The organism is Croceicoccus naphthovorans (assembly GCF_001028705.1).
GTDB classification, from domain to species: Bacteria; Pseudomonadota; Alphaproteobacteria; order Sphingomonadales; family Sphingomonadaceae; genus Croceicoccus; species Croceicoccus naphthovorans.
Genome location: NZ_CP011770.1, coordinates 912,809 through 1,028,151, shown reverse-complemented (window position 1 = coordinate 1,028,151; position 115,343 = coordinate 912,809). Strand labels below are relative to the sequence as shown.

The following is a 115,343-nucleotide window of genomic DNA, read 5'->3' as shown; positions in this document are numbered from 1 at the left end:
CGCGCCGCAGGCAGTGGCGCACCGCTGGCCTGCACCTGCCGCCGCCCCGGCGCATCGGGCCGAACCGCCGTGCCGATGCGCACCGGCGAGATTCCGCTGATCAGATCGGCCCCGATGGCAAAGCCACCATGCGCGCCTTCGCGGGCCATGTCGCCCAATTGCGCGCGGCGCAGGCCTCTGCCCGGGGCCAGCAGCGACAGCGCTTCCAGCACGTTGGTCTTGCCCGCTCCGTTCGGGCCGATCAGCAGGTTGAACCGCGCCGTCCCTTCCAGACGCGTCGCGACATGATTGCGGAAATCGGCCAGTCGGATGCGGTCTAGCGACATGGTCAAGGCGTTAGGATCGCACCCGCTCCGCGCCAAGGGAAAAGGTTGGCGAAATGCCGATCCCAACAATTGGGAAATTTCCCCACTTCATCGGATGCAGCAATCCGGGCATGTTAGCCCATTGAATATATCCCGCTGAAATAACGCGATTTTCAAAACTGGCACGGTATCTGCATTCGGTTTGGCATGGCGGAATGAACCGCCGCTGAAACACTGATTAGGGGAAATACAATGCAAAGCTTCAAGAACATCATGCCCAACCCGACCGCCGCCTTCGCCGCGCTCGCGCTGTCGATCTTCACCATCTCGGCCACCGTGTCGCCGGTCGATTTCGCGGCCCCGCCGGTTGTCGCGTCCGAGTACGTCGCGTGAACCGCGTGACCGATCCCAACCGCAGCCCCGCCAAGTTCCACCTGAACAAAAGGGACGGCAAGTTGATGGGCGTGTGCGCCGGTATCGCCGATTATTTCGGCATAGACGCCACGCTCGTCCGCATCCTGTGGGTCGTCGGGACACTGGCCGGTGCCGGGTCGCTGATCCTGGTCTACCTGCTGATCGGACTGATCGCCGACTGATCCACCCAGTCGGCCAAGCCGGTCAGTCGGCCAGCCCCGTCAGTCGGCCTTGGCGAATGGCGAGAAGTCGGTGTCGGTGTCATAGACATCGACGCCTTCGCGCCGCTTCAACCAGCCGACGACCAGATAGGTCACGGGCGTCAACACCGCCTCCCACGTAACCTTCAACACCCATTGCGTCAGGGCGACCCACAGCACCTGCTCGGTCGCCCAGCCCGCCACGCCCAGAAATGCTAGCGGGTAGAACAGCGCGCTATCCACGCCCTGCCCCACCACGGTCGATCCGATGGTGCGGCTCCACAGGGCCTTGCCCTTGGTCCAAATCTTCATCCGGGCGAGGACATAGGAATTGACGAACTCGCCCGCCCAGAACGCCGCGATCGAGGCGAAAACGATGCGCGGCACCTGCCCAAAAACCTGTTCATAGGCCGCCTGCCCGGTCCAACCCGCATCGGGCGGCAGGGCAACGACGACCCATGCCATGACCACCATGAACAGCATCGCGGCAAAGCCTGCCCAGATGCACCGGCGCGCGTGGGCATAGCCGTAAACCTCTGTCAGAACATCGCCGATGACGTAGGATACCGGGAAAAACAGCACGCCTGCGCCAAACGGCCATAACCCCAGCACCGGCAAGTCGATCACCGCTCGCTTGCCCGCGCCGATCACGTTGGACAGCAACAGGATCGTGACGAAGGCCGCCATCACGTAATCGAAATACCGGAACTGGCGATGGCCAGCGGCCTTGCCCTCTACGCGGCGGGGCCGGTCGGCGGCGGCTGGTTCTGCGTTCGTATCCACACGGCAGGGCCTATCGCGATTTGCGCCTTGGGAAAAGCACGCTATGCGCATGGCCACGCGCCCTTAGCTCAGCTGGATAGAGCACGGGACTTCTAATCCTGAGGCCGCAGGTTCGACTCCTGCAGGGCGCGCCATTTCAAACCGCTTTGTGCGTCGTCGTTAAGGTTAATCGCAGCGCTTTCTGCCCGCGAATCGCCCCCTATCGCAAAAATTTTTCACTGTTGGATTAACCAGTGTAGCGCCCTGTCAACCGGGCGTTTTTGCGATTCGTCAGCCCATAGGGCACGATTCGGCGTGGTTAATGCAGTCGACCTTCGGAAACTTTTCACGCAGTCACGAATTTAACGAACAAGTAACGATTGCATGAGGTACCCGATATGTTCACGCCCAGCTATCGCAGCAGTTCGCCCGACCGGTGGACCCTGCCCCGTCCGTTTTCCGATGCTTCGCAGCGCTATCACAAGTTCGGCGCGCTGCAGCCGATGGACCCGCCCAGCTTTTGGGAACGCCTGATCCGCGGGATCTGAGCGTATCGGCGAAGAGGTGCAGTGCCTCGCGCCAACCTATCAAGGGGAGAGGCCGCTCGGCATTTCGGTGCCAGCGGCCTTTTCCGTTTGATCAGCCTACACTTCTCTCCATCACGCCTGGGCCATCGCCCCAAGCGTAACGTAATCGATCTTGCCCGTGCCCAACACAGGCAGCGCTTCGACCACCCGGATGTCGCGCGGCAGCATCAGTTCGGTAACACCATTGGCGCGCCCCCATTCCTGCAATGCCTTGGGTTCGGCGTCCCTTGCCGTGGTGAACAGCACCAGTTGCTCGCCCTTCTTGGGATCAGGCTTGGTCACCACGGCGCTCTCTGCGTCGGGCCAGACTTTGGCGGCATAGCCCTCCACGGCGGGTAGCGACACCATCTCGCCGCCAATCTTGGCGAACCGCTTGGCGCGCCCCCGTATGGTGACGAACCCGGCATCGTCGATGGTGACGATATCGCCAGTGTCGTGCCAGCCTTCTACGGGTGGCTGCAACGTACCCGGCGCATCGGCCATGTAATAGCCCGCCATCACGTTCGGCCCGCGAATGTAGAGTCGTCCGCCTTCGTCGATGCCGGGCACGGCTTCCAACTTCGCTTCGATCCCCGGCAGGAGCCGCCCGACCGATCCGGCCTGAAAGTGCATCGGCGTGTTGACCGCGATGACCGGGGCAGCCTCCGTCGCGCCATAGCCTTCTAGGATGCGCAGTCCGAACTTCTCGGCATAAGTCCGCCGCGTCTCGTCCCGCACCTTTTCGGCGCCGGCGAAAATATAGCGGATCGAATAGAAATCGTATCCATGCGCCATACGTGCATAGCCCGACAGGAACGTGTCGGTGCCGAACAGGATCGTCGCATTCGCGTCATAGGCCAGCGCGGGCACGATCCGGTAATGCAGCGGGCTGGGATAGAGCACCGTCTTGATCCCGTTCAGCACCGGCAACAGCGTGCCCCCGGTCAGGCCGAAGCTATGGAACACGGGCAACGCGTTCAACACGACATCACTGGAATTGAAATCGATCCGAGCCGACAATTGTGCGCAGTTGGCCAGCAGGTTGCGATGCGTCAGCACGACGCCCTTGGGCGCGCCTTCCGATCCGCTGGTGAACAGGATGACCGCAGGGCTGTCCGCCGCGATGCGCAGCTTGGCGTGGCGGCGCTCGAGGCGCTCTATCGTCAGTGCAGCCCACAACTTTTCGACCGGGCCGATGGTGGCGGCAATATCCTCAAGGTAGCGAACCTCTATACCATCACCTTCCAGCGCCGCGACGGCGTCGCCCAGCTTCGCCTGCTCGACAAAAGCGCGGGCGGTGACGACAGTGCGGATTTTCGCCGTGGCGCAAGCGGACTTCAGGTTCGCCGCGCCGACCGTGAAGTTCAGCATCGCCGGAACCCGGCCAATCCCTTGCAAAGCGAAAAACGCCGCCGCCACACCGTTGATATTGGGCAGCAACAGCCCGACTGCTTCGCCCGGAGCGGTGCCCTTGGCCAACCGCTTGCCCAGCAATCCCGCGCCAGCCAGTAGCCTGTCGTAGCTCAGCACATTGCGCGTCACATCCTCGACCACCGGCGCCTTGCCGCCATGCAGTTCGCGCGCCTCGCATAGGGCGGCGAACAGCGTGCGATCAATCTCGGTCGTGTCGAAGATCATGCCGCTCATTTCGTCATACAGGCGGCGACCGGCGATGGCGCGCCGCTCGCGCGCGCTCGACTCTCCTTCGATGGCGAAGCGGCGCTGGGGCAGGACATCGATGGTGATCTTGGGGAACCAGCGGCGGCGGACCTTACCCTTCATCCGGCTGAACATCGAATATTGCGGCCCGTCCAGCCGCACCGGCACGATTGGCGCATCCGCCTTGTCCGCGACCATGCCGGGGCCGTCGAACACTTTCATCAAGGCGCCGGTGACGGTGATGCGGCCCTCAGGAAAAATCACCAGTGTCCGCCCTTCGCGTACGGCTTTCACCATCGCCTTGGCCGACATCGGGTTCGTGGGGTCGACCGGGAATATCTCGAACAGTGCGAAAAACGGTTTGAGCCACAGGTTGCGCGCGATGGCGGTGTGAACGGCGAATGTCGGCTTGCCCGGCAGGAACGCGCCCAGCAGAACGCCGTCGAGGAATGACAGGTGGTTGACCACCACGACCGCCCGCTCCCCCGGTTGCGGCATGTTCTCCAGCCCCGTGACCTCTACGCGGTAGAGCGTCTTCAACATCCAGCGAACGACCTGCTTGAACAGGTATTCGGGAAGCAGCCAGATTGACACGACCGCAACGCCCAGCGTCATCACGCCCAGAACGCCGATCAGTCCCGGCACCCGCACCCCCGCCGCCAGCATCCCGGTCATGATCGCGACCAGCAGCACGGTGACCGCCGCGTTGACGATATTGTTCGCCGCGATCACGCGCGACCGCTCTTCCGGATCCGATCGCACCTGCAGGATCGCATAGAGCGGCACGATAAACATGCCCCCTGCCAACGCGATGACGGCAAGGTCGATCAGGATGCGGGTCGAGGCCGGATGGTCGATAAACAGCCCGATGGTGGCGTCGGCCACACGCGGCACGAACCCGCCGGTCGAAAAGTGCAGATCGATGAGGCCCAGCGCCAGCAGCAGGGCCGAGAACGGTACGAACTTGGCCGAAACCTCTCCCTTCAGCAGCCGGTTCACAACCAGAGAGCCGATGGCCACGAACAGCGAAAACACGATCAGAAACAGCGTGACAACGCCCGACCGCGCCATAAGAGTTCCGCTGACCAGCGGCGCGAACAGCGACACCAACACCGCCCCACAGGCAAAGAACCAGCTGATGCCAAGGATCGCAAGCCAGACCCCGCGCCCGTGCCGCGCGATGGAGAGGATCTGCATCGTCCCACGCCAGATGTTACGTTCTATCCTGTGCCCTTCATGCACCGGCGGCGCCTTGGGCACGGCAAAGCTGGCGAGGAAGCCGACACCCGCCAGCGTGAGGGCAACCAGCCCGCCCTGCCACGGATCGATCAGCCCCGCGAGCAATTGACCGCCAAGGATCGCAACGAAAGTCCCTGCTTCGATCAGGCCGGTGCCGCCCATGATTTCTTGTCTGTGCAGGTGCTGCGGCAGGATCGAATATTTGACCGGCCCGAAGAATGTCGATTGCAGACCGGACAGGAACAGCGCCAGAAGCAGCACCGGGATCGACTGAAGCCAGAAGCCGAGCAGGCCCAGCCCCATTATCACCACTTCGAGCAGTTTGATCCGGCGCACCAGCCACGCTTTGTCCATCGCGTCCGCCAACTGCCCCGCCAGTGCGGAGAACAGGAAATAGGGCAGGATGAAGAGGCCGGTGGACACCGTCGCCAGCATCTCCGCCTTGCCCGGCTCTGCCGAAAACACCGTGAAGCTGGCGAGGAACAGCAGGGCGAATTTCAGCAGGTTGTCGTTGAAGGCGCCAAGGAACTGGACCGCAAAGATCGGCCCGAAACGGCGTTTGGAAAGCAACGACAGATCGGGCGCGGCCATGAATTTCCCCTGTGGATCAGGGCGCAAGCTAATCGCCGCGCCGCCCGCGCGCTAGCAGCAGCGGGGTTAATTTTTGTCGACAGCGCGGCTTATCCGCAGGCCCGGTGCACACCTTCTGGACGAGCGGCCCCGCCATGCGTCAGGCTGGGGCGAAGCATCTGGACAGGGAATCGCAAACGATGGACGTCGAGACAGAGATCGGCAAGCTGGCTTCAGAGGCAATGGCGACGCAGATCGTGCTGGCCGGATTGCTGAATGCCATCAACAAGAGCGGACCGGACGGACGGGCCATCGTCGCCGATGCCTTTCGCCACGCCGACCTGATGACCGAGGTTTCGATTGCTACCTTGGGAAAATACGGCGGGCTGGTCGAATACGAACGCCAGCTGGCCAAAGTGGTCGAAAAGCTGCGCAGCGCCGTCTTGTCCGACGCCCCGCAGCCCGATCCGTAGGTTACTTCGCGGCCATCCGGATCGCGCCGTCCAGCCGGATCGTTTCACCGTTCAGCATCGGGTTGGTGACGATGGCCCGGACCAGATCGGCATATTCCTCGGGCCGGCCAAGGCGGCTGGGGTGCGGCACTTGCGCGCCCAGCGAGTCCTGAACTTCCTGCGACATGCCGGCCAGCATCGGGGTCCAGAAAATGCCCGGTGCGATGGTCATCACCCGCACCTTCGACCGCGACAGTTCACGCGCGATGGGCAGCATCATCGCCGCCACGCCGCCCTTCGATGCGGAATAAGCCGCTTGCCCGATCTGGCCCTCGAACGCTGCGACCGATGCGGTGTTGACGATTACGCCTCGCTCTTCCCCAATCGGTTCCGCCGTAACCAGCCGCGCAGCAAAGCGCGAGACGACGTTGAACGTACCGATCAGGTTGACCTCTATCGCCTTGCGAAACAGATCGAGCGAGTGCGGCGCGCCTTCGCGGTCGACCACCTTCGCGCCCGGTGCAATGCCCGCGCAGTTCACCAGGATACGCGCCGTACCATGCGCCGCCTCCGCCTGATCCAGCGCCAAATCTACGCTTTCGGCGCTGCTGACGTCAGTCTTCACGAACAACCCACCAATGGCCTTGGAATGGGCTGCCCCAGCCTCTTCCTGCAAATCGAGGATCGTCACTTTCGCGCCCGCCCCTGCCAACATCTGCGCAGTCGCGCCGCCAAGCCCCGATGCGCCGCCGGTAACGACCGCGGCCAGTCCTTCGATATTCATTGTAATTTCCCCGTCAAATCAGTTCGAGCGCGATCGCAGTGGCCTCGCCCCCGCCGATGCAGATGCTGGCAACACCGCGCTTCAGCTTGCGGGTCTCCAGCGCGCCCAGCAGGGTCGCCATGATCCGCGCGCCCGATGCACCGATGGGATGGCCCAGCGCGCAGGCCCCACCGTTGACGTTCAGCTTGTCGCGGTCGATGCCGAGATCGCGTTCGGCAATCAGGGCGACGACCGCGAATGCCTCGTTCACTTCGAATAGGTCGACATCGTCCATCGACCAGCCGATCCGCTCCATCAGTTTTCGCGTGGCGAAGACCGGTGCGGTCGTGAACCGGGCCGGTTCGTGCGCGTGAAAGGCATGGCCGACAACCTTGGCCACCGGCGTCATGCCCAGCTTCTCCGCCGTCGAGGCACGACACATTACCAACGCTGCCGCGCCGTCAGAAATCGAAGAACTGTTCGCCGCCGTCACCGTGCCGTCCTTTGCGAAGGCGGGACGGAGCGAGGGGATTTTCTCGACATTGGCCTTGCCCGGCTGTTCGTCGATGGCAACCGTTGCTTCGCCCTTGCGAGTCTTCACCGTAACCGGCGTAATTTCGCGATCGAAGCCGCCCTCGTCCTGCGCCTTGCGCGCCAGAGAAAGCGAGCGGATTGCGTATTCGTCCTGCACCTCTCGGGTGAACTGGTATTCCTGAGCCGCTTCTTCTGCAAAGGCGCCCATCAGTTTGCCGGGGTTGTAAGCATCTTCCAGTCCGTCGAGGAACATCGAGTCCTTGACGACATCGTGCCCCAGTCGCGCCCCACCGCGATGCTTGGGCAGCAGATAGGGCGCGCCGGTCATGCTCTCCATCCCGCCCGCGACAATTACCTCGGCGCTTCCGGCCAGCAGTGCATCGTGCGCCATGATCGCGGCCTGCATGCCCGATCCGCACATCTTGTTGATCGTCGTCGCTTCGACATGCTGCCCCAGATCGGCAAAGATCGCCGCCTGCCGCGCAGGTGCCTGCCCCAATCCGCCGGGCAAGACGCAGCCCATCACGATCTGATCAACCGCTTCGCCCGAAATTCCGGCGCGCGAAACCGCGGCGCGAACCGCCTCGGCCCCCAAATGCGTCGCACCGACTTCGGAAAAAGCGCCCTGCAATCCGCCCATCGGCGTGCGGGCATAGCTGGCAATGACGACGGGGTCGGACATGGTCGAAAACCTTTCGAATGAGGCAGCCAAGCTCGACTCAGCCGCAAATTATCTACTCGTGGGTATATTGCATTCCGATGGATAAAGACGCAAGGTCCGACTGACCCGCCTCAAACAGCCCCGGAAAGACAGTGAACGACCGGCCATCCCCCTTTCCCACCGCCGACGACCGCGCGCGAAGCCGTGCGGCGAAACGCATGGCATTGCTGGAAGCCGCGGTGACGATGTTCAACGAGCGCGGCTTTCACGCGACCTCGCTCGACGATGTGGCGGCCTCACTGGGCGTGTCGAAACCGACGATCTATCACTATCTGGGCAACAAGGATCAGGTCCTGATCGAGTGCCTAAAGATCGGCGTCGACGACCTGATGCTGGCCGATGAAGAGGCGCGTACCGTAAAGGGCGACGGGGCAGACCGGCTAACCTACTTCCTTCAAGCCTTTGGCGAAACGATCCTGCGCCCGTTCAGCCGCTGTGTCGTGCGGACTGGCGAAGAGTGCCTGAGCAAAACCAGCGCGGAAGAACTACGCGCGATGAAGCTGCGCGTTCATCACGCGATGTGCGCCCTGATCCGCGAAGGCATGGCCGATGGGTCGATCGCTTGTGCCGATCCCAACGTGCTGGCCTTTACCTTGGCGGGCGCGCTCAACTGGCCCGCGCGGTGGTACGATCCCGCCCACGGTGCATCGCCGTCGGAAACCGTGGCGCAGATTGTCGCGCATTTGCGCGAAGGCTATCGCCCCCGCGCCTGACGCGCCTTCCAATAAGGCGTGGGTCGATCAGGCGTGCGTGATCAATTGGGCGATTTCGGATGAAGTCGGATTGACCGTCATCGGGCATGCCGCACCCGGCACGACTTCTACATCGTATAGCTCTGCAACCGACCCATCGATGCGGAACCATTCGGCGCAGCGGCCCGAATTGAGATCGATGACCTGCATGCCCGTCCACGGCTCGCTGTCGGTTTCTTTCAGGCGGCGGTCGAGGTCGAGCCCTTCGAACCGCTTGTAACGCGGGCGTGACAGGCCGACGAACGCAAAGTTGCCCGCAAACGCCAGACCGCGCGTAAAGCCCGGCAGGAATGTGTGCGGCACAAAGCGGCCCCGGCCCGTTTCCACCCCCTCTACCGTTCCCAGTTCGCCCGTGCCGGAATTCAGCACCCACAACTTGCCATTATGCAGGCGCGGGGAATGCGGCATGGACAGGCCTTCGCAGACTACCACGTTCTTCTTCACGTCGATCACGACACCGCCGTCGGAACGGCGGTCGCGCCAGCCGTCGATGGTGTTCGACCGGCTGACCGCCGTGACATAGGCAGGCTCGTTCCCGTTCATCGCAAGACCGTTCAGGTGGCAGCGGTCCTCTTGCACCAGGTCGGTGATGAACGACGGTCGCCAGATTTCGCGAAAACTGTGTTTCGGGTCGACGGTGGCGAGACAATTGTAACGGGTGTTGACGAAGATCGGGTTGCCCGCGCCATCCAGCCCGACGTCATGCGCGTCCAGCGATCCCGTAACATGCACGGTGCGCGGCACGTAACAACGGTCGAACAACTGATTCACCCGCTGATCGGGCTTCAGCACGTTCTCCATGCGAAGGATCTGATACCCGCAGGCCAGCGTCAGGCTGCCGTCCGCCTCGTGCTTTACGCCCATCGGCTTGGGCATGCCGCACTGGTGCAGGTGCAAACCGCCCTTGGGGTTGCGACCCAGCATATAGAGCAGGCCCGACTGGTACGACGTCAACGCGACAGAGATGTTCAACCGGGCCAGCAACGCGACGAGGCCGCCCGATTGCGAATAGGTAACTTCCGAAGGCTTGGATTCATCGGCGATGACGGGCGCGCCCTGCGCGGTATTGGCCTGCCCGGCATTTGCCTGTGCCGAATCGGCCTTCGGCGCGGCTTCGCGCTCGGTCACGTCACTTGTCATCTGACCCCAACTTTCCGGATTGTCTCTGCGATACAACACCATCTTAGGCGATGGGTTTCCGAAATGGCCAGAGCTAGTTCGCGGAAAAATCCGATCCGGTCGCGGTTTCGTCATCCGGCGCGACACCGCCGCCAAGCGCCTTGACCAGCGCTGCGTGCGCCTCAATCGCCTGCGCCTTGGCCTGTACCGCGGCCAGATCCGCCTCTGCAAAAGCCAGTCGCGCCTGATTGTACTGGATACGCGAGTCCTCGCCCGCTTCGTAACGCTGGCGTGCCATCTGCAAGGCCACCTCGGCCCGCTCGCGCGCCGCTACCAGATCCTGCCACCCCGCCAGCGCAGCGTTGTAGCGGTTCAGCGCCGTCTCGCTGTCGGCCAGCGCGCCCAGCACCGCCTTCTCGTACTCGGCCCCCGCCTCTTCGGCTCGGGCACCTGCGGCGCGGATTTGCGCGCGGATGCGCCCACCGGCAAAGATCGGCCACGACAGGCTGGGCCCCACGGTAAAGCGGGTCGAGCCGCTGTCCGCCAGATCGCCGATAGTCCGCGCCTGTTGCCCGATCGATCCGAGCAGGGAGATCTTCGGGAACAGCTCCGCCGTCTGCACGCCGACATCGGCGGTGGCGGCGGCCAGTTGCGCCTCTGCCGCAATGACATCCGGGCGGCGGCGCAGGACATCGGCGCGCAGTCCGGCCTGTACCGCGGCTGGGGGCTCGGGAAGATCGGCGGGGCTGGCCAGCAAGTCCGCCATCGCCTCCGGCGGCTGCGCGGTCATCAGCGCCAGTGCATTGGCCGCGGCCCTTGCTCGCGCATCGGATTCGGGCGAGCGCGCAGCCTCGGCCTTGGCGGCGGCCTCGGCATTGGCGGCTTCCGATCGGCCGATTTCGCCTACCTCGAAACTCTGGCGCGAAAGCTGGGCAATAGTCCCCGATGCCTCGACCCGGCGGACGCGGATCGCTTGCTCCGCTTGCGCCTGACGCAATTCGGAGTAGGCCCGCACGACTTCCGCCACAACGCGCAAACGCGCCTCTTGCCGCAGGGCTTGCGATGCCGCCAGCCTGTCCTGCGCCGCCTCTACCGCACGGCGATTGCCGCCCCACAGATCAAGTTCCCAAGAGGCATCGAAACCCGCGTCGTAAAGCGAGTATTCCGGCGCGAACCCCGGAATCGCCCCCACAGGCAACTGGCCATTTTCGGACAGCCGCTGGCGCGTTGCCGAACCCATCGCCTGAACCTGCGGCAAACGCCCGCCGCGCGCTGCATCCAGCCCGGCCCGCGCCTGACGCAGCCGCGCCTCTGCAATCGCGATGTCGAGGTTGGCGGCCAGCGCCTGCTCGATCAGCGCGGTCAGAACCGGATCGTCCATCTCGCGCCATGGCTCTGCCGCAAGGGTGCCGGTTTCAACATCGGGAAGCGACCACGCGCCGACTTCGCCCGAAACGGCGGGCCGTTCGTAATCGGGACCGACGGTGCAGGCCGACAGGGCGGATAGCGCAAGGACAAGAACAGCTTTTCGCAAGGCGATCACTCCAGCCGCGAACGGAACAAGGCCCACGCCGCCCACAGCGACAACGCGGCAAGAACGGCCAGCGGCCATGTGTTGTTCAGGACATCGCCGACCGGCATGCCCTTCAGGAACGTGCCCTCGGCAATCACCAGAAACCAGGTCGGCGGATTGGCCCAGGTGATCACCTGAAGCCATTCGGGCATGTTATCGACGGGGCTGGCATAGCCGGACAGGATGATCATCGGCACGGTTAGTGCAAACATGCCCAGAAACGCCTGCTGCTGCGTGGCGGAGACAACCGAGATCAACATACCAATCCCGACGAGCGATAGCAGGTAGAACACCAGCGCCACCAAAAAGAGCAGCAGCGAACCCTCTACCGGTACGCCGAACACCAGCGGGGTCAGCACGACGAAAATCGCGACGTTGATCAGGCCCACTCCCATCGGCGGCAGCATCTTGCCGATCAGCACCTCGTGCGTGCGCAATGGCGAGACAAGCAACTGGTCGAAAGTGCCCAGTTCCCGCTCTCTCGCCACCGACTGCGAAACCAGCGTCATCGACGAAATCGCCGCGATGATCGAAATCAGTGCGGGCATGACGAACCAGATGTATTCGAGGTTCGGATTGAACCAATGCCGCACCACCGTGCCCGACGATGCACCGCCGCCGCGCGAGGCAATGGCGATGCCGCGCGGGGTTTCCGCCGATACGTCGGCCACGATGCGCTGGACATAACCCGACACGATCTGCGCCGCGTTGGACCTGCGCCCGTCGAACACCCCGCCGATGGTCGCGGGGCGCCCGGCGGCGACATCGGCGGAGAATTGCTGGTCGAAGCGCAGCACGGCAATCACGTCCTGATGATCGACTGCGCTTTTCAGCGCCGCGTCGGATGACAGCACCCGAACTTCGCGCACGTTGGGGCTGGCATCCAACCGTTCGACGATTTCGCGGCTCCAGCGTCCGCCGTCGAGGTCGTAGATGCCGATGCGGATATTGTTCACCTCCATCGTCGAAGCAAAGCTGAACAGGAAAAACTGCATTAACGGTGGCGCGATAAGGATCAGCCGCGATTTCGGGTCGCGTAGAATTGCCAGCAATTCCTTGATGATCATCGCGCGAAGGCGGGGTCCGATCATGCGATCCTCCGCTTGGTCACGCGCACACAAAGCGCGAACAGAACGACGCCAAAAGCCAGGAGAATTGCCATGTTCGGTGCAAACAGCCCCCAGTCATCACCGGCCACGAAAACCGTTTGCACCTGCGGCATCAGATAGCGTGCGGGCACCAGATAGGTGAGCGCCTGTATCGGAACGGGCATGGACGATATTTCAAAGATAAAGCCCGACAAGAGCATGGTGGGCAAGAACGCCGTCAGCAGAGCGACCTGACTGGCCACGAACTGATTTTTCAATGCGGAAGAAATGAACAGACCCTGGCCCAGCGCCGGGATCAGGTAGACCGAGGAAATGACGAAAAGCGCGAAGACCGACCCGCGAAAAGGCACGCCGAACAGCGTCACGGCCAGCACGGTGCACAGCGCCATCGAAACGATGCCCAGCACGAAATAGGGAATGACCTTGGACAACAGGAATTCCCCCATGCCGACCGGTGTCGCCATCAGCCCTTCCAGCGTCCCCCGCTCCCACTCTCTCGCAACGACGAGGGCGGTGAGCAGCGCGCCGATCAGCGTCATGATCAACGCGATCGATCCGGGCACGAGGAAATTGCGGCTGGCCAGTTCGGGGTTGAACCAGAACCGCGAGAGGAGATCGATCGGCGGCTCCGCCTGCTGGCCCGCATCGCCCGCCCGCTGCGCCTGCCACGCGGCGTGAACACCCTCTGCATAGGCGCCGATGAAGGCCGCTGCGTTAGGCAGGGAACCGTCGGTGATAACCTCTATCTGCCCGCCGCCACGCGCCGCATCGCGCCCGAAATCCGCCGGGATGACGACGATGCCGCGAATGTCCTCGGACACTAGGTTCTTTTCCAGCACCTGCAACGGCGCGACATCGACAACCTCGAAATATTGCGATCGGGCGAAGGTCGTGGCCAGCGACATCGCCTCTGCCCCGTCATCCTGTATCGCGATCCCGATACGCGTTCGCGAGGAATCGAGATTCACCCCGAACCCCATCAGGAACAACAGGATGATCGGCAGCAGGAACGCGATCAGAAAGGTCGAGGGATCGCGCGAAATCTGGCGCGCCTCTTTCGCGATCATCGCGGTCATTCGGCGGGTGCGGGCAGATCGGGTCATGCCGCCTCCCTCTCTTCGCGCGCGGCATCGGACCGTTCGATGAGCGCGATGAAGGCATCCTCCATCGATGCCTCGCCGGTTCCGGCGTCTTCCTTCAGGGCATCGGGACTACCGATGGCAATCTGCTCTCCGCGATAGATCAGCGCGATCTCGTCGCAGTACTCCGCCTCGTCCATGAAGTGCGTGGTGACAAGGACCGATACGCCCCGTTCGACCAGCCCGTTGATGTGGTTCCAGAATTCGCGCCGGACGATGGGATCTACGCCCGATGTCGGCTCGTCAAGAAACAGCACCGGCGGGCGGTGCAATACCGCGCAGGCCAAAGCCAGCCTTTGCTTATAGCCCAGCGGCAACATCCCGGCATTGCTGCCCAAGAACTGCGCAAGGTGAAAGGTCTCTATCGCATCGTCGACCGCCGCTTTTGCTTCGGCGCGGCCCAGCCCATAGGCCCCGGCGAAAAACGACAGGTTCTGCTGCACCGAAAGGTCGCCATAGAGCGAGAACTTCTGCGCCATATAGCCCAGCGACTGCCGCGCATCCGCGCCGGATGTCAGCAGGTCGTACCCGTCGACCGCACCCGTCCCCTCGCTAGGACGCAGCAAGCCGCATAGCATCTTGAACGTCGTCGACTTTCCAGCGCCGTTGGGGCCGAGCAGACCGAAGACCTTGCCGCGCGGAACCGTGAACCGGATGTCGTGCGCCGCCGTGAAATCGCCGAACCGCTTGGTCAGCCCTTTGGCCTCTATGGCGGGGCGGTCGTGCTCCGGGGTATGAGGATACTTCTGCGCAAGTTCGGACGATCCCCCCGGCCCGCCGCCCAGCAGGTCGATGAACGCATCCTCGTAACGCGGTATTGCCTTGCGTGATGGGCCTGATGCATCGATGGCGTCGGGCTTCGGCGCTTCCGCCCCTTCCGCCAGCAAGAGCCGGATCGATCCGCCCTGTACCGCCCCGTCGATGATCGCCGGATTGTCCAGCGCCTGCCGCAGCACAGTCCGCCGGTCGCTCTCCACCGGATAGCGCAAGACGCGGTCCGCGATCTTGTCGGTCAGGTCCTGCGGCGGACCGGATGCGAGAATGCGGCCTTCGTTCAACAGGAACACGGTCTCGCACTTCTCCGCCTCGTCCAGATAGGCGGTGGACCACAGAATGCCGATCCCCTCGTCGGCCAGTTCCTGCACCATCGCCCACAGCTCGCGGCGGGACACCGGATCGACGCCCACCCCCGGCTCGTCCAGCAAGAGCAGCGCGGGCTTGCGGATCAGCGCGCAGGCAAGGCCCAGCTTCTGCTTCATCCCGCCCGAAAGCTTGCCCGCCAGGCGTCCCTGAAAGAGGGCAAGGTCGGTAAACTTCAACAGCATCGCCAGACGGTCGGGCCGCTCTTCCACCGGCAGCGCGCGCAAGTCGGCATAGAGGTCGAGGTTCTCGCGAACCGTCAGGTCTTCGTAGAGGCCGAAGCGTTGCGGCATGTATCCCAACACCTCGCGATCCTGCTCCGTGGCGGGCACTCCGCCCACGATCACCTCCCCCTCGTCGGGATCGGCCAGCCCGGCAAGGATACGGATCAGTGTCGTCTTGCCCGCACCATCCGGCCCGACCAGCCCGGTCATCACGCCGGGCCTGATCGTGAGGTCCACGGCATCAAGCGCGGGCCGGTCCAGCCCTTCGAAGCGCTTAGTCAGGTTGCTGGCAGAGGCGACCGGTTCGCCCATGTCAGTCCGCCGCCGGACGCGCCGCCGGAATGTTGACGGTAACCGGCTGCCCCTGCCGCAGCCCCTGATCCGGATCGTCGATCAGGATGCGCACCCGATAGACGAGGTCTGCCCTCAGGTCCTCGGTCTGCACCGTCTTGGGCGTAAACTCGGCCTTGGGCGCGATCTGCGCGATCTTGCCGGCATAGCGCCTGGCATTGCCGTCGGTCGTGACCTGTACCTTCATACCGGGCGAGATGCGCGACAGGTCATCTGCCCCGACATAGGCGCGGATGCGCATCGGTCGGTCGATAGTCAGCGTCAGCACGGTTTCGCCCGGCCCGACGATAGCGCCGGGTTCGCGGGCCCGCGTCAGTACGGTCCCGCCGCTGGGCGCGCGCAACACCGCATCGTCCAGCCCGGTCCGCGCGGAATCGCGACGTGCCCGCGCCGCTTCGGCCTGTGCGGCGGCGGCTTGCCGGTCCTCGGTCCGCGACCCCTCGCGCGCCAGCGATAGCGCGGCGGCGGCGGCGCGCGCTTCGGCCCGTGCCGATTGCAACTTCGCCTCGGTCGCGTCGAAGACCTGCCTGCTCACCGCCCCGGTTTCGACCAGCTTGGCGCGGCGGTCGTAATCTTCCTGCGCGGATTCCAGCGAAGCCTGCGCCTGCCGCGATCGCGCCTCTGCCTGCGTGATTTCCTGCGGGCGGCTTCCAGCCCGCGCTTTCGCCAATTCGGCATTGGCCACGCCCAGTTGCGCCCGCGCCGCTGCCAGTTCGTCGCGCATCGGCGCGACGTCCAGCCGCGCAATCGCCTGCCCCGCTTTGACCTGCTCGCCCTCTTCGGGACCGATGGCCTCTATCCGCCCCCCGCCACGAAAGGCCAGATCGACCTGCCGCACGTCGACATTGCCGTATAGCGTAAGACCGGTTTCCGAACCGCCCAGCAGGCCAAGGCCCTTGGTGAAATAGGCCGCGAGCAGAACCGCAACGATCGCGCCGATTATGGCGATATTTCTTCGGCTCACTGGTGTTCTCCACGACGAAGGCCGGACAGGAATATGGATAGGTGCGAATGCGCGGCAGCGGCGATTTCTTGGCGTTCCGCATCGCCAATCCCTGCCCAGCCGCAATGGCGCAAGGCAGCGGCGCGGCAGGTGCGGAAAAACACGATCTGCCCTATCAGCATGGCAGCCCGGATCCGCGCCTCCCCCTCTGGCATCGGCGGATCGGCAGCAGCAGCAAGAAGCGTCGTCATCTGCGTCAGGATCGGGCTCATCACCCCTTCGAAAATCGGCTGAAACGCATCGGTCGGCTCCGCCTGTTCGCGCAAGACGAAGTTCACGAAATCGTCGATGGCAGGGTCCGTCACCACGCCAATGCCGATGTCGATCATCCGGTGCAGGGCCTCTTCGATCACCGCGAAGTCCGCATTGTCCAGATCGACCCCCTCGCGAATGGCGCGAAGCGGCGCGATGCGCTCACTCATCTTGGCCGCGATATGCTCTGCTGCGGCAAGGTAAAGTCCACGCTTGCCACCGAAATGGTAGGTGATTGCAGACATCGGTTTGCCACAGGCCGCCGCGATCGCCCGCGTGCTGGCCCCGTCGTAGCCAACCCTTCCGAACAAGCGAATGGCGGCGTTCAACAGGTCAGCGTTTGCAGGTCGAGCCGATTCATTCATTCGAACGAATTAGCACGCACGGCCAATCCTGCAAGCCCATCATTGCGTACGGTGGGCACCTGTCGCATGGTGCGCGGCATGGCCGGGAATGCACGCATAAAGATAAAGGTCCAGATCTTCTGCGGCGAAGAGATCGCGATGGGTCCGGGCAAGGCCGATCTGATGGAAGCCATCGCCGCGACCGGCTCCATATCCGCCGCTGCCCGAGACATGGGGATGAGCTATCGCCGGGCGTGGCTGCTGGTCGATGCGATGAATCGCTGCTGGACCGAACCGCTCGTTCGCACAAAGCCCGGCGGCGCGGCGCGCAGCGGCGCGGAATTGAGCGAACTGGGGCGCACCGTGCTGAGCGACTATCGCGATTTGCAGGAGGCCGTGGCGCGCACTGGCAGCGATAGCCGCTGGCACGGGCTTGAGACAAAGATCCGGCCCGCACCGGTTCCCGCCAAGCCCTGATTTCAGCCTATCGCGACGACGCTCTCAGCCAGACGGTCAACCTCGGACCGGTCGTGGCTGACGTAGAGGATCGGCACCCGCATTTCATCACGAATGCGCTCGATCATGATCATGATCTCGTCCCGCCGCCTGCTGTCGATCGACGACAACGGCTCGTCCATCAACAGGAACTGCGGGCCCGACAACAGGGCGCGCCCAATGGCCACCCGCTGCGCCTCCCCGCCGGAAAGCGTTCGCGGCGCGCGATCCAGCAATTCGGCGATGCCGAGAAATCGCAATGTCTCGTCAAACCCCGGCAGCACGCGTCCCATCCCCGCCCGACGCTGACCGAACATCAGGTTTTCCCGCACGGTCATGTGAGGGAACAGGCGCCCCTCCTGAAACACGTAGCCACAGGCGCGGTCTTGCGGACGCAGATCGATCTTTGCCGAACCGTCGAACAGCACCGTGCCTTCAACGGCGATCCGGCCACGCTCTGGCCGCAACAGGCCCGCGACCGCATCAAGCACGCTGGTTTTGCCAGCGCCGGAAGGCCCGAACAACGCGACCAGCCCGCCCTCTGCTTTGAACCGCACTTCGATCCGGCGGCGGCCTCTGCGGACCGCAATGTCGACGTCAAAGGACATGGCGATCTTCTCCGCCGATCCGCCGCGCGCCGCGACGCACCAGCCACTCCGACCCGATCAGCGCGGCCAGCGAAAGCACGATGCTCACGACCGCCAGACGCGTGACCGCCCCTTCCCCGCCCGGCACTTGCAGCGAGGTATAGATCGCCAGCGGCAGCGTCCGCGTCTCACCCGGAACGTTGGACACGAACGTGATCGTCGCGCCGAACTCCCCGATGGAACGCGCAAAACCCAGTACCAGCGCCGCCAGCAGCCCAGGCATGGCCAGCGGCAAAGTCACCGCGCCAAACGTCCGCCATCGCCCGGCACCCAATGTGTGCGCCGCCTGCTCCAGCCTGCGGTCCACCCCTGCCAGCGACAGGCGGATGGCCCGAACCATCAGCGGCAATGCCATGATCGCAGCGGCGACGGCGGCCCCGGTCCAGCGGAAGATCAGCGTAACGCCAAAGGTATCGGCCAAGAACCGCCCCAATGGTGCATTCGCCCCAAACAGCAGCAGCAGCGCCCAGCCCGTCACCACCGGCGGCAGAACCAGCGGCAGGTGGACCAGACCGTCGAGCACGATCCGTCCCGGCATCCGCGTGCGTTCCAACACCCACGCCAGCGCAAAGGCGATAGGCAGCGTCAGAAGGATCGCGACGCTGCTGACCTTCAGCGACAGGGCGACGATGGCCCATTCCTGTGCGGTCAGGATCACGGTTCAGGCCGGGCCAAAGCCAAAGCGGGCGAAAATAGCTTGCCCCTCCGGCGAGAGTAGAAAGGCGCGGAATGCCTCTGCATCCGGGCCTTGCGAGCTACGCAATCGCGCGACGGGATATCGGATCGGCTCGTGGCTATCGGCGGGAAACGTCGCGTTCACGCGAACGCCCGGTTCGGCCAAGGCGTCGGTTGCGTAGACGACCCCAAACGGCGCTTCGCCGCGCGCGACCAGTGCTAGCGCCACACGCACGTTCTCTGCCGATGCAATGCGGTCCTTCACGCGGTCCCATAGGCCGAGCGATCCCAGCGCCTGCCGCGCATATCGCCCAGCCGGTACCGCATCGGGATCGGCCATAGCCAGCCGCCCATCGCCAAGTTCCCGCCTCAGATCGCCGAGGGCGAACGCGGAGTCGTCCTCGGCCGGAGCGATCAGGACGAGCCGGTTCGTGACTAGATCGGCGCGACTGTTGTCGGCAATCGCGCCCGATCGCGCAACGGTATCCATCCATGCCTCGTCCGCCGACACGAACAGGCCCGCCTCTGCCCCGGCCTCGATCTGCCGCGCCAGCGCCGAGCTGGCCGCGAAGGACAGCACGGGGCGCGGATTCCCTTGATCGGCCCAAGCGTCCGCCGCCGCCTCCATCGCATCCTGCATGCTGGACGCGGCGAGGACGAGTGGACCTTTTTCCGGTGTGGGCGCGCAAGCCGCCAGAGCGCAGCAGAACGAACCGATCAGGGCGAAGATCAAGCGGTGCATTCGCGCCGCTATCGGGGTTTTCTATATCCGTGTATATATCAAAGTTAAGTCGCGCGCCTCAATCCAGCGACATCAGGCTGGCATTCCCGCCCGCCGCCGTCGTGTTGACCGAGATACAGACCTCTTCGAGGAGCCATGCCCGGTTGTATCCGCCATCGGCATCGGGTGACTGGACCAGCGGGATCGGCCCATCCATCGCGGCGATGGACTTAAACGTTTCTGCCGAGGGCTTTTCGACCAGCGCAGCACCCCAGTTCCCGGTCTTCGGCAAATCGGCAATCCATTCCGCACCGAACGTAAGGTCGGCATAGTCGGCAGGATCGCCCAGAACGGTCGCCGTGCCGCCGCATTGCGCAACCGCGCCAAGTTGCATTTCGAGACCCGCCCTGGTTTCCGGGACAAGCAGGACATGCTCCCGCGGATGGATCGAATAGGTATTCGCCTCGCCCACGGGACCCGGCAGCGCGATATTGTCGCCGACCGACAGGTCCGTGCTCGCCCCGCTGCTCAGACGCCCTAAATAAAGCGGCCCGCCCGCCTTTGGTCCCGTGCCCGACAGTCCACGCCCGCCGAAGGGCTGAACGCCGACAACCGCGCCGATGGTGTTGCGATTTACGTAAAGATTGCCCGCCGCGACATGCGCGATCACCTGCCGTACCGTTTCGTCCAACCGCGTATGCAGGCCGAAGGTCAGTCCGTAACCGGTCGCGTTGATCGCCGCGACCAGCTTGCCAAGATCGCGCCGCTTGTAGCGCACGACGTGAAGCACAGGTCCGAACACCTCCCGCCCCAATTGGGCGATCGAGCCGATCTCGATAATCGTCGGCGTAACGAACGTACCCTTGGCTGCTTCTTCGGGAAGGTCGAGGCGCTCCACCCTACATCCTTCGCTGGCCATGCGCGCCACGTGCGCATCGATCGTTCTCTTCGCCTCGGCGGTGATAACCGGCCCGACATCGGTCGACAGGTTCACCGGATTGCCGATGCACAGTTCCTGCAACGCACCACGGATCATCGCCAGTTGTCGATCCGCAATGTCTTCCTGCAGGCACAGCACCCGCAGCGCCGAGCACCGCTGACCCGCACTGTCGAAGGCGCTGGCAATAACATCGGCGACAACCTGTTCGGCCAGCGCAGAGGAATCGACGATCATCGCGTTCTGGCCGCCGGTCTCGGCAATAAGCGGGATCGGCCCGCCGGTTGCCGAAAGGCGCGAGGCCAGTTCGCGCTGGATCAGCTTGGCAACCTCGGTCGATCCGGTGAACACCACGCCAGCGGTTTGCGGTGCCGCAACAAGCGCCGCACCGACATCGCCACCACCGGGCAGAAATTGCAGAACGTCTATCGGGACACCCGCATCGTGCATAAGCTGCACAGCTTGCGCGGCAATCAGCGGCGTTTCCTCTGCGGGTTTGGCCAGCACCGGATTGCCCGCCACGAGCGCGGCGGCGACTTGTCCGGTAAAGATCGCCAGCGGGAAGTTCCACGGGCTGATGCAGACAACCGGACCAAGCGTATCGGTATCGGTCAGCCCCTCCCGCGCCTGGACCGCGTAATAGCGCAGGAAATCGACTGCCTCGCGCACTTCGGCTACGGCGTTCGCAGCGGTTTTGCCCGCCTCGCGCATGATCAGTCCCATCAGGACGGGCATCGCAGCCTCCATCGCATCGGCGGCACGGTCGAGGCACGCGGCACGCTCCGCAAGCGGCGCTGCGGCCCAACGCGGTGCAGCCCGCGCGGCCACCTGCATGGCGTGCACGGCATCGCGTTCCAACGCATGATGCACCTTGCCAACGACATCGGATTGATCCGCCGGATTGGTCACGGGCTGCGCCTTCCGCTCTGCATCCAGCCCCGGAACTAATGGCTGCGCACGCCACGCCGCGTCGGCGCTTTGCTTCAAGCAATCGGCCAAAGCTTTCAGCTCGGACTCATTCGACAGATCGATCCCGGCAGAGTTGCGGCGATCCGCGAACATGTCACGCGGCAGGGCGATCTGCGGGTGCGGCGCGCCCAGCGGTTCGATCGCCTTCGCCTCTGCAACCGGATCGGCGGCAAGGTCTTCCAGCGCGACATGTTCATCCCAGATGCGGTGAACAAAACTGGAATTGGCGCCGTTCTCCAACAGGCGGCGGACGAGATAGGCCAGCAGCGTCTCATGCGTGCCCACCGGCGCATAGATGCGGCACGGACGGTTCAGGTTCGCCGCGCCGACGACCTGTTCGTACAACGGCTCGCCCATGCCGTGGAGGCACTGGAACTCCCAGTCGCCCGGCGCAAAGTCCGGCCCGGCCATGTGGTAGATCGCGCTCAGCGTCTGGGCATTATGTGTCGCGAATTGCGGGAACAGGACCGCGCGATTGTCGAGCAGCTTGCGCGCGCAGGCGAGGTACGAAACGTCGGTGTGGACCTTCCGCGTGAAGACCGGAAAGTCGGCCTGTCCGTCGACTTGCGCACGCTTGATCTCGCTGTCCCAATAGGCCCCTTTGACCAGCCGCACCATGATCCGCCGATCGCTGCGCCGGGCCAGATCGGCCAGCCAGTCGATCACGAACGGGCACCGCTTGCCATAGGCCTGAACCACGAAGCCCAGCCCGTTCCAGCCGATCAGCGCCGGATCGGTCGCAAGGCTTTCGAGGATGTCGAGCGACAGTTCCAGCCGGTCCGCCTCTTCGGCATCGATGTTGAAACCGATGTCATGCTGACGCGCCTGAAGCGCCAGTTCGCGCACCGTCGGCAGCAATTCGGCCATTACCCGATCCGCCTGTGCGCGAACATAGCGGGGGTGCAGCGCCGACAGCTTGATCGAAATCCCCGGCCCGGCATAGACGCCGCGTCCGTTCGACGCCTTGCCGATGGCGGCAATCGCGCGTTCGTAATCGGCGTAATAGCGCGCGGCGTCCTGTGCGGTCATCGCCGCCTCGCCCAGCATGTCAAAACTGTAGGAAAAGCCCTTGGCTTCCATCTTGGCAGAACGGCGCAGTGCCTCGGCGATGGTCTCGCCGGTCACGAACTGTTCGCCCATCAGTTCCATGGCAAGGTCGACACCGCGCCGGATGACCGGCTCGCCCGCTCGCGCCACCAAACGGGTCAGCGCTGCCGAAAGGCCTTTGTCGTTGACGCTGGCCGTCAGCTTGCCGGTGACGACCAGGCCCCAGGTCGCGGCGTTCACGAAGATCGAACGACCGCCGCCAAGGTGCGACTGCCAATCGCCCGGCGCGATCTTGTCGCGGATCAGCGCATCGCGCGTCGCATCGTCGGGAATGCGCAGCAGTGCCTCGGCCAGACACATCAGCGCCACGCCTTCCTGACTGGACAGCGAGTATTCCTTGACCAGCGCCTCTACCCCGCCGCGCTGCCCCTGTTTCCGCAATCTTGCCACCAGCTGCATGGTCAACTCGCGGACCGGGCCCTTGTTCTCATCAAGCGATTCCGCCGGTCCGATCAGGTCGGCGATACAGTCAGGCTCCGCCTTGCGAGTGGCGGCGGTGATCGCGCTGCGACGCGGGCTGGCTGGCCGGATCGAGGGAGCGAATTGGGCGAAAGGGTTCGGGCGGTTCGTCATATTCAAACAATAGCCAGAACGGCCTGAGCGTTCCGCCTTTACTCAAGCTGTAATGGCGATCTATAGACCTATTTTATAGCCACAATCAGGCAAATTTCCTGCCAAAAGGCCATATTATGGACGATCTGGATAATTTCGACCGCAAGATCATCTCGGCATTGCAGGGCGATGGGCGGATGACGATCACCGATCTCGCCGACAAAGTCGGCCTGTCAAAAACCCCGTGCCAGGCACGCCTGCGCAAGTTGATGGATCGCGGCGTCATCCGCGGGTTCGCCGCCATCGTCGATCTCGCTCGCCTCGGCCTCGACCACGTGGCCTTTACCGAAGTGAAGCTCAGCGACACTCGTGAAGCTGCGCTGCGGGAGTTCAGCGAAGCCGTCCGCCGCATTCCGGAGGTGGAGGAATGCCACATGATCGCCAGCAGTTTCGACTATCTGCTGAAAGTACGCACCGCAAACATCCGCCGTTATCGCGAGGTGCTGGGCGAAAAGATTTCCAGCCTGCCGCATGTCGCCAACACCTCGACCTTCGTTGCGATGGAGTCGGTGAAAGACCACGCCGCCCCGCAGCCGATCCGTGCAACACGCCCCGCCGCACCTTGATTGCAATTGAAACAATCGACATATCCGGCACCGCAGGAGGAGCGGACATGAGCGATTACCAGACTGGGTTCGGCAACCACTTCGCGACAGAGGCGGTGCCCGGCAGCCTGCCCGTGGGCCGCAACAGCCCGCAGCGCCCGGCCTATGGCCTCTATGCCGAGCAATTTTCGACCAGCGCCTTTACCGCGCCGCGCGACGAGAATCGCCGCAGCTGGTTCTATCGCATGCGCCCGATGACTGCGCATGGACCGTTCGAGCCACTGTCTCGCACGTCCAGCCCGACCGGAAATGCGCCGGTCACGCCGAACCGGCTACGCTGGGATCCGATGGCCTTCCCTTCCGAACCGACCGACTTCATCGACGGGCTGATCGCCTATGGCGAAAACGGCGATATTGGCACAGGCGCCGGGATCGGGGTGTATCTCTATGTCGCAAATATCTCGATGGAGCATCGCGCGTTTCAGGACAGCGACGGCGAACTATTGATCGTGCCGCAGCAAGGTGCCTTGCGGATCGATACCGAAATGGGCCGCATGGACGTGCCGCCCGGCCATATCGCGCTGATTCCGCGCGGATTGCGGTTTCGCGTCGCGGTGGATGGACCATCGCGGGGCTATGTCTGCGAGAATTACGGCAGCCCGTTCCGCCTGCCAGACCTTGGCCCCATCGGTGCCAACGGCCTTGCCAATCCGCGCGATTTTGAAACGCCCGTCGTGTGGTTCGAGGACGTGGAGGAGAGCCACGAGATCGTGCAGAAGTTTCAGGGTAATCTGTGGCGCACGACACTCGACCACTCACCCTTCGACGTTGTCGCGTGGCACGGCAATACCGCGCCTTGCCGCTATGACCTTGCCCGGTTCAACACGATCAACACGGTGAGTTTCGATCACCCGGACCCATCGATCTTCACGGTACTCACCAGCCCCAGTGAAATTCCCGGCACAGCCAACTGCGATTTCGTGATCTTCCCGCCGCGTTGGATGGTGGCAGAGGATACGTTCCGCCCGCCGTGGTTTCACAGGAACGTGATGAGCGAATTCATGGGACTGGTCCACGGCGCATACGATGCCAAGGAAGGTGGCGGTTTCCTGCCCGGCGGTGCCAGCCTGCACAACCAGATGAACGGCCACGGGCCCGATGCGGCAACGACCCGCCGCGCGATGGAAGCGACCCTCGCCCCGCACAAGATCGAGGACACCCTGGCCTTCATGTTCGAAAGCCGCTGGGTGATCCGCCCGACGCAGGCGGCGCTGTCCGCCCCGACGCTGCAAGACGATTACGATGAATGCTGGCGCGACTTTCCCAAGGCGCGCTTGCCGCAATGATGAGATTGATATGACCGACCATACCCACGACCCCGTAGCCAAAAGCTGGGTTGCCGAAGCCAACGACCATACGGACTTTCCGGTCCAGAACCTGCCGCTGGGGGTGTTTGCGCCCAAAGGCAGCGACGACCGGCGCGGCGGCGTGGCGATCGGCGATCGCATCCTGTGCCTGCGCGGAGCAATGAAATTGCTCGACGGTCAAGCCGCAGAGGCTGCGCTGCTGGCCGATGCGGATAGCCTGAACGCACTGTTCGCCGATGGCAACGCGATGGCAGACACACTTCGGCAGGGCTTGTTCGCCCTGCTGACCGACGAGAGCCGCGCCGGTGATGCAGAGAATATCCTGTTCGCCGCAGACGAATGCGCGATGTCGGTTCCGTTCCGCGTCGGCGACTACACCGATTTCTACACCGGGATCGAGCACGCGAAGAACGTCGGTGCGCTGTTCCGGCCCGACAATCCGCTGTTGCCGAATTATAAATACGTGCCCATCGGCTATCACGGCCGTGCGTCATCGATCCGCCCCAGCGGCGCAGAGGTGATCCGCCCGACCGGCCAGACGCGGTCGTCCGAAGGACAACCGCCGCATTTCAAGCCCAGCGCGCGGCTGGACTACGAAATGGAAATGGCGATCTGGACCAGCGGATCGAACGCGCTGGGCCAGCCGATCCCGATCGGACAGGCGGGTGATCACATCGCCGGCATGTCGATCCTGAACGACTGGTCGGCGCGGGATTTGCAGGCTTGGGAATACCAGCCGCTTGGGCCGTTCCTTGCCAAGAATTTCCTGTCGACCGTCTCGCCATGGCTGGTGACGAGCGCCGCCCTTGCCCCGTTCCGCACTGCACAGCCAGCGCGGCCCGAGGGCGATCCGCAGCCTCTGGAGTACCTTTGGGACGACGCCGACCAGCGTGACGGTGCCTACAACGTCAGCATGGAAGTGCTGATCCAGACCGCGAAGATGCGGGACACAGGCGTGGCACCGCACCGGCTGAGCAAGGGGCCGATGACGGCAATGTACTGGACGGCGGCGCAACTGGTTGCGCACCACACGGTCAACGGCTGCAACCTGCAACCGGGCGACCTGCTGGGCACAGGCACGCTGTCAGGGCCGGACGCTTCCAGCTTCGGTTCTCTGCTGGAACTATCGAACGGCGGCAAAGAGCCGCTCACGCTCCCTTCGGGCGAGACGCGCACGTTCCTTGAGGATGGCGACGAGATCGTCATGCGGGCCTATGGCGAGACAGACGGTGTCCGCAGCATCGGTTTCGGCGAATGTCGCGGCCGGGTGACCGGGTGATGAGCCTTGTTCTCCACGGTTACTGGCGGTCCGGGACAAGCTATCGCACGCGGATTGCGCTGAACCTGAAGGGGTTGGCCTACACGCAGTCCACACACGACTTGCGCAAAGGCGAACAGAAGGACGACAGCTTTACGGCGCTGCAACCACAGGGTTTAGTACCTGCGCTGGAAGTCCGCCCCGGGTTCGTCATCCCGCAAAGCGTCGCCATTCTGGAATGGCTGGAAGAGACCTGTCCCGCTCCCGCTCTATTACCCGGAAACGCGGACGAACGCGCATTGGTTCGCGCAATGTGCGCCATGATCGGCAGCGACGTTCACCCGCTCAACAACCTGCGCATTCTGAAATACCTGAAAGGTGAGTTCGGTCAGGACCAGGCCGCGATCGATCACTGGGCGCAGCACTGGATTGCCGAAGGCTTTGCCGCGCTAGATCGCATGATCGAACGTTATGGCGCGGACTATGCCTATGGCACCACGCCGACGCTGGTCGACTGTTATCTCGTGCCGCAGGTCTATTCGGCAGAGCGCTTCGGGTCTGACCTGTCGGAATATCCAGCCCTGATGGCAGCCTATGAGCGCGCATCGAGCCATCCCGCCATCGTCGCCGCGCACCCAGACAAGCAACCAGACGCCGACTAACCGGCCTAGCCTGCCCCGCTCAAACCACTCAACGTGAATCGAAAAGGGCGACCCGCAAGGGCCGCCCTTTTCTTTTGCGATGGCTCGCTGAGGGATCAGAACTTGAAGCTGATCCCGCCACGCACACCATAGGCCTTGTAGTCGCTGCCACCGAAGTCGGCGGTGCCGGACATGAAGCCCGATACGCCGCTCGTGCCGTCGATTTCGACACCCAGTTCGGCCCGGGCAAAGGTATCGCGTGCATCCACACCGGTTTCGAACGTCGTGCCATTCAGCGTGAGCAAGACGTCGTTACCGCCGTCGAATTCATGCACGGCATGCGCTCCACCAAAGATCGTCAGCAAGTTGCCGTTGCCGATGGTCGAGGTCGTGCCTGCACGCAGCCCGGCCATGCCGCGCAGACCGTCGAACTTGTCGAAGTCCACATCGACGCTGTTGACCGAGTAACCGTCAAGATCGGTCTGCTGGTATTCAAGGCTGGCAACCGGTTCGAAGAAGAACGAATCCGAACCACCCCGGAAGCCGACTTCGCCGCGAACACCCCAGGCATTGCCGTCGAGATCGGTTTCGTAACCGGCCAGCGGCGCGCTGACGTCACCATCGATGAAGTCGTACTTGGCCAACACGTTGGCGAACAGGCCGCCCATGTTGAAGGCCGCATAGGCACCGATGTTGTATGCGGTGAAGTCCACGTTCGTCGGCGAACCGTCGAAGTTGACCTTCGAGCTCAGGATACCGCCGGTAACACCGAAGCGCGTTCCGGCAGAGCCGAAGTCCACACCGGCCTGCGCGCCGAAGAAGTCCTGATCGTAGCTGAGGTCGTAAGCCACGTCGAAGTCGCCGCTGTACACCGCGCCATCGTCCACGCTGCTCTTGATGCCATAGCCGTTGAGCCAGAAGCCGCTGTCGAGGCTATTCCGGTCCGCTGCCAGATGAGCAGCGACGGCATCGGCCGAACGGTACCAAAGCTCGCTGGCACCCGCCGCGATGCGGGCGGTCTGGAACGCGCTGAGGCCCGGTCCGGTGGCAAGCAGGTAGTCGTTGTTGTCGGCATCGAACAGCACGTCGTACGAAAGGAAGCCGTTATCCAGCCCATCGGCAATGACGAAGGCATCCGCGCTCGACCCGTCACCGGCATCGACGATCAGGATGTTGTCGGCAAAGCCGAACTCCGTCCCGACCGGGCTGACATCGACGAACGTGTCGCCGGTGGCGCTGCCGCCAACGGTCAGCATGTCCGCAACCCCTGCATCGAAGTCGACATCGACCGCCAGCGTGCCGCCGGTACCGACATAGTCGCCCGGAACCGTCAGCATATCGTCGGCGGCGCCGTCGATCATGGTGATCAGCCCGCCGTTGGTCGCGGTTTCAAGACCCAGCAGGGTAATGTCGCCATCGACCATGATCGTGCCGTTGTTGGTCAGCAGATCGTCGCCAAGACCGAAGTCCTGATCGGCGGTCAGGTTGACCATGCCCGATGCGGTGTTGGTGAAGACATCGTCGCCGTCGCCGAACATGCTCGTCGCAGAAGCATCGAACGTGCCGGAGTTGGTGACGCTGTCGTCATAGACCGTCAGATCGACCGCACCCATGATCGTGCCGCTGTTCACCACATCGGTCGCCGCGCCTTCGGTGTCGATCGCGAGATCGATACCGCTGGACAGCGTTCCGGTGTTGGTGATCGTGATCAGGGGATCGTTACTATAGCTGCTCACCGCGACGGCCGGACCATCCGAGGCATAGACATCGCCAGTCGTAGTGACGTTGGTGTCATAGTAGCTTTCCGTCTGCACGACCACGCCAGCATCCACGGCATCGACGTTGTTGACGGTGATGTCCGTACCGGTGCTGTCGCTGCTGACAAGAGCAACAAGGCCGGTGTCGGCGGTGATTGTACCGCCCGACGTGATCGTTAGATCGCCATCGCCCAGGTGATAGGCAAAGATTCCGACTTCGCCGCCTTGCACATCGTTGACATCGATCGTCGTGTCGGTGCCCGAAACGTTGATCGCCCCGATGCCGAGTTCTTCGCCAGCGACGGTTCCGGTCGACGAAATCGACAATGCGCCGCTGCCGTCCTGCATGGCAAGGATGCCCGCGTTGGGCAGGCCATAGCCATATCCGGAATCTCCGCCATAGACATCGACAACGTCGATCGTCAGATCGGTGCCTTCGTTGGCGGCGTAGATACCAGAGTCACCGCCGCTGACCGTTCCGCTCGTCGTTATCGAAAGCGCACCGGTACCGTAGTTAGTGGCACTGATCCCAAACTCACCGCCGCTAACGTCATTGGCATCGATCGTCAGATCCGTACCGCCGTTCTCGGCAAAGATGCCAACCCCGGTTTCACCCGACACATCGCCCGAAGCGGCGATCGACAGTTCGCCGGTGCCATTGTTGTCGGCAAAGATGCCGTGAATTTCGCCGCTGACGTTGTTCACATCGATGATCAGGTCGGTGCCCGCGTTCGTGGCGTCGATACCGACGGTCGAAGCATCAACCGTGCCGGTCACCGCGACGGATAGGTACTCGCTGCCCGCATTGGTGGCCATGATACCCGCGCCGTCTGCCGCCGTGACATCGCCGTCGACCGAGATGTCGGTGAAACCATCACCCTGGTTGTTGACGATGATACCCGCTTCGGCGCCCGACACATCGACACTGGCCAGCGTTACGTTGGTCCCGTCGTTGGCGATCACGATGCCATCGCTTTCGGACGAAACGACCGCACCGGCCGTCGTAACCGAAACCGCGCCGCTGCCGTTGTTATCGGCGTAGATGCCGGTGTTGACCGAGCTGACACCCTGCACATCGATAGTCAGATCGGTGCCGCTGTTCACGGCGACGATGCCATAGTCGTTCGAAGAGACGATGTCCCCGCTGGCGGTGATCGAAAGCTCTCCGGTGCCATTATTATAGGCATCGATACCTTCGTCATAGCTGCTCACGCCTGCGACATCGACGATAAGGTCGGTGCCGTAATTGCGAACGTCTAGACCCCAGCCATTCTCCGACGTGATATCGCCCGTAGCCGTTACCGACAGGGTGCCGTTGGCTGAGGTCGCGAAGATGCCGTCTTCATACGAATTGATCGAGTTGACGCTGATCGTTGTGTCAGTTCCGTCGTTATAGGCGAGAATGCCATAGCTGGTCTCCGAAGTGACATCGCCCGCCGTGATGGTCAGTGCGCCTTCGCCATCGTTATCGGCTTCGATACCCTCGTTATAGCCACTGACGTTGCCGGCATCGATCGTCAGGCTGGTGCCTGCGCCGGAGTTGAAGGCCCCGATACCGTCGCCATAAGTGCCGGTCACGTCGCCAGCGGTGATCGAAAGCTCACCCGACCCGTAGTTTTCCGCACCGATGCCATTGTCGTTGCCAGACACGTTGGCGACATCGATGATAAGATCGGTGCCTGCGCCCGAGTTGAAGGCTTCGATACCGGTGCCTGAAACGCCGGTCACATCGCCGGAGGCGGAGATGGTCAAGGCACCGTCACCGTTGTTCGTAGCGAAGATGCCGCCATCTTCACCCGTCACGACATTCGCCGCGATGGTCAGGTTGCCACCGTTAAGCGAATTTTCCGCATCGATGCCACGCCCGTCGGTCGAAACGAGCGTACCCGTGCTGGTAATGTCGACATCGCCCGAACCGAGGTTGCGAGCGCGAATGGCGTCGTTATCCGAAGAAACATCGGCCACATCGATCGTCAGGCTGCCGCCTGTCGTATCGTTATAGACGTTGACGCCATAGCCGCTTTCGCTCTCGACCATCCCGGTGGCCGAGACCGATACGTCGCCCGTCCCGTAATTGGTGACCGCCACTGCGGTCTGGTCGGCATCGACATTGTTCACGTCGACCGTCACATCGGTGGCCATCGCGCCATTTTCGACCCAGACACCGCCCGAAGTGGCAGCGGTGATCGTCCCGCTGCTGCTCACCATGGTGGAGCCGGTGCCGTTGTTGGTCACCATCATGCCAAGGCCGTTTGCGTCCACATCGGCAAGATCGACGTCAATGTCGGTAGCCCCGACGCCGTTCATGACGTTTACGCCGGTGCCGCCAATACCGTCTTCGCCGGTCGCGGTCACAAGGCCAGTCGACGTGACAGAGGTGCTGCCCGATCCGTTGTTGATTACGCCGATGCCATAGATCGTGCCGGTAACATCGACAGCGTCAACGTTCACGTCGGTGCCGTTGACCGCCTGCACCGCGATGCCGCCGCCGTCGAAGCCCGTAACCGAGCCCGTCGAAACGACGGAAGTAGTGCCGGTTCCGAAATTGACAGCGGCAATCCCGATGCCGCCGGTAACATCGGCAGCCTCAATCGAAATATCCGTAGCAGTGACGGCATTCTGGACGAGAATGCCTACCTCGCCGTCCGCGGCAACCGTGCCGGTCGCTGTGACGTTGCTCGACCCGGTGCCGCTGTTGGCGACATAAACACCCCTTTGGCCGGCATCGACATCGGTCACAGCGACATCGATATCCGTTCCCATCGCCGAACCGACGGCATACACGCCGTCGAGCCCGGCCGTGATCGGACCGCTTGCATCGACGTCAATGGCGCCCACGCCCGTGTTGATCGCGGAGATGCCGGTTGCACCTGCATCCACACCGGCCACATCGACCGTCAGATTTCCATCGGAATTCTGCTGAGCCAGCACACCGGACTCCCCGGCCACGATATCGCCGCTGGCCGTAACGGTCAGGTCGCCCGAACCGTCGTGGATCACATCGACCCCGTTTGCGCCCGCGTCTATGGAAGCCACGTTCACCGTCATCGCGCCAGCATTGACGTTGTCGCGCGCATTCACGCCATCGGCGCCTGCGTCGATCGCGCCAGAGGCTGCGATGTTCGTCGCGCCGACGCCGTCGTTGTCGACCAAGATGCCTTCACCGCTTGCCGTAACGCTGGCAACATCGATGTTAATGTCGCCTGCGGTTGCGGTTCGATTGTTGGCTTCGACGCCGACGCCATCGGCTGCGCTGATCGCGCCGCTGGCCATGACGGTCATGTCGCCTGAGCCGTAGTTGTCGACAACGATCCCGTTGGATCCTGCCTCTACCGACGCGACATCAACCGTCAGATCGCCCGTCGAACCACTGTCCATATCGAAAACGATACCGTCGGTGCCGGCGACAATCGTGCCCGTGGACGTGATCGCTACGTCACCGGTTCCTTCCTGCGCACCAATGATACCGGTTCCCCCGGCATCGACATCGACAAGGTCGATCGTAATCGTGCCTGTATTCTCATTGCCACTCGCGCGAACGCCTGCTCCCCCGGCAGTGATTGTGCCACTCGAACTGATCGCGATGTCGCCCGCGCCATACCCGCCGACATCAATGCCGGTTTCGGTCGCGTTGACATCGGCAACGTCGACCGTCACGCCGCCGGTTGCAGAGTAATCGCCGTAGACGCTGATCCCGTCCCCGTCCGTGCCCGTTACCGTGCCGGTCGAGGTGATCGAAACAGCACCAGAGTCAAAGTTGTTTACGTCGATCCCGGTCTCGCCGGTGACGTTATTGACCTCGATGGTGGTCGCGCCGCTGTACGTGGCATCTACGTCAATGCCCGCGCCGTTGGTGCCGGTAACGTCGCCGGTGGTGGTAATTGCGATATTGCCCGACTGGTATGCGGACGCGTCGATGCCATTGATGCCACCGGAAACGTCGACCGCGTTCACAATCAGGTCGCCGCCGAAGTTCGTGCTCGCATCGATGCCATCGCCAGCTTCACCCATGACCATGCCGGTCGAAGTTACCGAAGTCGTTCCGTATGAGCTGGAGGCATTAATACCGTCATCGCCGCCGGATACGTCGCCCGAAACGACGGTCACGTCCCCGTTACCGCCAAATGCGGCGATACCGTCACCTGCAATACCCGTGACAGCGCCGGTGGTGGTAATATCGACCGCGCCGTCGAGGGCTGTCGCGTCGATACCGCTATCGGCGCCGATGATGGCAAGGCCATCGGCCGCCTGCGTAAACGAAATATCGCCACCCGAAGTGATGGTGAAAGCGTCACCGCCGCTTTCGGTCGTGTCGACCGATGTCGTTGCATCCAGATCGATGTCGACCGAACCGGCATCGTCAATCACCTGCGCGTCCATCGACGTGCCATTACAGATGAGTTCACCGGGAATGCCCGATGGGCTGCCGCAAACCGCCTGTGCGTGCGCGGACGATGCGCCGCCCATCACGCCCGGAATCGCAAAAGCCACCGCCGCGGCGATGGCCAAGGAAGAACCGCCCGCGAACAGGCGGCCGGTGATCGGGCAATAGGTCGCGTCGCGGCCGTTGAGCTTGGTTACGCGGCCGCCACGGACGACGCCGAACTCACGCGTGCGAACATTCTGCTTGGTGACTGACATGTTGCTTCCCTCTATTCAAAACTTGAACGCGCCGGGCGACGGCGCACGAAAACACTCCGCAAAAGCGGACTATCTGATTCAGATCTTTGCTAAATCCCCCGGACCTCACAAAGACGGTGGCATCCAATACCTTTGTGCGCGAATATTTTGGTCGCGCTTCTCCAAATTCCTAAAGCATAACTCCCGTCTTGTAGCGCTGCTCAACAAGATCGGTGTGATCGGTATCATCACGATCCTGCTCAACTTCGCATGGCACAGACAAAGGCTTCGTATTTCGTGAAGAAATGCGTTGCAGCCATTGATAAAGTTGATGTGTGGAATGTCTGGCAGACACACTACCGGGCACACTTTCGACAGACGACGCAGTTGCCGCCTTTCGATTTCTAGTAGCCTGCAAGTTATGCAGTATGCGCAACCCAATTCCCCAACTTGTGGCACAGATAAGGCCTGGAGCACGATATGCTCCCCCCACTGGCTTATCCGCCTACAAACCTTCTCTATTGATTTTGTTCCAAAATAAAGCCCGCCAAAGTCTCATACGGTGGCCTCTGAGGGTAGCTTCTGGACTTTTTAACCCGGTTTATTCATGAGGCCGCAGCAGCGAAGTGGATGGGCCTTGATCTGACGTTGGCGGCGTAGTCCGGGCGAGCGTCTTCGACGGCATTTTTCACCGCGTCAGGATCAATGGGCTTTTCGAGGTTGATGGAATGGAGCTCGGAGTTCGGCGGCACAGCCGCACCGCCTAAGTAGGTGCAGGCCTGAGATTGGTGGCGATGGCTTTCAAAACGGAGGCATCGGGACAGGCTGACGCGAAGGCGACACGGATGCGAGTGGCGCTCTCAATGACGCGGGCAGCGACCTTGAGCAGCCTGAGGCGCAACGTTGCGAACTCGGCGGTCGCGAGCGAGGCTGCCTTGGGGATTTCCTGCTGAATGCGCCACAGGAGCCAGTATGCGGCGGTGTGCAGGATGAGGCGCATCTGATTGGCGTTGGGAGAGCGGCACGAGGTGCGATCGCTGGCCAGCTGGGTCTTGTGCAGCTTGATCAGGTTTTCGGCCTGACCGCGCGCGCAGTAGAGCGTATCATAGATGTGCTCGGCCGAGCCTTCGGTCAGCGAAGTGACGACATAGCGGATGTCCATGCCCATCGTACTGGCCTCGATCCGGGCGACGACGCGGCGCTGGCACTTCCAGCTTTTGGCCCCGTAGCGGGTCTCGGCATAGGTGCGCAGGACCGGGTACTGGCGCTGAGCGCGTTTGACCGCACAGGCATCGGCGGCAACGACGATTTCGGGATCGGCGCGTAGCACGGCGTTGGTCGGCAGGCCGAACACGTAGTCGACGCCGCAACCCTCGCAGACGGCCATGACCTCGGGCCGCCCATAGTGCCCGTCGCCGCGGATGGTGATGTGCGTTTCGGGCCATTGCCGGCGGATGTGGCGCACGAGGCGCCGGATGTGACCGGCAGCTTCAACACCAGACGGTGTCTTGCCGGTGCGCAGCAGCATCGCCACCGGCCGGCCAGTGGCGGTGTCGTAGACATGGATCGGCAGGAAGCAACGCTCGCCATGATGACCATTCCAGAACGACAACTGCTGATAGCCATGGACGACATCGCAGGTATCATCGATATCCAGCGTCACCGCCGCCGGCGGGGCCGGATAGCTGGCGCAGTAGATGTCGATCATCGCGGCCAGCATCTTCGCCAACTCGCGCGTGATCGGTGCATTCTCCCACCGGCTCATCGTCGGTTGGCTGGCCAGCCCCGCGCCCGATCCCGGCAGCTTGCCCAGGGCCAGGCGGAAGCCCGGATCGTCGCGCAGGGCATCGAGATCGTCGGCATCCTCATAGCCGCAGGCGATCGCGAACACGCGGGCACGCAGGATGTCGTCGAGGCGATGGATCACCCGCGCAGGATCGCGCGGATCGGCAATGCAAGTCGCAAGCCGCTGGCAGATACCCATCGCGCGCTCGGCCTGCGACAGCAACAGAACGCCGCCGTCCGAAGTGAGCCGACCACCGTCGAACGCGGCTGTGACTTTCTTGCGGTCGACCGCTGGGAATCGGAAGGGGCTTGCGATATCGTCGTTCATGGCGGGTGTGGCCTGTGGCATTTTCTGCCCTGCAGCAGGGCCGGTGTAGACACCCAGTTCCTAATTCAGATCAGAGGCTTATGCCACTCCCGCCAACCCTTCGTAGCCAACCCCGTGAATAAGACGGGTTAACAGTCCAGTCCCGCAGAAATCCTTGCATCCTGATCGCTCCATTTCGGTAAAAAAAATTTTGTGCCTGGCCGGAACAAGGCACTGTGGTTGCCGATCGGCGAAGCCGTCATGGCCAGCACGTTGCAATCAAATGACGAAAGTCGCCCAACCGCCATCGAAGCGTCTTCATTCCGTCGTGAACGCGTAAGAATCGATCCCTACCCGCCGCCTTCGAAACACAATCGGAGGTTCAAATATGGGTTCGTCACGCTGGCTCCTCGGGGCTGCAATGGGGGTCATCGCGTTGGGTCAGGCAATGCCCGCGCTGGCAGGGGAAATCGAAGGCACCGTTATCGACGAAAGCGGCACCGCCGGGCTTCGCGCGGTGCAGGTGCGGATCGTCGAACTGGATCGCACCGCAAATACGGGCAGCGATGGCGATTATCGCTTCGTCGACGTTCCCGCTGGCACCTATACGCTTCGCGCCAGCTATATCGGCGCGGCCACTAGGCAAGCTTCTGTAACCGTCCCCGCCAGCGGTCCGGTCGATGCCGACTTCGTGCTTTCTGGTCTGAACGGCGACATCCTCGTGCTTGGCCAGCGCGCCAATCTGTCCAGCTCGCTGTCGCGCAAGCGCGCTTCCGACACGATCAGCGACGTGCTCAGCCGCGACTCCATCGGCCAGTTCCCTGACCAGAACGTCGCGGAATCGCTGCGCCGCCTGCCGGGCATCAACGTCCTGAACGATCAGGGCGAAGGCCGCTTCGTTTCGGTTCGCGGGCTCGACCCAGAACTGAACGCCACCTCGCTGAACGGCGTGCGCCTGCCTGCGCCGGAAAGTGACGTCCGCTCGGTCGCGCTTGACGTGATCAGCAGCGACATCATCGAATCCATCGAGGTGAAAAAGTCGCTCACCCCCGACATGGATGCCGACACCATCGGCGCCAGCGTCGAGATTGAAACGACCAGCGCCTTCGACCGTAAAAAGGACCTGCTGACCGCCAAGATCGAGGGCAGCTACAACAAAAAGGCCAACGAGCTGACCCCCAAGGGCAGCGTCGATTTCGCCTCGCGCCTGTCGGACAACATCGGCGTGTCGGGCGGCGTTTCGTATTATCAGCGCAAGTTCGAAACCGACAATATCGAGGCGGACGACTGGGAAGACATCGACGGCGTCAACTATGCCGAGGAACTGCAGTACCGCGACTATGACGTCGAACGCGAACGCATCAGCGCGACACTCGGCCTCGACCTGCGCGTCGGCGATACGACCAAGCTTTATGTAAAGGGTCTGTGGAGCCAGTTCGACGATCAGGAATATCGTCGCCGCACCACCTTCGATTTCAGCGACGCCGTCGACATTGCGGGAAGCGGCAGCACCGTCACTTTTGCCGACACCTACGATGGTGATGAAGACGAAGGAAAGCTGACCGTAGAGCGCGACATCAAGGACCGCTTCGAACGCCAGCGCATCCGGTCCGTCACCTTTGGTGGTGAGACCGAACTGGATAGCGGCTTCTTCGCCGAATATTCCGCCAGCTATGCCAAATCGACCGAAAAGGAAAACGGATCGCTGGACCCCACGCAGTTCGAGCATGAGTTCGAAGGCGAAGGCCTGATCGTCGATGTCGATTACGCCGATCCGCGCGTGCCGCTCTACGCAACCTCGGGCAACGACTTCAATTTCTATGAGCCGTCGGCTTATGAGCTGAAGGATATCGAATACGTCGCCCTATCGGATTCGCAGGACGAGGAGTGGGCTGCGAAGCTCGACTTCGGCAAGGAAATGTTCCTCGGCAATGCCAGCCTGACGCTTCAGGCCGGTGCCAAGGGTCGTTGGCGCAAGAAGACATACGACAAGACCGTCGAGTTCTACGAATGGGACGGTGATGGCGACTACACGCTGGACGACGTCTTGGGCTTTCAGACCTATGACATCATCCGCATCTCGCCAGTGGCGGATTTCAACGGTTCGCGCCTGTTCTTCACCGAGAACTTCGACTCGTTCGAATATCAGGAAATCGACAGCGTATTCGACTCCGCGATCGAGGATTATCGCGCCGATGAAGACGTGATGGCCGGATACGTCATGGCCACTTGGGAAAGCGGGCCGCTGCGCGCCATCGGCGGGGTGCGGTACGAAGATACCAAGACCGACCTTCTGGGCAATCAGGTCAACCTTTTTGAAGAAGGTCAGGACCTGCCCGGCGGCGGCACGGCAGAGGACGACATGGTCGTCATCGCGCCGGTCGCCTACCAGAAGGACTACGGCCACTGGCTGCCAAGCCTGAACCTGCGGTACGAGCTTCAGCCCGACATGCTGGTCCGCCTTGCCGGGTATCGCAGCATCGTGCGGCCCAAGCTGTCGAAGCTGGCTCCGCGTTTCGAGATCGACGAAGATAACGAAGCCGTGTTCGGCAACCCCGATCTCGATCCGTACGAGGCATGGAACCTCGACGCGTCGTTCGAATACTACATGTCGCGCACCGGCGCCATCAGTGCGGCCGTGTTCTACAAGGACATCAAGAACTACATCGTCGACACGGCGGTCGAGGACGGTTCTTTCCTCGGCGTCGATTTCACCGAAGCCGAAATCCCGATCAACGGACCAAGTGCCGAAATTTTCGGTGCGGAGCTGAGCGTTTCGCAGTCGCTGTCGATGCTGCCCGCGCCGCTCGACGGACTGCTGGTGCAGGCGAATTATACCTACACCGACGCTACCGGCATGGTGCCGAACGATGGCGACATCGACGACCTGCGCAAGATTACCCTGCCCTCAACATCGAAACACACCTTGAACGCGGTGCTGGGATACGAAAAGGGACCGCTCTCGCTGCGCCTGTCGGGTACGTACCGCGACAAATACCTGGATGAAATCAGCGGCGAGGCGGAGGAAGACCGCTATGTCGACGATCACTTCCAGCTGGATTTCAGCGCCAAGTTCCAGCTGACCGACATGGTCCAGCTTTATGGCGAGTGGGTCAACATCAACAACGCCAAGTACTTTGCATACAACAACTACAACGGGCAGCGGAATCTGCTGCAGTACGAGGAATACGACTACACCGTGAAGTTCGGCGCGCGGGTGGTGTTCTGATGCGCCTGTCCTTCCTGATGTTCGGTACGGCCGTCTTGTGTTTCGGCGCGGGCGGCTGTGCCACCGCGCCGGTCGTTTCGCCCCTGCCGACGGCGAAAGTCGTGGCGCGGGGAGAGACTGCGCCTGTCGGCACCGCCAATGCCGACGCCGCCGACGATCCGGCGATCTGGCGCAACCCGGTCGATCCGGCGAAAAGCCTGATCGTCGGGACGGACAAGAAGGCCGGGCTCTACGTCTATGGCATGGATGGCGCGGTGCTGGACTTCGCGCCGGACGGGCTGCTGAACAATGTCGACATGGTCGATCTGGGTGAGAACGGCGCGATTGTTGCGGCGAGCGACCGGGGCGATCCGATCAACGCCGCGATCCGGCTCTACCGCCTGTCCGCCGCAGGCAAGCTGACGGCGATTGGTACCGTGCCGGGCGGCTCGGGCGAAGGCTATGGGTTCTGTCTGCACCAGACCGACGAGGCGCTGCTCGCCTATTCGGTGTTGAAGGACGGCACGATTGCCGAGTTCGCGCTCGACCTCGGCACGCCCTCATCCACGCCCCTACGCAAGATGGCGGTGCCGAGCCAGCCCGAAGGCTGCGTCGTCGATCCGCGCGACGGTACGTTGTACATCGGCGAAGAGAACGCGGGCATATGGCGGTTCCCCGCCGGAACGGCGACGGGCGAGATCGTCGCACCCATCGATAACGCGGAGCTGATCGCCGACGTCGAGGGCCTTGCCCTTGTGCCGCAAGGTGAGACCGGTGGATGGCTGATCGCGTCGAGCCAGGGCGACAGCGCCTACGCGGTCTATCGCCTGCCCGGAATCGAATATGCCGGACGCTTTCGCATAGTCGCCGGTGACTATGGCGCGACCGACGAAACCGACGGGATCGAAGCTAAGTCAGGCAACTTCGGCCCCGATTTCCCCAATGGCATTTTCCTCGCGCAGGACGGCGTGAACGCCGGAGGCGCGCAGAATTTCAAGATGGTGCGCTGGGACGAGATCATCGCGGCGCTGGAACTGGACCGATAGACATGACAGCCACCTCGCGCCGCCGTTTCCTCGGCTCGACCGCCGGTGCCTTTGCCGCGCTTCTGGCCAGTGGATGCACCGCACGGTCGCTGGCCATGGCGGGCACGGCGCCCTCTCCGCTTGGCGCGTTGGTGCCGGATCCGGCAGGGATTCTCGATCTGCCACTGGGCATGTCCTATCGGATCGTCTCGCGGCTTGGCGACACGATGAACGACGGGCTGATCGTGCCCGACAAGGCCGACGGCATGGGCTGCTTCGCGCTGGCCGACCGGTCGCTGGCGCTGGTCCGCAATCACGAGCTGAAGGTTGGTGACCTGCCCGGCGGTCCGCTGCTCAGCGCCTATGACCATACGCCCGGCGGCGAAGCGGTCCCCGGCGGGACGACGACGCTTGTCCTCGATCCCGATACGCTGGAAGTCCGCCGTCAGCACCGCTCGCTGGCCGGCACGATTCGCAACTGCGCGGGAGGCACGACGCCCTGGGGCAGCTGGCTGACCTGCGAGGAAGACGTGACCCGGCCCGGAGAGGATGCTGGCAAGGATCACGGCTGGGTCTTCGAAGTCCCGGCAGAGGCGGCCGGCATGGTCGATCCCGTTCCGCTGAAGGCGATGGGACGTTTCCGGCACGAAGCCGCGGCGGTCGATCCGCGCACCGGCATCGTCTACATGACCGAAGATCGCGACGAGAGCGTGCTCTATCGCTTCGTCCCGACCGTACGTGGCAAGCTGGGACGTGGCGGCAGGTTGCAGGCCGCAGCGCTTGCCACCGGCCCCTGCGACACGCGCAACTGGCCCGAAAGCGACGGCATGCCCAATGGGGTGTGCAGCCTGAAATGGATCGACCTCGACAATCCCGAAAGCCCGGAAGACGACCTGCGCTTTCAGGCTGCACGCAAGGGCGCGGCAATCTTCGCGCGCGGCGAAGGCATCCACATGGGCGATGGCGAGGTCTATTTCTGCGCTACCTCGGGCGGCGCGGCGGGCCTTGGCCAGATCTTCCGCCTGACCCCCGGCCTGAACGGAGCGGCGGACCAGCTGGATCTGTTCTTCGAATCCGCCAGCGAGACGCAGTTCAACTATGGCGACAACCTGACCGTTGCACCGAACGGGCACCTTGTCGTTTGCGAGGACCAATACACCGACGTCGTCGATAACCACTTGCGCGGCATCGCACCCGACGGCACCGCCTATCCCATCGGTCGCCTGCGCCTGCAGACCGAACTGGCCGGGGCTTGCTTCTCGCCGGACGGTCGCACGTTCTTCGTAAACGCCTTTAGCCCGGCGATGACGTTTGCGATCCGTATGCCGGATAGCTGGACCGCGCTGAAAGCGGCTTGATCGGTCCCGCACGCGATCCGCTCTGGCGAACGGTCGGATCGATAAAGGCGATTGTGCATTGCAATGATCCGTGGGCTAGATAACCCGCTGCCCAAGCACGCCCGGCACCGAACGGGCGTATTGCCCTTTGCCGTGCACTTGCCACAGGACGCCAGAACCGATGCCATCATCTTCGCCCCAGACAAACCGCATGCGCATCGACCTGACGGTCAACGGAGCGGACGTGTCGCTGGATCTGGATACGCGCACGACCCTGCTGGACGCCCTGCGCGAACATCTGCGACTGACGGGTACGAAGAAGGGTTGTGATCACGGCCAGTGCGGGGCCTGCACGGTGATCGTGAATAGAGAGCGGATCAATTCCTGCCTCTCTCTGGCTGTCCAGCATTCGGGCGACGAAGTCACGACCATCGAAGGCATTGGCAGCCCGGACAACCTGCACCCGATGCAGGCCGCGTTCGTCAAGCATGACGGGTATCAGTGCGGCTATTGCACGCCGGGGCAGATCTGCTCTGCGGTGACAGTCCTGAAAGAGATCGAAGCCGGTGTGCCCAGTTATGTCACCGATGATCTCACCACCGATGTCCCCACCACCCGCGCCGAGATGGCCGAGCGTATGAGCGGCAACCTGTGCCGTTGTGGGGCCTATGCCAATATCCACGACGCGATGGCCGAAGCCGCCGAAGCGGGGGATGTGGCATGAAGGCCTTTACCTACGAACGCGCGACCTCCCCCGAACAGGCGGCAGCGGCGGTTGGCGGGAACGAAGGCGCGAAATTCATCGCGGGCGGGACCAATCTGCTCGACCTGATGAAATTGCAGATCGAAACGCCGACTCATCTTGTCGACGTGCAGGACCTCGCCCTCGACCGGATTGAGGATACCGACGATGGCGGCGTGCGGATCGGGGCGCTGGTTTCCAATACCGCGCTTGCCGCCGATTCGCGCATCCGGCGCGATTACGCGGTGCTGACGCGCGCGATTGTCGCCGGGGCATCGGGCCAATTGCGTAACAAGGCGACGACGGCGGGCAACCTGCTACAACGCACGCGCTGTCCCTATTTCTACGACCCGAACATGCCCTGCAACAAACGCGCGCCCGGAACCGGCTGCGGCGCGGCGGAGGGGTTTTCGCGGCAACTGGCGGTAATCGGCACGTCGGACCTGTGCATCGCGACCTATCCCGGCGACATGGCGGTTGCGCTGCGCGTGCTGGACGCGACGGTCGAGACGGTTCAGCCCGACGGCTCTAGGCGCAGCATCGCTATTGCCGACTTCCACCGCCTGCCCGGCGATGAACCGTGGCGAGACAATGTCCTGCAAGATGGCGAGTTGATCACGGCGGTCACATTGCCCAGGTCGATCGGTGGGCGGCATTTCTATCACAAGGTCCGCGACCGCAGTTCCTATGCGTTTGCGCTGGTCTCGGTCGCCGCGGTAATCGGCAATGAAGGCAAGGGCCGCGTCGCGTTCGGCGGGGTCGCGGCCAAACCCTGGCGCGTGGAAGAAGCAGAGGCGCTGCTGCCCGAGGGCGCAAAGGCCGTGGTCGAACGCGCCTTCGCGGGCGCCAAGCCGACCGCGGAAAACCAGTACAAGATCACCCTTGCCGAGCGGACGCTGGCCGGGGTGATCGCAGAGGCGAAGGGCTGATCGACATGGAGTTCAACGCACCTGCCGGAACCAACCTGTTCGACCAAGCCAAGGTCGTCGGCAAATCCACCCCGCGCATCGACGGGCCGCTGAAAGTAAGCGGACTGGCCCCCTATGCCTTCGAACGGCACGACGTCGCCGAAAATCAGGCCTATGGCTGGGTCGTAGGTTCTGGCATCGCCAAAGGTCGAATCGCGTCGATGGACGTGTCGGAGGCGAAGGCAGCGCCCGGCGTCATCGCCATCGTCACCTCGCCGGACGTAGAGCCGCTCGGCAAAGGCATGATGTGTTATGCCCCGCTGTTCGGCGGGCACGAAATCACGCACTACCACCAGGCCATCGCCTGTGTCGTGGCCGAAACGTTCGAACAGGCCCGAGCGGCCGCCGCGCTGATTCGTACCGAGTATGAAACCGGCGACGGGGCGTTCGACTTTCCCGCCGCGAAGACAGGCGCAGTACTGTCCGACGATCCGGAAACCTTTGGCGACTTCGACGCGGCTTTTCCCAAGGCGCCCGTCCAGATCGACTCCACATACACGACCCCGGCCGAAACCCATGCGATGATGGAACCGCACGCGACCATCGCGGCGTGGGAGGGTGATAAGCTTACGCTCTGGACAGCGAACCAGATGATCGCGTGGAGCAAGACCGCCATTGCGAAAATCCTCGGCATCGATGCGGCGAACGTGCGCCTGGATTCGCCCTACGTCGGTGGCGGCTTCGGCGGAAAGCTGTGGGTTCGCGCCGATGCAGTGCTAGCCGCGCTTGGCGCTAAGGCCGCCGGTCGCCCGGTCAAGATCGCGCTGCAACGCCCGATGATCGCCAACAACACGACCCATCGTCAGGGTACGATCCAGCGCCTGCGCATCGGGGCGGAGAGCAACGGCAAGATTACCGCGATCGCGCACGAGAACTGGTCGTACAACGTCAAAGGCGGCGACGGCGAAGCTGCCACCGCGCAGACAAAGAAACTCTACGCGGGCGACAACCGCCTGATCGCCGAATATTGCGCGCGGCTGGACCTGCCCGAAGGCAACGCCATGCGCGCGCCGGGCGAAGCGCCGGGCCACCTTGGGCTTGAAGTGGCGATGGACGAACTTGCCATCGCGCTGGACATGTGCCCGATCGAATTGCGCATCCTGAACGAACCGGATGCCGTGCCCGGCAATCCCGAAAAGCCGTTCTCCGACCGCAACCTCGTCCGCTGCCTGCGCAAGGGGGCAGAGCGGTTCGGCTGGTCAAAGCGCGCCGCACCGGCAACCCGGCGCGAAGGGCGCTGGCTGATCGGCATGGGCGTTGCCGCCGGCTATCGCGGGAGCCCGACAACAGAATCGGCTGCGCGGGTCAAATTGCTGGACGGTCGTATCGTGGTCGAGACCGACATGACCGACATCGGCACCGGCAGCTACACGATCATCGCCCAGACCGCGGCAGAGACGATGGGCGTGCCCCTCTCTGCGGTTACGGTCGAGCTGGGCGATTCCGACTTTTCCGCCTCCGCTGGTTCGGGCGGGCAATGGGGCGCATCCAGCTCGACCGCCGGGGTCTATGCCGCCTGCGTCAACTTGCGGCGGCAGGTGGGCGACAAGCTTGGCTTCAATGGCGACACCGCGACCTTTGCCGACGGAAAGATCATCGCGGACAACAAGCGGTTCGATCTTGCCGACGCGGGCCATCTCAGCGCGGAAGACAGCGCCAGCTTCGGTTCGTCACAAAAGGACCATGACGTTGGCACCTATGCCGCGCATTTCTGCGAAGTCGCGGTCGATGCCTATACCGGCGAAACACGCCTGCGCCGTATGCTCTCGGTCTGCGATGCCGGGCGCATCCTGAACCCGCTTTCGGCGCGCAGCCAAGTCATCGGGGCAATGGTGATGTCGGTGGGCATGGCGCTGATGGAAGAACTGGTCGTCGACAAACGCCACGGATTGTTCATCAACCACGACCTTGCCGGATATGAAGTGCCAGTCCACGCGGATACGCCGCAGCAGGACGTGATTTTCCTCGATACGCTGGACGAGGTGGTGGGCCCGCTGAAAGCAAAGGGGGTGGGCGAGCTTGGCATCTGTGGCCCCGGCGCGGCTATTGCGAACGCGATCTACAACGCCACCGGAATTCGGGTGCGCGACTATCCGCTCACGCTCGACAAGTACCTGTCGGACCTGCCTACGCTCGATTAACCTGTCGTCATTGGCCAAAGCGGCGGCGAGTCTGGCCTGATCGAAGGGGTTCGGGCCGGATTTGCCCGTTACGCTCCTGCGATTATCGCAACGGCAGGGGGCGAAGACATGGCAAAGGGTTCAGGCGGACCGCGCATTCGCAAATCGCTGGCCGACATTCACGTCGACATCCAGAGCAACGGCCTGAAACGGTCGCTTGGTCCGGTTCAACTCGTTCTGCTGGGCATCGGCTGCATCGTCGGCGCGGGCATCTATGTGATGACCGGCGCGGCGGCGGCGAACTATGCCGGGCCTGCGGTTTTGCTGTCGTTCGTTCTGGCGGGGCTGGCCTGCGGGTTTACCGGGCTTTGCTATGCCGAACTGGCCTCGACCCTGCCGGTCTCAGGCTCGTCCTACAGCTATACTTACGCCAGCCTTGGCGAAGTGGCGGCATGGACCATCGGCTGGCTGCTTATGCTGGAATACGGGCTGGCCGGATCCGCGCTGGCTGCGGGGCTTTCGGGCTATCTGTCCAGCCTGCTGTCCGACTTTGGGGTGATCATTCCAGAGGCGCTGCGCACGCCGTGGATCACCAGCACCGTGGGCACCGGCGGGCTGGAATTTTCCAGCGGCAACGGCATCAACCTCGTCGCGGCGGTTTGCGTGGCGCTGGTTGCCCTCGTGCTGGTCCGGGGCGTGTCGGAATCGGCGCGGGTCAACGCGATCATAGTGGTGATCAAGATTTCGGTCCTGATCCTGTTCGTCGGGGTTGGCGCGTTCTATGTCGTGCCCGACAACTGGTTCCCCTTCATCCCTGAAAGCCAGGGCGGCTTCACCTATGGCGAGGCCGGGATTTTTCGCGGCGCATCGATCCTGTTCTTCGCCTACCTCGGCTTCGAAACGATCTCGACTGCCGCGCTGGAGGCGCGCAATCCGCAGCGTGATATGCCCATCGGCATCATCGGCGCGTTGATCGTCTGCACGATCCTTTACATGGCGGTTGGCTTGGTCCTGACGGGGTTGGTGCCGTATCAACAGCTTGGCGTGCCCGATCCGATCGCGCTGGCCGTCGACCAGATCGGGATGCCGGCCTTCACGTTGGTGATCAAGCTGGGCGCGGTATTGGGGCTGATGTCGGTGCTCTTGGTCAATACGTATGGCCACACGCGCATCTGTTTCGCGATGTCGCAGGACGGGCTGCTGCCGCGCCTGTTTTCCTCGGTCCATACCGAATGGATGACGCCGCATCTGGGCACAGTCTTCGTCGCGATCATCACTGCCATCGCGGCGGCAACTTTGCCCATCACGATCCTGGGCGATCTGGTCAGCCTCGGCACAGCGTGCGCTTTCTCCATCGTTGCGATCACCGTGATGTGGCTGCGCACCAACGAACCGGATCTCGAACGCCCGTTCCGGGTGCCGCTGGGCGGTATCTGGATCAAGGGCGTGTGGATCGGCACGGTTCCGGTTCTGGCGCTGGTGTTCTGCCTGACGATGGTCGGACCGGTCGTGATCGACATCGGGCTGAAGGCCGCCGAGGGTCAGCCCCTGCCTGCCATCGTGCTGGGCATCTACTTCGCGCTCGGCTTCCTGCTCTATCGCCAATACGGCTGGCATAACTCGCGCCTGCGGAAGATTGCGCGAGAAGCTGAGCAGGCCCCCGCCGGATCGTAAGGGCTTAGTTCACAAGGTACTGGCTGGGCGGCACGCCGAAAGCGCGGCGGAACATCGCGCTGAACCCGCTGGGGCTGTCATAGCCGACCTCAAACGCGACTTGCGTGACGGACTGGCCGGATGCGAGCATCGAGAGCGCCTCCATCAATCGGACCTGTTGGCGCCATACGGCGAGACCCATGCCGGTTTCCTGCTTGAATGCACGGGTAAACGTGCGGCGCCCCATCGCGGCCAGTTTCGCCCAGTCGTCGATGTCGCGCGGGTCGGACGGATCGGCGATGATCTCGTTACACACGCGAAGCAACCGCGGATCGGACGGCATCGTCACGCAGTATGGGGCGTTGGGCATCCGGTCGACTTCGTTGAGCAAAAGCCGGATGATCTCCCCCTCCCGACCTGACGTGTCGTAGAGCGGATCGAAGCTGGAAATTTCGAGGATGATCGCCTTCAAAAAGTTCGACACCTCGAACACACGGCATGCATCGTCCTCAACCGTAGGATGATCGCGCAAGTATAGCGTGCGCAGCGATACCGGACCACGGCACGATACCTCGTGCATGACCCCGGCGGGCAGCCAGACGGCCCGCTGCGGAGGGATCACGAAGCTGGTTTCCCGCGTCGTCACAGACATCACGCCAGCAGAGGCGAAGAGTATCTGCACATGATCGTGGCAATGCATCGGATCGGTGAAACCGGCCGAGTATTCGTCCTGAAGCGCCACAACCGGGCGATCGATGCCGAGTACGTCGAAACTGTGTTTCATGGCCCCTTCCAATCGATTCATGCGACAATCGATAATAGGGGCCAAATCGGCCCGCTATGCAAGTGCCAGTGCAAGGTGCGGCCCTATTCGTACGATCATTGACCCGCTTCATAGAGATGTCAGGCGCTTGCCCGGCTAGGGATCGTCCAGATCATGCATCGCCGCAACGACGCGCGAGGCATTGTTGGAGGGCAGATGAGCGAGTTGCATACCGGGGACGTGCAGGACGACGTCGATCCGAAGATCCGTGAATTCGTGAACGGCATCAACGCCGGATACGATGCGCTTTTGCCCGAAACGCCGCTGTCCATGCCCGAACGGCGCGCCATTGCCGAACGCGTGCGCGAACCGTGGCGCAGCGGCGGGCCGCGCATGGCCGAAACGCAGGACTACGATGTCGTGGGCGTCCGCCTGCGCGTACATCGCCCGACCGACGCGGCAAGCCTGCCGGCGATGCTCTATATTCATGGCGGCGGCTGGGCGCTGTTCAGTATCGACACGCACGACCGGCTGATGCGCGAATACGCTTCGCGCGCGGGGATCGTTGTTGTCGGTATCGACTATAGCCTGTCGCCCGAAGCAAAATTCCCGGCGGCTTTGAACGAGGCCGTCTCGGCCATCGGCTGGATGCGTGAGAACGCCGACGATCTTGGCATCGACCCGGCGCGCATTGCGGTTGGGGGCGATTCCGCAGGGGGCAATCTTGCCGTTTCGACCTGCCTGAAATTGCGCGAACTTGGCCTTCCCCAGCTTCAGGGCATGGTGCTGAATTACGGTGCCTTCGCGCCGGATCATACCCCCAGCTATGCCCGCTATGACGGGCCGAACTATTGCCTGACCGTCGACGAGATGGATGCGTTCTGGGACGACTATCTGGCCGATCCCTCGCAAAAGTCCGACCCGTTGGCGGTGCCGACATTGGGAGACCTGCACGACCTTCCGCCCGCGTTCATGGCGATTGCGAAGCTTGATATCCTACGCGATTGCAATCACACGCTGGCCGAAAAACTGGCCGACGTGGGCGTTGCGGTAGAAGCTGTGGAGTATGAAACCGCCACGCATAGCTTCCTAGAGGCAATGTCGATCGCTCCGCTTGCCAGCCGGGCACTGGACGATCAGGCAAAGTGGCTGCGCTCCGCGCTGGGCGTGGTATAGCGACCGGATGTTCGCCCCGTTCACCGATTGCAGCCAAAGCGACATCGACCGCCTTGTCCGCGACTATCCGCTGGCCTGGTTGGTTACCCGGAACTTTAATTCCGCGCCCTTGCCGCTAATCGCGGAGCACGCCGAGGACGGCACGATCGCGTCGCTCTTCGGCCATTGCGGCAGGCGCAACCTGATCGTCGCGGACTTGCGCGACGATCCGCTGGCGCTGATCCTGTTCAACGGTCCGTCGGGCTATATCTCCAACCGCCATGTGTCCGAACCGAACTGGGGGCCGACGTGGAACTATGCGGCAGTGCGGTTCGTGGCAGAGGTCGAATTCGTCGAGGCTGAGACTGCCAGCTCAGTCGATCGCCTGCTCGATCATCTGGAAGGCAGCGATAAGCCGCACTGGACGCCGGACCAGCTAGGCGACAGGTATGAGAACATGCTGTCGCAGATCATCGCCTTTCGCGCCCACGTCCGCGAAGTTCGCCCAACCTTCAAGCTGGGACAGGACGAGCGGCCCGACGTTCTGGCCGAAATCGTCGCCAAGCATGAGAACCGCGATTTGACGAGCTGGATGAAGGAACGCGCCCGACCATGAGGCATTTTCGCTCGGTCTGCGCCGCGCTGGCCATCGTTGCCACCACAGCGTTCACGCCCGCACAGGCGGAACGCGTCCGCCCGCAGCCGATGCCCGATGCCATGCCCAGCGAATATCGCCCGCTGCCTCGGCAGGATACGGTGCTGGTCGGCGCGACCATCCTTGACGGCGCAGGCGGCAAGCATGTTGGCGACGTGCTGATGCGTGACGGCAGGATCGTTGCGGTGGGCAGCGATCTGCAGGTCGGCGATGCGAAACGGATCGACGCCACGGGCAAGTGGATCACGCCCGGCCTTATCGACGTTCACACCCACTACGGCACCTACCTGATGCCCCAAGGCGGGCCGAGCGACTGGTCCGACGTGACCGAGGCCAGCTCTACCAACGGAGCGGATGCCTGGGTCGAACACGCGGTCCGGTCGTCCGACCCGGCGTTCGGCTACGCCCTCGCCTCCGGCGTGACGACCGCGCAGATCCTGCCGGGGTCGAGCGTGCTGATCTCGGGCCGTTCGGTCGTCGTCCACACGATCCCGATGCCGACCGTAGCGCAGATGAAGTTTCCCAATGCGCCGCAGGGCCTGAAGATGGCTTGCGGAGGGAATTCGGTGAACGAGGATAGTTTTCCAACCAGCCGTCAGGGTCAGATCGCCGGGCTGGAGCAGTATCTGCGCGAGGGGCAGGCCTTCCTCGACAGTGATGGCGACGCGGGTCAGCACCCCAAGGAAGCGACCATTGCCGGTGCTATCGAAGGCCGCATCCCGGTCCACCTGCATTGCTATCGCGCGGACGACATCGCGACTTGGATCGCGGTCCTGAAAAAACATGGCATCAAGCTGGGCACCGTTCACCATGCGACGGAGGCCTACAAGATCGCACCGCTGCTGGCGCGCGAGGGTATTTGCTCGGCAGTCTGGCCCGACTGGTGGGGCTTCAAGCGCGAGGCCGAGGACGGTATCGCCGAGAATGCCGCGTTTCTGGAAGCGGCAGGGGCCTGCGTCGTGATGCATTCGGACATTCCTCTGCTCGGTGGACTGCTGAATGTGGAGACCGCCAAGGCCGCTGCCTCGGGGCGCCGAGCCGGAATTGACATTCCCCCCGAAAAGGCGATCCGCTGGATCACATCTAACGCGGCGCGGTCACTGGGCTTGGAGGACCGAATCGGCACCATCGCCAAGGGCATGAACGCGGATATCGTCGTCTGGTCCGGCGATCCGTTCAGCGTTTTTTCCAAGCCCGATCTCGTCTTCATCGACGGCGCGGTGGCGTTCGATCGTAACGACCCGGACCGCCAGCCGCTGTCCGATTTCGAACTTGGCCAGCCTCAGCGGGAGGGCATGTGATGCGGCTACTGCTGGCCATAGCGGCGCTCTTCGTCGCCCCCCTCGCCCATGCCGAGACGATCGCGATCACCCATGCACACGTGATGGATGGCGCGCATGAGGTGCAGGATGCGACGATCGTCGTGTCGAACGGCAGGATCGCTTCGGTCAGCGCGAAAGGCCCCGTCCCCGCCGATGCCCGCGTGATCGACGTGGCAGGGCGCCCTGTCACGCCCGCGCTTTCGGCAGCCGCTACGCAGATCGGCATCGTCGGGATCGGCGGTGAGGATAGCGCGGTCACAAGCGGCGCGCTGAACGTATCGCGCGCGGTCGATCCCAATGCCCTGACCATTCAGGACGCCCGCGCGCTTGGCGTGGCCCATGCGATGGTCTTCCCATCGACCGGATCGGGCGCGATCTCCGGCTCCGGAGCCATGCTCTATCTGAAGCCCGGTGCCGACCCGGTCGAAACGCCCGTGGCTGCGGTGTTTGCCGTGCCCGCTGCCGACCAAGGCAACGGATCGCGCAGCGCAGCTTGGGCGGCGATCCGCGACGCGCTGAACGACACCTCCGACGCCGACCTGAACGCAGTCGTTGCAGGACGCATTCCGCTGGCGATCAAAGCAAACCGCGAAAGTGACATCCTGCAGGCCATCGCCCTGTCGCGCGAATTTGGCATTCGCGTCGTCGTCATGGGCGGGGCAGAGGCATGGCGGGTCGCCGATGAACTGGCCAGCAGCAAGGTTGCGGTCATTGTCGATCCGCTGGACGACCTGCCCTTTACCTACGATTCCATCGCCTCGCGCCGCGACAACGCAGCGATCCTTTCCCGCGCCGGGGTGCGCATGGCGTTCATGGTCTCCGGCCTGACGGTCTATCTGTCGTACAACGTCGGCACCGCTTTGCGCGAAGGGGCCGGATTGGTCGCCGCGAATGGCCTGTCGCGGGCCGAGGCATTGCGGGCCATCACCACCGGACCCTCGCTGGTCTGGACCGGAAACGAGGCGCAAGGCCTCGTCGCCGGGGCACCCGCCGATCTGGTGATTTGGGACGGCGATCCGCTCGAACCGGCCAGTGCCGCCGATCAAGTGATTATCGCGGGCAAGGAGGTTTCTCCCGTCACACGGCGCACCATGCTACGCGATCGCTATCATCCTTCGCGCATGAACGACCCGCTACCGCCCGCCTATCGATGATCGCACGGTGCTTCATCTCGACGCTGGCACTGATCGCCGCGACGCCCGCCCTCGCCCATCCCGGCGACGTTCCGGCACCGGAAGGTACGGTCGCGGCAGGCAGTGTCGATGCAATGGGGCAGCGGGGCCAGACACTACCGATGCAGCCTGCCCGCAGCGCCAGGATCGACGTGCGCGAAGGCACGTGGCTCTCGCCCGACATATCGCCGGATGGCAGGACCATCGTCTTCGAAATGTTGGGCGATATCTACCTGCTGGACCGCAAGGGCGGCAAGGCTCGACCGATCCTGACCGGCATGGCTTTCGATTCACAGCCGGTGTTTTCGCCCGACGGCAAGCGCATCGTCTTCGTCAGCGACCGTTCGGGGGCTGAGAACATCTGGGTCGCCGGCGCCGACGGCCGTCACCCGAGACAGGTGACGCTTTACGACGGCAACACGGTGTTCACTTCACCGGTGTGGTCGGCCGACGGGAGGAGCATCTACGCCTCGCGCTATCACGCAGACCGCGTCGCGTTCGAACTCTGGAAATTCGACGCTCGGACTGGCGCGGGCGATATCGTCGTACCGATCAAATCCAGCCCCGACCAGCCACGCGACCAATGGCGCAGCACGCTGGGCGCGGTTCCCTCGCCAGACGGACGCTATCTCTATTTCGCGGGCAATCTGGGCGGCGATCGCGGCGACGTCCCGGAATGGACGATTATCCGCCGCGATCTTTTCAGCGGCACAGAGGAAACGCTGGTCTCGGCCCCGCGCAGCCCGCGACCCGATCTCGTGCTGGGCACCGCGTTCCGCCCTGCCGTATCGCCGGACGGTCGCCTGATCGCATATGGCGTGCGCGATCGGGGCGAAAGCGGGCTGAAGCTGCTCGATACGCAGACCGGGGAATCGCGCTGGCTGTCCTATCCGGTTCAGCACGACCAGTTGCAGGCGACGCCGTGGCGCGACCTGCTGCCCCGGCACAGCTTTACGCCCGACGGCAAGGCGCTGATCGTGAACACCGGCGGAAAGCTGGCCAGCATCGACGTTGACACCGGCAAGGCCCGCGACATCCCATTCCACGTAGAGTCAGAGATCGGGATCGGCCCCTCTACCCGCCACGTCACGCGAATGGAGGATGGGCCGTTGGAAGCGCGTCTTATCCAGGATCCGGCGCGATCGCCCGATGGGACGAAGCTGGCGTTTTCGGCGGTCGGGTCGCTCTATGTGATGGACCTGCGCGATGGTGCCGTGCCGGTCGCAATCGGAGAGGGTTTTCAGCCCAGTTGGTCGCCCGATGGCGCATCGCTGGCCTACGTGCGTTGGACCGCCCGCGAATCCGGGCATGTCTGGCTGCGCAACCTCGGTTCGGGACAGGATCGACGCGTATCGAATGTAGCCGGGTTCTACACCGCCCCCGTATTCACGCCCGACGGGACACAAGTGCTGGCCATGCGATCCAGCAACGACTCCCGCATGCACAGCTATATGGAATTCGGCGCGACGCGCGATGCCACGCTGGTCGCGATGCCCGTCGCGGGCGGGGCGGCGCGCGATGTGGATAATGGTTCCATCGGCGGCACCCCACATTTCGATGCGACGGACGGTACGGTGCTCGTCAACCGTTACGACGGTGTCTACCGCGTGCCGCTTGCAGGTGGCGAGGCTGAGAAGGTCGTCGGCGTGCAAGGCCCCGGCTGGTACTTTGCGGAAGGGCGCGCACAGGCGGACGACATTCGCATCAGCCCCGACGGCCGCGAGGCGCTGGTCCGTCATGCGCAGCAGCTCAGCCTGATCGTGCTACCCGAAACGGGGACCGACATCGACTTGTCCGACCCCACCCTGATGCACCGCCGCCTGACCGACGAGGGCGCAGACTTCATGCAATGGTCGGCGGACGGCCAGACCATCGGCTGGGCGCTGGGATCGACTTGGTACGAACGTCCGCGCCCCGGAATTGCCTTGGCCCATGGCAAGGCAGGCGATGTGCCTGATGTCGCAGGTGAGGCGTTCCGCGCCAAGGTCACGTTGCCACGCGGTATCCGGGCGGATGGTTCGATCGTCCTGCGCGGCGCGACAGTCCTGACGATGGCCGCAGCACCGGTCGAAAACGCCGACCTGCTCGTCACCGATGGCCGGATCGTCGCGGTCGGCCCACGCGGAAGCTTTGCCATCCCGGCGGGCGCGACAGTCCGCGATGTCAGCGGCAAGTGGATCGTCCCCGGCTTTATCGAAACCCACGTCCACGTTGCCGACGTGCGGCGGCAAGTGCTCGATTTCGAAAGCTGGGGCCCGCTTGCCAATCTTGCCTATGGCGTCACGACATCCTTCGACCCGTCGACGCTGACCATCGATATGCTGGCCTATGAAGACGCGATCGAGGCTGGCAAGATGATCGGTTCGCGCATCCCTTCGACGGGTCCCGCGATCTTCTCGTTCAACGATTTCACGTCCTACGACCAGGTCAAGGCGGTGCTGCGCCGCTATCGCGATCACTATCGCATCGGCAACATCAAGATGTACCGCACCGGCAACCGCCGCGTGCGCCAGTGGATCGCGCAGGCCGCGGCAGAGCTTGGCCTATACCCTACGACAGAGGGCGCGCTGGCGATGAAACTGGACCTGACTCAGATCATCGACGGCTATGCCGGGCACGAACACGCCCTGCCCGCCGAGCCGCTACGCGACGATGTGCTGTCCCTGATGACGCAGACCGGGGTCGGCTATACGACCACGCTGATGATCGGCAACGGCGGGCCGCAGGGGCAGGACTATTTCATCGTCCGCGACGCGCCGGCCGACGATCCGAAGCTCAACCGCTTTGCCCCGCGCTTTATCGTCGACATGAAGATGCGCAACCGCACTTATCGCCCGCTAGACGCCTATTTCTTCCCGATCGTCGGCGAGAGTGCTGCGCGGCTGATGCGGCGCGGGGGGCTGGTCGGCATCGGATCGCATGGCGAAGTGCCGGGGCTTGGCTTTCATTGGGAAATGGAAGGCCACGTCATCGGCGGCATGACCCCGGCAGAAGTGCTGCACGCCGCCACCATCGGATCGGCCCGCGCCATCGGGCGAGAAGGGGACCTTGGCTCTATTGAACCGGGCAAGATCGCCGATCTGGTCATTCTGGATCGCGATCCCACTAACGACATCCGCAACACCCTGGCCATCGATGCGGTGATGCAGGCAGGACGCCTGCGCGACGGCGAGACGATGGACGAGATCTGGCCGATGCAGAAACCGCTGCCCCGCCGCTGGTATTGCGACGACATTCCGCCCGCCACGGCGGACCCATGTGCACCCCCCACTGACCGGGAGTAGATACGATGACCTTGCGCCTGTTGACCGCCGCTGCCGCCATGGCACTCGCCCCGATCACCGCACAGGCGCACGAAGACCCGGATGCGGTGCCGAAAACGACCGATGTGTTGGTCGAAATCTATCGCATCGCACCGGGCAAGCATCGCGAATTCCTCGAAACCATTGCGAAGTACGACGAGGTCAATGCCCGCGCCGGGCTCCCGCCGCGCCAGCTCTACGTTCACCGTGACGGGGCGAGCTGGGACTTCATGTTGATCCAGCCTGCCAAGACACCGGAAGGCAAAGGCCCTGCACTGGACGCCGCGTGGGAGGAGATGGGCCTGCCGTCCGGACCGGACTTTTTCTTCTCGTTCAGGTCCATGATCGCCGAACACAGCGACACGTTCGCCACCGGCCCGATCAGCGCCGCCGACTATCTGGCGAAAGCGGCGAACTAGCTCCGCTAGACACGAAAAACGGCAGGATCTTCTGGGGGGAAAGATCCTGCCGTTTTCCTATTCGCACCTGTCCGGGCACGATGCGGCGCGCAGATGGATTGGCGCGCGCCGGTCCGTTTCGATCAAAACTTGCGGGTAATCGTCCCGATCACCTGACGGCTCGCGCCGAAGGTGCAGTTGGTAAACGATGCACAGCGGGCCACGTACTTCTTGTCGAAGACGTTCGAGCCGTTGATCGCAAAGCGCCAGCCCGGCGTGTCATAGTGCACGATGGCGTCGAACAGCACCGGATCTTCGCTATCGAGCACGATCGGGTTGAAGAAGCCCGGAAGGCTACCCGCGCTGGAGCTGGTGTAGCGCCCACCCACACCGAAACCGAGACCGGCCAGAGCGCCTACCTGGAACGTATAATCGACCAGCAGCGACACCTTGTGCTTCGGCGTGACCGGAAGCGGCTCGCCGATCTCATCCTCGACGTTGCTTTCCTTGATCTCGGAGTCCGTGTAGCTGTACGAGCCGTTTATCGAGAGCTGGTTGCGGATACGGGCCACGACCTCGATCTCGCCGCCCTGCACTTCCACTTCGCCGCTTTGCGTACCGAACATGGGCAGCGTGCCGCCACCCGTTGTCACGACGTTCTTCTGCGTAATGTCGAAGACCGCCGCCGTGGCGAAAATCTTGACGTCGTCGCCGAATGCGCGACCGTCGAACTTGATGCCCGCCTCGATCTGCTCGCCCTCGGACGGATTGAACGCCTCTTCGGTTACGAAATCGGTACCCAGCAGCGGTTCGAAAGAGGTCGCATAGCTGATGTAAGGCGCGATGCCGCTTTCGCTGACATAGTTGGCACCGATGCGATAAGTGAACTTGCCCTGCTTCTCATTCAGGAACGGCGTGTCCGCATCGATGCCGACAAAGGGCGCGCGATAGTCGGTATCGACCCAATCGTAACGGCCCGATGCCAGCAGATAGAAATTGCCCATGCGCAGCTGATCCTGCGCATAGATGCCGGTCTGCTTCAGCTTCTGATCGTTGTAGAGCGTCGTTATCGGCGTGGGCGTATAATCCAGTTCGTTATAGACGGGGTCATACAAGTCGATCGGGTCTGCCGAGGCGAAGCCGTATCCGGCGAAGTTGGTCACATCGCGATAGTCGACGCCGACCAGAAACGTATGTTCGATCCCGCCAGTGAACAGCTTGGCGTTCAGGCGCGTATCGACGGCAAGGCTTTCCACGTCTTCGACATAGGGAAAGCTGGAGCGGAAGACAGTGCGCAGGTCTTCGGCAAGGCCCGAACCGTAGATGACGGTATGATCCTCGTCGTATTCCGAATACTTGAGGTTCACGTCCAGCCCGACATTCTCGCTGAAATCATGCGCGAATTCAAAGCCCACGCCGTACTGATCGCGGCGGTACTTGTTGATGTCCGGCTCGCCCAGATTGGTACCGCGGTCGATCTCACCATTCGGATTGTCGAGCAGCGTCCCCTGCGCCGGCAGCAAGCCGTTGGTGTCGCCGTTCACCTCGTCATACTGGTAATAGAACATCGGCGTGAATTCGGTGTCCGGGCCAAGGTGCACGGTCAGCGACGGAGCGAAAAGAATGCGCTGTGCATCTACGCCGTCGCGCGTCGCGCCGCGATCGCGGGCGAGGAAGGTGATGCGCCCGTCGATCATGCTGCTCGCCGCGCCGGTCGCGGTCATCGCGATCTGCTTGTAATCGTCTTCGCCGTACTTCACCGAGACTTCACCGCCGAACTCGGAACTCGGACGGCGGCTGCGCTGATTGTAAATGCCTCCCGGAGGGGCGCTGCCGTAAAGGACCGAGGCCGGGCCCTTCAGAATGTCGAGCGATTCGAACGCATAAAGATCGACACCGTTCGAGAAGATCGTGGTCGTGACCGGGGTGGCCAGGCCATCGATGAACTGCTTTGGCGTAAACCCGCGCACCTGAATGAAATCGAAGCGCAGGTCCGGGCCATAGTTTTCGCCCGAAACGCCCGCGACATAGCGCACGGCCTGCTGGGCATCGATGAAGTTCAAAAGGTCGATCTGGTCGCGCGTGATGACCGACACCGACTGCGGCGTCTCGATCAGAGGAATATCGGACTTGGTCGCGGTCTCACCCTCTGCAGAAGGGACGTATCGAGATGCCTCGACGATGATGACGCTTTGCCCGTCGACTTCGGTCCGCACCGTCTGGTTCGGCGTGGAGGACGCGTTGCTTTCGGTATCCTGCGCCAGCGCCGGGGCGGCGGGCAAGACGGCGATAGCACCGGTCAGAAGGACGGTACGAATTGCGGCGGTGGTACGGAAACGTGTCATTTGACCCCCTGATGATCTCGACGATTGTTTCGCCTCTCCCATGTTCCATCTATTGGGTATGACAGGCAAGCGCGGCCCACAACGCGTATTGGGTCAGCTGTTTGCTGTTATGGGCCAATCCGCGGAATTGCGAGCCCCGCGGGCTATCGCCGCCGTTGCCACAGCAGGAGGCCAAGGGCGATCATCACCACCAGCCACAGCCCGGCGGCCAGCACCAGCATCCGGCCCAGCGTACCGCCTGCATGGCCGGTGTGGAACGGGAACAACCCATCGACAAAGCTGCGCGATGGGCCGTCGTTCAGGGCATCCTGCCGCGCAACGATCGCGCCATCCGATGCCCGCACGAAAAGAGTGGTCGTGCCATAGACGCCGCGTGTCTCGCTATCCTGCAACAGGCGGATGCGATAGGCTCCGCCATCTTCGGACGGCATGCTGACCCCAGAAACTCGCGCACGCGGGAACTCGTTCAAGGCGGAACCGACGGCTGCTGCAAACCCGACATCGCCCTCGCCCGACAGATCGGGCGCGGCGATGGATGGAGGCTGGACAATCGCTTCGACGGTGTCCGCGAACACCAGCAACACACCGCTGCCAGCGAGAGCGAGTCCGGGCAGCACGCCCCACAAGCCGACGGCGCGGTGCCACGCGTACGTTTGCGCAACCTTCGCGCCCTTGCCTGCCACAGGCAGTAGCGCGCGCCGCCAAGTTCCGGCACGAGGCCAAGCCGCGATCAGACCAAGAATCAGATTGGTGAACAGGAACAACCCGCTGATTCCGACGATCCAGTCGCCGATCTCCCCGGCCAGCAGGTTGTGATGGACCGACTTCAACGTGGAAATCCAGCCGCCATCGGCAACCATCTCTGCATCCGCGCGCGTGCGAAGAACATTGCCCGCGCCGTCGACCCGCACGAGCGACGAACCATCAGGGCCGTCGAGATAGAGATCGAACCGGTTCGCAACCCCGCCGCTTTCCCAGACGGAACCGACCGTCTTGCCCGACCCTTCCGGCGCGAGTTCGTCGATGCTGCGTTCCATTGCGAGAAGATCCAGCGAACGCTCCACCCCCGGCAGCAGCGCATCGTCCAGCTCCCAATGGAACACCATGATCATGCCGGTGAGCGCCTGTACCAACCAGAATGCCAGCAGGGCCACGCTGATCCGGCGGTGATAGCGCAGGGCCAGTTTGGGGGCGGAGCGGCGCGAAGAGCGAGGGTCTGTCATGCCACCTCGTCTGGCCGATCCGGACCAGACCCGCTGCTGAAATCGGGCCAACTTGGAATGCCCTTGGGCCAGCGCAGCTGTTACAATTGTGGCCTGATCGGCGGGACTTCCGACCTATGCGCGATAGCGGACCCGCCAACCACCGGGCCATCATCAGGCGGCATACTCTAGAACAAGGTGCCGCTTTGAAAGACTGGACCAAGACGCGATCCGCCGCATCGATTTCGATGGGCATTGCCCTGCTCGCGCTGGCATTCCCTGCCCGGGCTGAGGATGGCGCGACAAACGTGGCCTTTTCTTTAGACTATGCCGAATGGCGGGCGGTCGCGCACGAACCCGATTTCGCGCTGATCGACGGCAGCATAACGCGCGCCAACGATCGTGACGGTTTGCAATTGAAGGCAGCAGCCGAAGTTCCGGCCAACGGCGACCCTGCTGTGGGCGAATTTCAGGCACGCTATTTCCGCAGCGTCGCCGGCGGTATCGACCTGATCTTCGGCAGCCGGTTCGACATCGCACCGGGCGACGATCTGGCGATGGCAATGCTCGGCGCTGGCTTCGCCCTGCCGCTTGGTTTGCAGAGCGAAATTCTTCTGAACCTGACCGAGAATGGCGATGTCCTTGCCCGAACCGAGTTGGTCGGCACGTTCGCATTGTCGCCAAAGGTAAGCGTCCAGCCCAAAGTCGAAGTGAACTGGTCCCCCGACGGCAGCGAATTCGCGATGGGCACGGGGCCGGAAGCTATCGAGGCCGCATTGCGCGCCGGATATGCGGTCGGCGATGTATGGACGCTCTATGCCGGCATAATTCACGGAAGAGCATTTGGCACCGTCGCTGCCGAACTTCGCGATGCGGCAGAGCAACCCTATACCACTACCGTCACCTTCGGCTTGTCCTCGGCGTTCTGAAGATCACTGCAAAGATCGCAGCAGGATGCTGGTTTCGCTATTCAGCACCCCCTCAGTCGTGCGGACTTCGCCCAAGACACGGTCGAAGCCAGGCAATGACGCGCTGACGATCCCGGCCACCGGATCCCATGAACCGTTGGTTGTATGCAGCGCGTATATCTCGGTAATGCCCATCGCCTCTGTCAAAATGGCCATCGAACTCCCGGAGTACCCCTGTTGCCAGAACACGCGCAGCGCGGCGGCAAGCGCCGCGTCGGGATCGAATTCCCGCACGCGCCCCCTGCTTTCGTGTTGACGGCCGTGCATTCCATACCGATCAGGCTATGGTGGCAGTGCACCCATCGGTTCAGTGGCGAGCGAAATCGGGCATGACAGCATTCGGCTTTCGGCTCTGTGCGGTCGGTCTGGTAAAGGGCTAAAAGCAAGACTTAACAGTAATCAGGATAGGTATGGCGCGTTCAATAATCGTAACAGGCGGTTTCGGCGTTCTTGGCGAAGCGGTCGCAAAGGAATTCGCGGCGGCGGGCGACCGGGTCGCGCGGATCGACATGGCGGCACAGGCGAAGCATCCGATCGACGGCTTTCTGGACATCGGCGGCATCGACCTGACCGACGCCGATGCGACATCTTCGGCACTGGACAAGGTCGTGAAGAAGCACGGCGGCATCGATGTTCTGGTGAACGTTGCTGGCGGTTTCGCATGGGAAACGATCGAGGGCGGGTCGCTGGATACTTTCGCGAAGATGCACACGATGAACCTGCTGTCGAACGCGACGATCACCAAACTCGCGCTCTCTGCCCTAAAGGCATCGCCAGCCGGGCGCATTGTCAACATCGGCGCGGGCGGCGCGATCAAGGCCGATGCGGGCATGGCATCCTATGCCGCTTCAAAGGCGGGCGTTCACCGCCTGACCGAAGCGCTGGCCGCCGAACTTGCGGACACCAGCGTTACCGTCAACGCCGTGTTGCCCAGCATCATCGACACGCCGACGAACCGCGCCGACATGCCCGATGCCGATTTCTCCGAATGGGTAAAGCCCGAAGCCGTCGCCGAAGTGATCGCCTTCCTCGCCTCCGACGCGGCCCGGTCGATCACCGGTGCCCTCGTCCCGGTATCGCGCGGAACCTGAATTCCGCGCGTTATCGCTTCAACCTAGGCTTCAGATCCGATCGGCACCGGCTGGTCGGCATCATCGCTCGATACCCTGCCGTCCAGCCCCTCTTCCACAATCGCGGCAAAGTTGGCGAGGAGCGCATCCTCGCTCGATTTGCGGGAAATCATCGTCAGCTGAAGCGGCAGGTCAAGATCGACCAGTTCGCGGAAAGTGACGTCGTCGGGCGCGCTCGACACGGCAACCGCCGTCACGATGGCCAGCCCCATCCCTGCGGCGACAAGGCCATAGGCGATGTCGACCGCGCTGACCTCTACCGAAATGATCGGCGAGACATTGTTCACGTCGAACGCCGAGACGATCCGGTCGAACAGGCGCGGCGACAGGTTACGCGCCGGGAAGATCAATTGCTCGTCCTCAAGATCGCGGATCGACACCGTCTCCTTCGCCGTCAGAGGATGATCGACCGGCAGGACCAGCATGAACTTGTCCATCCCCACGCGCAGGACGTTGAATTCCTCGGCATCGTTCGCTTCTTCGATCACGAAACCGATATCGACTTCGCCGCCGCGGATCTTCTGACGCTGCGCCTCCGACGTCAGCGGAAAGGCTTTCAATTCGACGTCGGGATAGGCGGTACGGAATTTCTTGATCGCGCTTGGCAAAAGGCGGCGGCGGATCATCGGTTCCGAGAATGCAAGGCGCAACGTGCCCATATCGCCATTGGCCAGGCGAGCAACGCGGCGACTCGTCTCCTCTATATCATAGAGGATTTCGCGCACGTCGCGCGCCAGCAAGCGTCCGGCGGGCGTAATCTCCACCCCGCGCGCCTGCCGTTCGAACAGCTTTACGTCGCCCAGCTCTTTTTCAAGATCGGCGATGCGCCGCGATAACGCCGATTGCGCGATATTCAGCCGTTCGGCGGCGCGGTGCAGGTTCTGCTCCTCTGCCACGACAAGGAAGAACGGAAAGTGCTTTGCGATCCGCAGAGTCCGCAGTGTAGCGACCTCGCGCGGGACGGATGTACTTGAGAGCGATGCTGCCATGTCAACAATATGGCACGCAAAGGGCATTTGAAACCAGCCCCAATCCAGCCGACGGTCAAGGCAGACACCGACTGGAGGTTCAATTGCGTTTCTCGCTGATATTCGAAGCACAAATCGTGGACGCCTCGCCCCGTGGCGAAGTGCAGGTCTTCAATGAGCTGATGGAGCAGGCCCTGCTGGCCGAAAAGCTTGGTTTTGACGTGGTTTGGAGCGTCGAACACACTTCGCTCACCCACTATGCGCATATGTCCGCGCCCGAAACCTTCCTTGCTTTTCTTGCAGGCCAAACATCGCGCATCGGCATCGGCCATGGCGTCGTTTGCCTGATGCCGGCGATGAACCATCCGATCAAGGTGGCGGAACGTGTGGCAACACTTGATATCTTGTCGAAAGGACGCCTACATTTCGGCGTCGGCAAGGGCGGCAGCCAGCAGGAAGCCGGAGCGTACGGTTACGACCTGAAAGAGCTTCAGCCCATCATCGACGAGGCGATGTACCTGATCCCGCGCATGTTCGTGGAGGATGAGGTGGAGCACAACGGCCCGCACCTGACGATCCCGCCGCGGCCGATCCACCCCAAGCCGTTCCAGAGCCCGCATCCGCCGATGTACATGGCCTGCACCAACCTCGATACGCTGGCCCGCGCGGGAGAGCGCGGCCTGGGTGCACTGGTGCTTGGCTTCGGCGGACCGGAAGAGGTTGCCAAGAAGAACAAGATCTATCGCGACGCATGGGAAGGCCGCGATGTGCGCGATCAGGTCGGCTATCGCCCGATCCAGCACCTGGCGGCGCTATGCCCGGCCATCGTGCTCGACGATGCGAAAGAGGCACGCAAGATCGGTCTTCGCGGCCAGCGCTACTTCTATGAGTCGCTCAACTACTGGTACGGCGGAGGCCCCTGCCCCGATCCCGACACCTGGGGCGATGAACTGGTCGAGGAAGGCACCAACACCATCATCACGACGAAGCTGGCGTCTGAAACGCTGACGATGGATCTGAAAGAACGGGAAGGCGATCGCAAGCCCAGTTCGGGCATCCTTTCCGCCCAGAACGCCTATGGCACCGTAGAGGACTGCATCGATTACGTGCAGCAACTGGCCGATGCAGGTGCGGACGAAATCCTGTTCATGACCAACATGGGCACAGTGCCGCACTGGGCGCAGATGGAAACGCTGCGCAAGATCGGCACGCACGTCATCCCGCATTTCCGGTGAGCCGCCCGGACCTGACGCTGTCCGGAAACACCGCCGTTGTAACCGGTGCCGGGTCGGGCATCGGGCGCGGCCTTGCCATTGCCGCTGCACGGCGGGGAATGGCGGTGGCGATCTGCGACGTGAACGAAGCGCAACTGGCGGAAACTGCGGCATTGGTCGAGCAAGCTGGCGCGGTTTGCCTGGCCCGACCGGTGGACGTGACGAACCCGGTGGCCAACGATGCCTTCGCGTTGCGGGTGTCTGAACAATGCCCGCCGATCGCAACGCTGTTCGCCAATGCGGGCATATTGCGGCAGGGCAGCATCGCGGAATTGCCACCGGCGCAGTTGCGTGCCCTGTTCGACGTCAACGTCGTCGGTACGGTGCAGACCGTGCAGTCATTCGTGCCGATCATGCGCGCCGCAATGATGCCCGCGCAGATTGTCATCACCGCGTCGACCGGCGCGATGTTCAGCTATCCGCACCTGACCGCCTATTGCGCGACAAAGCACGCTCTCTGGCCCATTGCCGACGGACTACGCGCGGATATGGAGGCGGGCCCGGCCCCGATCGGTGTTTCCATGCTGATGCCCGGTCCGGTCAGCACTGCAATCTTCGACCATAGCGATCCCGGTCATCAGGCCTCGCCCGGATCGATCACAACCGATGAAGCTGCCGAGATTGCCTTTTCCGGCGCGTTGATGAACCGGCCCTACATCCTGACGCATCCCGATTTCGTGGATCAGGCCGCCGATCACTTCGCCGCGACGATCGTGCGAATGAAGTCGGCCTGATCCGCGACCGTCAGGCGACTTCCGGATGGTACTGGGCGTACCAGTCGCGGTATTTCAGGATCGGCCCATCGGCGGCACCCAGTAGCGGCTTCTCGACATAGGCCTTGTGCGGCCAGATCTTGCCATCGCTCCACTGCTCTGCCTCGCCATGCCTGGCAGCCAGATCGGCAAAAGCCATGACCTGATCGTCGGTCAGCGTACAATCGGGATCGCGCAGGATCGTCTGCCGAACCCAATAGTGGCTGAGTTCCGCTGAAACCGGCGTGACCGAGACGTAATAGATCGTGGTCAGTCCCGGCGCGTGCGGCGTGCGGCTTTCCACGCGCGAAAACCCGCCGCCCAACACTTCGCTTTCGACCGTGGAGCCTACTGTCTTAATATCGGTCGGCCCGTCGTAATCCGGTGGCAGGATGCGGACCGGGCTGTAGAAGCGGTGTCCGTCGGCCTCAATCGGACCGTCGGAGACGGCCTGGCCCGTCGAATGGACGCCGGGAAAATGCGCAAAGTCCACGCCGTTTTCGAAAACGTCTTGCGGATGCGGCGACCCGAAATCGTCATGCAATTTATGAAACCCGGTGCCCTCTACACGGCCCGTCTCGTCGCAATCGGGCAGGTCAAAGAACGGGTCGCGCCCCGCAAGATCGTGCCAGATCAGGATCATGTTGCCGCGCTCTACCGTCGGCCAGACATTCACTTTCGCACGTGGCGGGATCGATTTCGCGAAAGGAACCGACTTGCAGGCCCCATCCACACCATAGCGCCACTGGTGGAACGGGCAGACGATCGTCTCTCCCTCTACCCAGCTTTCGTAACCCAGATGTGCGCCAAGATGTGGGCAATGCGCATCGGTGACGACCGCCTTGCCGCTCTCTGTCCGGAACAGCACGAGGTCGCGGTCGAAATAGCGCAGGGGCCGAATATCGCCGGCGGCCAGTTCGTCGACAAAGCCAACGGCAAACCACCCCGTGGGAAAGGGGTGGAAGGGATAGCGCGTACCGAATTTGCTTATTGTGTTCACGGCACCTCTCCAAAAGAAATCAGATGATCGACGCGCCTCCGTCAACGGCCAGAACCTGACCGTTGATATGCGCGCCGGCGTCGCTGGCGAACAACAGAGCCGCACCCTTCAGATCGTCGTCATTGCCCAGACGCCCGCTGGGTGTGGTGCGGATCAGGTGGTCGCCATGTTTGTCGAGCGTGTAATCGGTAAGCTTCGACGGAAAGTACCCCGGCGCAATCGCATTCACGGTGATTCCGCGCGCGGCCCATTCGGCGGCCAGCGCGCGGGTAAAATTGATCACCCCGCCCTTGCTGGCATTATAGGCGATGGTCCCGATCATGTCGGGGTGGTGCCCCATCATGCCCTCTACCGACGCCACGTTGATAATACGCCCCCATCCGCCGGGCAGCATGAAGCGCTTGGCGATTTGCTGCGAGAGGAGGAACGGCGCGGTCAGGTTTATGGCCATCACCTTGTCCCATCCCTTGATGGGCATTTCCTCTGTCTTCGAACCCCACGACGTACCGGCGTTGTTGACCAGGATATCGACTCGACCACCCTCTGCCTCGATCTGGGCGCCGATGCGTTCGGGCTCGCTGACATCGGAAACGTCGGCGGCAATCGCCTCTGCGTCGATGCCGCGTTCGGTCAGCGTTGCGACCGCCTCATCCAGTTCGCCCTGCTTGCGCGCGGTAACGATGACCTTGGCGCCATATTCGCCCAGCGCCTCTGCAATCTGAAAACCGAGACCGCGCGACCCGCCGGTTATCAGCGCGGTTTTGCCTTCGAGCGAGAACAGGGATTTGAGTTGTGTCGTCACAATGAACTTTCTGATTATCCGGCGGTATATCCGCCATCCACGAACAGCGTTTGCCCGGTCACGAACCGCGATCCGGGCGAAGCGAGAAACAGGAGCGCGCCGAGCAGATCTTCGACCTCTCCCAATCGCCCGATCGGCGTGCGCCGCACGATGCCGTCGTAAAGCTCGGGCTGGGTGCGCACGAGTTCGCGGTTAAGGTCGGTAACGATCACCGTCGCCGCCAATGTGTTGACCGTGATCCCATGCGGACCGAATTCGAACGCGCAGGCCGCGCCCAGATTGGCCAACCCCGCCTTCGACGCGCAATAGGCGGCGCGATTGGCCATGCCGCGCGCCGACAGTATCGAACCCATGTTGATGATCCGGCCATAGTTCCGCTCGATCATGGCGGGCGCGAAGGCGCGCAGGGACAGATAGGCACCGACCACGTTCACCTGCTGGATGCGCACGAATTCTGCCGGATCGATGTCCAGCACTGTCTGCGGATTGGTGATCCCGGCATTGTTGAACAGGATGTCGACACGCCCGAACGCAGCCTTGGCCTTCACGGCCGCATCGGCCAGCGCGGCTTCCTCGGTAACGTCGGCTTGCAGGATCAGCGCACGCCGCCCCGCCTTTTCGACCGCCGTCGCCGACTCTTCCAGCTTGGCGCGGTTGCGCGCAATCAGCACGATGTCCGCGCCCGCCTCTGCCATCGCCTGCGCCCCGGCAGAGCCAAGGCCGCCACCGCCACCAGTGACGACCGCGACCTGCCCTTCCAGCGAAAACCGGTCCAGAGATGTCACGACGCGATGCCGCCGCGAATTTCGATCAGCGCCTCGATACGAGCCAGCAGGTATTCGTACTGACCGCCCATCAGCGCATCGTCGCTCTGCGCCAGTTGCCGCGCCAGCGTCTGCATCTGCGCCAGAACCGCGCCTTCGTCCTGCGTTGCTTCGGCCTGTGTCAAAGCTGGTACCCCTCCTGCCGCTCGTCGGACCAGCGGCGTGCTTTATAAGCGAAATCGGTGAACTCGCTGCGCGGAGCCTCGACCACCGTCATCCAGACGTTTGTGCGGCCCTTGATCGCCTCGCGCACACTCCCCAACAGCTTTTGGCGGTCTTCCGCGCAAAGATCGGCGTGGTGTTCGGCGATGGCCACGCGAACCTCTATCTCGGTCTTGCCGCCGGGGCCGGTAAAGAGGCGCCCTTTGTATTCGCCCACTTCCTGATGCGCGAAGACCGCAGCGTCGATCATCGATGGCCAGACGTTGTTTCCGCGGATCTTCATCATGTCGTCGAACCGGCCGATCGTGCCGCATTCGATGGCGTTCCAAACGCCTCCTCCGGCATCCTGCCACGGGATGAAGCGCGCGGCATCGCCGGTGCGGAACCGGACGACGGGACTGCCCTCGACCGTAAGGTTGGTAACGACCATCTCACCCGTTTCGCCCGGAGCGACCGGCAGCAGCGTTTCGGGATCGACGATTTCGACCATCGATTCCCATTCGAACAGTCGGATGAGGCCACGTCCATCGCCACGGAACACCCCCGCCGATCCGGTCGATCCGCCAAATCCGTTCAACTGCGTGCTGCCATACCCTTCCTGCAGGCGGCAGCCCCAGTGCTCCTCGATCTTGGCCGCCCATTCCAAGGGATAGCCTTCTGCCGCGATGAACACCCCGTGCATGTCGGGAAAAGCCTCACGCGGGACGATGCCGCGCGCCAGCAACGCCTCTGTCAGTGTATGCATGTAGTTGGTGGAGGCGTAGATGAAATTCACCCCGCCAAGGCCCAGCATCAGGTCGATCTTCTTCTCGGTCGACATGTTGCCGCCGACGTGAAAGCCCGTCGCGCCCATGATCCGCAGTGCCTCGCCCGGCCCCCAGCCACCGGTCGTCATCCCGCCTGCGGGAACGCAATTCAGCGCGGTATCGCCCTTGCGCAGGCCCGCCATGTACCACGGCAGGGCGTGGAGATAGCCCAGCATGTGCACATCGCGCTGGGTGCGGCCATAGATTTCCTGACCTTGCCCCGATGTGCCGCTGGTCATGCTGATATGCACCGCCTTGTCGCGATCCACGCCCAGTCTTGTACCGAACGGCGGGTGCGCCTTCTGGTCGGCAAGGAAATCGGCTTTGTTCGACGTCGGCATCGCCTTGGTAAAGCGGTCGAGGCTGTCGACCTCTCCCCCCGCCAATCCGCCCGCATCCATCCGTTCGCGATAGAATGCGCTTTTGGCATAAAGCCGCTTGCACAATGCCTGTACGCGAGAGAGCTGAAGCGCTTCCAGTTGCGCACGGTCCATGTCGCGCAATCCGCGCAGAAGGGGCGATGCGGCGAACGGATCGGCAAGGTCGGACGCGGTCATCGAATCAATCCGCCACGGGCCGGAACGCCGGAAGGGTAATGCCCTCAGCCACGCGGTTGAAGGCGATCTCTACCGCCATATCGGCGCGCACGTCCTCAGGCTCGCACCCGATGATGTTGCCCGTCATGCGGCAACCTTCGTCCAGTTCGATCAGCGCAACGACGTAAGGCACCTTGTCGGCAAAGATATCGCGCGGCACCGGGTGGCGCACGACGATCCAGCTGAACACGCGCCCTCGTCCGCTGACCTCGGTCCATTCGGGTGTCTGCAGCGATCCGGGGCAGAACGTCGTTGGTGGGAACAGGTACTGCCCACTGTCGGGGCAGCGCTGAACCATCAACTTGCCCTGATTCATCGCATCCCAGAACGGCTGGGTTTCGGGATCGGGGCCCGGGACCGGACCGGCGTAGCTATCGGCAGATGTGTTCATGTCAGTTCCTCAGCACCATGGCGCTGCCACAGGTCATCGCGCCCGCGGTCGTCAGGCAGATTTTTGCGTTTTCGACCTGACGGTCGCCGGCATCGCCGCGCAATTGCTCCACCGCTTCAAGCACGTGGTTGAACCCGTGAATGTAGGCCTCGGACAACAGCCCCCCGGCGGTGTTAAGCGGCAGCTCGCCACCCTTGGCGATACGCCCGCCCATGACGAACGGACCGCCCTCGCCCTCCTTGCAGAAGCCCAGCCCTTCGAGAGCCATCAGCACCGAATAGGTGAAGCAGTCGTAGATTTGCGCCACATCGACGTCTTCCGGCCCGACGCCCGCGCTGTTCCACAAGTCGTCGGCGATATATTTGAAGCAGTTGTGCGAATGACTGGGCCAGCGGATCGCGTCGAACAGGTCGTCGCCTTGGCTGGGCCCGCCGCCATAGGCGCCGCCCATGATATAGACCGGCTTGTGCTTTAGATCCTTCGCCCGTTCTGCAGAGGTGATGACCACCGCGCAGGCGCCGTCGCTTTCAAGGCAGATGTCGTACATGCGGAACGGATCGACGATTTGGCGAGAATTGAAGTAATCGTCCTTCGTCATCGGCGTGCGTTGCATCGCGCGCGGATTGCGGATGGCGTTGTCACGGAACGTCGTGGCGATTTCGGCCCAGTGTTCGGGCGAAGTGCCGTAATCGATCATGTGACGACGCGCCCACATCGCCATCGCCTGCGGATAGGTGATCCAGCCCAGCGGCGCGGTGAACTGGGTTACGCCATAAGCCGCCATGTCGCGCCCGCCGCCAAGGCGAAAGCCCGAACGGCCATTCATCGCGCGAAAGCACACAACGGTTTCGGCCAGCCCGGCCTCTATCGCGGCACAGGCGGCCAGTGTGATCAGGTTCGCGCCATTGCCGCCGGCCGCATAGTCGACGGCATAGCCAATGTCTTCGATCCCCATCTCGGTGGCGACGCCCATCGCGGGGGCGCTGTCGTTGAAGTTGAAGCTGACCATGCCATCGATGTCGGCCACTTCCAGACCGGCATCGTGGATGGCCTTCACGCTGGCCTCGGTTGCAAGGCTGCGCACGGTGCGGCCCGATGCCTTGGTATAGTCGGTGTTGCCGATTCCGACGATCGCGTACTTGTCGCGTAACTTGAACATTATGGCTCCTGGGGTTTGGGCTTGCCGAAACGGGGTTCGCGCTTTTCCTTGAAGGCCATCAGGCCTTCGGTCGCATCCGGTTCGGTCGTCGCATAGCGATGGACAAAGGCGATCTCGTCGCGCAGCCCTTGGCTGTACGGAGTGTCGAGCGTCATGTTGGCGAGGCGTTTCATGTCCTGCAGACCGACCGGGCTTTTGCCCATCATACCTGCGACCAGTTCCTCCGCCGCGGCGATCAGGGCATCGTCAGCGATCACGCGCGTAACCAGCCCCCAGCGCTCACACGTTTCGGCGTCGAGCAGTTCGCCGGTCAGCATCAAGTGCTTGGCCCGCAACAGGCCTATCGCCCGGGGCAGGCGTTGCGAACCGCCAGCGCCCGGCAACTGTCCGAAATTCAGGTGGCCGTCGCCGATCTGCGCGCTGCTGCCCATGATCGCAAGGTCGCACGCCAGCAACAGCTCCAGCCCACCCGCGACGGTCACGCCGTTGACGGCGGCGATCCAGATCGCGGACGATTGCTCTATACCCGTCAGCATCGCGAAGAAGTCTTCAAGGAATGCCGCGAATTCGTCCGGATTTGCATAAAGGCGGATATACCCGTCAAGGTCGCCCCCGGCGGAAAAGCTGCGGCCCGCGCCGGTCAGGATCACGAAGCGAACTTCGGACATCGCGTCGATCTCGGCCACGACTGCCTTCAGTTCCTTGACCGTGGACCAGTCGAGCGGATTGAGCTTGTCCGGACGAGCCAACGTGACCCGGGCCGTTGCGCCGTCGACGGCGAATTCGATGTTCTGGTACGTCATGCCGGTATCGCCCAACGCCGCTTCGCTTCTTCGGCCAGTTCGCCCTTGGCGACCTTGCTGCCGGAGGATCGGGGCAGTTCGTCCATCACGACGAAATATTCGGGAAACCATTCCCGACTGACGCCGCGCTGTTGAAGATGATCGGTGATCTCGTCCAGCGTCGGGGCATTCGTGCCGCGCGGTTCGACGAAGATGCAGACCCGCTCGCCAAAGACCGGATCGGGCACAGCAACGGCGGCGCAGATCGCGACGCCGGGATGGGTCGCAACCTCAGCCTCAATCGCCGGGGCGGACAGGTTCTTGCCGCCGCGGATGATGAATTCCGAGGTTCTGCCGACGACGCTCAGATAGCCTTCGTCGTCGATCTCGACGATGTCGCCCATCAACATCCAGCCATCGTCCGTGAACAGCCGCGCATTGGCCTCTACATCGTTCCAGTACCCAAGGCATGTCGCCGGCCCGCGACATCCGGGTTGGCCCCGGCCCGATCCATCGTCGGATCCGATATCCTGACCGATCGCAGGGTCGAAAAGCCGGACCTCCATCTCTTCGATCACGCGGCCTGCCGTTTTCAGGCGGCGTTCGCGCGTGTCGCGGTGGGTCGTCCGGCTCAGCGCGCCGGTTTCGTTCGACCCGTAGAACTGGAGCACGTGCGCGCCGGTCACTTCCTCGAACTCGGCGGCGCGGTGATAGGGCACGGCTTCACCACCGGTGAACATGCTGCGCAGCGACGACAGATCGCGCGCGCCGACATCCTGCGTGTTCAGCATCATGATGAACTGCGTGCTGACGCAGCAGAGCACGGTCACCCGCTCCCGCTCGATCATTTCGAGCGCCAGCGCCGCATCGAACTTGGGCAACAGCACCGTCGGCGCGCCAAGCGCAACCGGTGAAAAATGCGATGTCCAGAGGCCGAATCCGAAGGGTGCCGGGACCGCGCCAAGGAATACCTCGTCCTTGGCAAAATCTCCCGCCTCTGCGGCCAGCTTGTGAAAGTAGAACCAGCGGTTCTGCGTATGCATCACGCACTTGGGCATGCCCGTCGTGCCCGATGTCGAATTGATCAGGAACAGCCGGTCGGGGTCGTCCTGAGTGGTCGCCACAAGGTCTGATCCGGCACCGTCGCACCAATCCGGCTGCTCGGCCAGATCGGGAACGGCCAGGGTCTGCAAATCCGCAACGCCCATGTCCGACAGATCGCTGGCCAGCTGAGTCAGCGTTCCGCCGCGCATGACCTCATGCGCGATAAGCACGCGCGCTTCGGTCTTTTTCAGCAAGTGAGCGATTTCCGCCTTGCCAGCCCGGCTGCCGATGCCAACCGCGACCAGCCCTGTCCGCTCAATCCCAACAAGGGCGGCATGAACCGCCGCACCATCGGGCAGCACAACAGCGACCCGCGAATCTTTCGGGCAATCGAGGCTGGCTAGCATACTGGCAATGCGATTGGCGGCACGGTGATATTGGCGCCAGGAATACCGCGATTCCGGCAAGATAAACGCCGCAGCGTCCGGCTTTTCGACCGCATGGCGCGCGACTAGGCCGGAAACCGTATCGTCCGCCCAGGCCCCGCTTTGCCTGTAGCGCGCGGCAGCTGCGGGGTCGGCGCGCAAAGAGGCGGCTTTATCCGTCATGCGATCATGTCTTGCCGATGGATCACGATCATTCCTCGTCGCCCAGAAACCCGTTTTTGTTATCTTTAACAGTTTGACGGCCGTCAACCAAGGCGACGATGCCATGGCGGCAAGCCTGCTGCGGCCTATTGGTATCGGCCCGCTGCGAGGCGCCGCATTCAGCCGAGCACGGCCGAGACCGTTGCCCAACCGTGCGAACCGGCCTGCCGGTCGCCCCAGTTAACGCGCACAAAAACCTTGCGACTGCCGTCGAGGATGCGGGCGTAGACATAGCCCGAGAACGCGGCCTCGATCTCGTCCGAAGCGGATTCATGGGCGCATTCGACAAGATCGGCGTCAGGGTCGCCCGCCCATTCGGCAACGGCCAAGCGCGCGGCCTCTGCCCTGTCAGGATGGGGGTCGGTGCTAACTTCGTTCAACACCTGATCGCGCAGCCTGACGTCGTCGAAACTGCGCCTGCCCTGCCTCACCATATTCAATCCGCAAGGCGGTATGCGGCGGACATCCGTGATGCCCGCCGCATGCCATGGAGAGTTCACGCAGCCGCCGCAACTGCTGGCTTGGCAGTCTGCGCCGCTTCGGCATCCTCAAAGCCATACAGCTTCGCGGCATTGCCGTGCAGGATCTTGGCCTTCGTCTCTGCCGGAATGCCCGACATCGAAGACTGGATCACGCGCCACGAATAGGGATAGTCTGCGCTGATGTGCGGATAGTCGGTCGACCACAGCACACGATCCGGGTTCATCGAATCCAGGTTATTCAGCCCGAAACTGTCGGTCATGTAACCGAAGTAGAAATGCTCATCGATGTATTCGCTGGGCAGACGCTGCAGGCCGAACTTGTTGACCTTCTCAAGGCGCTGATAGTTGTTGTCGATCTGCTCCTTCACATAGGGAACCCAGCCGAAATCGACTTCGGCAAAGGCAACCTTCAGGTTGGGATAGCGATCGAAAACGCCGTTGAAGATGAACTCGATGCAGCGGTTCGGCGCGTCGAAGAAACGACCGTAACCAGGCAGCTTCGCCTTGTGCGGGCTCGGCTTGTAGATGCCCAGCGCGACGTGGATGTTGAAGCTGACATCACGTTCGTGAATCGCACCCCAGAGGTAGTCCTCCTCCTCGCTCATCACGGCAGAGCCGTTCGGATAAGCCTGCGCCATCACGGCACGCATGCCGGGGCGACCCAGAACGCGGTTCATTTCCTCGACCGCGGCCTTTGCGCCGTTGCGGTTGGGCAGAAGGACCAGACCGCAGAAACGGGTCGGATCATAGGCGACGTATTCCGAGACCCAATCGTTGTAGGCACGTACCAGCGCGAGGTGGAATTCGGGATCCTCGACCAGCGCGATCGCAGCCTGGATCGATGGGGTCGGGTACATGACCTCGGCGGTTACGCCGTCGCGGTCCTGCTCCTTTACGCGTTCGGCCGGGTCCCAGCCGCCCTTGCGCATGTCGTCAAAACGCATCCACGCTTTCATCTCTTCGGGCTGAAGCCCGGCACAGGCGTTCCAGCCGAAATTGCGCGGGCCTTCCAGCCCTTCGAAGACCCAGCCGTCGCCTTCTTCGAAACTTTCCATGCGCGGGGCGCGATCCTTGAACTTCTCCGGAACGCGTTTCGTGAACAGGTCGCCGGGTTCGTTGAAATGGCTATCCGCCGAAATCAGGCGCGAGCTTCCTAGAGGCACTTTCTATCTCCTACTTTTATATCTTTTATAGGATAGACGATTCTACCCTTGAGTCAACGGGGTGCAGGGTCAGAAATCCACGCCGACGGTGAAGCCATAACGACGCCCACGGCTGTAAACGCCCGACACGATCGAATTGAAATCTGTCGCAAATGTCAGCGCGCGCTTGTCGGTCAGGTTCTCGCCGAACACCTGGAAAAACATGCCCGCTCCGCGAACATTCCCGCGCCAAGTTGCCCGTGCGCTGAGGTTTTCGTCCGATCCGAGCCTTTCGACAACGAGGTAGTTCGGTGATGCCGCGGGAACGGAATAACCGTAGGGGCTACTCTTTCCGGAATAGTCGGTGCGAAACGTCAGGGTTCCGTCATTACCTGTCAGGAGTTCGTATTGCGCACCGATGCGGTAGGTCCACGAAGAGACGTAGGGGAATTTTGCCGAATCAGAGACATCCTCTACCGTTCCGCCGATTAGGTATTCGTACTCCTGGTACTCGGGATCAACATGGCCGACGTTGCCGTCCAGCTGGAAACCGCCGAGCCGAAGGGCAGCCTCGAGCTCGAATCCGCGATATCGCGCCTTGCCCGCATTGGTGATGGCATTCGCAAAGGTCTGCGGGTTATACGCGTTGACCTGCAAGTCGCTGTAATCGGTCTGGAACACCGCGCCGTTGAACCGAACCATCCGGTCGAACAGGTCGGCCTTGAAGCCGAGTTCATAGGTGGTCGCGGTTTCAGGCCCGAACGGCGGCGCACCGACGGTAGGGCCATTATAGCCGCCCGAACGATAGGCCGAGCTGGCCCGGCCATAGAGCATGGTGTCGGGCGTAACCTTATAGCTGACCGAAGTGCTCCACCCCCAGTTGTCCCACGTGTTCTTTTCATCCTGCACCGCGCCGCCGGTGACAAAGGAATCGAGGGTCTTCTTGTCCTCGGTATAGCGCAGGCCGCCAGTGACCTCGAGGTTGCCATCGGCGAATTCAGGCTTCCAACCGACCTGGCCATAGGCGGCGTAGGACTTCGACAGGATTTCATAGCCCTTGTCGGTATCCAGACGGATCGCCGCCCCGGCGGAAACCGGGAAGTTGATGATTGTCGTCAGGCCTTCTTCTGTCTTTTCGCGGAAGTAATAGAGGCCGACAACGTAGTTGAACGTACCGATGTCGCCCAGCGCCTGAAATTCCTGCGTGAACTGACGCGCACGGCCGGGGTTCGCAGTTGTCGTATGCGGAGAGACGAATTCCATCTGCCCCGGCACGACCGGGTTGATGACCGGACCGATGGTATAACCGCCGCCAAGGTTGGCACGGAACTGCTGGTCCAGCCAGATGCCGCCGGTGATCGACTTCAGCGTCAGCGCGTGGCTCAGGCTTGCGGTCAGCGTGCCCGATGCGATCCACGACTTCGCGGTTGCCCTGCCATCGCCCGCACGCGGATCGCGATAGGTCAGGTCGTCCGCGCCGCCGCCGATTACGAACGGCGGCCCGCCGCGATCCTCACCGCCAGTATAGTACGCCACACCGTTGGCAGAACCGCCCAGCGGCTCCCACCCGTTGTACGACGAAACCTTGTTGTAACGCACGCGACCGTCGAAATTCAGGACCGAGGAAATATCACCTCCCAGCGCCGCGCCGAAGGTATAGGCCTCCAACGCTCCGCCCCATTTGGACTGCGAAAATCCCGGCGTTTCGACCCAGCCGTCACGCGTGTGGACTTGTCCGCTCAGCTTCAGGCCGAAGTCGGTGCCGCCGATGTCGCCGGTCTGCAGGATGGACGAGGCAACGATTTCGTTATCGGTGCCATAGGAAAAGCGCATCGACGCGCCGGGATCGGCGGTCGGGCCCTTGGTGGTCAGGATGATTGCGCCGCCCGTCGTATTGCGTCCGAACAGCGTACCTTGCGGGCCGCGCAGGACCTGGATGCCCTCGACATCGGGCAGGTCGAACGTGTTGACCGCGCCGCGCGGGGAATAGACGCCATCGATGTAAACGCCGACCGCCGGTTCGGCATAAAGCGCCGTGGTGATCGTGCCGATGCCGCGAATGAAAATGGCCGGGGCATTGCCGCTGCCGCTTGCGGTCGAAACGCGCAGCGAAGGTGCCATCTGCTCCAGACCTTCGAGGCGAGTGATGTTGAGCCCTTCGACATCGTCGGCAGAGATCGCGCTGACCGCCAGCGGGGTATCCTGCACGCTTTCCGCACGGCGGCGGGCGGTTACGATAATTTGCTCAAATCCACGGCTGGAGCGCGTTTCCGCCGCCGCGTCATCGTCCGAGCCGACCGCGTCCTGCGCCTGCGCCGTCCCAGCGCAGGCAAGACATGCGGCGACTGCGGAAATCGAAACGACCGTCTTGTTTGCTGCGACCTTGGCCCAGGCTTTTCCCAGTTTCATCGTCCTCTCCTCCCAACCACTTTTTGGTCTGGTATTTCGTGAATGCCGACAATACTATTAAAGATAGTAGGCACAAGCGTGTCGCCGTTCTCTTTTCAGTAAGGCTTAGGAACAAGTATGACATCGCAGGAAATGCAGCAGGCCCCGGTTTCGGGGTCCGATTTGGCGACGGTACTCGAAACGCGCCGCTCGACCATGCCGGACATGCTGGTGGCCCCTGGACCGAGCGAGGCGGAACTGGATCGGCTGCTGACGATCGCCCTGCGCGTTCCCGACCACGGGCGGCTTGCGCCGTGGCGAATCATATTGATCGAAGGTGAGAGCAAAGCCCGCTGGATCGAACAGCTTCTCACCTTGGCAGAGACCCGCGAAGACGCCGCGAAGTCCCGCATCTCCACGCGCAAGCTGGCCTCGGCCCCGCTGATCGCAGCGGTGATTTCCTCACCCACACCGGGCCACAAGGTGCCCGAGTGGGAGCAGGAACTGTCCGCCGGTGCACTGACGATGAACCTTCTGAACGGAGCGGCCGTGCTGGGATATGGCGCAAACTGGCTGACCGGGTGGCACGCCTATGATCCGCGCGCGACGGAATTGCTGAACCTTGCACCCGGTGAAAAAGTGGCCGGCGTCGTCCTGATCGGCACCATCGCCGAACGCGCGACAGAGCGTGATCGCACAACCCAAGACCGCGTGGTCAGCAGGTTGGAAATCTGACTTAAAGCAGGCTTCAACCAGCGGTGCGGTCGCGATTGGATCAGGTCCGCTGGTCCATCGATGCCCGCACCGTCAGCGAGGTGTCGAACCCGTGCTTCCGCTCTCCGCCACCGTCGGCGTAGTGTTCAAGGATCGCCCGTTCGGCGGACTGGGCATCGCCGTCTTCGATGGCGCGGTAGATTCGCTCATGCTCGCGCGCCAGCGAAAGGCGAACCGAACGGTCCGCGAAAGTGCCGTGCTCAGCCCTGGCCAGCGCCAGTTTGCCCACCTGTGCCGACCACAGTCGTTCCAGCGCGCCGACAACCAATGCCATTGTGGCATTGCCGCATTCGCTGACTAGTTCTGTATGGAAGTTGCGGGCCAACGCTATGAAGGTGTTCGGATCGTCGATGGCGGCGAAACTGTCATCGATGTTCTTGCGAAGTTTCGGAAGCACGGTGCTTTCACGATCACTACGCAAAGCAGCTTGGGCCGCGCAGGCAGGTTCCAGCCTGCGCATCGCCTCTATCAGGTCAAGGAGGGGAACTTGCCGCGATTGCAGGACAAGGCCGAGCATGTAGGCAGCGTTGTCCGACTGCGGCAGGTGCACGATCGCGCCCCCGACATTGCCGCGCAGAACGGTGATCAGCCCCTCGGTCTCCAGAATACGAAACGCTTCGCGAATGGCCGGCGGACTGACGCCGAATTCGTTCATCAGCTCGTCCTGTTTAGGCAGCTGATCGCCGTCGGAAAGGTCGCCACCAAGGATGCGGGCGCGCAGATCGTTGGCCACGATTTCGGCCACGCGCGGCTGGCGCAAACGACGTTTCCTGGCATCACTCATCGAACAAACAAATCCCCGAATTTCACGGCGCCCGCCTGTATCGCAAGACGAACCAGACCGCGTTGCTTAGGCGCATGAAACATCTTTGCAAGAAAATACACTGATACAATCATAACGACATTGGAAGGAACCCTGTGCAAATGGCATCCGAAAACCGCCTGTCGCGGCTGCAGACTTTCGCGATCAGCATCACACCTTTTCGTGAAGATGGCTCAATCGACCTCGATGCATTCGCAGCACACCTGACCCGGATCGGAGAGGCCGGGGTTGGCGTCTATGTCGGTGGTGGCGGCAGCGGCGAAGGTTACACCATGTCGTTCGACGAAACCGCGATGCTGATCGAACATGCGGTCGGCACACTGAAGGGCAAGGCCCCGATCCGCGCGATGGGCGTGGAGCCGCGAACCGCGCGGCAGATGATCGAATTCCTCAATATGGCAGAGGCCAAGGGCGTCGACGCCGCACAGATATATTCGCTGGATGTCGGGCACGGGCACGTACCTACTCCGACCGAGCTATCGACCTATTTCAGCGAAGTGCTGCGCAATTCGTCGATGCCGCTGGTGCTCTCTACGCATCAATCGGTAGGCTATGTCATTCCCGCCAACGTGATCGTGGACCTGTTCGAAAATCACAGCCAGCTGATCGGTCTGAACATCAGCCATCAGGATCCGAATTACCTGCGCAGCCTGATCGACGCACTGGGCGACCGGATCGACATCTGCGTCGGCGGGCCGCATCAGGCCCCCATGGCGATGGCGCTGGGCGGTCAGGGTTTCCTATCATCGGAAGCCAACCTTGCGCCCAGACTTTGCCGCAGCGTGATCGATGCCGCACGGGCTGGCGACAACGCGCTCTATCTCGACCGCTGGGGCGCGCTGCTCCGCCTCTTCATGGCGCTTTACGGCAACGGCGGCATTCGGGTTACGAAGGCGGTTCTGGGTGAGTTCGGACTTCCCGGCGGCTATCCGCGGCCGCCGCGCCTGCCCGCCGAAAAGGACGCGATCGAACGCGCAATGGCGGTCGTAAAGGACTGCAACATCGCCGAGATCGAGGGCTGGTAAAACGCGAAAGGGGCGCGCCCGGCAACCCGGACGCGCCACCTATTCGATATCGGCCGCATGCCTATTCGGCTGCGACAGCCTCTTCCATCGTCTCGTCTTCTTGCCACGTATCGACCGTCTCGTCCCAGAACGCGGATTCGCGCGTGGTGTCGATGGTCCGCGCCCCGCGCACGCCGAACTTCTTGCGCGCTTCCTCCAGCGGTAGGTCCAGCCAATCCTCGTACCGCGGAAGGAACAGCGGGTCGGAATTGCGGCCCACGTCCATCGCGTAATTGGCCAGATCCCACATCCGCATGAACAATTGCGGATAATGCAACGGGCCACGGATGAACATCGGGCCGGTCAGCAAGGTGTTCTGCGCATTCAGCAATCCGGCCAGTTCGGGGTCGAGATGGCGGAACAGGTTACCGTACTTCAGATAGGCGGGAATGATCTCGCCGATGAAGTTGAACCCGCCCCCGGCAAGGATGTGCATGAAGTCATGCGTTTGGACGCCGCGCATGAAGAAGTATTCGAAACTGCTGCGCGGTTCGAACCCTTCGATGATGTCGACTTCCATGTTCGCCGACGCCAGCTGCTTGTACCAGATGCCGCCGATCGACCCTTCCGGACACGAAGCCATATCGTCGCGCCGCAGCGTCGACAGCCAGCGTTCGTCCAGCCACTTGTCCAACTCGGGCCAGTCGCGCCGGGCCTCGTTGAACAATTCGTCGATACGGTCGTGCGGCTGCACTTCGCGCATTGCCGAAATCAGCATGGGAATGCCGTATGTCTGGGCATTGTCCTTGCCATTGCGGCGCAGGCACTGGCTCGTCACCCATTCACGGATGCGGTAATCGTTCAGATAGGGTGACGAACTGACGAGCAGGCTGCTCTCGGTCTTCACCGGTTCATAGGCCCGCATCAGGTAGGGCAGTTCTTCCTTGTTCTTTGTCATGCCTCGGCTCTCCTCTCCTCGCCCGCGTCGGGCATTCCCGATCAGGCCGCCTCGGTCTGTGCCGATTGGCGGATTTCCGGGCTGACGAACTTGCCCGGACATTCGCCGGTATAGGCACCCTTGTCGAAAGTGGGCACGCCGTTGACCAGCGTCAGGCGCATCGGCGCGGCATCGCGGCTGAAACGCCAGGTCATGCCGCCCTTGCCATCGGGCACATCGTGCACGCGCTTCAGGTCGCGCGGTTCGATCTCGTCAAGGTTGAACACGGCGATATCGGCGGCCAGCCCTTCCTTCAACACGCCCCGATCGACAAAGTTGAAGTGCAGCGCCTGCTTGCCGGTCAGCGCATAGACCGCCTCTTCCAGCGTCAGGTCCTTGCGGTCGAGAAACTCGGTCAGCAGCAGGATATTCTCGCCACCGCCGCACAGCATCTGGCCATGCGCGCCCGCGTCCGAAATCGATCCGACGGTCTTGTCGGTCTTGAGCATTTCCACGGTCTGGTCATGCGCCATCGCGTGCGGCGTACGGTTGACGATGGAATTGATACCGTTGTCGAGAACCCAGTCCGCCAGCGCATCGGACGGATGCACGCCGCGCTGTTCAGCCAGCTCCTTGAGCGAGAGGCCCAGCGGCCCGGTGCCGTTCTCGGACTCGAGCAGAAGCATCGACTGCGGGTTGCAGACCAAAGACTGCTTGAATGCCTTGTTATCCCAGCTGTCGCGGGCGCGTTCGCGGAAATCGGGGTCGCGCAGCAGTGCCAGCTTTTCCTCTTCGGTCTTGGCCTGAATGACATCGTGCCAGACATATTCGTTGGCCTGCGCGAACGAGGAGCTGCTGAAGAAATTCAGCGCCGTCGTCGGCGGCACGTGCGCAAAGCTGGGCCAAAAGTCGAGGTCTTCCTCACGCTGCCGCTCGGTGATTTTCCACATCTTGTCGCGGATATCGTCCTGGAAACGGAGCAGGCCGCCCGCGCCTGCCAGCTGCACGCGCACGCCGCGCCCGCGGCACAGATTGCCAAGGCGCTCCATTTGTTCGGGGGCCTTCAGGTGGAAGAAGGTGTCGAGGATAACCTGAAGCTGGCTACCCGGATTGTCGGCCAGAACGCCGATCAACGCGCTCCATTCGGCATCGTCGGCGACAAGGCTGGGGACCGGGCGGTCCTTGCTGTCATGGTCCATCAGGTTCGAAGACATGCCCAGCGCGCCGGCATCGATCGCCTTCTGCAGGTGATCGCACATCTTCGCGACCTCGGCGGGCGTCGCGACGCGTTCCCACGCATCCATGCCCATCACGGCAAGCCGGATCGCGATGTGGCCGACATAGGCGGCGATGTTGGTCGACGCGGGGGAATTCTTCTCCATCGAATGGCGATACTCGGGCCAGGTGCTCCAGTCCCAAGGCAACCGGTCGAGGAAGGGCTGCTTCGGCACCTCTTCGAAAAAGGTGAAGATATTGACCATTTCTTCGCGGATCTTCGGATCGGGGGAAACGGGCGCAGCCGTAAACCCGCAGTTGCCGATGACCGAAGTTGTGACACCGAAGCCGGGCAGCGGATCGAGGCTGGGCATCCACCACATCACCGCGTCCATGTGGGTGTGCGGTTCGATAAAACCGGGCGAAACCACGCAACCGGTCGCATCGTACACTCGTTCTTCGCCCTTGGGTTCGATGCTATCGGCGATGGTTTCGATCTTGCCGTTGCGGACCAGAATATCGCCCTTGAACGCGGATTCTCCGGTGCCGTCAACGATCGTGCCGCCACGGATCAAAATATCTTCCATCGATTAACCTCTCCGACTCTAACTTTTCAATCTTTGTAAGGATGAAGCGGAATCCTGTTCCCGTCAAGACAGGGGCAGGGGATCCTCGCCCTCGATCGCGATCCCGTGTCCGGCAAGAGCCACCAGATTGTGCGACCGATTGGTCAGCAGCGTGATCCGCGTGATGCCCAGGTCGTTCAGGATCTGGGCCCCGATTCCGTATTCGCGCAGTTCCACGCGGCGCCCGGCGCTGTCTTCGCGGCCCGTCTGACGCGCCTCGATCACGCGGCTGGCAAGATCGGGCGCGGGTGAGGACAACAGGACCACGACCCCGCTGCCGACCTCGCCAATGCGGGTCATCGCACGCTGGATCATGCTGGAATGCCCCTCACGAAGTTCGCCCAGCACGTCGGCGAACGGGGTTTGCACATGCATACGCACATGCACTGGGCCACTGGTGTCGATCGGACCTTTGATCAGGGCGATCGCCTCTGTGTTGTTGACGGTGTTCTGAAAGGTGATCGCCTTCCACTCGCCGCCCCACTGACTGACGAAATCGAGTTCGGCCCGGCGTTTGACGAGGTGATCGTAACGACGGCGATAGGCGATCAGGTCGCTGATCGTGCCAACGCGCAGGTCATGCTCCGCCGCCAGACCGCCAAGGCATTCCAGTGTCGCCAGATTGCCATCCTCACGCATGATCGCACAGATAACCCCGGAAGGATTAAGGCCCGCAAGCCGCGCAATGTCGACGGCCGCCTCTGCCGCACCGGCGCGCACCAGCACGCCGCCATCACGGGCAATTACCGGGAACATGTGCCCCGGCGTCACGATATCGTCCGCGGTGGCGTTGCCGTCGATGGCGACAGCGATCGTCCGCGCCCGGTCCGCCGCCGAAATGCCGGTGGAAACGCCCGTCGCCGCCTCTATCGACACGGCATAGGCGTTGTCGTCGTCACGCACCTCGCGGGCCTGCATATCGAGCCCGAGTTCGACCGAACGCCGCCGGGTCAAGGCGAGACAGACCAGCCCCCTGCCATAACGCGCCATGAAATTGACCGCAGCGGGGGTACCCATTTGCGCAGGAATGACCAGATGCGCACCGTTTTCGGGCGAAGCATCGTCGGCAAGGATGAACATCCGCCCGTTGCGGGCATCGTCGATGATTTCCTCGGCACTCGCGATTGACGTTTCCACCGGCCTGACCATCGTTTCCACCATCACAACACCTCAAACAATCCGGCCGCGCCCATGCCGCCGCCCACGCACATCGTGACGACCACGTACCGCGCGCCGCGACGCTTCCCTTCGATCAGCGCATGACCGACCAGCCGCGCGCCCGACATGCCGAAGGGGTGGCCGATGGCGATACCGCCGCCGCTGACGTTGAGCCTTTCGTCCGGGATCCCCAGCCGGTCTCGACACGGCAGGACTTGCGCGGCAAACGCCTCGTTCAATTCCCACAGGCCAATGTCGTCGACCGACAAGCCATGCTGCTGCAGCAGCTTCGGCACGGCATAGATCGGGCCAATGCCCATTTCCTCAGGTGGACACCCGGCGACGGCGATTCCGCGATAGGCGCCCAGCGGCGTCAGCCCTTCTGCTTCCGCCACTTTCGCATCCACCAGCAGCGATGCCGATGCGCCGTCCGAAAGCTGGCTGGCGTTGCCTGCAGTCACGAAATGCCCCTGCGGGACCAGTTTGCCGCCCGACCAGACCGGGTTCAGTTTGCTCAGGCTTTCCGCCGTCGTCCCGGCCCGCGCGCCTTCATCGTTTTCCAGCAGCGTTTCGACGGCGGAAGTCTCGCCTGTTTCCTTGTCGGTCACCTGCTTTACCGACGGCATCGGCACGATCTCGTCGGCAAAGCGGCCCTCTGCCAGCGCCTCGGCATAGCGTTGCTGGCTTTGGGCGGCATAGGCGTCCTGCGCCTCACGGCTGACGCCATAGCGTTCGGAAACCAGTTCGGCGGTCTCGATCATCTGGATGTACATTTCGGGGCTGTGTTCCAACACGGCCTGCGAGACGCTGCGATAGCTGTTCTTGTGCTTGTTTTGCGTCAGGCTTATCGATTCGACCCCGCCGCCGATGGCGAAGTCCATCCCGTCGACGATGATCTGTTTGGCCGCGATAGCGATAGCCATAAGGCCCGACGCGCACTGGCGGTCCACGGACATGCCCGCAACACTTTCCGGCAAACCACCGGCCACTGCGGCCAGACGCCCGATGTTGTATCCCTGCGTCCCCTGCTGAGCGGCGCAGCCCATGATCACGTCCTCGACACGCGCCGGATCGATGCCTGCCCGCGAGACGGCATGGCTGACCGCGTGCCCGGCAAGACGAGGTGCCTCCGTATCGTTGAATGCACCGCGATAGGCCTTGCCTATGGGTGTCCGTGCCGTTGAAACGATCAGTGCCTCGCGCAAGAAATCCTCCACTTCGTCGGCCCGATTGCGGCCCCGTTTGTTCTGATCTGGTATCGTCTGCCCGGCGCGCTGCCCAATACCGTTGGACGATCAGGCGTGTCGCTATCCGGCATCGCGCCGCCGGGCCGGGGCGCAAATCGCCCATGCCCGACGCGCACAATAGGTATCAGCCGCCGTAGAAGACCTTCTCGCCAAGGTCCTTCATCTCCAGAACCGCCTCGTCTGCGCGGCCTTCAGGCTCGCGCATGACCTTGGCGTCGGTAACTTCCACGATCATCACATGATGGTCGCCCTGTTCGACTGTCGTCACCAGCTTGCACTCAACCGCAGCGGCGGCGCTTTCGATCACGGGCGCACCGTTGGCGGCATCGTGGATCGCCTCTCCCGAAAGCTTGCCGTCGGCCAGTTCGGCGGGCTTGAAGAATGTGAATGCCGCGCCCTGCTGGCCTTTGCCCAGAACGTTCAGCACGGCCGATCCGGTCGTCTTCAGCGCGGCATAGCTGCCCGAATCCGCCTTCATCGCGATTGCGATCAACGGCGGCGAGAACGAAGTCTGCGTCACCCAGTTGATCGTGGAAGCATAAGGTTTGCCGTCGGCGTCCTTGGCGGTCAGCACATAGATGCCATAGGGAATCATGCGCAGCGCGGTTTTCTTCGCGGCTTCGTCCATTTTCGTTTCTCCCGGAAAAGGTCAGTGGTTGGCCCGGCGGACCGATCCCGGCGTGAGATCGGGCGAGCGCCCCCAAAGTCCCCACATTATCCGGCAGCAGGCAATTGCCGTATTTCGATCACAGCCATCGACCTTGCGTATTCGACACGCCCTGCGGCACACGCCACGGCATAAGACAAACGGACAAAAAGGGAGCGGCATGGACTTCGATCTTTCACCCAAGCAGCAGGAATGGCGCGACCGCGTGCGCGCCTTCATGCAAGCAGAAGTCGTTCCAGCCCAAAATCGTTATGGTGCCGAGCTGGCCGATGGCGAGACGCGATGGCGCGCGCTGCCGGTGATCGAGGACTTGAAGGCCAAGGCGAAAGAGGCGGGGCTTTGGAACCTGTTCCTGCCGCCCTCACCCGATCATGACACGCCCGAATTCCACGGCGCGGGCCTTAGCAACATGGACTACGCGCTTTGTGCTGAGGAGATGGGACGCATCCCTTGGGCTTCGGAGGTCTTCAACTGCTCGGCGCCCGATACGGGCAATATGGAAGTACTCCATCGCTACGGCACGCCGGAACAGAAGGCGCAATGGCTGGCTCCCTTGATGGCGGGCGAAATCCGCTCTGCCTTTGCAATGACCGAGCCCGATGTCGCCAGTTCCGATGCCACTAATATCGAAACGCGGATTGAACGCGATGGCGACGACTATGTCGTCAACGGGCGCAAATGGTGGATTTCGGGCGCGGGCGACCCGCGTTGCAAGCTGATGATCGTATTGGGTCGCAGTAATCCCGACGCAGAGCGGCATCGCCAGCACAGCCAGTTGCTGGTTCCCGTCGACACCCTTGGCGTGACCATCGGACGCGCCTTGCCCGTCTTTGGATACGACGATGCTCCGCATGGCCACTGCGAGGTTACATTCGACAATGCCCGCGTGCCCGTCTCCAACATGGTTCTGGGCGAAGGACGCGGGTTCGAGGTTGCGCAGGGCAGATTGGGCCCCGGACGCATTCACCACTGCATGCGCGCCATCGGACTTGCCGAAATGGCGATCGATCACATGGTCCCGCGCCTTCTGTCGCGCGTCGCGTTCGGCAAGCCGATCGCCCAGCAGTCGATCTGGGAACAACGCATCGCCGAGGCGCGCACGCAGATCGAAATGACGCGGCTGCTCTGCCTGAAGGCGGCGGACATGATGGACAAGGTCGGCAACAAAGCGGCCCAACGCGAAATCGCGATGATCAAGGTGGCAGGTCCGGCACTGGCGCTGAAAGTGATCGACGATGCCATTCAGGCCCACGGCGGCGGCGGGGTCAGCGATGGTTTCCCGCTTGCCGCGGCCTATGCGCTGGCCCGGTCCTTGCGGCTTGCCGACGGCCCCGACGAAGTGCACAACCGCGCTATCGCCCGGCTGGAGTACAAGCGTTTCAAGGACTGAATGACATGGCGGGCGGAGCCATTCGAAATTGGTCATCGCTCACATGCCAAGCAAGGATTTGACTGGCCACGCCAGCGGTCCATGCTGACCGTTCCAATGTCAGCCGTACGCGGCCACGACAATATCATGTGGAGAGAGCATGGCTGATCCAGCTTCGCCGCGATCGGAACAACCCGATGCGGTAACGACGGCACCCGAGCCCGATATTGCGGCATGGCGCCGGTACCTGATCATCGCCTTCCTGCTGACCGGCGCGGTCAAAACCACGATGGTTTTCACCACCGTCGTCCCCGTTCTGCCGATGATTTCGGACTATTTCAGCGGCAGCGGCGACGATGTCCTGAACGCTCAGATTCTCGTCACGATCGGCCCCGTCGGCATCGCTTTTTCGGGCATTATCGCGGGCTGGATCGTCAGGGAAAGCCGCCTGCGGTCGACCCTGTTCGTGTCGCTCGGCCTGTGCTGCCTGACTGGCTTGGCGCAGCTGATCATCGATGATTTCTACCTGCTGCTGGCCAACCGCTTTTTCCTTGGCCTAACCGCCGGGGCCAGCGATGTCGTGATTACCAGCATCCTTGCCGCGCAGTTTACCGGCAAAATGCGTTCGCGCCTGATCGGGTTGCGGCAGGCGGTTGGATCGTCGGGCACGGTCGGCACGATGTTGTTGGCCGGTTGGCTGGCCGACATGTACGGCTGGCGTGCGCCTTCGTGGATGTTCCTGTTCCCGCTCTCCACGCTGTTCATCGCGCTGATCGCCTTCGACAAGCCGATAAAGATCGCGCATCACCCGCAATCGGCGGAACGGTTCTCGCTGTTTCAGCTTTGGCCGATCTTCCTGTTCGTCATGCTGATGACCGCGGCGCACACAATGCCGTCGTTTCAGGTGCCATTCCTCCTGCGCGAAAACGGGATCGAGAGCGCCGTCCTGATCTCGCGTGTTCCGGCCCTTTCGGCATTCGTATCGGTCCTGTCGGCGATGGCCTTCGGGTGGATCTACGCCAAGCTGGGTCGCGGCACGCTGGTGCTGTCGGCCAGTGCCATGGGCATCGGGTTTATCGGGATCGCGTTATCCAATACCTATGAGATGATCCTGTTCTGGACCCTGATCGAAGGGGTTGGCGCAGGCCTGACATCGCCCTTCTTCCTCGCGCGCCTTTTGGACCGGGTGAACGCCCGTCAACGCAATACGGCGGTGGGTTTCAAGATGACCTGCATGTTCATGGGCCACTTCATCAATCCGCTGATCGTGGCCCCGCTGCGCCATGCCTTCGGCATTCACGGTGCCTTCGTGGTGGTTGGCGGCGTTATGGTGGTGGCATCCGCCCTGTTCCTGGTCCGGGTCGTGCTGACGCGACATAAGGAGACTATCCTCTGACCTGGCGCTCCGACGGGGCACACGAAAAAGCGGTCGATCTCGCCTTGAGACCGGCCGCTTTTCTTTTAACCTGTGCGATGCGTCAGGCGCTGGTGCCGATCTGCGCCAGGGCCAGTTCGGCAACCGAATCCAGCTGAGCAACCGCCTTCGCCGCATCGGGAGAACTGGCGTTGCCGCGCAACATCCGCCCCTTGATGCCGTGGATAATCGCGGCCAGCCGAAACAGGCTGAACGCCAGATAGAAATCGAGCCGATCGATCCGGTCGCGCCCCGTCCTGCGGCAATAGGCGGCGATGTAGTCCGCCTCGCTGGGGATCCCTTCCGCTTGCAGATCGATGCCCAGCAGGCCGGTCGAAAAGCCCGGCGGCATGCGATAGACCATCAGGTGGTAGGCGAAATCGGCGAGCGGGTGGCCAAGGGTCGAAAGCTCCCAATCCAGCACCGCGACAACGCGCGGCTCGGTCGGATGGAACAACAGGTTGTCGCAGCGAAAGTCGCCGTGAACGATCGACGTATCGTCACCCGGCGGAATATTCGCGGGCAGCCATTCGATCAGGGCATCCAGCGCCGGCACCCGCCCCGCCTCTTCGTCGCCAAGATACTGGCGCGACCAGCGGCCGATTTGGCGTTCGAAGTAATTGCCCGCCTTGCCGTAATCGCCCAAACCCACCGAAACGGGATCGATGGTATGCAACTGCGCAATCGTCGCATTCATGGCATCGAAATAGGCGGCCCGATCCTCACGCGGCACTTCCGGGAACGCGGTGTTCCAGAAATTGCGACCTTTCACGTGGTCCATGATGTAAAACGCGGTGCCGATGACATCCGCATCTTCGCAAAGTCCACGCGGTTGCGGTACCGGAAAACCCGACGGGTGTAGCGCGCTGATCAGGCGGAATTCGCGCTCGATCGCGTGCGCCCCTTTCAGCAGCGGGCCCGGCGGTTTGCGACGCAGAACATAGTCGCGTTCCTGCCCCAGCAGCAGGTACGTCGGGTTCGATTGCCCCCCACTGAACTGCTGAACGCCGCGCAGACCGGCGAACCCGTCGACATTTTCGCGCATCCAGGTTTCCAGTCGCGCCTGATCGAACGCGAACCCCTCGCGGATTTCCGCCGCGCCGCGATCCTGCTCAGCCATCGGCGGGAAGCCTTTCCTTGGCCGCAGCCTGAAACACCTTCGCCTCATATATCGACTGTTCCGGCCCGGCAGCGGGAACGACTTCGCCGTCACGGTCGGACATTGTATCGAACTGCGCCAGCAACCGCTCCGCCGCATCCTCGCCCGACCCCACGAACACGCCCTTGGTCAGCGTGATATAGGCACGCTCAAAACTGCCTGCCCCTGCGCACATGACGATGCCGTCGGGCGCCTGCTGCGAACAGAGCGCCAATACGCCGGGCGCGACACTGGCGGGCGATAACGCTTCGAACGTCGCTTCGTCCATGATGTCCTCGGTCATCCGCGTGGCCGCCGACGGGGCGAGACAGTTGATGCGCACGCCATATTTCGCACCTTCCAGCCGGAGCGTGTTCATCAGGCCGACCAGCCCCAACTTTGCCGCACCGTAATGCGACTGACCGAAATTGCCGTAGAGGCCCGATGACGACGTGGTCAGGACGATGCGGCCATAGGCCTGCTCTCGCATCGTGTCCCAAACCGCCTTGGTGCAGTTGGTAGAGCCCATCAGGTGGACTTCCAGAACCGCGCGGAAATCGTCGAGATCCAGTTTTGCGAATGTGCGGTCGCGCAAGATGCCCGCATTGTTGACGAGGATATCGACCCGCCCCCACGCTTCCTTTGCCTTGGCAACCATCTCGCGCACCTGATCGAAGTCGGTGACGTTTGCGCCGTTCGCCATCGCGGTCCCGCCAGCGGCTTCTATTTGCGCAACCACGGCATCGGCCATCGCATTGCCGCCGCCGCGCCCATCGCGTCCGCCACCAAGGTCGTTGACCACGACCTTCGCACCGCGCCGCGCCAATAGCAGCGCATATTCACGCCCCAGACCGCCCCCTGCGCCGGTGACGATGGCAACCTGTCCTGTCAGATCGATTTTCATTGTTTTCAATGTCCTAAAGGTAATCTTCGTTCATCTGGCTGAGCAATCGGCTTTCGCCCTCTATCGGCCCGAGCCATGCGCCGATCCGCGGCAGTTCGCGTTCGAAAAAGTAGCGACAGGCCCAAGGCTTCGCCGCGCGCACCCGGTCCTCCGCAGCGGCATCGACGCATAGCAACGCGCGGTCCAGCCATTGCCACGCAACAACGACGTGCCCGAACGCGCGAAGGAAGCCGGTGGCATTTTCGTTGGCCGCCGCCGCGTCGCATTCGCGCAACTGCGCCACCGCCGCCGCGATCCTGTCCCATGTCTCCCCAAGCTGCGCGCCTTGCGCCGCCATCGCCGTATCGACCGATGCCGCGACGGTTGCAGCGATCAGGTCGCCCAACCGATCGAATGCCCCCGCCTTGTCCTTGCGGATCTTGCGCCCGACAAGGTCCTGCGCCTGAATGCCGGTCGTGCCTTCGTGGATCGGGTTTAAACGGTTGTCGCGCCACAACTGCTCGACATCAAAGTCGCGAGTATAGCCATATCCCCCGTGAATCTGGATCGCGATGTCGTTCGCCGCTAGACCCCATTCCGATGGCCACGTCTTGGCAACCGGCGTCAGCAAGGAAAGCAGCGCATCATCGGCGGGATCGTGCTTCGCCGTATCGACCAGACGCGCGCAATAGAGCACCAGCGCCAGCGCCCCCTCGCCATAGCATTTTGCGGCCATCAGCATATCGCGAACGTCCGGGTGGCGAATGATCGGCCCCGAAGTTTTAGCAACCGCGCCGATCGGGCTGCCCTGCAAACGTTCGCGGGCATAGATGCTGGCATGGCGATAGCTGCGATAGCCGGCCGCCGCAGCGCCCATGCCGACATTCAGCCGCGCCTCGTTCATCATCTGGAACATTTGCGGCAGGCCCTGTCCCGGCTCACCGACCAACCAGCCAAGCGCACCATCGCCCCCAGCCACCGGCGAGCCGCTTTCCCCGATGGCAAGCACGCAATTGGTTGTGCCGCGATAGCCCAGCTTGTGATTGAGGCCAGTCACGACGATGTCGTTGCGCGCTCCATCGGGCAGGAATTTCGGAACGACGAACAGAGAAATGCCGCGCGTATCGGCGCCGACCTGTCCATCGTCGCCGGGTATTTTCGCCAGCACGAGATGCACGATGTTGCCAGCCAGATCGTGATCCCCGCCCGAAATCCACATCTTGTTACCGAACAGGCGATAGCGCGCACCCAACCCATCTTCTCCATCCGGCATCGCGCGAGTGGCTACGTCGGCAAGGTTCGAACCGGCCTGCGGTTCGGAAAGGCACATCGTGCCGAACCATTCGCCCGCGATTTGCGGCATGGCGAATGTTTCGATCTGCGCGGCACTGCCAAAGGTAGTCAGCAGGCGCGCATTCGCCACGGTCAGCATCGGATAAGCCGATACTGCAAGGCTGGCGGCAAAGAACTGTAGCAGCGATCCGCTGGACAGCAGGGTGGGCATGCCCAACCCGCCGTGATCCTCGGAAAAACCGGCGGCGAACAGGCCGAGCGAGGCATATTCGCGCAAAGCCTCACCGATTTGCGGAAGGGCCCGAACCTCGCCAGCCTCCAGCACTGGCTCGTTCGCGTCGGTCAGTTTGAAGAGTGGCAGGAAGGAATCGCGAGCCAACTTGTGCGACATGGCCAGGATCGCGTCTGCGGCTTCGCGGTCGACCTCGCTGCCCGATCGGTCGAGCACGTCTTGAAGACCCAACCAATCCCACAGAAGAAAATCAAGCTCATCTCTATCGATCAGGATATCGTTCATCGGCGGCTGGATCGTCACTTTCTGTTTCGCGGTAAGGTACCACGCTAGGCGCGCGTGATCTGTGCGTCGATTGCCGAAGCCTTATCGATGCGATGATGAGGCGGCATTTACACCGCTTTTCGAAGGATCAAGCTTCCACGCCATCCCGCGCGAAGGTTCGGTCCGGCCCCAACGGCTCAGATTTTATCCGCGCCATGATCCGCCTGCGGTGAAAGACCGGCGTGCCCCACGAATTGGTCAGCGCCAGCGCGCGTTTCAGGAACAGGTGCACGTCCACTTCCCACGAATATCCCATCGCGCCATGGACCTGAATTGACGTCCGCGCCGCCGCGTCCGCGGCCTCCAGCGCAACGATCTTGGCGTGGCTGATCCGCGCCCGCGAATGCCTGTCGCCCGCCGCAAAATCTGCCGCCGCGGCCAGCACGACCGGCCGGGCGAACTCGATGGCGACCTGCGCGCTGGCAAGGTGGTGCTTCACCGCCTGATACGTGCCGATGGGCTTGCCGAACTGCTGCCGCTGTTTCGCATATTCAACCGCCAGATCGACGGCCCGCTGCGCCAAGCCCAGCCCTTGCGCCGCAGCGAACAGTGCGCCCCTGTCCAGCGCAATATCCCAGTCCGTTTCGGGCAACTGCACGGCCTTCAAAGTATCGAAATCGAGGCTGTAGAGGTGACGGAACGGGTCGATGCTCTGCCGCCTTGTCAGCCGCGCATCGTCGCGTTCAACCAGCCAACTGTCGCCGTCTTTCGTGGCCACGATGACCTGCGCCGCTTCCGCATCGGAAACCAACGGGTTGATCGGATGCGCGATCGCCACAATTGCCGAAGGGTCGGACAAAACTTTCGCATCCGGCATCGCCGCAGCCAGCAACGGCGCCGCGATCCCGGCGCTTTCGATCAGCGGATCGGGCAAGGCGTAATAGCCCGCCGCCTCGGCGATCATCGCGAAATCGAGTTCGGTCAGACCAAGCCCGCCAGCGTCTTCGGGCAGCAGCACGCCTGTCAGCCCGGTTTCCGCAATCGCCGCCCAGCGATCCGCCTCGATCGGCGAACCGCTTTCCATCTGGCGACGCCAGTCTTCGGGCGTGCAGGTATTGGCGAACAGCTGTCGTGCCGTTTCGGAAAACATGCGCTGTTCGTCGTTAAGCGTGAAGTCCATACCTGCCTCCTACTTGCGCGGCAGGCCAAGCATCCGCTCGGCAATGATATTGCGCTGGATCTCGTTCGATCCGGCATAGATCGGCCCGGCCAACGCGAATATGTAGTCGTCGATCCAGTCGTGCGCGCCCGGTTCGCTCAACAACTCCGCCTGCGGGCCCAGCAGAGCCAAGGCGGTCCGGTGCAAGTGGATGTCTAGTTCCGACCAGAATATCTTGTTTGTCGACGCCTCTGGCCCGATCGTCGCCCCCGCCATCAAAGCTGAGGCGGTCTGATAGATGCTTAGTGCATAAGCCTCGGCATTCATGAAGGCGCGAACGACCTCCGCCTCCAGCGCCGGATCGGTGTCGAGTTCGGCCTTCCGCGACTCCCAAAGCTTCGCCAGCTCCGCCGCCGCGACCTGATAGCGTGCGGGACTGCGCAGCATCAGGCCGCGTTCGAACCCGGCAGTCGCCATACAGACGTGCCAACCCTGCCCCTCGTCACCCAACCGGTTGAACGCGGGCACGCGCACATCCTCCAGGAAAATCTCGGCAAACCCGACGTGTCCGTTGATCTTGCGGATCGCGTTGCGGGTCACGCCGGGGGCATCAAGGGGGAAGAAGATCAGGCTCATCCCCTGATGCCGCTCGCTGCCCGGCGCGCGGAACAGGCCGAAGGCCCAGTCGGCGAAGACTGCGCGGCTGGACCATATCTTGTGCCCGTTGAGGATATAGTCGTCACCGTCGCGCGTCGCGGTGGCGCGTACGCCGGCCAGATCGCTGCCCGCCATCGGTTCGGACCATGCCTGCGCCCATATTTCCGCGCCGCTGGCCATCGGGGGCAGAAACCGCTGCTTCTGCTCATCGGTGCCGAATTCCATCAATGTCGGGCCCAGCAGGAAGATGCCGTTCTGGTTGACCCGACCCGGTGCCTTGGCGCGGTAGTATTCTTCTTCGAAAATCAGCCACTGGATCAGGTCCAGCCCGCGCCCGCCATATTCACGTGGCCAAGTGACCATGCCCCAGTCACCTTGCTTCAAGGTGGACTCCCACCGGCGATGGGCTTCGAAACCTTCGGCACTCGCATCGTAATGCTCTAGGGGTTCGGACGGTACGTTATTCGCCAGCCACGCACGTACTTCAGCGCGGAAAGCGTCCTGTTCGGGGGTGTAGCGCAAGTCCATCAGTATTTCGCCGCGTCCTTGGTTTCTACAAAGGCATCGCGTGCGGTCTGGCTATCGGGGTGCAGGTACATCTCCAGCGTAAAGCCCTGTTCCCAGCGATAGCCTTGGTCGACGTCGCGCGGCTCCAACCCGTTCAGCGCTTCCTTCGCGGTAACCAGAGCCTTGCGGCTCTTGCTGGCGATGCGCGCGCAAAACGCCCGCGCCGCCGCCTCCAGTTCCTCGCGAGGGACAACCTGTTCCACCGCGCCCAGCCGATAGGCCTCCTGCGCCGGGATAATACCGCCGGTGAAGAAGGCGGCGCGGACCTTGTGCAGCGGGAACATGCGCAACAGGTGGCTCGCCCCGCCCATCGCCCCCCGGTCGACTTCCGGCAGAGAGAAGTACGCATCTTCGGATGCGATCAACGTATCGGATGCACCGCAAACGCCGATACCGCTGCCGATCACAAAGCCGTGCACGGCGCAAACGACCGGCACCTCGGCATCGCGGATCGCCTTGAACGTGCGATAGTTGCCGCGATTGAGCGCGACGATCCGGTCCGGGTGGGCCTGCATCTCCTTGATGTCGACACCGCCGCAGAAGCCGCGCCCTTCGGCCCGGATCAACAGGCAGTTCACTTGCGGATTGCGCGCCGCCTCTGTCACGATGTCGGGCACCGCATTCCAGCCTGCGCTGTCCAGCGCGTTGACCGGGGGATGGTCGAAAACGATCTCTGCGATGCGATCCTTGATGGTGCAGCGTACCGGCATCACATAGTCTCCTGAATATTCGAACCGCCCGTGATGGCGTTCAGTCGGTCGGTGGCCTGCCCTACGATCCGATCGACCAGTTCGGCACATGTCGGCAGATCGACCAGCCGCCCAGCAACCAAACCGGTGGCCATCAGCCCTTCCTCGACATCGCCATCGACAATGGCCTTCTGAATCAGCATCGGCGCGGCGGCGGCCATCATCGCCTGCGATAGCGGCATTTCGCCGTGACTGGTCATCGACCGAGCCGTGGCGAGAACATCGCGCCAGCCCATGCCCGATTGGCGTTTCATCTCCATGCCCGCCGTGATAGCCCGGCCCCACATGCCAATCCGCCCCGATTGCTCGATCCGGCGCAGCAGCGGGTTCACGATCATCCGCTGCGGAATACCGTCTACCTTACGAGTCACCGCGATCTGGTCGGTCCCGGCGGCTAGATAGGCCGCTTTGGGCGCGCTCGGCAGTGGACTCTCCTGCGTCATCAAGAACCGTGTGCCCATCGCAATGCCCACCGCGCCATAGGCCAATGCCGCCGCCAGCCCGCGCCCATCGGCCATGCCGCCCGCCGCGATGACCGGCACATCGACCGCATCCAGCACTTGCGGCAAGAGGACCGTGGTGGCCACGCTGCCCGTATGCCCGCCGCCTTCGCCGCCCTGTACGGTGATCATGTCGCAACCAAGGTCGACCATCTTGCGCGCATGCTTCACCGCGCCGACGGTCGGGATGCACAGGATGCCGGCATCACGAAACCGAGCGATCATCGCGGCATCGGGGCCGCGCCCGAAACTGACCGCACGAACACGGTCGGCGTTGGCGATCACGATCTCCACGATCTCTTTCGCGCCGGGCTGGAACATGTGGAAGTTCACGCCGAAGTCGCGTTCGGTAATCGCCCGCGTCCGTGCAATGGCCTCGCGCGCCTCGTCGGGTGACATCACCGCCGCCGCGAGGAACCCGAACGCACCGGCATTGCTCGACGCCGCGACAAGCTCTGGCGTTGCCACCCAACCCATCGCGGTCTGCAGTACCGGCACGCGGCAGCCCAATCGCTGGGTCAGGATCGTGTTCAACGCCCCGTGCATCGATCAGCTTTCGCCGGACTGCTTCTTATTTGCAGCAGCCATCTTCTTGCCGTCGAACCCGGCGATATAGTCGCCCTTCACCAGCGTATTGTTGGCATGGGCAAAGTGGTGATAGCCGAATGCCGCATCGATCCCGGCGTTCTTGCCCGCCAGAGTCTCCATGTGGTTGCAGGCCTGTTTGGCCAGCTGCAACGCCAGTCGGGGCTGCTCGGCAATGCGGCTTGCGATTTTCTGCACCTCGCCAGCCAGATCGTCACGCGGGACGACGCGATTGACCATGCCCATTTCATAGGCACGCGCGGCGGGCATCCGTTCGCCAAGAAACAGGAATTCCTTTGCAATGCGCACATTCAGTTCATGACAATGCGCAAAGTATTCCAGACCCGGAAAGCCCATCTGCAACACCGGATCCTGAAAGAACGCGTCGTCCGACGCCACGATCAGGTCGCAGACCCAGGCCAGCATCAACCCACCGGCAATACAGCCGCCGTGCACCTGCGCGATGGTCGGCTTTGGCAAATCGCGCCAGCGTTTGCACATGCCGAGGTATTGTTCCTGCTCGCGGATATAGGCCTTTTCAGCCCCCGCCTTGTTGGCATGATCGTACCAGCCCAACCGGCGCTCGACGCTGGCGTGAAAGTCGCGACCCGGCGATCCGATATCGTGGCCCGCGCTGAAATGCTTGGCATCCGATTTGAGCACGATGACTTTCACCGCGTCATCGTCCACTGCCCGCACGAAGGCATCGTCCAGCGCATAGGTCATCTGGCTGTTCTGTACGTTGTGAAACTGCGGCCGGTTCAACGTAATCCACGCGATACCGTCTTTCGCCGCGTACAGGATCGGCTCGTCAGTTTCGTAGATGTGGCCACTTGGTTCGGGCGGAACGATGTCGCTGCTCATCCGGCTGCTCCCGTTGCGGGGGGATTGTCCTTGATGACCTTGCTGCGCACGTTGTGCGGGTCGAGCGTGGCGATAATGGCCAGCGTTTCCGCATCGGGTACCGGCGTCTGCGCCACGTCGTCTGCCAGTTCCAGTTCGAAACCGGTCGCGTCCTGCACCTGATCGAATGTCACGCCGGGGTGCAACGAGATGACGCGCACCGCGTTATCCGCACCGCCGAAATCCATGACGCACAGGTTCGTGACGATCCGGCGCAGATCGATGCCTGAAAAGTTGCCGCCCGCCTTACGCTTGGCCGGGTTGTACCCAGCGCCAGAGATCATATCGACCTCGCCCTCCACGAAGACCCGCTTGCTGTGAACGGGGAAAAAGAACGAATTGGGGTGGTAGATCGAATTCCCCGGAAAGCCGCGCACCCCCAGCATCTGGACTTTCGGCTGAGCGTGGGTGCCGCCCATGTAGGACAGGTTGATCTGCCCGAACCGGTCAAGCTGGGTCGGCGTGACCATCGCGTGCCTGCGCCGGGTCCAGACCGCGCTGTCGAAAAAGCGAGAGAACGGCAGGTATCCCGCAGGTTTGCGATCGTCGTATGCGCGGGGGCCGATGGGCACCGGCTGTTCGACCAGATAGCATTCGCCGTCGGTCATCATCAGTTCGGGCGTGTGCGTCAGTTTCGCCAGTCCGGCAGCCGTGCGGGGCACGGGCCCCACACCGGTTGCGACAATCTCGCCATTGCCGCGAAACGCCTCTGACGCGGCAAGGATGCACAATTCGGCAAGGGTTGCTTCGGCCATCAGAATATCGGCAGCGGCAGTTTCGCCACCGCTTCCCATCCGCCATTGCGCTTCATGTAGGCATCCTCGCTCTCGTCCACGAATTGATCGGCCACGCTTGTCCAGTCGCCCGGTTCCCTGGCGGCGGCTGCGTATTGTTTCAGCGCAGCCATGTCCCAACCATAGTGGGGCGGCATCGACGTGGGATGCGCGCCGCCGGGGACTTCGACGACGCCGGTTACAAAGCAGCGCTCGAACAGGTTGCTTTGCGCATCGTCGGGATAATGATCCTCAATCCGGTCGACCAGCTCCTCACACGATACGAACGCGCGCTTGGCCGCCTTGGCAAACCACTCGTCGTAATAGACGTCGGGGCCGAAAACCTGCACGTTGCCGCGCCAATCGCTGCGGTTCACATGGATCAACGCGATGTCGAGCGGGATCGCGGGCATCGCGATCAGCGTCTCACCATCTGCATAGGGACTGGTGATGGTCTTGAATCCGCCAAGCTCGGCCAGGTCGGTGCCAAGCCCGACGCGCGTCGGCAGGAACGGCAGGTCGAAGGCGGCCGCCTTCAAACCCCACTGGAACATGCCCTCGTCCATTTCCAGAACGTCGATCCCGCCCGCCTCTCGCGCCTTGCGGAACCACGGTTCCAGCGGGATCGCATCCAGCGAGACGAAGGCGAAAATCACTTTCTTCACCTTGCCCGCCGCGCACAGCATGCCGACATCGGCACCGCCATAGGCGACCACGGTCAGGTCGGTCACATCGCTGCGCAACAGTTCGCGTACCAGCGCCATCGGCTTGCGCCGGGGGCCCCAGCCGCCAATGCCTATCGTCATCCCGCTTTCGATCTGGCCGACGATATCCGCCGCCGTCATCCTTTTATCGAGCATCGCACCCATGTTTTCGTTTTCCCGAGGATCGCGATCCTCCCGGTCACTTTCATCAGTTCGCCGGCGGCACGATCCTGCCCCTGCAAACGCGTACCAAAAGCCTAGGAGCGCAAGGGCCCGCAGGTCGATTGCCGAAGCCACATCGAACCGATACCGATCCGGCAATTGCGTGCTGCCGCCGCGATGGCGACGGTTCGCCCGCAACGATAATGAGGGACGGGATCGGCCATGGCGCTTCACCCCCAGATACAGGCGATGCTGGACAAAAGAGCAGAACTGCAATTGCCCGGATTCGCAGAGGGTACGCCGCACGACGCCCGCGAAACCTTTCGTGTGTCGCAACAAGCCTTGCCGCCGAACCGGGGGGCGAAGGTGGCGGCTATGGAGGACTTGACGGTCGCTGGGCCCGCTGGCCCGGTGCCCGTGCGCCGCTATACGCCGCTGGGTGGCGATCCAATCGGCCAGATCTTTTATTTCCATGGCGGCGGCTGGGTCTTCGGCACCTTGGACGGGTTCGATCCTGCCTGCCGGGAACTGGCCGATGCCAGCCGGTGCGAAGTGCTGAGCGTCGATTACCGCCTTTCGCCCGAACACCGCTTCCCGGCTGCACATGACGACGGCTGGGCGGCAATCGCCGCGCTGCGCGATCCCGCCCTGCCGCTGGTGGTGGCGGGTGACAGCGCCGGTGGGAACATCGCGGCGGGGCTTGCCTTGCGGGCCAAGGCTGAGGGCGCACCGGAGATCGCGCTGCAGCTGCTGGCTTACCCGGCGATTGAGCCTGAACTGACCGGATCGTCGCACGAGTTGTACGGCGACGGTGGCTATCTGATTTCTTCCGCCGACATCGGCTGGTTCTGGGATCAGTTCGTCCTGCCCGCTACGCGGATCGATCCCATTGCCGCTCCGGCGCGGGCCGAGGATCTGACCGGCATGCCAAGGACAATCGTCGTCGTCGCGGGATGCGATCCCTTGCACGACGAAGGCGTGGCCTACGCGAAAAAGCTGCGCGCCGATGGCGTAGAGATCACGCTGCGCGACCACCCTGACATGACGCACGGGTTTTTCACGCTGGTCGACGTAGTGGATCGCGCGAAAGAGGAAATTCGCGCAGTCGGGGCGATCATTGCAGAGGACCTGCGACGTTGAGCTCGAAAGCGGCCATGCTCGATCCGAATGCGCTGCTTTCGCTTGAAGGCAAGGTCGCCGTCGTCACCGGCGCGGCTGCCGGGATCGGGCGCGCCATCGCCCAACGCTTTGCCGCCGCGGGCGCGAAATTGGTTCTGGCCGACAAGGACCGCGACGGGTTGGCCGGCACCCTAAAAAGCATGGATGGCCCCGCAGCGACGTCCTTCACCCTCGATATCGGCGATTGGGAGGCTGCGGATCGCGTTGTCGATCATGCTGTCGCATCGCACGGCACCGTCGACATCCTGATCAACGCGGCGGGCCTGTTTCCGTCGGCGTCGTTGGCCGAGATCAGCGAAGCGCACTGGGACCTGTTGCTCGACATCAACCTGAAAGGCGCGATGCGCATGGCGCAGGCAGCCGCGCGCATCATGGTCTCGGCGGGATCGGGCGCTATCGTCAATATCGCGTCGATCCAGGGCCTGCGCCCTACGGCGGGCAAGGCGGCCTATGCCTCTTCCAAGGCCGGACTGATCGCATTGACGCAAGTGACGGCGAAAGAGCTCGCCCCATCGGGCATCCGCGTCAACGCGGTCGCGCCCGGGCCGATCCTGACCAAGTCGATCAGCGCGCGAATTGAAGCGTTGACCGAAGAGCAGAAAATCGGTGCTGGCCGCCAACTTTCGCAGGTTCCGCTGGGCCGGTTCGGAGAGCCGGACGAAGTTGCACGCATCGTCCTGTTCCTCTCCAGTCCAGCCGCATCGTTCGTGACCGGCGCGACGTGGAGCGTGGATGGCGGCGCTTCGCTGGCCTGATGCTCGCAGACTACAAGACCTCAAAAACAAGGGTGAACCAGATGGCCGAAATCCAGAGAATCTCCGGCAATCCACGCATGAGCATGGCGACCGTCCATGCCGGAACCTGTTATCTTTCCGGGCAAGTCGCGATCGACAATCGCGGCGGCCCCATCGAAGCGCAAGTCGCCGAAATCCTCGACAGAATTGACAACCTCCTGGCCGAATGCGGTAGCGACCGGTCCCGCATGTTGAGCGTTCAGGTCTTCATGGCCGACCTTGCCGACATGGCACCCCTGAACGAAGCATGGGATGCCTGGCTTCCTGCCGGAAGCGCCCCGGCCCGCACGACGATCCAGACGACCCTCGCATCCGACGCCTATCGGCTGGAAATCGCGGTAATCGCGGCGGCAGGCTGAGAATGTACCGCCAATCGATGACAGAAAAGAGAAGCACAATGTTCGCAAATCGCCCAATAGCCGACCCGGATTGTTTCGACCCCGACCGGTTTGCCAGCCACGGCTATCCCCATGAGGTCTGGACCCGCATGCGGCGCGACATGCCCGTCGCGTGGTACGACGACGGATTGCGAGAGCCGTTCTGGGCGATCACCCGCTATGGGGACATCACCGCCATCGGCAAGGACAGCGACAATTTCATCAGCGCGCCGGGGGTCACGATCCTGCGCAAGGATCAGGCAGGTGCGGCGATGAAGCGCAGCGTGCCGCTGATGCTGTCGATGGACCCGCCCGAGCACCACAAGAACCGCACTATCCTGCGCGATCGGTTCAAGCCCAGTGTGATGCGCGCGCTGGAAGAACATATCGTTGAGCGGTGCCGACTGATCGCCGACGAAGTTGCCGCCCGTCGCATCGCGCTTGCCGAACAGGGCGGAGAGCCGGTGATCGATTTCGTCGATGCCATCGCCATGCGCTTGCCACTGGATGTCATCCTTGAATTGTTGGGCGTGCCGACCGACGATCGCGACCAGATGTACGAATGGAGCAACGCCGTCGTCGGTTCGGAAGACCCCGAATATGGCAACGTCGATGTGCCAAGAGAGGCCGTAATGGCGGCGCAGCAGGCGATGTTCGGCTATTTTTCGCGCTTCATCGCGCAAAGGCGGGCCGCACCGGGCGATGACCTGGTCAGCCTTCTGGTCGAAGCGCGGATCGACGGCACGCCTTTGACGGATATGGAAATTCTGGGTTTTTGCTTCTTGCTGGCCATCGCCGGGAACGAGACGACCCGCAACGCGACCAGCGGGGCGATGCTGGCGTTGATCGAACACCCCGAACAGCGGGCCCAGCTTACCGCGAACCGGTCGATCATGCCCGTGGCGGTCGAAGAACTTCTGCGCTGGGTGACACCCATCATCTACATGGCCCGCACCGCAACGCGCGATATCGAGATTGCGGGCCAGACGGTTCGCAAGGGCGAGAAGGTCGTCATGCTCTACCCCTCCGCCAACCGTGACGAGGCGGTTTTCGACGATCCGTTTACGCTGAACCTGGAGAGGAAACCGAACCGGCACCTGACATTCGGCTTCGGTCGGCACAGCTGTCTTGGTAACGATCTTGCCCGCATTGAACTGCGCGCTGTCTTGAACGAAATCCTTTCGCGATTCCCGGACATCGAATTGGCGGGAGAGGTGAGCCGTCTGCGGTCCAATTTCGTCGGCGGGATCAAGGCGATGCCGGTCCGCCTGCACAAGCCCTAGCGTTACGATGCTGGCGCTGGCCTGCCGCGGATAATCTCGACCGGGCCTTCGGTCCTGGTATTGCGATAATGGCGGCGGGTAATGCGCCACCCATCATCGGTACGCACCCAATCGTCGCTGTATTCGCCCCAACATGCGTAGCGCTTGCCAACAAAGTGTTCCAGCCCGTGATGGGTCGCATGAAACCGGGCCTTGGCGCGGGCCGTATCGCCGTCGACCTTGATCCTGATATTGCTGACCGAATGCGCGGTTTCGCCGCAAAGCGATCCATGACCCATGTTCCGGGTGAGCCGGGTAATCAACGGCTCCACCCCGAACTCAAGAATGCCGTTTGAACTGCGATAATCCTGCACGGCATCGGGCAGAAATACCTCTCGCAAGCCGGTGAAATCCTTGCTGTCGATAACGGTGCAATAGTGGGCGTAAACAGTTTCTATCGCCTGTGCGTCATTGCGGTCTTGCAGCTTCGTCATGATGGCGTCCCCTTGGTCAGCTTATCGGATCCAGTCCGGTCGCAAACCGCGCCTTCATCGCCAAGGCCCTTCGGCGATATCGACGACGATCTTGCCAGAGACATGCCCGCCCTTGATGCGCCGAAGCGCGGACGCGCAATCGCATGGCGACACGACCTCAACCTGCGGAAACGGGATCGCTTCCCTTTCCAAATCCGCGATCAGGCTGCGCAATTGGTCGCCTTCGCGACCTCGGCTAGCCATCGCCGTTATGACGGAGATGCCACGCGCGGCGGCCATTTCGGCGTCCGAAACCGGCTCGCCCTTGGCAAGCGTTCCGATCGCGACAAGCCTTCCCCGCGGTCTGATCAGGTCCAACGCTTGCGGCAAGCTGCCCTGCCCCACCGTGTCCAGCACCACGTCCACGCCGCCGGGAAACCGGGTATAAAAATCATCCAGCCAATGCTGATCGGTGTAATCGAAGGCAATCGCGCCAAGCTCGCCCAATCTGTCGTGGTTGACACGGCGCGCCGTCGCGGCGGCCTTGGCCCCAATCTTGCGCGCAAGGGCGAGTGCAAAGCTGCCGGTACCGCCTGCCCCGCCGTTGACGAGGACCGTTTGCCCGCCCCGCAATCCACCAGCAACCAGCAATGCCTCAAAGGCGGTGACACCGGCTGTGGGCACTGCGGCGGATTGGCTGAAGGCGATGGTATCAGGAAGTTTGCACGTCGTCTTTGCTGGTACCGTAACAATCTCCGCCAGCGAACCTGCGCCCCCTCGTGCGACCGAAGTCTTGGCGACAACCCGATCTCCGACCGAGAAGCCGGCGACTTGCGCACCGACATCAACGATTACGCCCGCGGCATCAAAGCCGAGAACCTGAGGATAGCGGAGGCGCAAATGCGGGGCCAACCACCCCTCGGCCAGCTTCCAGTCCGCCGGATTCAGACCGGCTGCGTGAACTTTGATCGCGATCTCGTCCGCTGTCGCCCGCGGTTCGGCGACTTGCACCACACCCACATCGTCCAGGCCGCCTGCCCCTGTTACCGCGATTGCCTTCATCGACGGTCGTCGCCTTGGTTCCGTGCCGGGGTCGGGGGGGTTTTGTGGGTCATTATCCTTCGCGGATCAGGCCGCCAAGGCGTTCGATCCCTTCGCGCGCGGCGGCGGCGGGGATCATGGAGAAGCTTAGACGAAACGTATTCGGCTTTGGCACGATGTTGGTCGCATTGGCCGGATAGAACGCCGACCCCGAAATGATCGAAACCGATCGTTCCAGCAGCGCTCGTGCCGCCAACGCCGCGCCATCGATACCGTCCGGCAATTCCGCCCAGACATAGAGGCCGCCCTGCGGCCTCGTCCACGAAACGCCGTGCGGCATGAACTCCTCCATCGCATCGAGCATTGATCGGCAACGGTCGCGATAGACGCTTCGGGCAATCCTGGTCGAAGTATCGAGGTGATCTCTTACGACATCGAGAAGAAGCATCTGGTTCAGCGCGCTCGTCGCTAGATCGCTCGCTTGCTTGATCAGGACCAACCGCCGGATGACGTCGCGCGGACCGGCAATCCACCCTACCCGAAGCGAAGGCGCGATCGTCTTCGAAAAGGTGCCGGTATGCAGCACCGGTGATCGCTCGATGCTGCCGTATCGCTCGGCGGCCAGCGCCGCGACCGAGGCGATGTCCTCGCCTTCGTAGCGAAGCTGTTCGTAGCATCCGTCTTCAATGATCGCCATGCCGGTATCGTCGGCAAGATCGAGCAGGGCGAGCCGATCCTTGCGCGACATGCAGGTGCCGGTTGGATTGCGGAAATCCGGCCCGACATAGCAGAACTTGGCCCCCGCCAAATCCGTAGGGTTCCAGTCGGCGCTGTCTTCGGGAAGGCCCAGATATTGCGGTTCGTAGGCATCGAACGCACGCAACGCGCCGATGAAACTGGGAATTTCGACCAGTGCCTTGTCGCCCGGCGACAGCAGCAGTTTTGCCAGAAAATCGAGGCCCTGCTGCGATCCATTGGTGATAATCACGTTGTCGGCTTCGCAAGCCGTGCCCTGCCGGGTCATGTAGCCCGCAATCCATTCCCGCAGCGGCAGGTATCCCTCGCTGGGCGCGTATTGCAGCGCGGTTTGCGCCCGCGCGCGATCGGCCCACAATCGCGCCGATGCGTCCGACAAAGGCTCGTAGGGAAAGATCGCAGGGTCGGGCAGGCCGCCGCCCAGATGGATGATTTCCGCCCGGTCGAGCAGCTTCATCTTCTCGCGTATGTCGGAAGGCATCACGCCCTTCATCCGCCGGGCATAGAGCGCCCCCCAGTCAGTCACCGGCCATTCTCCCGATTGCCACCTCGGTAGCACGCAAGCACGCCGCCGACCTTCATCTCGAAGGCTGGAAAATTGTTTTTTTATATGGTGTTGATTGGGAGATTAGAGACGATTTCAACGTTCAAGAAATGCCTAATCGTCACAGGTACCTGATAGGAAAGAGAACAGTCGCCGACCGGACCTAAAGCACCCGAACAATGATCGAAGTGAAATTGTCCGGGGCCCCGCGATCAAGGATCACCTTCGCCATCGTTGCCGTCGCCTGTCGCGGATTGCGTGAAGTCAGGTGCTCGCAGATTTCCTCCGGATGAAGAACCTTGGTCACACCGTCGCTGGCCAGCAGGAACAGGTCCCCCGGCTGGGTCCGGCCCGATACGCAATCAATCACCAGTTCCTTGTCCGCACCCACCGCGCGCGTGATGACATTCGCATCGGGATGGCTCTCCGCATCCGCAGGATCGAGCAGTTCCGCGTCGATCAGGTCCTGCACCAGACTGTGATCGCGGGTCAGCTGTTGAATCGCGCCGTTGCGGACCAGCAGGATGCGGCTGTCGCCCACCCAGAAACACCGAAATTCCCCGCCCGCGATGACAAGGCCAACGACCGTCGTGCCAATGGTGCGCGGCGTCGCGCCTTCGCGGGCAAGGTCGACCAGTCTGCGCTGAACTTCGTGAATCGCGGCCATCGCGGCCTCTGCGGTCTGGCCTGAATCGGCCGAAACCGGCAGATCACGCGTCGCCTCCACGATCATGGCGCTGGCGACCTCGCCCGCCTCGTGCCCGCCCATGCCGTCCGCGACGACCCAGAAACCGTCGGCAGTACGGTCCAAGTAATTGTCTTCGTTGATCTTTCGGCGCAGGCCCACCTCGCTCTGGCAGGCGGTGATGAATTTGGGGCTCATATCCGGCCTTAATCCTGCCTTTGCGGTTGAAAGACGGTATCGTCCTGTGCGACTTGTTAACCATGTAACAGTGGTGGGGGCACCTCGGCAATGAGCAAGGCTTACAGTACCAAGGCGTTACCATCTGGCACGATATTGCGCGAATGGCGGCTGGAAGAAGTACTGGGCGTCGGCGGTTTTGGCATCGTCTATAAAGGCCGCGGCATTTATTTTGACGAACTTGTTGCAATCAAGGAATATTTCCCCAGCTCAATCAGCGAGCGGGACGAGGACGATACCGTCGTTCCGGTCGATTCCAATGCCGAGGAAGTTCACGCCCTTGGCCTGAAGAAATTCGTCGAAGAGGCGAAGTTGCTGTGGAACCTATCCACGCCGACGCGCCATCCCAACATCGTCTCGGTGCGTTCGCTGTTCGAAATTCACGGCACGGCCTACATGGTCATGGACTTCGAGGACGGGACGCCGCTGTCGCGCCTTTTGAAAAGCGGGACGAAGTTCAATCAGGCCGCCCTGTCCAAGATCATCCTGCCGATTGCCGAAGGGCTGGACCGCGCGCACCGCGTCGGCGTGCTCCACCGCGATATCAAACCGCCGAACATCATGGTGGGCGACGATGACAGGGCTGTGCTGATCGACTTCGGCTCCGCCCGCTTCGAATCCGGCGAAGCGACCAGCACCAAGGTCACGTTCCACACCCCGCCCTACGCCCCGATCGAGCAATATGTCCGCACGTACGAACAAGGGCCGTGGACCGACATCTACGCGCTGGGCGTTGTGCTGTACGAATGCGTATCGGGCGAGAAGCCGCCGGAAGTGCTGGAGCGTTTGCACGGCGGTGCGGGGAAGCCGTTGGTCGAAGGCAACTGGCCTGGGTTCAGCCGCACATTCCTGAAGGCGATCGACGCGGCGATGACGATCCGCCCGCAGGATCGCCCACAGTCCATCGCACAATGGCTCGATATGTTCGAGGCCGACGATATCCGAACCGAGAGCACCCCTTTCGAGCCCGACGAAGACGACGAAGATGCGACCCGCATCGCGGTTTTCGACACCGGTTCCGATACCATCAAGCCCGTCGCGCCCATCGCCAAGGGATTTGGCGGCGGCGCGCTAAGCACCGGCGTGCCGGACAAGCCAGACGAGGCGAAATTCGTCGGACGACCGAAGCCGAACGAGGCGGAGAAGGTCCCGGTCCAGCCTGCCGTGGCAGCGGAAAAGGCCGAGACGCCGAAGGACGAGCCCGCAGCCAAGTCGGACGATGTGGCCCCAGCGTCGGCCGAGACGCCAACCGCTAAAAAGGCGGACACCCCGCCTCCGGCTGACAAGGCTCTGGCCAAGGAGCCCACGAAGAAAGCGAAGGAAGCCGACAACAAGGCCAAGGATGACAAGAAGGAGGGCATCGCCAAGCCCGCCATCGCGGTCGTTATCGTCGGCGCTATTCTCGCTTTCGCCGGATGGCAAATCTTTGGCGGCAAAAGCGGCGACGGCCCCGTTCCGTCTGCGCCGACACCCATGATTTCGGCACCCGCCGACGCGTCCGAATTCCCCGCGATGTTCACGGCCCTTGCCGAAGAAGCGGCCAATGCGGGCATGGGCGACGATCTGACCGAAATGCTGACCGCCGACGCGGAAACGGTCGATTCCGAACAAGCCGCCGTCGCCCGGCTGCGGGAATTCGCCTCCGCCGCCCGATCCGCCGGGGAAGCGCGAACAAGGACCGTGGCACGCGACCTGCCGTGGGCCGACGTTTCGCGCAGCAACTCCGCACGTGGCGAAAGCCCGCAGCGGCGCAAGGCGGCAGACGACCTGAAGGCCGGGTTCGCGGGCCTGCGCGACAAGGCCGATGCCGTCGAACAGGCGCAAGGTCTGGAGGCAACGCTGGTCGCGGTTCGCGAAGAGATCGCGGCATACAGCACCCTGCGCACGCTGGCCGCCGCCACCTATCGCGCCAAGGGCACCGACAGCGCGACGCAAGCAGCGGAAGCCACGCCCGATAGCAGCACGCCGACCGCAACCGAAACGGCCACCATCGCCGCCAGCACGCCAGCCGCGACATCCGATGCCGGCGTGTCTGCCGCCACACGCCGCGAATTCGACCGCAACGTCGATTCCGCCCGCGACATCGCGCGCCAAATCGATCGGCTGGCGAGCAGCCGCAAACCGGGATCGAACGCCAGCGACGAAGAGAAAGAAGGCTATCGCATCCGCCAGGCATCGGCCGACGCGGCGAAGCAATACACCAGCTATCTCGACACGCTGGAGGCTTCGATGCGCGGCACCTCGACAGAGGCAGAGGCGCGCAATTCGGTGGTGAAGGCATCGCAGACCAAGTCGTACCTTCAGGCCCTGTTGAACCGGGCCAGAGCGGCGCAGTGATTACCGAGGCCTTCGTCGGACTGCTGGGCGCATTCGCCGGGGTTGCGATCACGATTTACATGCACTTTTTCGGGCTGCGCTGGCTGGCGCATTCGGTGCAGTTGCGCGAACCCGCTGTGCGCCACCCACTGCTCGTCGTATTGTTTGTAATCTTTGCCCTCCACACGCTTGAGGTCCTGGTCTTCGCGGCCATCCTCGTTTTGATCGAGGTCACGGGTTTCGGCGACCTGCAAGGCCTGACCACCGGCGGGGCGGGATGGCTGGTCGACCATTTCTACTTCTCGATCGCATCTTACACCACGCTTGGCCTGGGCGACATCGTGCCGCATGGCGCCATCCGCATGGTCACGGGGGTGGAGGCGCTGACCGGGCTGGTACTGGTGACGTGGAGCGCGTCCTTCACCTATTTGATGATGGAGCGGCTGTGGATGGACCGCCTGCCGACCATTACAGAGACCGAAATCGAATCCGAACTGGACGCAGAGAAGCGCTAGGCTAGGCGGCCTGCTTTAACCCGGCACCTGCAAAGACCGTTCGCGATAGGCCAGCGACCATTCGTTCAGGTCCGACAGCATGATTTCTGCCGTATCGCGCAGTTCCTTGGTCAGCACGTCCAACTCGGTGGCATCTTCCAGCCGCGCGCCGTTTCCGCGCAGGGCGCGCACCGTGCTGATCGATCGGCTGGCGGTCACCAGATGCTCGCCATGTCCGCGCAAACCGAATGCCGCCGCGCTCAACGCGGGGAAACCCGCCGTGACGAAGACGAAAGGCGCGGTCAGCGGCTTTACCCAGTCGTGCATGAAGAAATAGACCACGATATAGAGCGAACAGGCCGCGATCACCCCGCCGACAAGGAAATTGCCGACCTCGTGCAGCTTGTGATCGATGTCGTGCATGCGCTTGGCATTGATCTCGTGATAGGCGGTCTGCGGGCGCACCTGTTCAGTCAGAACGTCGTGCGCCAGCTTGCGCACGGTCTCATCGGTCATCGTCCCGATGGGCGCCTCCATCTGGCGCCAGATTGAGGCGGCGTACCATCGGGTCCAGTCGGTCGATTCCTCGTGACGGGCAGAGCGCTCGGCAAAATCAGCGCGGAACGGCGGACCGGCCAGTCCGGTACGCTTCAGGTAGGCCAGCGGACGCAGCGATTCCGCAAGATGGCGATATTGCAGCCACTTGCGATGCCACTCTCCCTTGCTGCCCCAATGTGTGTTGTAGAATAGCAGCGCGATCACGCTTAGTTCGACCATGACCAGCCAGATCTTGATCGACGGCACGATCAATCCGGTCAGCGCGACGATCACCGCCAGTGCGGCCAGCGCGTAGTTCGTGACATGCCCGCTGCGGAACAGTTGCGCATAACGGATGGCGAGGAAGTTCGCCCAGTCGTAGGCCGCGTCCAGCGTCCGCGTGTCGAGATCGCCGGACTTGCCGCTGCCCGCTTCGTGTCCATCGGCGACACGGCCCTGATGCCACGGGCGGCGCGGCAGCTTCTTGATCCGCAACAGGCTGAGCATCATCGGATACTCGATGCGCCAGTTGGTCGTCTGCTCTATCTCCGCCAGATATTGCGCGATGTGCTGCTTTTCGATTTCGCCATGCGGCGCGAGAACGCCGGTCACGAGGTGGATGTAATCTTTCGGCCCTGCCAAGGACGCGACTTCGGGGTCCAGCACTTCGCCGCCGATCAGCAGGCGAACATCGCTGATCGTCTTGTTCGTCCGGTCGACGCAAATGTGGATGACCGGCACGCCCGCGATCAGCGCCAGTTCGACGACATGCGCGGTGCCGCCCCGGCCCTTGCCCTCGTCCCCGTCCCAGACGGCGACCACAATATCGGCGGCGGCGATGATCGCCTTGCCGACAAGGACGTAGGCATCCTCTTCGTGGGCACGCTTGCCGGGCAGGCAGAACACCTCGTCCGCAGCGGCGACCTGCCGCTTGAACTCGCGGTGTTCCTCGCCCGATGCGAAGTCGTGCGTGTATTCAGCCTCCGAAAACGGCAGGATCGCGCGGACTTCAAAATCGTGATGCCGCGCCGATCGCGCTGCGATCTGGTCCGCCCCGGTAGCCAGCGCGGTATGGAACCGGAACAGCGGCGGTTCGGCGGCATAATGCTCCGGCTCGCTCTCGCGCAGTGATCGCGTCGCGCCGATCAGCGATAGAAGCACCCGGTCCAGGTTCTCTCCCAGTTCAGCGGTTATCGCTTCATCCAGGGCATTGGCACGGTGGCCGGTGATCCCGACATTCAGCGTCAAACGCGGACGCGGTGGGTGTCGCAGCAAGCCGGGCAGCCCCTTAACGCGCGGCGACCGCGGCGCGCACTTCGTGAACCAGCCGGATCCCTCCGACCTGCAAGACCGAGCCTACGGGCAACGGCACGGTTCCCTCCACCCGCTCGTCATCGACGAACGTGCCGTTGGTTGAGTTGAGGTCCGACACCACGAGTTGTCCGTCGGAAAATACAAGTTCGCAATGGCTGCGCGACACGCGCGGATCGCCCAGCACGACATCGGCCGGGGCCGAACGCCCGATCCGGGCCCCCAACGGTCCGATAGCAAAAGGCGCGCTTTCCGCATCGTCCAGCATTTCCAACACGTGCTGTTCGGCATATGCCAGATCGGCATAGCCCGAAAGCTGGGTCTGATCGGATTCGTAAGCCTCTGGCCTGGCGGCAAAAGCCGGGAAGGCGGTTACTTTCGCCGCAGGCTCTTCGCGCGCATCGGGATCGTCCGCGACCGCAGGCTCTTCTAACGGCGTCAGCTGCTGCGGCTTTGCCTTGGTGGCGATGCGGCCTTCCGCCACGGCGCTTTCGCCGACAAGCGTGCGCAAGTCGGCGACGAACTGGCCCCATGCGGCATCGTCCTGCTCACCCGTCCAGTGCGCCAGTTCCGCCGTATGCGTCAGTTCGAAAATGATCGGACGGTCGCACGGCTCGATAATCGCGGGGGCAAGTCGCCCGGTGCGGTCTGCCAGCGTCGCCTCTGCCCGAACCCATCGTGACTTCACCGAACGCGGCGACCACAACACGACGACAGCCTTCGCCGCGCGCAGGTTGCGTTCGATTACCTCGTCGAATGTCTCGCCGGAATGCAGGGCGGCATCCCACCATACCTCGAAGCCCGCTGCTCCCAAGCCGTCGGCGAACCGGCGCGCAACCGCGCGGTCTTCGCGACTATAGGAAATGAAAATATCCGGACCCGACACTGATGCCCCCGTAACCGTCCAATAGCACAGTCAATAATCGGCAGTTCGAATTGATCGACCCGATCCCACAGGCCGATCAAACCGATCGGGGCGACCCACAAAACCCCGCATACCGGCCAATCGTGGGCAATCTTAACAAATCGTTAGTTTCTCGCAAGCGCGGAATGAAGAATGTCCCGAAAGGGGGTTAACGCGCCCATGTCTCAGTTCGGGTTCAGCCCTCCGCCCAGCGCGACGAACAGCGTCGCGCCGTTCTAAGATAGGCCCGCTGCGTCATTAACAACTGCTGCCGCGCGGCGTAGAGATTGCGTTCGGCATCAAGCACTTCAAGGTAATCGGCAACCCCCTCGCGATACCGCAGCCGCGCGATCCGCGCGATCCGTTCCCGCGCGCTGACGCCCGCGTTCCTGCACAATGACTTGCTCGGCCAGCCAGCGTCGACCCGCCAGACCGTCCAAAACTTCGCGAAGAGCGTGGAATCGTACCACCCGACGATGGTCGACATCCTTCCTACAGCCATCAATCGCCGCGACATCGTCAATGCGGATCCGCTGACTACCGGGTTAGGCGCTTACCAAGTGTTTGGCTCACCGGCATTGAGTGGCGAACATACAAGAGGGTGACGAGCCTTTTAACTGCATTTACGGCCCTGCGAAACCGAAGGAAATGCTTACGCCGCAAAAACATGGAACCAAACCCCCGGCAATGCGTTGGGCAGGGTCATTTTGGCAAAAATCAGTGGGCGCTTGATTGCGCCGAAGCGCCTGCCAGTCGCTGCGGGTCGACTTGCGAGGGTGTTCGAATTTGAAGAATTCTTTGGGTGTGCGCAGGCTCCGCAACGCTATCAACTGGTGGGCGCTGGGCGGTCTTGCGCTGGGTATCGGTTTCTTCCTGGTCACCGCGATCACGTCTTACGCCAACCTGCTGAACATGCGGGCCAGCGAAGAGCGCATTCGCGAAACGCACGAAATTCTGGGCACACTCGACGATGTCCTGATCGCCGGGCTGGATGCGGAAACTGGGCAGCGTGGATACCTGCTGACCGGCGAGGAAGCCTATCTGGCTCCCTATATCGAAGGAGTTGCGGATCTTCAGCGACAGATGGCCGCTCTGCAGGCCGCGACGCGCGACAACAGCTTGCAGAAAGAGAGTTTCGACCAGCTCAAGGCTTCTACCGACGTGAAGCTCCGCGAAATGGCCCGCATAGTCGAACTGCGGCGCGGCGGGTCGGTCGATGCGGCGCTGGCCGAAATGAATAGCGACCGCGGCAAGATCGCAATGGACAGCATTCGCGAACAACTCTCCCGCTTGCGACAACAGGAGCTGACCACGCGAGAGGACAGCGTCGCCAGCCTTGCCGCCGCGTCGCAACAGGCCGTCGTCAGCGCGGTGCTGACCAGCCTGATCGGTATTGTCCTTACACTCGCGGTGTTCATCCTGACAACACGATCGAACCGCGTCCGCGATCGCCAGAAATGGCTTCAAAACGCGCAAGTCGGCCTGTCGGAGACGATGCGCGGCGACAAAAAGATCGAGCAGCTTGCCGCCGACATCCTGCGCTTTTTTGCCGAACATGTCGGGGCCAGCGCCGGGGCGTTGTTCAAGGGCGAAGCAGGTGTATTCAACCGGGTCGCCACGCTTGGCGTGCCCGCGAATGCCGAGATTCCGCAGTCTTTCGACCGCGCGGACGGCCTGTTGGGCAAAGTCGCATCCGATGGCGAGGCGGTGCTGCTGCGCGATGTTCCCGCTGGTTACCTTTCCATCGGTTCCGCATTCGGCAGCGACGCGCCTCGCCACCTATTGATTGCCCCAGCCCATACCGACGGGATCGTCAATTCGGTCATCGAACTAGGATTTTTGGAAGAAGTCGACGAGCGGGTGCTCGAACTCCTCGACAACACGGCCGGGTCCATCGGCATAGCGCTGCGCTCTGCGCGGTTCCGCGAAAGGTTGCAGGACGCGCTGGAGGAAACGCAGCGTCAGGCGGGCGAGTTGCAGGCGCAAAGCGAGGAACTGCGCGTTTCCAACGAGGAACTGGAAGAACAGGGCAACGCCCTGAAGGAATCGCAAGCGCGCCTGGAACTGCAACAGGTCGAGCTGGAGCAGACCAACAGCCAGTTGGAGGAACAGGCCCAGACGCTGGAAAACCAGCGCGACGAGCTGAGCCGCGCGGCATCCTCGCTCCAGCTGAAGGCGCGCGAACTGGAGCAGGCGAGCCAATACAAGTCAGACTTTCTTGCCAACATGAGCCACGAGCTGCGCACCCCGCTCAATTCACTGCTAATCCTGTCCAAACTGCTGGGCGACAACACCGACGGCAACCTCTCTGGCGAGCAGGTCAAATACGCTCGCACCATCGAGTCTTCGGGCAATGACCTGCTGACGCTGATCAACGACATCCTCGACCTCTCGAAGATCGAAGCAGGGCATGTCGAGATCGACGCCGCCCCGGTATCGACCGAGCGTCTGGCGGCCGACATGCGCAAGCTGTTCGAACAGGTCGCGCAGGAACGGGGGCTGGACCTGAAGATCGAGATCGCGCCCGACGCGCCGCGCTCTATCGAAACGGATCGCATGCGGTTGGAGCAGGTCCTGAAAAACCTTCTGTCCAACGCGCTGAAGTTCACCGAGCAGGGCAGCGTTAGCCTGTCGATACGGCCCGCCGATAACGATACGCTGGAACTGGTCGTCACCGACACCGGCATCGGCATCGCCCCCGAACAGTGCGAGGCCATTTTCGAAGCATTCCGTCAGGCCGACGGCACGATCAGCCGAAAGTTCGGCGGCACCGGGCTGGGCCTGTCGATCTCGCGAGAACTGGCGCGGTTGCTGGGCGGGTCGATTCGGCTGGACAGCGAAGTCGGCAAGGGCAGCACCTTTATCGTCACCGTTCCCGTCGCCTACGATCCCGGCAAAGTTGCGGCGCGCGATGTGCCGTTGCCAGTGCCGGCGCGGTCGAATGCCGTGCTGCCTGTGGGCACGCCCAAGAGCGCGCCCGCCAAAGCCCCTGCCCCATCGTCGTCGGTCGACGATGACAGGAACGACCTGTCCGAAGGCAAACGCCTGTTGCTGGTTATCGAGGACGATTCCACCTTTGCCTCCATCGTCTGCGAATTGTCGCGCCAGATGGGCTTTCAATGCATCGTTGCCGGAAGCGCGCAGGATGCGCTCGACCTTGCCCGCGAATACGTTCCCAACGCCATCGTGCTCGACATCGGGTTGCCCGACCAGTCGGGCCTGACCGTGCTGGACCGGTTGAAGCATCAGGACGAGACGCGGCACATCCCCATCCACGTCATTTCGGGCGAGGATCAGAGCAAGACGGCACTGGCGCTGGGCGCGGTCGGCTTCCTTGGCAAGCCCGCTCCGCGTGAACAACTGGCGGAAGTGCTGGCCGGATTGCAGGAAAAGCTGACTGCCCGGATGCGCCGCGTGTTGATCGTTGAAGACGACCCGGTTCAACGTGAGGCGGTGGGCAAATTACTGGATTCGCGCGACGTAGAAACGGTCGGCGTCGGCACGGCGGCCGAATGCCTCGATGAAATTCGTGAGGGCGACTACGACTGCATCGTGCTCGACCTGTCGCTACCCGACGCATCGGGCTTTTCGCTGCTGGAAACGCTGAGCGAGGACCACCCCCACGCCCTGCCCCCGGTGATCGTCTATACCGGGCGCGATCTGTCGCCGGACGAGGAACAGCGCCTGCGCCGCTATTCCAGCTCCATCATCATCAAGGGCGCGAAATCGCCCGAACGCCTGTTGGACGAAGTGTCGCTGTTCCTGCATCAGGTCGTGGCGGAACTGCCGCCTGAACAGCAGCAGATGATCGAAAAGGCGCGCCACCGCGACGCCGCTCTGGAAGGCCGGCGGATCATGATCGTCGAGGATGACGTGCGCAACGTCTACTCATTGACCAGCGTGCTGGAACCGCGCGGCGCGCTCACCCGTATTGCCCGCAATGGGCAGGAAGCGCTGGACGCGCTGGCCGATGCCGCAGGCGACAGCGACAAGGCGATCGATCTGGTGTTGATGGACGTGATGATGCCGGTGATGGACGGACTGACCGCCGTGCGCGCCATCCGTGACGATCCGCAATGGCGCAATCTGCCGATCATCATGTTGACCGCCAAGGCCATGCCCGACGATCAGCAGAAATGCATGGACGCGGGTGCGAACGATTACATGGCCAAACCGATCGACGTCGATAAACTGCTATCGCTGGTGCGCGTATGGATGCCGCGATGACGGGCGAGACGGTAGAGGATCTGGAAATCCAGCTGCTGCTCGACGCGCTCTATCGGCATTATCACTACGATTTCCGCCATTATGC

At 62.7% G+C, this 115,343-nt stretch carries 98 protein-coding genes, 1 tRNA gene and 1 pseudogene (2 of these 100 running past the window's edge); 41 read left to right on the top strand and 59 right to left on the bottom strand.

Translation table 11 applies throughout. The annotated features are described in order from the left end of the window. On the bottom strand, positions 1 to 326 hold the beginning of the coding sequence (gene recF, locus AB433_RS05190; protein ID WP_047823370.1) for a DNA replication/repair protein RecF. 757 nt of this gene lie to the left of the window's left edge; only the first 326 of its 1,083 coding nucleotides appear in the window; the start codon lies at positions 324 to 326; the stop codon falls past the left edge of the window. A 231-nt stretch (positions 327 to 557) separates the two neighbouring features. Here recF and AB433_RS20375 point away from each other — a divergent pair, with 231 nt between their 5' ends. After that, positions 558 to 698, top strand: coding sequence for a hypothetical protein (locus AB433_RS20375; RefSeq protein ID WP_156170683.1), 141 nt, complete (start codon positions 558 to 560; stop codon positions 696 to 698). Next, positions 695 to 901 carry a PspC domain-containing protein gene (locus AB433_RS05185; RefSeq protein WP_047820199.1) on the top strand — a complete coding sequence of 69 codons (207 nt, stop codon included), beginning with the start codon at positions 695 to 697 and terminating at the stop codon, positions 899 to 901. The genes AB433_RS20375 and AB433_RS05185 overlap by 4 nt, the downstream gene beginning before the upstream one ends. A gap of 39 nt (positions 902 to 940) precedes the next feature. Here AB433_RS05185 and AB433_RS05180 read toward each other — a convergent pair whose 3' ends face one another. After that, positions 941 to 1,753: a queuosine precursor transporter gene (locus AB433_RS05180; protein ID WP_047823368.1), complete on the bottom strand. Its 813-nt coding sequence runs from the start codon at positions 1,751 to 1,753 to the stop codon at positions 941 to 943. Positions 1,754 to 1,759: 6 nt separating this feature from the next. Between AB433_RS05180 and AB433_RS05175 the strand changes: the two genes are divergently transcribed. Together AB433_RS05175 and AB433_RS20370 are read left to right on the top strand one after the other, a co-directional pair. Then, positions 1,760 to 1,836 (top strand) — tRNA-Arg (locus tag AB433_RS05175). 225 nt (positions 1,837 to 2,061) lie between these two features. Further along, complete coding sequence (locus AB433_RS20370; protein ID WP_156170682.1) at positions 2,062 to 2,229, top strand: hypothetical protein; 168 nt, start codon at positions 2,062 to 2,064, stop codon at positions 2,227 to 2,229. A 111-nt stretch (positions 2,230 to 2,340) separates the two neighbouring features. Here the strand turns inward: AB433_RS20370 and AB433_RS05170 are convergent, their stop codons facing one another. Continuing rightward, positions 2,341 to 5,736, bottom strand: coding sequence for an acyl-[ACP]--phospholipid O-acyltransferase (locus AB433_RS05170; protein WP_047820198.1), 3,396 nt, complete (start codon positions 5,734 to 5,736; stop codon positions 2,341 to 2,343). 179 nt (positions 5,737 to 5,915) lie between these two features. Here AB433_RS05170 and AB433_RS05165 point away from each other — a divergent pair, with 179 nt between their 5' ends. Next, complete coding sequence (locus AB433_RS05165) at positions 5,916 to 6,188, top strand: hypothetical protein (protein ID WP_156170681.1); 273 nt, start codon at positions 5,916 to 5,918, stop codon at positions 6,186 to 6,188. A gap of 1 nt (position 6,189) precedes the next feature. Here AB433_RS05165 and AB433_RS05160 read toward each other — a convergent pair whose 3' ends face one another. After that, entirely contained in the window at positions 6,190 to 6,951 is a 762-nt protein-coding gene (locus tag AB433_RS05160) for an SDR family NAD(P)-dependent oxidoreductase (RefSeq protein ID WP_047820196.1), read from the bottom strand. 13 nt (positions 6,952 to 6,964) lie between these two features. Then, a complete protein-coding gene (locus AB433_RS05155; protein ID WP_047820195.1) occupies positions 6,965 to 8,146 on the bottom strand; it encodes an acetyl-CoA C-acyltransferase in 1,182 nt (393 codons plus the stop codon). A gap of 131 nt (positions 8,147 to 8,277) precedes the next feature. Between AB433_RS05155 and AB433_RS05150 the strand changes: the two genes are divergently transcribed. After that, entirely contained in the window at positions 8,278 to 8,898 is a 621-nt protein-coding gene (locus AB433_RS05150) for a TetR/AcrR family transcriptional regulator (protein WP_047820194.1), read from the top strand. 27 nt (positions 8,899 to 8,925) lie between these two features. On the opposite strand, the gene AB433_RS05145 is transcribed toward AB433_RS05150, so the two are convergent. The 8 genes and pseudogenes from AB433_RS05145 to AB433_RS05115 all read right to left on the bottom strand — a co-directional run bounded on the left by AB433_RS05145 (position 8,926) and on the right by AB433_RS05115 (position 17,158). Further along, positions 8,926 to 10,077, bottom strand: a complete 1,152-nt coding sequence (locus AB433_RS05145; protein WP_082135024.1) for a TIGR03032 family protein — start codon at positions 10,075 to 10,077, stop codon at positions 8,926 to 8,928. A 73-nt stretch (positions 10,078 to 10,150) separates the two neighbouring features. After that, entirely contained in the window at positions 10,151 to 11,668 is a 1,518-nt protein-coding gene (locus AB433_RS05140; protein WP_179944958.1) for an efflux transporter outer membrane subunit, read from the bottom strand. Then, positions 11,596 to 12,720, bottom strand: a complete 1,125-nt coding sequence (locus tag AB433_RS05135) for an ABC transporter permease (RefSeq protein ID WP_047820193.1) — start codon at positions 12,718 to 12,720, stop codon at positions 11,596 to 11,598. Before AB433_RS05135 ends, AB433_RS05140 begins: the two co-directional genes overlap by 73 nt. Beyond that, entirely contained in the window at positions 12,717 to 13,841 is a 1,125-nt protein-coding gene (locus AB433_RS05130; RefSeq protein WP_047820192.1) for an ABC transporter permease, read from the bottom strand. Before AB433_RS05130 ends, AB433_RS05135 begins: the two co-directional genes overlap by 4 nt. Next, the gene (locus tag AB433_RS05125) at positions 13,838 to 15,025 is read right to left on the bottom strand and encodes an ABC transporter ATP-binding protein (protein WP_425389121.1); all 1,188 of its coding nucleotides are present in this window, start codon (positions 15,023 to 15,025) and stop codon (positions 13,838 to 13,840) included. Before AB433_RS05125 ends, AB433_RS05130 begins: the two co-directional genes overlap by 4 nt. A gap of 54 nt (positions 15,026 to 15,079) precedes the next feature. Beyond that, positions 15,080 to 15,481: pseudogene (locus AB433_RS21755) on the bottom strand (ATP-binding cassette domain-containing protein); the annotation flags it as partial. Between the two features lie 73 nt (positions 15,482 to 15,554). Next, entirely contained in the window at positions 15,555 to 16,556 is a 1,002-nt protein-coding gene (locus AB433_RS05120) for an HlyD family secretion protein (RefSeq protein WP_053058998.1), read from the bottom strand. Beyond that, positions 16,553 to 17,158: a CerR family C-terminal domain-containing protein gene (locus AB433_RS05115; RefSeq protein WP_218916923.1), complete on the bottom strand. Its 606-nt coding sequence runs from the start codon at positions 17,156 to 17,158 to the stop codon at positions 16,553 to 16,555. Before AB433_RS05115 ends, AB433_RS05120 begins: the two co-directional genes overlap by 4 nt. Before the next feature lie 132 nt (positions 17,159 to 17,290). Between AB433_RS05115 and AB433_RS05110 the strand changes: the two genes are divergently transcribed. Beyond that, positions 17,291 to 17,668, top strand: coding sequence for a winged helix-turn-helix domain-containing protein (locus AB433_RS05110; protein ID WP_047823360.1), 378 nt, complete (start codon positions 17,291 to 17,293; stop codon positions 17,666 to 17,668). Between the two features lie 2 nt (positions 17,669 to 17,670). Here AB433_RS05110 and AB433_RS05105 read toward each other — a convergent pair whose 3' ends face one another. The 4 genes from AB433_RS05105 to putA are packed head-to-tail and all read right to left on the bottom strand — an operon-like array spanning position 17,671 to position 23,315. Continuing rightward, a complete protein-coding gene (locus tag AB433_RS05105; RefSeq protein WP_047820190.1) occupies positions 17,671 to 18,294 on the bottom strand; it encodes an ATP-binding cassette domain-containing protein in 624 nt (207 codons plus the stop codon). Further along, positions 18,284 to 18,991, bottom strand: coding sequence for a molybdate ABC transporter permease subunit (gene modB / locus AB433_RS05100; protein WP_047820189.1), 708 nt, complete (start codon positions 18,989 to 18,991; stop codon positions 18,284 to 18,286). The genes AB433_RS05105 and modB overlap by 11 nt, the downstream gene beginning before the upstream one ends. Positions 18,992 to 18,994: 3 nt before the next feature. Continuing rightward, positions 18,995 to 19,750 (bottom strand): molybdate ABC transporter substrate-binding protein, encoded by a 756-nt coding sequence (gene modA / locus AB433_RS05095; RefSeq protein ID WP_047820188.1) that lies wholly within the window; start codon positions 19,748 to 19,750, stop codon positions 18,995 to 18,997. 58 nt (positions 19,751 to 19,808) lie between these two features. Beyond that, the gene (putA, locus tag AB433_RS05090) at positions 19,809 to 23,315 is read right to left on the bottom strand and encodes a bifunctional proline dehydrogenase/L-glutamate gamma-semialdehyde dehydrogenase PutA (RefSeq protein ID WP_047820187.1); all 3,507 of its coding nucleotides are present in this window, start codon (positions 23,313 to 23,315) and stop codon (positions 19,809 to 19,811) included. Positions 23,316 to 23,431: 116 nt separating this feature from the next. On the opposite strand from putA, the gene AB433_RS05085 reads away from it, so the two are divergent. Genes AB433_RS05085 through maiA form a run of 4 tightly spaced genes read left to right on the top strand, consistent with a single transcriptional unit; the run spans position 23,432 to position 27,186 of the window. Next, positions 23,432 to 23,920: an Lrp/AsnC family transcriptional regulator gene (locus AB433_RS05085; RefSeq protein WP_047820186.1), complete on the top strand. Its 489-nt coding sequence runs from the start codon at positions 23,432 to 23,434 to the stop codon at positions 23,918 to 23,920. 47 nt (positions 23,921 to 23,967) lie between these two features. After that, positions 23,968 to 25,245, top strand: coding sequence for a homogentisate 1,2-dioxygenase (gene hmgA, locus AB433_RS05080; protein WP_047820185.1), 1,278 nt, complete (start codon positions 23,968 to 23,970; stop codon positions 25,243 to 25,245). A gap of 10 nt (positions 25,246 to 25,255) precedes the next feature. Then, positions 25,256 to 26,545, top strand: a complete 1,290-nt coding sequence (fahA, locus tag AB433_RS05075) for a fumarylacetoacetase (RefSeq protein WP_047820184.1) — start codon at positions 25,256 to 25,258, stop codon at positions 26,543 to 26,545. Then, a complete protein-coding gene (gene maiA / locus AB433_RS05070; RefSeq protein WP_047820183.1) occupies positions 26,545 to 27,186 on the top strand; it encodes a maleylacetoacetate isomerase in 642 nt (213 codons plus the stop codon). Before fahA ends, maiA begins: the two co-directional genes overlap by 1 nt. A gap of 95 nt (positions 27,187 to 27,281) precedes the next feature. Here the strand turns inward: maiA and AB433_RS05065 are convergent, their stop codons facing one another. Then, positions 27,282 to 33,563, bottom strand: a complete 6,282-nt coding sequence (locus AB433_RS05065; RefSeq protein WP_047820182.1) for a hypothetical protein — start codon at positions 33,561 to 33,563, stop codon at positions 27,282 to 27,284. A gap of 22 nt (positions 33,564 to 33,585) precedes the next feature. Between AB433_RS05065 and AB433_RS05060 the strand changes: the two genes are divergently transcribed. Next, positions 33,586 to 33,843 carry a hypothetical protein gene (locus AB433_RS05060; protein ID WP_156170680.1) on the top strand — a complete coding sequence of 86 codons (258 nt, stop codon included), beginning with the start codon at positions 33,586 to 33,588 and terminating at the stop codon, positions 33,841 to 33,843. Between the two features lie 462 nt (positions 33,844 to 34,305). On the opposite strand, the gene AB433_RS05055 is transcribed toward AB433_RS05060, so the two are convergent. Beyond that, a complete protein-coding gene (locus AB433_RS05055) occupies positions 34,306 to 35,655 on the bottom strand; it encodes an IS1380 family transposase (protein ID WP_169749280.1) in 1,350 nt (449 codons plus the stop codon). A gap of 367 nt (positions 35,656 to 36,022) precedes the next feature. Between AB433_RS05055 and AB433_RS05050 the strand changes: the two genes are divergently transcribed. The 7 genes from AB433_RS05050 to AB433_RS05020 all read left to right on the top strand — a co-directional run bounded on the left by AB433_RS05050 (position 36,023) and on the right by AB433_RS05020 (position 46,708). Further along, positions 36,023 to 38,863, top strand: a complete 2,841-nt coding sequence (locus AB433_RS05050) for a TonB-dependent receptor (protein WP_047820180.1) — start codon at positions 36,023 to 36,025, stop codon at positions 38,861 to 38,863. Continuing rightward, positions 38,863 to 39,888, top strand: a complete 1,026-nt coding sequence (locus AB433_RS05045) for a phytase (RefSeq protein ID WP_047820179.1) — start codon at positions 38,863 to 38,865, stop codon at positions 39,886 to 39,888. The genes AB433_RS05050 and AB433_RS05045 overlap by 1 nt, the downstream gene beginning before the upstream one ends. Positions 39,889 to 39,890: 2 nt before the next feature. Continuing rightward, complete coding sequence (locus AB433_RS05040; RefSeq protein ID WP_047820178.1) at positions 39,891 to 41,225, top strand: alkaline phosphatase PhoX; 1,335 nt, start codon at positions 39,891 to 39,893, stop codon at positions 41,223 to 41,225. A 127-nt stretch (positions 41,226 to 41,352) separates the two neighbouring features. Further along, entirely contained in the window at positions 41,353 to 41,928 is a 576-nt protein-coding gene (gene paoA, locus AB433_RS05035) for an aldehyde dehydrogenase iron-sulfur subunit PaoA (protein ID WP_375782411.1), read from the top strand. Beyond that, on the top strand, positions 41,925 to 42,875 hold the full coding sequence (locus AB433_RS05030; RefSeq protein WP_047820176.1) for an FAD binding domain-containing protein: 951 nt from the start codon (positions 41,925 to 41,927) through the stop codon (positions 42,873 to 42,875). Before paoA ends, AB433_RS05030 begins: the two co-directional genes overlap by 4 nt. A gap of 5 nt (positions 42,876 to 42,880) precedes the next feature. After that, a complete protein-coding gene (gene paoC / locus AB433_RS05025; RefSeq protein WP_047820175.1) occupies positions 42,881 to 45,055 on the top strand; it encodes an aldehyde oxidoreductase molybdenum-binding subunit PaoC in 2,175 nt (724 codons plus the stop codon). Positions 45,056 to 45,163: 108 nt separating this feature from the next. Then, the gene (locus AB433_RS05020; RefSeq protein ID WP_047820174.1) at positions 45,164 to 46,708 is read left to right on the top strand and encodes an amino acid permease; all 1,545 of its coding nucleotides are present in this window, start codon (positions 45,164 to 45,166) and stop codon (positions 46,706 to 46,708) included. A gap of 4 nt (positions 46,709 to 46,712) precedes the next feature. On the opposite strand, the gene AB433_RS05015 is transcribed toward AB433_RS05020, so the two are convergent. Continuing rightward, positions 46,713 to 47,471 carry an AraC family transcriptional regulator gene (locus tag AB433_RS05015; RefSeq protein WP_047823358.1) on the bottom strand — a complete coding sequence of 253 codons (759 nt, stop codon included), beginning with the start codon at positions 47,469 to 47,471 and terminating at the stop codon, positions 46,713 to 46,715. A gap of 195 nt (positions 47,472 to 47,666) precedes the next feature. Here AB433_RS05015 and AB433_RS05010 point away from each other — a divergent pair, with 195 nt between their 5' ends. From AB433_RS05010 to AB433_RS04985, 6 genes are read left to right on the top strand one after another with little or no spacing between them, the layout of a single operon-like run. Beyond that, entirely contained in the window at positions 47,667 to 48,626 is a 960-nt protein-coding gene (locus tag AB433_RS05010) for an alpha/beta hydrolase (RefSeq protein ID WP_047823356.1), read from the top strand. A gap of 7 nt (positions 48,627 to 48,633) precedes the next feature. Next, positions 48,634 to 49,221, top strand: a complete 588-nt coding sequence (locus tag AB433_RS05005; protein WP_047820173.1) for an FMN-binding negative transcriptional regulator — start codon at positions 48,634 to 48,636, stop codon at positions 49,219 to 49,221. Continuing rightward, positions 49,218 to 50,561 carry an amidohydrolase family protein gene (locus AB433_RS05000; RefSeq protein WP_047820172.1) on the top strand — a complete coding sequence of 448 codons (1,344 nt, stop codon included), beginning with the start codon at positions 49,218 to 49,220 and terminating at the stop codon, positions 50,559 to 50,561. The genes AB433_RS05005 and AB433_RS05000 overlap by 4 nt, the downstream gene beginning before the upstream one ends. Next, on the top strand, positions 50,561 to 51,736 hold the full coding sequence (locus AB433_RS04995; RefSeq protein ID WP_053058996.1) for an amidohydrolase family protein: 1,176 nt from the start codon (positions 50,561 to 50,563) through the stop codon (positions 51,734 to 51,736). Before AB433_RS05000 ends, AB433_RS04995 begins: the two co-directional genes overlap by 1 nt. Next, positions 51,733 to 55,038 carry an amidohydrolase family protein gene (locus AB433_RS04990; RefSeq protein ID WP_053058995.1) on the top strand — a complete coding sequence of 1,102 codons (3,306 nt, stop codon included), beginning with the start codon at positions 51,733 to 51,735 and terminating at the stop codon, positions 55,036 to 55,038. The genes AB433_RS04995 and AB433_RS04990 overlap by 4 nt, the downstream gene beginning before the upstream one ends. 5 nt (positions 55,039 to 55,043) lie before the next feature. Beyond that, the gene (locus AB433_RS04985; protein WP_047820170.1) at positions 55,044 to 55,475 is read left to right on the top strand and encodes a hypothetical protein; all 432 of its coding nucleotides are present in this window, start codon (positions 55,044 to 55,046) and stop codon (positions 55,473 to 55,475) included. Positions 55,476 to 55,597: 122 nt separating this feature from the next. Here the strand turns inward: AB433_RS04985 and AB433_RS04980 are convergent, their stop codons facing one another. Then, positions 55,598 to 57,799 (bottom strand): TonB-dependent siderophore receptor, encoded by a 2,202-nt coding sequence (locus AB433_RS04980; protein ID WP_047820169.1) that lies wholly within the window; start codon positions 57,797 to 57,799, stop codon positions 55,598 to 55,600. 143 nt (positions 57,800 to 57,942) lie between these two features. Further along, positions 57,943 to 59,022 (bottom strand): PepSY-associated TM helix domain-containing protein, encoded by a 1,080-nt coding sequence (locus AB433_RS04975; RefSeq protein WP_047820168.1) that lies wholly within the window; start codon positions 59,020 to 59,022, stop codon positions 57,943 to 57,945. 185 nt (positions 59,023 to 59,207) lie between these two features. On the opposite strand from AB433_RS04975, the gene AB433_RS04970 reads away from it, so the two are divergent. Further along, positions 59,208 to 59,930 carry a copper resistance protein B gene (locus AB433_RS04970; protein WP_169749305.1) on the top strand — a complete coding sequence of 241 codons (723 nt, stop codon included), beginning with the start codon at positions 59,208 to 59,210 and terminating at the stop codon, positions 59,928 to 59,930. 3 nt (positions 59,931 to 59,933) lie between these two features. Here AB433_RS04970 and AB433_RS21210 read toward each other — a convergent pair whose 3' ends face one another. Next, a complete protein-coding gene (locus AB433_RS21210; protein ID WP_053058994.1) occupies positions 59,934 to 60,203 on the bottom strand; it encodes an Lrp/AsnC ligand binding domain-containing protein in 270 nt (89 codons plus the stop codon). A gap of 176 nt (positions 60,204 to 60,379) precedes the next feature. Between AB433_RS21210 and AB433_RS04960 the strand changes: the two genes are divergently transcribed. Then, positions 60,380 to 61,060: an SDR family NAD(P)-dependent oxidoreductase gene (locus tag AB433_RS04960; RefSeq protein WP_047820166.1), complete on the top strand. Its 681-nt coding sequence runs from the start codon at positions 60,380 to 60,382 to the stop codon at positions 61,058 to 61,060. A 23-nt stretch (positions 61,061 to 61,083) separates the two neighbouring features. Here the strand turns inward: AB433_RS04960 and AB433_RS04955 are convergent, their stop codons facing one another. Beyond that, positions 61,084 to 62,088 (bottom strand): LysR family transcriptional regulator, encoded by a 1,005-nt coding sequence (locus tag AB433_RS04955; RefSeq protein WP_047820165.1) that lies wholly within the window; start codon positions 62,086 to 62,088, stop codon positions 61,084 to 61,086. 83 nt (positions 62,089 to 62,171) lie between these two features. Here AB433_RS04955 and AB433_RS04950 point away from each other — a divergent pair, with 83 nt between their 5' ends. Further along, on the top strand, positions 62,172 to 63,302 hold the full coding sequence (locus AB433_RS04950; RefSeq protein WP_047820164.1) for an LLM class flavin-dependent oxidoreductase: 1,131 nt from the start codon (positions 62,172 to 62,174) through the stop codon (positions 63,300 to 63,302). Beyond that, on the top strand, positions 63,299 to 64,075 hold the full coding sequence (locus AB433_RS04945) for an SDR family NAD(P)-dependent oxidoreductase (RefSeq protein WP_053058993.1): 777 nt from the start codon (positions 63,299 to 63,301) through the stop codon (positions 64,073 to 64,075). The genes AB433_RS04950 and AB433_RS04945 overlap by 4 nt, the downstream gene beginning before the upstream one ends. Before the next feature lie 10 nt (positions 64,076 to 64,085). Here the strand turns inward: AB433_RS04945 and AB433_RS19360 are convergent, their stop codons facing one another. From AB433_RS19360 to AB433_RS04890, 12 genes are all read right to left on the bottom strand, one after another. Further along, the gene (locus AB433_RS19360) at positions 64,086 to 65,093 is read right to left on the bottom strand and encodes a Rieske 2Fe-2S domain-containing protein (protein WP_053058992.1); all 1,008 of its coding nucleotides are present in this window, start codon (positions 65,091 to 65,093) and stop codon (positions 64,086 to 64,088) included. A 19-nt stretch (positions 65,094 to 65,112) separates the two neighbouring features. After that, positions 65,113 to 65,895, bottom strand: coding sequence for an SDR family oxidoreductase (locus AB433_RS04935; RefSeq protein ID WP_156170678.1), 783 nt, complete (start codon positions 65,893 to 65,895; stop codon positions 65,113 to 65,115). Between the two features lie 14 nt (positions 65,896 to 65,909). Beyond that, positions 65,910 to 66,680 carry an SDR family NAD(P)-dependent oxidoreductase gene (locus AB433_RS04930; protein WP_047820162.1) on the bottom strand — a complete coding sequence of 257 codons (771 nt, stop codon included), beginning with the start codon at positions 66,678 to 66,680 and terminating at the stop codon, positions 65,910 to 65,912. After that, positions 66,677 to 66,844 (bottom strand): hypothetical protein, encoded by a 168-nt coding sequence (locus tag AB433_RS20765; protein WP_169749304.1) that lies wholly within the window; start codon positions 66,842 to 66,844, stop codon positions 66,677 to 66,679. Before AB433_RS20765 ends, AB433_RS04930 begins: the two co-directional genes overlap by 4 nt. Next, positions 66,841 to 68,244 carry a phenylacetate--CoA ligase family protein gene (locus AB433_RS04925; RefSeq protein WP_047820161.1) on the bottom strand — a complete coding sequence of 468 codons (1,404 nt, stop codon included), beginning with the start codon at positions 68,242 to 68,244 and terminating at the stop codon, positions 66,841 to 66,843. Before AB433_RS04925 ends, AB433_RS20765 begins: the two co-directional genes overlap by 4 nt. 4 nt (positions 68,245 to 68,248) lie before the next feature. Then, complete coding sequence (locus AB433_RS04920) at positions 68,249 to 68,674, bottom strand: Zn-ribbon domain-containing OB-fold protein (RefSeq protein ID WP_047820160.1); 426 nt, start codon at positions 68,672 to 68,674, stop codon at positions 68,249 to 68,251. Between the two features lies 1 nt (position 68,675). After that, entirely contained in the window at positions 68,676 to 69,833 is a 1,158-nt protein-coding gene (locus tag AB433_RS04915; RefSeq protein WP_047820159.1) for a thiolase C-terminal domain-containing protein, read from the bottom strand. Next, positions 69,833 to 70,636 (bottom strand): enoyl-CoA hydratase/isomerase family protein, encoded by an 804-nt coding sequence (locus AB433_RS04910; protein WP_047823345.1) that lies wholly within the window; start codon positions 70,634 to 70,636, stop codon positions 69,833 to 69,835. Before AB433_RS04910 ends, AB433_RS04915 begins: the two co-directional genes overlap by 1 nt. Next, the gene (locus AB433_RS04905) at positions 70,633 to 72,267 is read right to left on the bottom strand and encodes a class I adenylate-forming enzyme family protein (protein WP_047820158.1); all 1,635 of its coding nucleotides are present in this window, start codon (positions 72,265 to 72,267) and stop codon (positions 70,633 to 70,635) included. The genes AB433_RS04910 and AB433_RS04905 overlap by 4 nt, the downstream gene beginning before the upstream one ends. A 158-nt stretch (positions 72,268 to 72,425) precedes the next feature. Further along, positions 72,426 to 72,737 (bottom strand): hypothetical protein, encoded by a 312-nt coding sequence (locus AB433_RS04900; protein WP_156170677.1) that lies wholly within the window; start codon positions 72,735 to 72,737, stop codon positions 72,426 to 72,428. 65 nt (positions 72,738 to 72,802) lie between these two features. Further along, a complete protein-coding gene (locus AB433_RS04895) occupies positions 72,803 to 73,951 on the bottom strand; it encodes an amidohydrolase family protein (protein WP_047820156.1) in 1,149 nt (382 codons plus the stop codon). A gap of 69 nt (positions 73,952 to 74,020) precedes the next feature. Further along, a complete protein-coding gene (locus AB433_RS04890; protein ID WP_047820155.1) occupies positions 74,021 to 76,339 on the bottom strand; it encodes a TonB-dependent receptor in 2,319 nt (772 codons plus the stop codon). Positions 76,340 to 76,456: 117 nt separating this feature from the next. Between AB433_RS04890 and AB433_RS04885 the strand changes: the two genes are divergently transcribed. Continuing rightward, positions 76,457 to 77,053 carry a nitroreductase family protein gene (locus AB433_RS04885; protein WP_047820154.1) on the top strand — a complete coding sequence of 199 codons (597 nt, stop codon included), beginning with the start codon at positions 76,457 to 76,459 and terminating at the stop codon, positions 77,051 to 77,053. A 40-nt stretch (positions 77,054 to 77,093) separates the two neighbouring features. Here the strand turns inward: AB433_RS04885 and AB433_RS04880 are convergent, their stop codons facing one another. Beyond that, complete coding sequence (locus tag AB433_RS04880) at positions 77,094 to 77,876, bottom strand: FadR/GntR family transcriptional regulator (RefSeq protein ID WP_047820153.1); 783 nt, start codon at positions 77,874 to 77,876, stop codon at positions 77,094 to 77,096. A 140-nt stretch (positions 77,877 to 78,016) separates the two neighbouring features. Between AB433_RS04880 and AB433_RS04875 the strand changes: the two genes are divergently transcribed. Beyond that, positions 78,017 to 78,940, top strand: coding sequence for a dihydrodipicolinate synthase family protein (locus tag AB433_RS04875; protein WP_047820152.1), 924 nt, complete (start codon positions 78,017 to 78,019; stop codon positions 78,938 to 78,940). Positions 78,941 to 79,001: 61 nt separating this feature from the next. Here AB433_RS04875 and AB433_RS04870 read toward each other — a convergent pair whose 3' ends face one another. The 5 genes from AB433_RS04870 to AB433_RS04850 form a co-directional block, all read right to left on the bottom strand. Then, entirely contained in the window at positions 79,002 to 79,877 is an 876-nt protein-coding gene (locus AB433_RS04870) for a Coq4 family protein (RefSeq protein WP_047820151.1), read from the bottom strand. A 41-nt stretch (positions 79,878 to 79,918) separates the two neighbouring features. Beyond that, positions 79,919 to 81,658 carry an N-acyl-D-amino-acid deacylase family protein gene (locus AB433_RS04865; RefSeq protein ID WP_047820150.1) on the bottom strand — a complete coding sequence of 580 codons (1,740 nt, stop codon included), beginning with the start codon at positions 81,656 to 81,658 and terminating at the stop codon, positions 79,919 to 79,921. A gap of 63 nt (positions 81,659 to 81,721) precedes the next feature. Then, positions 81,722 to 82,858 (bottom strand): 3,4-dihydroxy-2-butanone-4-phosphate synthase, encoded by a 1,137-nt coding sequence (locus tag AB433_RS04860; protein ID WP_047820149.1) that lies wholly within the window; start codon positions 82,856 to 82,858, stop codon positions 81,722 to 81,724. Further along, positions 82,858 to 84,060 carry an acetyl-CoA C-acyltransferase gene (locus AB433_RS04855; protein ID WP_047820148.1) on the bottom strand — a complete coding sequence of 401 codons (1,203 nt, stop codon included), beginning with the start codon at positions 84,058 to 84,060 and terminating at the stop codon, positions 82,858 to 82,860. Before AB433_RS04855 ends, AB433_RS04860 begins: the two co-directional genes overlap by 1 nt. Before the next feature lie 166 nt (positions 84,061 to 84,226). Continuing rightward, positions 84,227 to 84,730, bottom strand: a complete 504-nt coding sequence (locus AB433_RS04850; protein ID WP_047820147.1) for a flavin reductase family protein — start codon at positions 84,728 to 84,730, stop codon at positions 84,227 to 84,229. Between the two features lie 199 nt (positions 84,731 to 84,929). On the opposite strand from AB433_RS04850, the gene AB433_RS04845 reads away from it, so the two are divergent. Next, complete coding sequence (locus tag AB433_RS04845) at positions 84,930 to 86,159, top strand: acyl-CoA dehydrogenase family protein (protein WP_047820146.1); 1,230 nt, start codon at positions 84,930 to 84,932, stop codon at positions 86,157 to 86,159. Between the two features lie 139 nt (positions 86,160 to 86,298). After that, positions 86,299 to 87,534, top strand: a complete 1,236-nt coding sequence (locus AB433_RS04840; RefSeq protein ID WP_047820145.1) for an MFS transporter — start codon at positions 86,299 to 86,301, stop codon at positions 87,532 to 87,534. 82 nt (positions 87,535 to 87,616) lie between these two features. On the opposite strand, the gene AB433_RS04835 is transcribed toward AB433_RS04840, so the two are convergent. The 10 genes from AB433_RS04835 to AB433_RS04790 all read right to left on the bottom strand — a co-directional run bounded on the left by AB433_RS04835 (position 87,617) and on the right by AB433_RS04790 (position 98,115). Next, complete coding sequence (locus AB433_RS04835; protein ID WP_047820144.1) at positions 87,617 to 88,672, bottom strand: phosphotransferase family protein; 1,056 nt, start codon at positions 88,670 to 88,672, stop codon at positions 87,617 to 87,619. Continuing rightward, positions 88,665 to 89,594: an SDR family NAD(P)-dependent oxidoreductase gene (locus AB433_RS04830; protein ID WP_047820143.1), complete on the bottom strand. Its 930-nt coding sequence runs from the start codon at positions 89,592 to 89,594 to the stop codon at positions 88,665 to 88,667. Before AB433_RS04830 ends, AB433_RS04835 begins: the two co-directional genes overlap by 8 nt. 13 nt (positions 89,595 to 89,607) lie before the next feature. Continuing rightward, positions 89,608 to 91,383 (bottom strand): acyl-CoA dehydrogenase family protein, encoded by a 1,776-nt coding sequence (locus AB433_RS04825; RefSeq protein ID WP_047823342.1) that lies wholly within the window; start codon positions 91,381 to 91,383, stop codon positions 89,608 to 89,610. Positions 91,384 to 91,510: 127 nt separating this feature from the next. Continuing rightward, positions 91,511 to 92,542 carry an acyl-CoA dehydrogenase family protein gene (locus AB433_RS04820; RefSeq protein ID WP_047820142.1) on the bottom strand — a complete coding sequence of 344 codons (1,032 nt, stop codon included), beginning with the start codon at positions 92,540 to 92,542 and terminating at the stop codon, positions 91,511 to 91,513. Positions 92,543 to 92,551: 9 nt separating this feature from the next. Then, on the bottom strand, positions 92,552 to 93,706 hold the full coding sequence (locus tag AB433_RS04815; protein WP_047820141.1) for an acyl-CoA dehydrogenase: 1,155 nt from the start codon (positions 93,704 to 93,706) through the stop codon (positions 92,552 to 92,554). After that, positions 93,706 to 94,455, bottom strand: coding sequence for an enoyl-CoA hydratase family protein (locus tag AB433_RS04810; protein WP_047820140.1), 750 nt, complete (start codon positions 94,453 to 94,455; stop codon positions 93,706 to 93,708). The genes AB433_RS04815 and AB433_RS04810 overlap by 1 nt, the downstream gene beginning before the upstream one ends. Beyond that, positions 94,455 to 95,540, bottom strand: a complete 1,086-nt coding sequence (locus AB433_RS04805) for an NAD(P)H-dependent flavin oxidoreductase (protein WP_047820139.1) — start codon at positions 95,538 to 95,540, stop codon at positions 94,455 to 94,457. The genes AB433_RS04810 and AB433_RS04805 overlap by 1 nt, the downstream gene beginning before the upstream one ends. Before the next feature lie 3 nt (positions 95,541 to 95,543). Further along, positions 95,544 to 96,443 (bottom strand): enoyl-CoA hydratase, encoded by a 900-nt coding sequence (locus AB433_RS04800; protein WP_047820138.1) that lies wholly within the window; start codon positions 96,441 to 96,443, stop codon positions 95,544 to 95,546. Continuing rightward, on the bottom strand, positions 96,440 to 97,237 hold the full coding sequence (locus AB433_RS04795; RefSeq protein ID WP_047823339.1) for a CoA-transferase subunit beta: 798 nt from the start codon (positions 97,235 to 97,237) through the stop codon (positions 96,440 to 96,442). Before AB433_RS04795 ends, AB433_RS04800 begins: the two co-directional genes overlap by 4 nt. Then, complete coding sequence (locus tag AB433_RS04790) at positions 97,237 to 98,115, bottom strand: CoA transferase subunit A (protein WP_047823337.1); 879 nt, start codon at positions 98,113 to 98,115, stop codon at positions 97,237 to 97,239. The genes AB433_RS04795 and AB433_RS04790 overlap by 1 nt, the downstream gene beginning before the upstream one ends. A 228-nt stretch (positions 98,116 to 98,343) precedes the next feature. On the opposite strand from AB433_RS04790, the gene AB433_RS04785 reads away from it, so the two are divergent. The 4 genes from AB433_RS04785 (at position 98,344) to AB433_RS04770 (ending at position 101,754) form a co-directional block, all read left to right on the top strand. Beyond that, positions 98,344 to 99,261, top strand: a complete 918-nt coding sequence (locus AB433_RS04785; RefSeq protein ID WP_047820137.1) for an alpha/beta hydrolase — start codon at positions 98,344 to 98,346, stop codon at positions 99,259 to 99,261. 14 nt (positions 99,262 to 99,275) lie between these two features. Next, positions 99,276 to 100,055 (top strand): SDR family NAD(P)-dependent oxidoreductase, encoded by a 780-nt coding sequence (locus AB433_RS04780; RefSeq protein WP_047820136.1) that lies wholly within the window; start codon positions 99,276 to 99,278, stop codon positions 100,053 to 100,055. Between the two features lie 77 nt (positions 100,056 to 100,132). Then, positions 100,133 to 100,453, top strand: a complete 321-nt coding sequence (locus AB433_RS04775) for a RidA family protein (RefSeq protein ID WP_245626586.1) — start codon at positions 100,133 to 100,135, stop codon at positions 100,451 to 100,453. Between the two features lie 38 nt (positions 100,454 to 100,491). Next, the gene (locus AB433_RS04770; RefSeq protein ID WP_047823333.1) at positions 100,492 to 101,754 is read left to right on the top strand and encodes a cytochrome P450; all 1,263 of its coding nucleotides are present in this window, start codon (positions 100,492 to 100,494) and stop codon (positions 101,752 to 101,754) included. A gap of 2 nt (positions 101,755 to 101,756) precedes the next feature. Here the strand turns inward: AB433_RS04770 and AB433_RS04765 are convergent, their stop codons facing one another. The 4 genes from AB433_RS04765 to AB433_RS04750 all read right to left on the bottom strand — a co-directional run bounded on the left by AB433_RS04765 (position 101,757) and on the right by AB433_RS04750 (position 105,430). Beyond that, positions 101,757 to 102,227: a nuclear transport factor 2 family protein gene (locus tag AB433_RS04765; protein WP_047820135.1), complete on the bottom strand. Its 471-nt coding sequence runs from the start codon at positions 102,225 to 102,227 to the stop codon at positions 101,757 to 101,759. Between the two features lie 54 nt (positions 102,228 to 102,281). Then, entirely contained in the window at positions 102,282 to 103,268 is a 987-nt protein-coding gene (locus tag AB433_RS04760; protein ID WP_047820134.1) for a quinone oxidoreductase family protein, read from the bottom strand. 52 nt (positions 103,269 to 103,320) lie between these two features. After that, on the bottom strand, positions 103,321 to 104,529 hold the full coding sequence (locus AB433_RS04755) for an aminotransferase-like domain-containing protein (RefSeq protein ID WP_053059164.1): 1,209 nt from the start codon (positions 104,527 to 104,529) through the stop codon (positions 103,321 to 103,323). A 181-nt stretch (positions 104,530 to 104,710) separates the two neighbouring features. Continuing rightward, on the bottom strand, positions 104,711 to 105,430 hold the full coding sequence (locus AB433_RS04750) for a PP2C family protein-serine/threonine phosphatase (protein WP_047820132.1): 720 nt from the start codon (positions 105,428 to 105,430) through the stop codon (positions 104,711 to 104,713). A gap of 90 nt (positions 105,431 to 105,520) precedes the next feature. Here AB433_RS04750 and AB433_RS19355 point away from each other — a divergent pair, with 90 nt between their 5' ends. After that, positions 105,521 to 107,806: a serine/threonine-protein kinase gene (locus AB433_RS19355; protein WP_053058989.1), complete on the top strand. Its 2,286-nt coding sequence runs from the start codon at positions 105,521 to 105,523 to the stop codon at positions 107,804 to 107,806. Then, entirely contained in the window at positions 107,803 to 108,300 is a 498-nt protein-coding gene (locus AB433_RS04740; RefSeq protein WP_047820131.1) for a potassium channel family protein, read from the top strand. The genes AB433_RS19355 and AB433_RS04740 overlap by 4 nt, the downstream gene beginning before the upstream one ends. A gap of 15 nt (positions 108,301 to 108,315) precedes the next feature. Here AB433_RS04740 and AB433_RS19350 read toward each other — a convergent pair whose 3' ends face one another. The 3 genes from AB433_RS19350 to AB433_RS04720 form a co-directional block, all read right to left on the bottom strand. Beyond that, a complete protein-coding gene (locus AB433_RS19350; RefSeq protein ID WP_053058988.1) occupies positions 108,316 to 110,064 on the bottom strand; it encodes a hypothetical protein in 1,749 nt (582 codons plus the stop codon). A 40-nt stretch (positions 110,065 to 110,104) separates the two neighbouring features. Further along, a complete protein-coding gene (locus tag AB433_RS19345; RefSeq protein ID WP_053058987.1) occupies positions 110,105 to 111,013 on the bottom strand; it encodes a TIR domain-containing protein in 909 nt (302 codons plus the stop codon). Positions 111,014 to 111,227: 214 nt separating this feature from the next. Beyond that, positions 111,228 to 111,518 (bottom strand): TolC family protein, encoded by a 291-nt coding sequence (locus AB433_RS04720; RefSeq protein ID WP_047820130.1) that lies wholly within the window; start codon positions 111,516 to 111,518, stop codon positions 111,228 to 111,230. 425 nt (positions 111,519 to 111,943) lie between these two features. On the opposite strand from AB433_RS04720, the gene AB433_RS04715 reads away from it, so the two are divergent. Together AB433_RS04715 and AB433_RS04710 are read left to right on the top strand one after the other, a co-directional pair. Then, entirely contained in the window at positions 111,944 to 115,258 is a 3,315-nt protein-coding gene (locus AB433_RS04715; protein WP_082135021.1) for a response regulator, read from the top strand. Continuing rightward, on the top strand, positions 115,255 to 115,343 hold the 5' end (the start) of the coding sequence (locus AB433_RS04710) for a CheR family methyltransferase (protein ID WP_047823321.1). The gene runs 739 nt beyond the window's last position; the window shows 89 of its 828 coding nt (coding positions 1–89); it begins with the start codon at positions 115,255 to 115,257; its stop codon lies beyond the right edge, outside the window. Before AB433_RS04715 ends, AB433_RS04710 begins: the two co-directional genes overlap by 4 nt.

Coding starts and splice junctions, on each gene's coding strand:
- AB433_RS05085 (WP_047820186.1), top strand. CDS start 23,432: ATGGACGATCTGGATAATTTCGACCGCAAGATCATCTCGGCATTGCAG.
- AB433_RS04890 (WP_047820155.1), bottom strand. CDS start 76,339: ATGAAACTGGGAAAAGCCTGGGCCAAGGTCGCAGCAAACAAGACGGTC.
- AB433_RS04715 (WP_082135021.1), top strand. CDS start 111,944: ATGCGGGCCAGCGAAGAGCGCATTCGCGAAACGCACGAAATTCTGGGC.
- AB433_RS19355 (WP_053058989.1), top strand. CDS start 105,521: ATGAGCAAGGCTTACAGTACCAAGGCGTTACCATCTGGCACGATATTG.
- AB433_RS04775 (WP_245626586.1), top strand. CDS start 100,133: ATGAGCATGGCGACCGTCCATGCCGGAACCTGTTATCTTTCCGGGCAA.
- AB433_RS04880 (WP_047820153.1), bottom strand. CDS start 77,876: ATGAGTGATGCCAGGAAACGTCGTTTGCGCCAGCCGCGCGTGGCCGAA.
- AB433_RS04920 (WP_047820160.1), bottom strand. CDS start 68,674: ATGAACACATCTGCCGATAGCTACGCCGGTCCGGTCCCGGGCCCCGAT.
- AB433_RS04955 (WP_047820165.1), bottom strand. CDS start 62,088: ATGGCAGCATCGCTCTCAAGTACATCCGTCCCGCGCGAGGTCGCTACA.
- AB433_RS05050 (WP_047820180.1), top strand. CDS start 36,023: ATGGGTTCGTCACGCTGGCTCCTCGGGGCTGCAATGGGGGTCATCGCG.
- AB433_RS04980 (WP_047820169.1), bottom strand. CDS start 57,799: ATGACACGTTTCCGTACCACCGCCGCAATTCGTACCGTCCTTCTGACC.
- AB433_RS04985 (WP_047820170.1), top strand. CDS start 55,044: ATGACCTTGCGCCTGTTGACCGCCGCTGCCGCCATGGCACTCGCCCCG.
- AB433_RS04830 (WP_047820143.1), bottom strand. CDS start 89,594: ATGAAAATCGATCTGACAGGACAGGTTGCCATCGTCACCGGCGCAGGG.
- AB433_RS05020 (WP_047820174.1), top strand. CDS start 45,164: ATGGCAAAGGGTTCAGGCGGACCGCGCATTCGCAAATCGCTGGCCGAC.
- AB433_RS05125 (WP_425389121.1), bottom strand. CDS start 15,025: ATGGTGCAGGAACTGGCCGACGAGGGGATCGGCATTCTGTGGTCCACC.
- AB433_RS04860 (WP_047820149.1), bottom strand. CDS start 82,858: ATGGTGGAAACGATGGTCAGGCCGGTGGAAACGTCAATCGCGAGTGCC.
- fahA (WP_047820184.1), top strand. CDS start 25,256: ATGACCGACCATACCCACGACCCCGTAGCCAAAAGCTGGGTTGCCGAA.
- AB433_RS05155 (WP_047820195.1), bottom strand. CDS start 8,146: ATGTCCGACCCCGTCGTCATTGCCAGCTATGCCCGCACGCCGATGGGC.
- AB433_RS04765 (WP_047820135.1), bottom strand. CDS start 102,227: ATGACGAAGCTGCAAGACCGCAATGACGCACAGGCGATAGAAACTGTT.
- AB433_RS04805 (WP_047820139.1), bottom strand. CDS start 95,540: ATGCACGGGGCGTTGAACACGATCCTGACCCAGCGATTGGGCTGCCGC.
- hmgA (WP_047820185.1), top strand. CDS start 23,968: ATGAGCGATTACCAGACTGGGTTCGGCAACCACTTCGCGACAGAGGCG.
- AB433_RS04800 (WP_047820138.1), bottom strand. CDS start 96,443: ATGAGCAGCGACATCGTTCCGCCCGAACCAAGTGGCCACATCTACGAA.
- AB433_RS04780 (WP_047820136.1), top strand. CDS start 99,276: ATGCTCGATCCGAATGCGCTGCTTTCGCTTGAAGGCAAGGTCGCCGTC.
- AB433_RS05005 (WP_047820173.1), top strand. CDS start 48,634: ATGTTCGCCCCGTTCACCGATTGCAGCCAAAGCGACATCGACCGCCTT.
- AB433_RS04815 (WP_047820141.1), bottom strand. CDS start 93,706: ATGGACTTGCGCTACACCCCCGAACAGGACGCTTTCCGCGCTGAAGTA.
- AB433_RS04825 (WP_047823342.1), bottom strand. CDS start 91,383: ATGAACGATATCCTGATCGATAGAGATGAGCTTGATTTTCTTCTGTGG.
- modA (WP_047820188.1), bottom strand. CDS start 19,750: ATGCACCGCTTGATCTTCGCCCTGATCGGTTCGTTCTGCTGCGCTCTG.
- AB433_RS04810 (WP_047820140.1), bottom strand. CDS start 94,455: ATGCCGGTACGCTGCACCATCAAGGATCGCATCGCAGAGATCGTTTTC.
- AB433_RS04760 (WP_047820134.1), bottom strand. CDS start 103,268: ATGAAGGCAATCGCGGTAACAGGGGCAGGCGGCCTGGACGATGTGGGT.
- AB433_RS05065 (WP_047820182.1), bottom strand. CDS start 33,563: ATGTCAGTCACCAAGCAGAATGTTCGCACGCGTGAGTTCGGCGTCGTC.
- AB433_RS04840 (WP_047820145.1), top strand. CDS start 86,299: ATGGCTGATCCAGCTTCGCCGCGATCGGAACAACCCGATGCGGTAACG.
- AB433_RS05030 (WP_047820176.1), top strand. CDS start 41,925: ATGAAGGCCTTTACCTACGAACGCGCGACCTCCCCCGAACAGGCGGCA.
- paoC (WP_047820175.1), top strand. CDS start 42,881: ATGGAGTTCAACGCACCTGCCGGAACCAACCTGTTCGACCAAGCCAAG.
- putA (WP_047820187.1), bottom strand. CDS start 23,315: ATGACGAACCGCCCGAACCCTTTCGCCCAATTCGCTCCCTCGATCCGG.
- AB433_RS05040 (WP_047820178.1), top strand. CDS start 39,891: ATGACAGCCACCTCGCGCCGCCGTTTCCTCGGCTCGACCGCCGGTGCC.
- AB433_RS20375 (WP_156170683.1), top strand. CDS start 558: ATGCAAAGCTTCAAGAACATCATGCCCAACCCGACCGCCGCCTTCGCC.
- AB433_RS04960 (WP_047820166.1), top strand. CDS start 60,380: ATGGCGCGTTCAATAATCGTAACAGGCGGTTTCGGCGTTCTTGGCGAA.
- AB433_RS04770 (WP_047823333.1), top strand. CDS start 100,492: ATGTTCGCAAATCGCCCAATAGCCGACCCGGATTGTTTCGACCCCGAC.
- AB433_RS04720 (WP_047820130.1), bottom strand. CDS start 111,518: ATGTCGACCATCGTCGGGTGGTACGATTCCACGCTCTTCGCGAAGTTT.
- AB433_RS04785 (WP_047820137.1), top strand. CDS start 98,344: ATGGCGCTTCACCCCCAGATACAGGCGATGCTGGACAAAAGAGCAGAA.
- AB433_RS05130 (WP_047820192.1), bottom strand. CDS start 13,841: ATGACCCGATCTGCCCGCACCCGCCGAATGACCGCGATGATCGCGAAA.
- AB433_RS04820 (WP_047820142.1), bottom strand. CDS start 92,542: ATGGACTTCACGCTTAACGACGAACAGCGCATGTTTTCCGAAACGGCA.
- AB433_RS05110 (WP_047823360.1), top strand. CDS start 17,291: ATGGCCGGGAATGCACGCATAAAGATAAAGGTCCAGATCTTCTGCGGC.
- AB433_RS05015 (WP_047823358.1), bottom strand. CDS start 47,471: ATGAAACACAGTTTCGACGTACTCGGCATCGATCGCCCGGTTGTGGCG.
- AB433_RS05145 (WP_082135024.1), bottom strand. CDS start 10,077: ATGACAAGTGACGTGACCGAGCGCGAAGCCGCGCCGAAGGCCGATTCG.
- AB433_RS04850 (WP_047820147.1), bottom strand. CDS start 84,730: ATGGACGAAGCCGCGAAGAAAACCGCGCTGCGCATGATTCCCTATGGC.
- AB433_RS05000 (WP_047820172.1), top strand. CDS start 49,218: ATGAGGCATTTTCGCTCGGTCTGCGCCGCGCTGGCCATCGTTGCCACC.
- AB433_RS04870 (WP_047820151.1), bottom strand. CDS start 79,877: ATGACAAAGAACAAGGAAGAACTGCCCTACCTGATGCGGGCCTATGAA.
- AB433_RS05045 (WP_047820179.1), top strand. CDS start 38,863: ATGCGCCTGTCCTTCCTGATGTTCGGTACGGCCGTCTTGTGTTTCGGC.
- AB433_RS05170 (WP_047820198.1), bottom strand. CDS start 5,736: ATGGCCGCGCCCGATCTGTCGTTGCTTTCCAAACGCCGTTTCGGGCCG.
- AB433_RS04995 (WP_053058996.1), top strand. CDS start 50,561: ATGCGGCTACTGCTGGCCATAGCGGCGCTCTTCGTCGCCCCCCTCGCC.
- AB433_RS05140 (WP_179944958.1), bottom strand. CDS start 11,668: ATGGCCGCTGGCCGTTCTTGCCGCGTTGTCGCTGTGGGCGGCGTGGGC.
- AB433_RS04905 (WP_047820158.1), bottom strand. CDS start 72,267: ATGACGGATAAAGCCGCCTCTTTGCGCGCCGACCCCGCAGCTGCCGCG.
- AB433_RS04990 (WP_053058995.1), top strand. CDS start 51,733: ATGATCGCACGGTGCTTCATCTCGACGCTGGCACTGATCGCCGCGACG.
- AB433_RS05055 (WP_169749280.1), bottom strand. CDS start 35,655: ATGAACGACGATATCGCAAGCCCCTTCCGATTCCCAGCGGTCGACCGC.
- AB433_RS04885 (WP_047820154.1), top strand. CDS start 76,457: ATGACATCGCAGGAAATGCAGCAGGCCCCGGTTTCGGGGTCCGATTTG.
- AB433_RS05180 (WP_047823368.1), bottom strand. CDS start 1,753: ATGCGCATAGCGTGCTTTTCCCAAGGCGCAAATCGCGATAGGCCCTGC.
- AB433_RS05160 (WP_047820196.1), bottom strand. CDS start 6,951: ATGAATATCGAAGGACTGGCCGCGGTCGTTACCGGCGGCGCATCGGGG.
- AB433_RS04790 (WP_047823337.1), bottom strand. CDS start 98,115: ATGCTCGATAAAAGGATGACGGCGGCGGATATCGTCGGCCAGATCGAA.
- AB433_RS05135 (WP_047820193.1), bottom strand. CDS start 12,720: ATGATCGGACCCCGCCTTCGCGCGATGATCATCAAGGAATTGCTGGCA.
- AB433_RS04835 (WP_047820144.1), bottom strand. CDS start 88,672: ATGGCTGAGCAGGATCGCGGCGCGGCGGAAATCCGCGAGGGGTTCGCG.
- AB433_RS04750 (WP_047820132.1), bottom strand. CDS start 105,430: ATGAGCCCCAAATTCATCACCGCCTGCCAGAGCGAGGTGGGCCTGCGC.
- AB433_RS04845 (WP_047820146.1), top strand. CDS start 84,930: ATGGACTTCGATCTTTCACCCAAGCAGCAGGAATGGCGCGACCGCGTG.
- maiA (WP_047820183.1), top strand. CDS start 26,545: ATGAGCCTTGTTCTCCACGGTTACTGGCGGTCCGGGACAAGCTATCGC.
- AB433_RS04865 (WP_047820150.1), bottom strand. CDS start 81,658: ATGGAAGATATTTTGATCCGTGGCGGCACGATCGTTGACGGCACCGGA.
- AB433_RS04915 (WP_047820159.1), bottom strand. CDS start 69,833: ATGTTCAAGTTACGCGACAAGTACGCGATCGTCGGAATCGGCAACACC.
- AB433_RS04910 (WP_047823345.1), bottom strand. CDS start 70,636: ATGACGTACCAGAACATCGAATTCGCCGTCGACGGCGCAACGGCCCGG.
- AB433_RS05010 (WP_047823356.1), top strand. CDS start 47,667: ATGAGCGAGTTGCATACCGGGGACGTGCAGGACGACGTCGATCCGAAG.
- AB433_RS04875 (WP_047820152.1), top strand. CDS start 78,017: ATGGCATCCGAAAACCGCCTGTCGCGGCTGCAGACTTTCGCGATCAGC.
- AB433_RS05165 (WP_156170681.1), top strand. CDS start 5,916: ATGGACGTCGAGACAGAGATCGGCAAGCTGGCTTCAGAGGCAATGGCG.
- AB433_RS04795 (WP_047823339.1), bottom strand. CDS start 97,237: ATGGCCGAAGCAACCCTTGCCGAATTGTGCATCCTTGCCGCGTCAGAG.
- AB433_RS04925 (WP_047820161.1), bottom strand. CDS start 68,244: ATGACCGCGTCCGACCTTGCCGATCCGTTCGCCGCATCGCCCCTTCTG.
- AB433_RS04975 (WP_047820168.1), bottom strand. CDS start 59,022: ATGACAGACCCTCGCTCTTCGCGCCGCTCCGCCCCCAAACTGGCCCTG.
- AB433_RS05105 (WP_047820190.1), bottom strand. CDS start 18,294: ATGTCCTTTGACGTCGACATTGCGGTCCGCAGAGGCCGCCGCCGGATC.